Below are 115,343 nucleotides of genomic sequence, written 5' to 3' on the forward strand. Positions count from 1 at the left end.
ATGGCCTATACAAGATTACCCACACAGTTGTAGATAAAAAATACGGCGGCCAGGGCCTTGCTGGTAAGCTCTTAGATGAAGTAGTTGCTGCTGCTAGGGAAAATAATAAGAAGATACTTCCTATCTGCTCCTACGCAGTAAAGAAATTCGACGAAGATGAAAAATACAAAGATGTCGATGCAAGATAGTCCTCACAAGAAAAAGAGTGTTCATGGATTTCTCCCGTGAACACTCTTTTTTCATTGGTATTTTTTCTTGATATGCTTATCACGAATTCTTTCTAACTTATGGATTTCCTTTCTCTCTCTTCTGATCAAGAATATAGAAAATATTAAAGTCACAAGTTCTATTATAGTCGCCACATGCCAGATTATCTCCCTAGAAAAGATTAGAGGCAAGGCGTAGACTAAAACAGACATTAGGGCGTAGCCTCTTACGATAGTTATATAGAAGTCATATCGAGGTTTCTTTACTGAGGTCATATAGCCTGCATTTATGATATTAAAGCCCATGATAAGGTATGATAGGGCAAAGATCCTCAAGGCTTTTACAGCAAAGGGAAGGAAAGCTTCTTCATAATCTGCTATAAAGACATTTACAAAAAACTCTGGCTCAAGCTCGATAACCGCAAAGATCATAATACTTAATAGAGCAACCGTCCTTAGCATGTACTTTCTTATCCTTAATACATCCTCATAGCTTTCCTTACCGAAATAGAAAGAAAGAAGGGGCTGACTTGATTGGTTAACTGCAATCATTGTATTTACAACAAATATCATTATATAAGAGATTACAGAAAAGGCTGCAAGTCCCTCTGTTCCGTAATAGTTTGAGATTACATTGTTAAACAAAAGAATCACAAAACCAGAAGAAAGCTCATTAAGGCTTGCTGGGAAGCCATAGGATATGATTTCTTTAATCTTATAAAACTTAAGCTTAAATCTTCTAAACTTAAGCTTGGCTCTAGGAGAAAGGAAATAAGCCACATAGCCTATGGTCGGTAGGACTTGGGCGATCCCTGTAGCAATAGCCGCTCCCCTCACTCCCATATAGAAGTGAAAAATAAATACATAGTCTAGGATAATATTTGTAAGGGCTGATACTATCATCAAAATCGTAGAAATTATTGGCTTACCATCAGCCTTGACCATAATCTCGAAGACGTAGGCCATGACATAAAATGGAGTGAAAAATATTATAACAGACAAGTAATCTTTTACGATATGACTTATCTCAGGACTTGCTCCCAAAAGCTTGATCAAAGGATCCATAAAGATATAAGTTAAGACCGATATGCTTATAGCAACTATTAGGGATAGGACAAGACCAATCGAGAAAAACTCGTCTGCCTTCTCCTTGTCATCCTTGCCTAATTGGTAGGTGATTAGATTCAGACTTCCTATGGATATCAAAATCGAAAGTGAAAAGGTCAAGGTTATAAAAGGCATGGCGACATTTACCGCAGAAATTCCTTTAGCCCCCACTCCCTGACCTACGAAGATCCCATCTACCATAGTATAGGTAGAAAATAAAATCATAGTCAATATAGTCGGTATCAAATATTTAAGATAAGATTTTAATAAATTGTTTTTCATTTTATCTCCTTTTGCTATAAAATAATTATACCTTATAAAATATGTACAAAATCAAGGATATTCCTAGATTTTAGAAGAGCTTTAAATGAAAGCTTTAAAAGATAATAAATTAAAAGAAGCAGCCAGCTTTTTTAAGGAGAGGAAGCCTTACTCCTCCACGGTATGAGAAGCGCCATGGAGTATATTGGCCAAGTGACCCTCCTTTTACTTGCAGGGTTTTTCATCAAAATAAAATGCCCCTAGCCTTTCTCTAATTTATTTATTACTCTTCCTTGTCTATTTTTACTAATATATTAAAGTCAAGAGAAGGGGGATAATTTAAACAAAAATATTTAGACCCAAGTCCTGGGAGATGATTTTAAAAAGTTCCTTACCCCTGACAGAGTTGCCGGTCTTATCAAGTCTTGGAGAATAGACGGCAAGGCCGCATACTCCTGGGACAACTCCTACTATGGCCCCACTTACACCAGATTTGGATGGGATACCTACATTCATTAGATAATCGCCAGAGTTTTCGTACATGCCGCAGGATGCCATTTGGCTAACTACGATTTGGACGATTGATTCTGGCACTAACATGTCCCTATTTTTGACCCCATAACCCTTGTTGGCAAGGACTGCTCCCATGGTTGCAAGACCTTCGATGTTAGAGCTTATGGAGCAAGACTTGATATAAAGGCCTAGGACCTCGTCGGGATTTGCTGTGAAAATATTTTTACTCTTAAGATAATAGGCTATGGCCTTGTTTCTATCTGCAGTCTTCATCTCAGAATCGAAGACATCTTCCATCAACTCACTTTCCCTAAAGTCCGATATTCTCTGATAGAAGTTTAGGATTCTTTCAAATCTCTCCTCATTATCCCTTCCGAATATCATAGAAGTCGTAGTAATGGCACCTGCATTGATAAAGGGATTGGCCGCCCTATCCCCTATTGGGACAAGAGAGTTAAACTCGTATTTGGTTGGCTCACTGCCCACCTTATCGTAGACATCTTGGGGGTTGTTATCAGTTAGGGCAATTATTAGATCTACAATTTTTGATATGGACTGGATGGAGAAAACTATATTCTCATCTCCGAAGTTAAAGATATCTCCATTATTCGTTACGAGCGAGAAGGCGAAATTATCGCTATCCACATTCAAAAGCTCTGGTATATAGCTTGCAGGTTCCCCCATCCCTATGTAGTCTTTACTTTTTTCGATTGCATATTCTAATTTCTCACAAATTAATTCTCTATTATATAACATAAGTCACCTCTTATACATGATACCCTTTATCAAGTATAAAATATGTTGTACAATATTATAAAGGAGTTATTATGAGAGTTATAGATATTTTAAATAATGATGAATGGATAAAGAAATACGATTTTTATAAAGGTTTTATGGAATCGATTTATTATGACAAGCTAGTAGAAGCCTACGAGAAATTAAATTACGATATACTTTTTGTATCGAATATTCACGGCAAAAATCACATAGAAAGGGTAATCTTTTACTCTGTCCTCCTAGCCTATGCCTACAAGCTAGATGATGACGATACTTATATATTAATCAACGCTGCAAGCTTACACGATACCCAAAGGCAAAACGACGGATGGGACACAGAGCATGGACAAAGGGCTGCCGAGAAGTCTACCCCTTACGCTCACGACCTTAAGGAAAGTGACCTAGATATTCTAAGGGCAGTAATCGCTGCCCACTCCAGGGAAGATGAGATAATGGATGAGACTATAAGAGAATTTGTGAAAGAAAGTGACTTCGATAGGGCAAAAGTCCTTTCCAAATACTTCAAGGATGCCGACGGTCTAGATAGAGTTAGGATCAATCACCTAGACCCAGCCTATCTAAGAAATGATTTTTCGAAAGGGCTTGTCGACTTTGCCTATGAGTTTTATGAGAACTTCTAAATTTCTCCTTAATTAATTAGCAATCTATGCTATAATAGATATAGAGATTATTGCAAGGAGAATACTAGTGAATTTTAAGAAGAGATTATTAACAAAAAGTCTTATCCTAGCTGGCCTTATCTTAGCCTATCCAAAAACAACCCAAGCTGATAGCATAATGTTAGATAGGGAAAAGACTGAAGGAGTGAATGTAAGAAGTGAAAAGTCAAACTATGCTGAAATATTAGGAGGCATAGAAGACTTTACGAGATATGAAATAAAGGCAGAAGATGAGTTCTGGTATACTATAGACTTTGAAGGAGAAAAGTCCTACGTGGGAAAGGACTGGTTTTATAGATTAAAGGATGTCAAAGTCTTAAAGACTTGCGATCTAAAGACCGCTCCAGACAAAAACGCCAAAAACAAGAATCCCTATAGCTTATTTAGCCCAACTAAGCTTACTATCCTAGACTTTGTGGAAGGCACAGACTATGTAAAGGTCGCCTACAATCCAAAAGATGCTAAGAATAAAAAGATTAATATTGATGAAAATGATAAGCTAAAAGACAAAGACGTAGATATGGACGAGCAAGTAGGTTTCGTTAAGATTTCAAGTCTCGACTTATCCAAAAGAGATAAGAAATATATAGAAAAGCTTAAGGAAAACTACAAAAAGCTCAACGAAACTAAGGAAAAATATGAAAGGCTAGAGGAAGAAGAAAACCAGGAAGAAGAAGTAGTCTATGAAGTTATCTATGTGACCTACTTTACCGACGATGACGGTGAGGTCATAGAAAGTGACGATTCTCAAATCGGTAAGAGTATCTACAACTACGCCCTAGACTACGTAGGAAGCCCATATGTCTTTGGAGGAGTCTCCAAAGAAAACGGAATAGATTGCTCTGGTCTAGTCCTAAGAGCCTACGAAAACTATGGATTTGCCCTCCCTCACCTTGCCAAAAGCCAGGCAGAATATGGAGAAACTATTGCCTTTGGAGAAGAAAAGGCAGGAGACTTGGTATTTTTCGGATCAAGCTATTACGATATCTACCATGTAGGAATAGCAGATGGTATGGGCAACATGGTCCACGCAGCAAGCCCAGGCCAGGGAGTAATAGTAAGCCCAATCAACGATCCATTTGTAATCAAGAGAATTTTTGAATAATTAAAGTATAATAAAGACGTGTGATAAGTATTTTTATCCAGAGCCCTCCTAGAAGAGGGCTTTTGCTTTGTTAATTTTCACAAAATAAAAGCAAATCCAATTAAAGGCTAAAAAGTCTTTTGCTAAAGGATTTGCTTTTCTATTAATTCATTCTAAGGTAACCTACTTTCCTTCCTTTTTGCTCGATTCAAGTATGGCCTTTTGAAGTAACTTGTTGTAGGCATCGTAGGCATCCTTTATTCCGTAGAAGTGGACTCCGTCCGTTCCTTCGTAGTACTCAGGATGGTCCATGGCTTCTTCTTCCCAAGGCATGTATGTTATAAATTTATATTTATCAGCGATTTTTTTCATAGCTAGACTTACCCTATGAGGATGATTGTATCTATCGTCGAAGCAGGAGACAAGAACTAGCTTAGTCTTTTCAGGAAGGATCTTGACTAATCTTTCAAGAGATCCTTCCGGATCTTCTACAGCGTTGGTCCCAAGAGATAAGACCACTATTTCTCCAAGTCTTCCTTCCTTCTTGTATTCTTCAATAATATCAGGAGCTGTCTCTAGGAGCCTATATCCTTCGGCATCTACAGAAGTCCCCGGAATTTTCTCTTCTATATACTCCCTATTTCCCAAAAGCACAGAATCTCCAATTATTGTCGTAGTCACTTCTTTATCTTTTAGGATTTCGTCGGGGTTTTCGTCCTCGTAGATTTGTTTGTCGATTTCCTCTTTGTTCTTATCTATTTGTCCCAGGTCTTGTTTAAGTGATGAAATCCAAATTTGTTTTTCAAGACTTACCATATCATCTGACGCGTAGGATAGGCCTATGGCACTTACGAAAGAAATTACCATGACACTTACGAGTGTGATTATCCTCGCCCTCGTGCTTGGATCTATCTTAAATATCCTAAGGTCAATCTCCTCTCCCTTAAAGATTGGCTCGAAGATATGATAGTTTATCATAACAAGAATTCCTGTTACTATGATTGTCATAAGGAGGGCTGTCGGTTTGTCAAAGGCACTTTCCATTATAACAAAAACTGGCCAGTGGAGGAGGTAAATCGAGTAGGTGTATGGGGCTATTTTCTTAACTGGCCTTACTTCTTCTATCTCTTCATTCGATACAGCTGCAAGGATTGCAATAATTGTAAGAAGGTCTGTTAGGAAAAATCCTAATATATAGGTGATCTTCATATCGTATGATAGGCTAAAGGACATAAGTAAAATTATAAGTCCTGCCCCAAGGCTTGCTTCTTTGTAAGGGATTTTCCTATAGCCAAATCTTTTGACAAAACATGCTACAAAGGCTCCCATAAAGAAGGAAGATAGCCTTGTAAAATCAGAAAAGTAAACAAAGGACCTATTTTTATCAAGCACGGTCATCCCTATGGTAAGGCCTAGACTTAGGATATAGAGGATTAGGCTTGTTAGGAAAAACCTATTGGAGAAGGTCTTTTTTACATTTTTACTCCCCTTGCTAGTCTTATATATGAAGTTGGTAAGTATGGGCCAAAGCAGATAGAAGTGGACTTCTATAGCGAGAAACCAAGTGTGAAGAAAGAGGTGTTTGACAAATTGTGACTCGTAGCTTCCTCCAGAAAGTATCTCGTAATAATTACTAGTAAAGGAAAGACTTGCTATAAACTGGTCAAAATAAGAGACTGTGAAGTCCTTATTTATAGCAAAGGCCATAAGGCTTACTACAAAGATCATGAATAGGACTCCAGGAAAGATCCTTATAAATCTCTTCTTGTAATAGGATACAAGATCGATTTTCTCATCCTTATAGACTTCATCCAAAAGATGAAAGCTTACCAGAAAGCCCGAGAGGACAAACATTATATTTACTCCCAAAAATCCTGCTGGAAGGATTTCCTTGAAGATATGATAAATTAAAATTATAGATATTCCATAGACACGGAGATAATCTAGACCCTTAATTCTCATCTTCTACTTCCTCCCATTTCCCATTTGTCTTCTTGTAAATTCTTCCATCATTAAACTTAATCTTAACCTGGCCCTTTTCCTTTATATAATAAAAGCTATCGCCTATAAAGACTCCATCTTTTCCGATTCTGCCCTTATCGAAGTCTCCCTTATAGATACCTTCTTTAGTCTTTAGGACTCCCTTTCCTTGAAACTTCCCTTGGTAGAGATCTCCTGTATAGGTTAAATCATCGGTCAGCCTATAATCTGTGACAGCTTTTGTCTTTGGCCTTCCTATTGTATAGATTCCTCCGAGGATAAAAACTCCTAGAGAGAATTTAGCAAAATATTCTAAAAACTTCTTATATTCCATATTAAATCTCTTCCAAAAATCCCCTAACGTCCTTCTCACTTGTTCTAAATGTTGTTACAAGTCTTACGATATTGCTATCTTCTTGCTTATCCATCACTTCAAATTGGGCAAGCTTTTGCCATCTTTCTAGATCCTCATCACTTAAGTTTACAAATATCTGATTGGACTCGAAGGGATAAGTAAGCTTATAACCCTTTGCTTCAATTCCCGAAGAGAGCTTTTTGGCCATAGCGAATGCCTTCCTGCTTCCTCTTAAGTAAAAGTCTTCTTCTTCAAAGACTCTCTCCCACATGATTCCAGATATGAAGCCCTTGGCAAACATGGCTCCCTTTTGTTTGATTAGCTTTAGGCTATCTTTTTTGAGCTTATCATTTACTATGACTAGGGCTTCTCCAAAAGGAAATCCTGCCTTGGTTCCTCCAAGATAGAATATATCGCACATAGTAGTCAAATCTTTCAAAGTATAATCGCACTTTTCACTGACGAGGGCTGCCGCAAGCCTTGCCCCGTCTATGAAAAGATACATATCGTGGGCCTTACAGAAATCATATAAATCCATAATTTCAGCCTTGGTGTAGACTTCTCCAAGCTCTGTGGTATTGGATATATATACCTTTCTAGGTCTTGTACTAAATTCAGTATCAAACTTTTCAAGCTCTTTTTCTAGGATATGGCGATTTAATTTTCCTGAATCTGAATGACAAAGCTCGACCTTAAGGCCTGTCGCCTCAATTGATCCTGCCTCATGGCCCTTGATATGGCCGGTTTCTAGGGCAAAGATTGAGTCTTGTTGGCGCATATCAAGACTTAAGCCTACGATATTGGCAGAAGTTCCTCCTGGGATAAAGTGAATATCTACACTAGAGTCCCCCAGAGCTTTTCTAATTAGGTCTCTGGCCTTTTCACAGTGATCGTCGAATCCGTAGCCTATATTTGCTTCATCTATTTTTTCTTTTAAAGCATCCAGGATTTCTGGATAGCATATCGAATTATAATCATTAACAAAAAAATACATAAAAACTCCTTTCCTATATTATAACAAAGTAAGAAAGATTTTGGGAGTTTTTCTAAAATAAAAACAGACTCTTAATGAGCCTGTTCTTATCTAAATACATCCTTATCTAAATACATCTGCGTCAAATTCCAACTCCCCACCAACTATGTTGGCCTTGATAGGGTCCTTGCTGAAGGATTTGATATCTAAAGTTAGGGTGTTATTATCCTTGGACCACTTTCCTGTATAGACAGTAGAGCCAGTTTCTAGTTTTACATTTTTGTCATTATCTAAAAACAAGCTATAGCCTTCAAGGAAATAGTAGCCTGCAGGCTCTTCCTTGGCCTCGAAGTTGTCGTAGTAGGTTAAGCCGTCGACTTTGAGATTACCATCATTTAAATAGCTTAAAAGATCATCTACTAGGGCAAAGCCCTCATAGGATATATCATAGTAGGTGTCTGTCTTATCATCTAGGCTTCTGTGAATAAGACCATCTCTTACTAGTTCTATACCATTTTCCTTATCGATTAAGCCTATATAATAGTCAAAGGCCTTGGTCATATCTCCAATTTTTTCCTTGCTATTGATCTTATAGACATAAATTTCATCATTACTTCTTTTGGCCTTGCCCATAAATTCATGGCTGGTAACTGAGGTTAGTTCACTTCCCCCAATATGATCTTTTATATACTTGCTAAACTTATCCTTCTTATCATCAGATGCCTGATTATTTTCTTCCTTTTCTTCTTTATCGTCCTCTTCTTCCTTGTCCTCTTCCTTTTTATCTTCTTCTTTTTTCTGATTGTCTTTTTTATCTTCCTCGCTAGGAGTCTCATCTGGACTAGGCGACCCTTGTTTTTCTTTAAGGCCTTCTACTTGGTAGTCTCTAGCCTGGTTGGTAAATTCTATATTAAAGTCTTTAGCCTTGTCATAATTAATAGTTATTGTAATATTTACAAGATCTCCATTACTAAGACCATGCTCCTTACTTACACCAAAGCTGGTGTTTTTTTCCAATTCATCTATCAATCTTGCTGTTGAGACCTGCTCCTTGCTTTTTCTATCATAGATTCTTCCCTCGTAGTCGTTTATGAAGCTTTCCTTATCATATTTAATATCAAGGCCTCCATCTCCATTTTCTCCTACAGCACTGATGCTTAGATAGTAGTTTAGGTCAATATTTACTTCTTCTATTTGGGAATCCTTGTATTTTTTGAAGCCAAAAAAAGCCACGAGAGTCACAAGAATAGCTAGTAGGGCTGTAGCGATTAGCTTTTTAGTCTTATTCTCCTTGGGAGGACCTAGCTCTTCTAAAAGCTCGTTGATGTCTTTATAGATTTCTTCCTCATCTTCATCATAATAGTCATCATCGTCTATTAGGTCTTCTTCAGCCGATAAGTCGTCTTCTGATTCGTCTTCTATATTTTTATCTTCTAAAAGCTCGTCCTTACTTTCTTCTCGACTTTCTTCTAAATCTTCTTCTCTCAGGTTCGTTTCCTCGCCACAAAAAGGGCAGACCTTGGAGTTTTCTTCTATCTCTTTATTGCAATTTTTACATTTCATACTCTCTCCTAAAAATAGGCCCCCTTATGGAGGCCCAAAATTTTCTTATATTTTATATATCTTCTACTGTAAAGTAAGGCTTGCCGCTTGCCTTTGGCGCGTAGCTCTTTCCCTTAAATATTATAAGGATAAGTAGGGTTGCGATGTATGGGATCATTGAAATAAATTCTATCGGTATGCCTATTGAGGTTGAACCTAGGTAGGTTGCAATAGCCTGGGCTAAGCCAAAGAATAAGGATCCTACAAGCACTCCCTGTGGCTTCCAGTTACCAAATATTACAGTAACAAGGGCGATGTAGCCTTGACCTGCGATTAGGGTTGGAGAGAAGGATGAAACTACTGCAAGAGACATGCTCGCTCCTCCAAGGCCAGCCATAAATCCAGAAAATATAACTGAAAGATATCTTACCTTTACAACATTGATATTTAAGCTCTCACTTGCCTTTGGATGCTCTCCAACTGATATTACCCTAAGGCCTATTTTAGTCTTATATAAAACCACATACAAAACTAGAACCATGATTAGTGATAAATATACTGTCGCATATTGGCCAAATATATTGTCAAAGACTTGATTAGAAGAGATTCCCCTAAAAAGCCTTGGTATCTTGTTTTCTAGTGGGATTGATGGAGTTTGGGTTGCTCCATTAAAGAACAATCTCGAAAGGAAAAGCGCAAGACCAGGTGCTAGGGTATTTATTGCAATACCCGATATAGTCTGATCTCCAGCAAGACTTACAGAGATAAAGGCATGGATTAAGCCAAAGAAAGCTCCAGCAAGCCCTCCTCCTAATAGAGCTAGCCAAGGATTACCTACATAGTAGCCTAGGACCGCACCAGTTAGGGCTCCTATAGTCATCATTCCCTCAAGACCGATATTTACAACACCGGATTTTTCACTCATCATTCCGCCAAGTCCAGTAAGTAGAACTGGGGCAGCATTTGAGAAGGTATTTCCTATGATTAGGGCTAGAATTGTAAAATTAATCATAATTCCTCCTTCTTTTCTTCTTCTATCTCTTTGCCTATATAAGACATGTCTACAGCAGTTTCTTCCTTTCTCTTTTTAGAATTTTTGTTTCTAATTTTAGCTTTAATGATTCTAAATACCAAAGGCACAGCTGTAAAGAGGATAATAGTTCCTATAATAATTGAGATTATCTCGCTTGGAACTCCCATAGTTCTTTGGAGATTGCCTCCTGCATATTTCAAAGATCCAAAGAAGAGTCCTGAAAATATTACTCCAATAGGATTATTGGACGCGAGAAGAGAAACCGCTAAGCCATCGAATCCAAAGTTTTGCATGGAAGATAGGATCGATAGGTTGTAAGTAAAGCCTAAAACTTGGGTCACACCTGCAAGTGAGCAGATTGCTCCAGAGATTGCCATAGATTGGATAATCTTATTTCCTGCGTTGATTCCTCCATATTGGCTTGCTTCTTTGTTGAGGCCTACTGCCTTTAGCTCATAACCTAGGGTAGTTTTATTTAGAATATACCAAACAATAATCACAGCAACAATAGCTATAATAGTTCCCCAGTGGATTGGAGCCCTAAAAAACTTAGAGAAAAATCCATCGAATCTCTTGGCAGCATCAGTAAATAGGGTAATCTTTGCCTTATCAGCCACATTAAAGGAGCTCATAGAGTTCGGTTGCCTAAATCTATAAACTATAAAGTTTTGGAAGTAAAAAGCAATCCAGTTGAGCATGATGGTAGAAATTACCTCATGTATTCCAAATTTCGCCTTGATAAAACCTGCTATAGCACCATAAATTGCCCCAATAACCATGGCAAGGACTATGGCTACTATAGGAAGTAGAACTGGAGGCAGATCTAAATTGTAACCTACAAGAAAGGCTACTATAGTTCCAATTATAAATTGGCCCTCTGCCCCCATATTGAAAAGTCCTGTCTTAAAAGCGAAGGCAACACCCAGACCTGTCAAGATAATTGGGGTCGATGTTACAATTGCCCATCCCATATTCCTCGGGCTCTTAAATATACCTAGAAATAAATTCCTAAAGCCCTCTATTGGATCAAATCCTGCTATTACAAGGACCAAGGCTCCTACCAAAAGTCCTAAAAGTATTGATATTATGGTAAAAAGTATCTTGGATGATCCTAAGCTTTTTTTCTTGTTTACTTTATTTGTCATCGATACCTCCTGCCATAAGCCTTCCTATTTCAAATTCGTCTGTCTCTTTTGGATCTTTTTCTCCTACGATTTTGCCATCGTAGATCACTAGAATCCTATCTGATAGGTCCATTATCTCGTCAAGCTCGAAGCTTATAAGAAGGACTGCCTTGTTTTGATTTCTAAGCTCCACTAGATATTGGTGGATAAATTCTATAGCTCCTACATCAAGTCCCCTAGTAGGTTGAGCTGCTATTAGAACGTCAGGATTATTTGAGATTTCTCTTGCGATTATTACCTTTTGTTGGTTACCACCTGAAAGACTTACAGCCTTTTCTTCTATATCATCTGGTCTAATATCAAATTTTCCTACCAAATCTTTGGCATTATCATCTATATTTTTGAAGTTGAGCCTTCCCTTTGTAGAAAATGGCTCTTGTCCTACTCTTTCGAGTATTAGATTATCCTTTATCGGATATTCTAAGATTAGGCCTCGTTTTTGCCTATCTTCTGGAATAGAATTCATACCAGTATCGAGGATTTTCCTGGTAGAAGCGTTGGTAATATCTACTCCATTCAGGCTTACACTTCCCCTGTTTGTCTTAGTCATTCCAGTTATGGCATCGATTAATTCTGTCTGTCCATTGCCATCGACTCCAGCAATTCCTAAGATTTCTCCAGCGTGAAGCTTTAGGTCAAGGCCTTTTAGGGCATCAATCCCCCTCTTATCCTTAACCCATAGGTCCTCGATATTTAGGACAACTCCGCCCTTTTCGATCGCTTTCTTGTTGACATTAAAGCTTACATCACGGCCTACCATTTTTTCAGCTAGGATGTTTTCGTCAACGCTTTCGACATCGACCTTGTCTATAAACTTACCTCTCCTAATTATAGTACAAGTATCAGCCATAGCCTTAATTTCAGATAATTTGTGGGTTATAATTATGACTGACTTATCAAGCTCGGTAAGTCTTTTGACTATTTCTATAAATTCCACAATCTCTTGTGGGGTAAGAACTGCCGTAGGCTCATCGAAGATTAGGATATCTGCCCCGTGATATAGGGCCTTTAGGATTTCGACCCTTTGTTGCATACCTACTGATATATCTTCGACCTTGGCCTTAGGGTCGATTGTTAGGTTGTACTGTTTACTTATCTTTTCTACCTCAGAGTAAGCCTTTTTCCTATCGAGGAATAGACCCTTGGATTTCTCATAGCCAAGGATTATATTTTCTGTCACAGTCAAGGGCTCTATAAGCATAAAGTGCTGGTGCACCATACCTATTCCTGCTTCGATGGCCTTTTTAGGAGTCATTGAAGCAAAAGTCTTGCCATTAATTGTAATACTTCCCTCGTTTGGTGGAAACATGCCGTAGAGAATATTCATAAGCGTAGTCTTACCTGCACCATTTTCGCCAAGTAAGGCATGGACTTCGCATTTGTGAAGGTCAAAGTCTATATTTGTCAAGACTTCCTTAGAGCCAAAGCGCTTGGTGATATCTCTCATACTTACAACTGGGGCCTTATCAAAATATTTTTTCATAGGTTTCCCCCTTAATAACTTTCTACCTTTATAATATCATAAATTTAAAAAATATTATAAAAAAAAAGCAGAAAACTTACTCCCAAATGCTCAGGAGCAAGTCTGCTAATTTTAAATTTTACTTATCATATCCCATAGAATTGAATTCTTCTTCGTTTTGTGGAACTTCAATTTTGCCATCAACGATTTCTTTTCTCAATTCTTCTACTTTGTCTTTGACCTCTTGGCTAACTAGGTCGTTTTTAGCGTAAGCAATATCAACTGCTTTTCCATCTGCAAGTGTGAATTCTTTTGTTGTACCACCTTCAAATTCACCCTTGTTAAGCCCATCGATTACAAGTTTAACTGCATCGCCTACACCCTTGATTGTAGAAACTAGCATATGATCTGGTGCTTCTTCTGATTGGTCACGGTCAACTCCGATAACCCATTTGTCGTTTTCTTTAGCAGCTTCGATTACTCCGATACCAACTCCACCTGCAGCATGCATTACTACATCTGCTCCTTCTTGGTACATTTGGTTGGCAATGTTCTTGCCAGCAGCTTGGTCTGAGTAGCTGTTTGCGTATTGTACATCTACCTTGATGTCAGTACCTTTTTCTCTAGCAGCTTGTTTTACACCAGCCTTGAAACCATATTCAAATCTGTCAATTACGTCTGATACTTGTCCACCTACGAATCCTACGTGGTTAGATTCTGATTTCATTCCTGCAATATATCCTGCTAAGAATGAGTTTTGGTGGTCAGCAAAGGTAATACCCAATAGATTTTCTACCTTGTCAATATTTGCATTGTCGATTATAGCGTATTTTTGATCAGGATTTTGCTTTGCAGCAGTAACTGTATCGTTGTATAAAGCGTAACCTACAGTTAGGATTAGGTCTGATTCACTGTCTAGAGCAGATTCAAGGTTTGGTTGGTAATCTGCTGTTGAGTGTGATTCTATATAATCGAAGTCAGATTTTCCCTCATCCTTGTAATCATTTAGTCCTTCAAAAGTTGATTGGTTAAAGCTCTTATCATTAACTCCACCCTCATCAGTTACCATAGTAACTTTTACTGTTTCACCAGTAGGAGTTTCAGCTTCGCCATCCTTATTTTCTTCTGCTTTGTTATCAGCACTCTCGCTTGTCTCAGCTGGAGCTTTTGCATTATCATCACTCTTATCATTTGCTGTATCTCCTCCACAAGAAGTTAGCGCAAGTGATAAAGTTAGTGCAGAAACAACAGACATAATTTTACTAATTTTCATATATTCCTCCCTAATTATGCTTGTTTAGTTACATAATAATGATATAATATATCTCATATTTTGTCCATAGTTTGTATGTAAAGTTTTGTTTTTATCAAATTTCTATGTCCAATTTAAATTTTAAATAAAATACTTGATATTTTTTAAGGTCCGTGCTATACTATAAGTGTAAATGTTTTCACAATTTAATATCCGAAGAGCCTGGCAACAATATATTTTACTTGTTGCTTTTTGTTTACTTATCAGATATCTATATTAGGAGGAAAATATGAGAGATATTATAATGGGTGAATTTTTCGGAACAATGATTCTTATACTACTCGGTGACGGCGTAGTAGCAAACGTTTTACTCAATAAGAGTGGACAAAAAGGTGGAGGCTCTGTCCAAATCACATTTGCATGGGGTCTTGCAGTACTAGTCCCTGCATTTATATTTGGAAAACTATCTGGCGCAAGCTTTAACCCAGCTTTATCAATCGCCTTAGCTTTTAAGGGAGATGTCGCTTACTCTGACTTACCAGCTTATATCATAGCTCAATTGGCTGGTGCCTTCGTTGGTGCTGTTTTGGTATATATTCTCTTTAAAGACCACTACGATGCAACTAGCGATAGACCACTTGATGTAAGAGGAACTTTCTGTACAGCTCCAACTATACCAAATACTTTTAGAAACCTACTTTCAGAAATAATCGGTACTTTCGTACTCGTATTAGCTATTCTAGGTCTTTCTCAAGTAGACGGAGCAGGAACTGTCGGAGTTGATAAGTTTTTAGTATTTGGAATAATCGTCTCTATCGGTATGTCTTTGGGTGGACTTACAGGTTATGCTATAAATCCTGCCAGAGACCTTGGACCAAGAATTGCCTATGCAGTACTTCCATTCAAAAACAAGGCAGACCCTAACTGGGGATATTCTTGGATTCCAGTAGTAGGACCAATATTAGGTGGTCTACTAGCAGTAGTAATCTATAACTTTATCTTTATATAAGATTTATAGAAATTAGAAAATAGGAAGTGAGTTTATGTTTGATGTAATTATAATAGGAGCAGGCGTGTGCGGGGCCTCCATTGCCAGGAGGCTATCCCGTTACAAACTTGATATACTCCTTCTTGAGAAAGAAAACGACGTATCTATGGGCGCAAGCAAGGCCAACTCTGCCATAGTCCATGGAGGATATGCAGAAAGTGGCAAGGAGCTTAGGGGTAGGTTGTGCTATCCTGGAAGAGTTTCTTTCGAAAAACTCAACGAAGAGCTAAACTTTGGCTTTTTGGCCAATGGTTCTCTTGTTTTAGCCTTCGATGAGAACGATATGAAAATGCTCGAGGTTCTCTTACAAATGGGCAAGGAAAACGGCCTCGATGATATAGAAATCATAGGTCAAGAAAAACTTCGCGAGATCGAAGAAAATGTATCTGATGATGCAATAGGTGCCTTATACTGTAAGGGTGCAGGAGTTTGCTCTCCTTATGAATATGTAATAGCCCTAGTAGAAAACGCCATGGATAATGGTGTCAAGCTAAAACTGGATAATGAAGTCGTAGAAATCGAAAAAGAAGAAGATGTATTTAAGGTTAAGACAGATAAGGGCGAATCTTTCGAAGGAAGATTTGTCATAAATGCGACTGGACTTAATGGTGCCAAGGTTTCTTCTATGATTACTCAAACTGATTTTGATATCCATCCAAGAAGTGGCGAATATCTAATCATGCAAAAGGGAACTGGATCTCGCATTAAAAAGGTCCTCTTCCAAACACCTAGTCCTAAGTCTAAGGGAATTCTCGTAACTAGGACCTATCATAACAATATCTTGATCGGCCCTGATGCAATAGATGAGGAAGAAATTGACCTAGGTACCCACACAGAAAGACTAGAAGAAATCTATAAGCTAGCACAAAAGTCTGTCAAAGAAGATGTCCTAAACTTAAGGGAATTTATAAGATCTTTCACAGGACTTAGACCAGCATCTTCAACTGGAGATTTCATAATCGAAAATACTGAGACTGATGGCTTTATAAATGTTGTCGGCATCCAATCACCTGGTGTTACTTCTTCTCCTGCAATAGCAGAGATGGTCGAAGATATACTAGTTGACATTGGGCTAGAATTAGATGAAGATCCATCTTACAATCCAAATAGAAAGCCAATAATCGAGTATAAGGACCTCGAAGACTTTAACAAAGTAAAAGATAAGGTCGACCTCCCTCTGGGAGATCCAGAAAGACTTGTTTGTAGGTGCGAGCAAGTAAGCGAGAAAACTATTAGAGATGCGCTTAATAGAGGAATCGAGCTTACAAGTTTTGACGCAGTCAAGAGAAGAACCCGTGCGGGTATGGGCTTTTGCCAAGGTGCCTTCTGTAGAAATAGGGTCCTTGAAGTAATGGAAGACGAATATGGTCATCCTATAGAAAACAAGAAGTTTGACAGCGAAAACTCAGGAATTTCTAGGATTAATAAGAAAGATATAAATGAATTAATAAAGGAAATCGAAAATAAATGAGGTTAAAATAAAGACTTTTGATTTTATCTTTAACTGGAATGATAAGGCGGGGAAATTTTTCCTCGTCCTTTTTCTTAGCAAAAAATTTTGCAATTATAGCAAGATCCTTGAGATTTTTATCAATTAGATTTTCCTTAGAATTTTAAGAAGTTTAAATAGTAAGCATATTTCTATTTGAGAATAGGTCTAGGATAATAAGCCTTAGATATTTTTATAAAGCTAGTATTCTCATTATTAATTTTTCTTAGGATCTTTAGGATTTTCCACTTAAGACCAAAAGAAAATCGCCCCCTATAGGGCGATTTATTTACTTCTAGATTATCTTAGTATTCAAAACCAAAATATTTCTCGACTGCCTCATGTTGGGTGCCGTGTTTAAGTTTGGCTACCGCCTCATCTCCTCCAATTATATGAGCAAGTCTTAGGGCTAGGTAATTGGTCACGGCAGCTCCCCTTCCTGTAGTGATATTGCCATCTGTCACTACAATCTCATTATCTACATACTCCCCTGTCTGATCCATCTCATCTTTCATATCTGGGAAGGATGTGGCCTTTTTGTCAGATAAAATTCCTGCCTTATTGAGGACTACTGGTCCTGCACAGATTGCTCCTATGATTTTGTCCTCATCGTTAAAGCTTCTTAGAAGGTCTAAGACTTTTTCATTATCCCTCATAGCATAGGCGCCCTTTGTGCCTCCTGGAATATAGACTCCCATATAGTCTTCTTCCTTGATATCAGAAAAGCTAATATCTGCCTTAAAGGAAACATCCTGACTTGTCTTAAGCTCTTTACTTTCCTCGACAGATGCGATGTCAAGCTCAACTCCAATTCTTCTAAGATAATCAACTACTGTAAATATCTCTATTGTCTCGTTGCCATTTGCCACTAAAACTAAAAATTTATTCATCAAAACTCCTTCTTATTTGTGATAAGGATGGTTATTTATTATCCTAAAGGCCCTATAGATTTGCTCTGAAAGGATGACTCTCATAAGCTGGTGGGGATAGGTAAACTTGCCAAAGGAAAGCTTCTTGTTAGCACGCCCCGTTACATTTTTGGAAAGACCATTGGATCCGCCTATTACAAAGACCAGGTCTCTCCCTCCTCCTATAAGCATTTCATCTTTGATAAAGTCTGCGAACTTCTCGCTAGTCATCTCTTTACCTAGGATTTCTAAAGTCACAAGGAAGGCTCCGTCCTTGATTTTGGCTAGGATCTTCTCCCCTTCCTTATCCTTTATCTCTTCAAGCTCCTTTTCAGAAAGGCCTTCGGGCGCCATAATATCTGCTACTTCTATAATTTCAATATTGTTGTAGGCTCCCATCCTTTTGATATATTCGTCTATAGCATCCCTATAGAATTTCTCCTTAATCTTTCCTACTGCGACTATCTTTATGTTCATTAATCTTCCTTGATGTAAGAGATAAAGGAATCATATACTTTTGAGTAGCCTTCCTTAAGCAGGGAATCCTTGATATAGGATTTAATCTCACTAGTCTTATAGACTTTTCTAGGGTCTGAGTTTAAAATATCAAACACATCATCTACAATTATCGCAAGGTCAGATGTGTTCATAGCTGCCTTCTCATCTCCTGCAGCATTTTTGATAGATCTTTCAATCTTATCCTTAGAAAATCTCTCGACAGCTCCAGTCCTCTTGATTACATAGGTATTTTCCTTATCTTCCAGCATTTCACCCACAAGGTCTACGTCTAGGGTCTGTAGGTCACTTCTTATATCCTCCAGACTTAGTTTATTTTCATCTAGATATTTTTTGATTTCTCTACTTAATTTAGTCATTACTTCCTCCTCGCTTTTTATATTTATACCCAATGATAATTTTTTGGTATAAAAAAAGCAGATTTCTCTGCTTAGACTGTAGACAAAATCGAAATTACCCTTATTTCGACCGAACGGAGTGAGCGGAGAAATCTAATGAGATCTCTCCACGCGTTCGTTTCACTCACTTAGTCGAGATAAGGGTAACTTAACTATAAAATAAATTTAAATTAAAGCTACTTTGTCTACTCTCTGAGCAGATTTCTCTGCTTAATTTGCTCTTAAAGCCTCTATGGCTGATAGTTTGGTTGCTCTTCTGGCTGGGATATAGCCTGCAAGGACTCCTACCATTGATGAAAAGCCAACTCCTACTAGGGCTAGCCATATTGGAATTAGGAGGATTTTAGCATCTTCTCCCCCTCCCATAAAGATCCCCGATCCTTGGGCGAATTTATTTATCAGGCTTCCTATAAGTAGGGAAATGATAAGTCCCACAATTCCTCCGAAGAATCCTATAAAGCCCGATTCTATAAGAAACATGGACCTTATATCGTTGATGGAAGCCCCTATTACCTTCATCACTCCGATTTCCTTTTGTCTTTCATAGATACTCATAAGCATGGTGTTGATTATTCCTATAGCCGAAACTATGAAGGCAACGGAGCCGATTCCTCCAAGTATCAGTGTTACAATCATGCTAGTCTTTTTGATCTCTTCGGCAGATCCTGCAGATGATTGGGTCTGAAAACCCGCCTTTCTTATGGCTTTTTCGACTTCTTCTAGCTTTTCAACATCTTCTACTACAACACTTAAGTTATCGTATTTAATCTGACCGTCATCTTTGACCTCTATTGGTTTTCCATCAGGGCCAAAGTTTTGGTTAAGCTGTGGACTTTCTAGTTTCTTATCTTCCTTTTGAAGCTTCTTGTAGAGGCTTTCGTTAATCACTGATGACCAGCCCATTACAAAGGACTTGGAGTTTAGGGTACCAGAAATCTCCACAGGAATATCCGCATGGGTCGGCTTTTTCTCCTCACCATTTTCCTGATTTTCATCTCCAAAATTGACCCCGTCGTCATTTTCATCTTTCCATCCTAGCCTTATAAAATACTTATGGCCCCTGTAGTCGAAATCTTCGACGGGCTCTCCGGAGTAGCCTCCTCCTCCTTCACGAATCATCTTCATAGGCCTAACCTCAGATCCTAGGATAATCTTATTGTCATCAGTCCTATTCATCTTAGAACCTGAACTAAACATATCTCCTGTAAGCTTATCGATTACATCATCTGGCATTACTTGGATTTGACTATCTAGGCTGTAGTCATCTTCTCCTTCTATCTTGATTTCACTATAGAAGCTTTTGAATGGAACTACGACCTTGACCCCATCTATGCTTTGAAGTCTCGAGATACTTGCTTGGTCAACCTTAGTCGAACCCCCATTATTTTCTGTGAGGATAGTAATAGAAGTAAGACCTCCGAATGATTCTACCATATCCTTTTGTTGTTGGTTAATCCCCAAGGCGAAGGCAATCATTAGGATTATGGAGCTTGCTCCAATAACTACAGATAGGACTGTTAGGACTGTCCTTGACTTCCTTCTGACTAGGTTTCTTAGGGCCATCTGGAATCTGTCACTAATCTTCATCGTCTATTATTAGCTCCTCGTTCTTTTTCCCCTTCCTTTTCTTTCTCAAAAGTAAGAGCAGAAGGGCTGCAAGGACTATAATTCCTATCCAGATAAAGGGAGATGAGAGCACTGATGAGTTTTCCTCCATAGGAGGAGCTTCTCCTATCATCTCTCCTGTTTCAGGATCGATCATTCCGCCTTCTCCTTCAAAGCCTCCCATTACTTCAGTGCTAAAGTCCTTAGTCTTCTTGTAGGCCTTGCCCCTGGAGTCTTCGTAGATTATCTCTATAGTTCCAGATATCTTGCCCTCAGATTTGGGAGTTATGTTACAAGAGAAGGTCTCCGTGCTTCCAGCGTTGAAGTTTCCAATAAATCTCTCGTTTTCATCTACGTCAAAGCCATCTCCCTTGACCCTTACCATTACCGTATCGAGATTATCCTTTCCTGTATTATAGATATTTACAGATAAAGATCCAGGAGTATTGGCATTTAGCTCTCCCAATTTGACCTTGCCGAAGTTTACTCCAGACCTTTGGGCTACAGGGATGCCAATGGTTTCTGTGCTCTTGTATTGGTTGCCCAAATAGTCCTCATATTCCATGGTAAGATTTACCACATAAGGACCTGGAGTTGCATTTGGTAGGACGCTCATTGTTATGTATTTACTAGTCCAATCCCAAGGGTAGAGGGCTGCTACATAGAAGGTATTTGACCTATCTACCGGTGTAAAGACAGATCCATCAGATACGAGGGTATTGTTGGCAGTGCTAGTATTTTGTGGAGCAGATGCCAGGGTTTGCTCTAGGGTAACCTTGAGATTGTAGATAGTGTTTTCATTATTAGTGTTATAGAGGGTAAAGGATAAGTCGAAGTTCTCCCCTGCCTCTGCTATAGATGGGCTAAGCTCATAGTCTGAGATTATAAGCTTAGGTTGATTTTTGATAGGACCTTGGGAAGAGCCTGTATCATTTGCCCCTGGGATAGCTTCTCCAGAGGAAGTTTCAGCTGTATTTGTAGTTTCTGTTGTGTCAATATTAGCCATCATTTTCTAGTACCTCGTCAATTGTATATTTCTCGTGAATTTTCTCTAAACGTCCGTCTCTCATAAAAAGTACCTTGTCAGCAAACTCGGTCATCTCTTCATCGTGGGTTACCATAATAAAGGTCTGCTGGTTTTCTTTGGTAATCTTTTTGATAAGATTCATAATCTCAAAGCTCGTCTTGGTGTCGAGATTTCCTGTCGGTTCATCGGCAAAGATAATCTTTGGAAGGCCAACGAAAGCACGAGCTATGGAGACTCTTTGTTGCTGACCACCGGAAAGCTCGTTTGGCTTGTTGTCCATCCTATCAGAAAGACCCACTTCCTTTAAGATCTTGTAGGCTTCCTTCTTTCTCTCCTCCCTACTAAGTCCCTTGAAGGTTAGGGGAAGGGAGACATTCTCCCAGGCTGATAGATAAGGAAGGAGGTTGTAGGATTGGAAGACAAAGCCTATATTTAGGTTTCTAAATTTAGTAATCTCTTCCTCATTAAGGTCGGTTAGGGAGATATTTCCGTATTTTATAGATCCCTTGGTCGGTCTTTCAAGACCTGCGAGCATATTAAGTAGGGTCGACTTACCCGAACCACTCGTTCCCAAAAGAGCCACAAACTCGCCCTTTTTAATATCTAGGTCTATCCCATCCAGGGCCTTTATGATATTACCACCTAGCTTGTAATATTTCTTAAGCCCTCTGACTTCTATTAAACTCACTAGTCTTCCTTTTCTTCCTCTTTCTTGAAGTGAGGATTTTTCTCCTTGATATATTCGTCATAAAGCTTCTCATCTAGGACAATGTCGATTTCTCCTATGAGATTTTCTACATTTTCTTCTGTAAATTTCCTCTTAAATCTGTAGAGTCCGTCGGAATCGTCAGCCTCGAAAATTCCTCCCATATCATAATGGTCATAGCCTTTTTCTGCTGCATATTTTACTTCTTCGTAGTTTATCTGATAGTTTTGACCCATGTCCTTATGCTCATCACTTGAACCACCATAAAGGGCAAGGGCCCTGTTTCCATAGCAGATTAACATAGATGAACAAAGTGGAGTCTCGTCTAGATAAGAAACTGAAAGCCTTATCTCGTCCTTGTAATTATCATAAAGAGCCTTGAAATACTCGTAAGGTCTGTGATTAATACCAGCTCTTTCGGCAGTATCTACTACTTGCTTGTAGAGGATATCCACTCCTTCTTCTCCGACTTCCCTTGTCTTGATTCCGTCCCTGTAGGATTTTCTGGTGTGTTTTCTAGTATTTTTGGAGAAATTCTTGAAGATCTCTTCCCCATCTCTCCCGTCTATGTCTAGGACCATGTTAAGAAGGGGCTGAGATGAAGTAGTCTTGTCATGGCGGATAGTAATTCCGTTTTCCGCATAGAGCTTAACTAAATCCTCATCCCTGCGAACTAATGGGTCTATACGAAGGAGGAAGCCGTAATTTTCCTTAGCAAATTCACTTGCTTCGTCAATTAATTCCTTCACCAATTCTATATCTCTTAGGTCACAGACAGGTCCTCTCGTAGCATAGAAGAAGTTCTTGCCGACCTTTCCATCTTTTATATATAAAACTGAAAGGGCTCCCTTGATTTCGCCATCTTCTTCGACATAGAAGTAGACGCTTTCCCAATTGGCCTTGATATTCGCCCAGCGCATATCCTGCATGAAGTTGCCATATGGCGAATTCTTGATAAAATCATTGTATTTTTTAACTAAGTCCTTGTTGTTTTTATCTAAAATCATATTACTCTCTCTTTCACTTCAAATTAACTGTTATGCCCCTAGCCATACATTTACTTAATTATAACAGGAGCTAGGGGTTTTTTCAATATATTCTATTGATAGATTACCCTTCCCTCATCATAAAACCAGGTGATTTCTTGGAATTTCCCTTCATAAATATCAAAAATCCTATCCATTGACTCAGAAAGCCCGTCGCTTTTTTTCATATTATCATAAGAATCCCAGAAGAGCCTACCTTCCCTATTATTTTCGATAAGCTCTCCCTTAAAGTCACTCGTCCTAAAGAGAAACCCAATATCTCGCCTTCCTTCGACAATCCAAGTGATAAGACCAACAAGTTTAGGATTTTCGATATCGAGATTAGTCTCCTCCTTGGCCTCTCTAATGACAGAATCGGTAAGGCTCTCCCCTTCCTCGACCTTGCCTCCAGGAAAAGTAAGCCCCTCCCAGCCATATTTTTTGACCTTGTCAAGAACTAGAACCCTATCATTAACTTCATCACAAATCATAACCATATTCATTAATCTAGTCTGCATAAATCCTCACTAACTTTATCTTCTCTTATTATTATATGTTATTTATAATTAAGTAAAAGTTTGTACAAAAAATTGGACCCTAAGGCCCATTGATTTAGGATTTTTGAAAATGATTTAGAAAGTCTTTAGGTGGTAAGGTAAAAGGCTATGAGTTTAATGCTCACAGCCCTTTTCTTATATAGTCTTGAAAGTATTATCTGAGTTTTCGTTTATTGTTTTAAGACCACTATTTATTGCTACTAAAACTCCTGCCATCATAAATACAAATACTATTATTAGAGGGATATAATTCATATTTGTTATCAGGCCTTTTATTGCAAATCCTAATTCATAGTTACTCCTATAGGCTCTTAACACAATACCTATAGCGAACATAAAGATATAGGCTAAGAAAATATTTTTAAACAATATCTTCCCTTCTCCAAATACCATCTTTTCCATTTGTTTTTCTGTCATGCCTGCTGTTGATAGAAGTTTAAAATCATTGGCTCTCGCTCTAAGGTTGCCTTTAAAACTATTATAGGCATTGGAAAGAGCAATCGTTATAAGAATGATTTGGATAGCTAGATTTAGAAGTCTTTCATTCCTTATTACTTCTTTATCCATAGCTGCTTTTAGAATTTCTGTGGAAGTTCCATGGTCAGATTTTGCAACATAGGTCGAAATCACTTTTTCTGCATCTTCAAATACTTTTTCTTTATTATTATCAGCTTTAATTTTTACAAAGTAATAATAAACTGGGTCGCCTTCATCTATTCCATATTCATCAATAAATTTTTTCATGGTACTTTCACTTGTAAAGATAGATATTTGATTGTCATTATAAGCTTCTAGATTATAAGGCATTTCATCGATACTTGAATCTATTTTTATAGGCATGGACTTACCATCTGCATTATATTTTAAAGTTACTTTTCCAGTATTCTTATCAGAAATTTTTATATATTCATTAAAAGAATAAGGGCTTCTACTATCTTTTGGAATTTTATTTAGTAGTAAATACTTTGCATTCGAAATATTATTTTCTTTTAAAAGTTTTTCGAAATCCTCATCTGTTAAGGCATATATGTTGGAATGTAATTTATCTTCCAGTATTTTACCGCTATTTAAAGCTTCATTTAAATCCTTAGAAATAAAATCCTTATTATCACCAAGGTAAAATTTTGTATCAACTCTTTGGTATACATGCAATTGGTCTATGCCTTCAACTTCTTCTATATCATGAACAAAGTTTTTATCCAAAAAATCACCTATATAAATACTAGAGTCAAAATTGTAAGGACTTTGGTAGTTATTATATTTTTCCTCTAAACTTCCATATGCCCGACTTACTAAAACATTAGTCAGTACCAAGGCAGACAGAGCCATGGAAATTACAATAATTCGATAGGTTGAACGATAAGACCTGTAATAATCTTTTGCTAAAGTCTTTTCTATTGGTCCATTTATTTTTGATTTTCCTAATTTAATATTTTTTTCTGTAATCCCATTTAAACCTTCGACAACATTTATCTTCGCACTTTTCTTGGCAGGGACCAATGCTGAAAAATACACCATTATCAAGGATAACAAAACAATTATTAAAATAGATATAGGGCTTGGAAATATGAAATGGAAATCCATAGATTTTACACTTTGACCTAAAATATTTGATATGTTTTGATAAGATTTTGTATTATTAAGCCACATCAAATATAAGAGCAGATTTGCAGAAGCCAAAGATAAGATTGTTCCCAAGGCTATTGGTAAGGTTGAAAGTTTAAATGCTTTCTTTCGAATTAATTGCTTTACCTGCTTATCTGTCATCCCAGTGCTTTTTAATAGAGCAATTTCCTTTAAATCCCTATTATTCCATACATTAAAAGCCCCATAAATGATAAATGCAAAAAGTAGGCAAAGAAAGAAGGCTGATCCATATTGTTCTAAAGCTGAGTTTACAACACTTTTTGGTGGAATGATTCCTTTTGGATAGACCATTTTATATTCTAAGATATCTTTATTATAAAATACTCTACCAATATCTAGGGCATGATTCTCATCAATATTCATTTCTGATAAAATTTCCCTAGTCTTTGTATAAGTATCTCTTATATTTTTATACCAAATCTGGGCTTCTATTCCATCATTTTTTTCAAACAAGACTTTTTTATCATCACTTTCAGATAAACCTACAAACATAGCCTCTTCAAATGAAGAGCTAAAATCATCATAAGTACCAACTATTTTATAAGTTTTATCACGAACATTTATTTCAGAACCCAAATCATATTCTTTATTTTTTATTAAAAATCTCTCTGGTACTAAAAGTTCATTTGCTTTTTCTGGCTTTTTTCCTTCCTTAATGTCATAGCCTAAAAGACTTACAGGATCTCCATTTTCATATATAACTGCATTTAAGTCTGTTTTTATTATTTTATTGAAAGAAACTTTTTCTATATCTTTATTGTTTTTTAATTTATCATAAAAACCTTCGTCAATTCCAGTTATCTTCACATGATAATCTCCAAAAGTTTTCTTTACATACTCATACTTGTCAGTTTTTAACGAGTTGAGGATAAAAATTACAGTTCCTAATAACATTACTGCTAAAAGTATTGATATTTTAATAGAAAAACTGTCTTTCTTATTATTTTTTACAGCTCCATCAGCTAGGTCATTAATAATTTTCATAAGTTCCATCTCCTAAGAAATTTAACCTACCGTCTACCATTCTATAGACCTTGTCACAAGAATTTGCTACTTTTTCATCATGAGTTATGATCATAATTGTAGAATTTAGTCTCTTATTTACAAGTCTGAAAAGTCCTATGATTTCTTCAGAATTTTTTCTATCAAGATTTCCTGTAGGTTCATCTGCTAGGATAATGGCAGGTCTTGTAATAAGGCTTCTAGCAATAGCCACCCTTTGTTGCTCACCACCTGATAATTGTTTTGGATACCTATCAAGCTTTCCTTCTATTCCTAGTATCGATAAAATTTCCTTTAAATATTCGTCATCTGCCTTTTTATTGTCTAACAAAAGAGGAAGTAAAATATTTTTTCGAACGTTGATGTTTGGAATCAAATTAAAAAATTGATAGACAACGCCTATATTCCTTCTGCGAAATACTGTCATTTCATCTTTGTTAAACTTGGTAATATTTTTATCTTGAATAAATATATCACCACTTGTTGGTTTATCAACTCCTGCAAGTAAATGAAGTAGTGTAGATTTACCAGATCCACTGTCTCCAATGATGGCAACTAGGTCTCCTTTTTCTAGTTCAAAGTTTACATTTGAAAGGGCATTTACTTCTACTCCGCCCTTATATGTTTTTGTTAAATCAACTGTTTTTACTATATTCATATTGTATCCTCCTTAACTTGTCTATATAATATTAGACTTAAGTGACTAGAAAGTGACTAGAAAAAAACTGTGTCTTATTTTTAGACACAGTCTTAAAATTTAATTATAAAATCTCAGTTCAAAGGCATTTGATTTCTTACCTTTATGATATAAAAGTTCTCCATTTTGTCTTTCCATAACAGATTTTGCCATAGGAAGTCCAATCCCATAACCTTTTGAATTTGGATCCAGCTTATAAAAACGTTTAAAAACTTTTTCTAACATTTTTCGATCTAAGCCATCTGAGAAATCTTCTATTAATATGCTCTTATATAAGTTCGTATCTTTTAGATGAATTTCTATATGTCTATCTTCTGTTGCTTCTAGACCATTTTTCATCACATTAAATGCTGCTTCATAAGTCCATTTCTTATCGCATATAAGATAAAAGTCATCTCCATAAAGTGGAATTTCAACATTATCATTGATAAAATAATCTTTTAGCTTTTGTATAATATCTTCAATTAATTCTCGAGCAGATATCCTGTCTTTTGTCATTTCTATTGTTCCAGAATCAAGGGCTGCAAGTTTTAATAAAATGTCAGATAAGTTGTGGAGTCTAAGTAAATTATCTCTAAGTCTTTCTATATATTCTTCGTAAAAGTTGTCATCTTCGTCTTCTAATAAGTCTAGCAATAATAGTGATCCAGTCAATGGAGTTTTTATTTGATGGGCAATGTCCTCTGTATATTCTCTTAATGTATCTTTGTTTTTCTCTGCATTTTCAGCTATTTTCTTGCTTTCTATAATAATTTTAATAATCTCATCTCTTAATTTTCCAAATTCATCGTCAATAATTTCGTAATTATCAGAGTTTATATCAAGTGAATGGATAAGATTAAATATATTATTAATCTTATCTTCTAGCTCTATTTCTTTTTTCTTTTCAAATTTTCTAATAATTAGAAATAGAATTATATTTATTAGTAGAAAGCCGAAAAGTGTTAGAATATCAAATCTTGGGTTGATATAAACTACAAACAAAGACATTATCAAATTTAAAATTAAGACAAGTAAAATATTTTTGTTTTTACTCATTGTCCCACCTATATCCTATTCCTCTTATTGTTTTTATATGATTACCATAATCTCCAAGTTTAGATCTGAGTCTTTTTATGGTGACAGTTAGGGTATTGTCGTTTACTTCATAAAAATCATAACCCCATACATAATCTAAAATTCGCTCTCTTAGTAGATTTATATTTTGATTTTCTAAAAGCATTTCTAAAACAGCAAACTCTTTTAAGTTAAGATCTAAATCTTTTCCATCTATTGAAGCTTGTTTTGAAATGAGATCTAAATATAAATTTTCAAAAGTCAGTTCGTTAACCTTTTTTTATTTTTCTACTAAACACATTGTCTATCCTCGCCTTTAGGACAGGAAGAGAAAAAGGTTTTGTAATATAGTCATCTGCTCCTTGAGAAAGACCTTTGATAACATACTCGTCTTCGTCTTTTACAGTAAGCATTATTACAGGAAGGTCAGAAAATTCTCTCAGCCACTTTAAAAAATCAAATCCTGAGCCATCAGGGAGATTTACGTCGAGAAGAATTAAATCAAAGTTATTGAAATTTGTATTTTCAGTTTGAGAAATACTCTTATAAATAACCGTCTCAATATTCTGTTTGTTTAAGTAAGTTTTAACAGCAAAGGCAATCGTGCTATCATCTTCGATCATTAGTATTTTCAAGCTTGTACTCCTATATGTCAGATACATCAGATTTTAAAAATCAAAAGTCCACCTAACACCTTAGTGTTTAGATTCTCATATAGTCTTGTTTCTCCAATATATGAGCTGCCCTTTCTATGGCTTTATAAATTTATCTATTAATTATTATTCATAATTTGTCATATAAAATTCTAGTATTGATTTTATCAGTTTATTTCACTTGATACAATTTTTCTTCTATATTATATCACATTTAAAATCTATTCTTTGTAACTTCTATAAGAAGAATTATTCTTTGTAAGCTAGCTTATCTAACTAGAAATTCATAAAATAAATAGAATTAAAATTATTGGATTTTTATGAGAAATTTAAATATAAAAATCGGCACAAAGTTTAATTTCTTCATGCCGACTTAATTTCATTAGTTTTAAGGAATTTACTCCATATTATAAATGATAGATCCTAAGTTTATAATCTCTCAAGCTCTATTTTGACTGTCTTATCGTTTAGTTCGATTTCTTCGCTTGTGAGGTCTTTTCTTTCGAACTTATCTGCTAGGGTTTCTTTTGTGATTTCTTCTTTGAATTTCTCTAGAGATTTGTTTAGTTCGTCGGATGCTTCATAGTAGATGTTGATTCTGTCTGTTACTTCAAATCCACTATCTTTTCTCATGTTTTGAACCTTGGAGGTGAATTCTCTCGCATATCCCTCATCACGGAGGTCTTCTGTGATTTCTGTATCGAGTATTACGAAGACATTGCCGTCCATTTCTACATCGAATCCTTCTTTGGCAGAGATTCTTATATCTAGATAGTCTTTTGTGACTTGGTAGGTCTCATCTCCTAGGGTGATTTCTTGAGGATTTTCTTCAACAGCTTCTATGAATTTCTTGGCATCGGTGGATGCTAGGAATTTGGCGAAGTCGTTGACCTTGGATTGGAAGATTCTTCCTACTACTCTAAAGTCTGGTTTTAGGAAGTAGTCCATGAAGTCTGATAGGTCATCTTCGAAGTCGACATCCTTTATGTTTAGCTCTTCTTTGATTAAGCCTTTAAGGTCTGAAATTTTCTCCTTGTAGGCTCCGTCTACTATGATTTTCGCTAGGGGTTGGCGAACTTTGATTGATTCTTTCTCTCTTGAAGCCCTACCTAGATTTACTATCTTTCTTACAAGGTCCATGCTTTCTTCAAGGTCGGTGTCGATCATTTTCTCGTCTGCCTTAGGGAGGAGGCTTGTGTGAACAGTCTTTTCTCCTGTAAGAGATCTAAAGACTTCTTCAGCTATAAATGGTGTGATTGGAGCGATGAGCTTGGATATTGTAAGGATTGCATCAAATGTAGTCTTGTATACTGCTTTCTTATTATCTGTAAGCTCTGAGTTCCAGAATCTCTTTCTATTTCTTCTGATGTACCAGTTTGATAGATCTTCTACTACGAAGTCTGAGATCATGTGAACTACCTTGTTGTAGTCAAAAGCATCCATTGCTTCTGTGTAGTTTTTGATTAGGGTATTTAGTTTGGAGTAGAGCCATTTATCTATTTTTTCAAGTTTTAGGTCGCTAAATCCTGCTATTTCTTCTGAACTTAATTTGTCTGTTTCTGCGTAGAGACCGAAGAAGTTGTAGACATTTTCGAATGTTCTAAAGAAGTTATTCTTAACTTCGATTAGGCCCTTTTCGTCAAACTTTGTTTGCATCCATGGTGGAGATACATAGAGAGAGTAGAATCTTACGGCATCTGCCCCGTATTTATCAAAGAGGGCAAATGGATCGAGGGTGTTTCCTTTGGATTTACTCATCTTTTGACCGTTCTTATCTACTACAAGGTCGTTTACTAGGACGTTTTTGTAAGGTGCCTTGCCTGTTGTGATGGTAGATATGGCCATTAGTGAGTAGAACCAACCTCTTGTTTGGTCGATTCCTTCTGAGATAAAGTCTGCTGGGAAGTATTCGTCAAAGTCTTCCTTGTGTTCGAATGGATAGTGAAGTTGGGCAAATGGCATTGCTCCTGAGTCAAACCAAACGTCGATTACATCAGGAACCCTATGCATGGTGCCCCCGCACTTATCACATTTGATAGATACATTGTCGACATATGGTCTGTGAAGTTCTATATCTTCTGATATATCCTCTATTGCACGTTCTTTTAGCTCGGCTCTTGATCCAACTGTATCTGTGTGGCCACATTCGTCACATTTCCAGATATTTAGTGGAGTTCCCCAGTATCTTGACCTAGATATAGCCCAGTCTTTTACATTTTCGATCCAATTTCCAAATCTCTTGTCCCCTATAGTTTGTGGGTACCAGTTTACGTTTTTGTTGTTTTCTACCATGGCATCTGAGAACTTGCTCATTTCTATATACCAGGATGGTTTTGCATAATATACTAGTGGTGTGTGGCATCTCCAGCAGTGTGGGTAGTTGTGCTCTATGGTTTGTTTGTTAAATACCTTGCCTTCTTCTTGGAGGTGTCTCCAGATTTTTTCGTTGGTATCGAAGATAAATTCGCCCTTCCAAGGAGTTTCTGTAAAGCAACCTTCAAGGTCAACTGGTTGGACAAAGGCAAGTCCGTATTTTCTTCCTATTTGGTAGTCGTCCTCACCAAAGGCTGGAGCGGAGTGAACTATACCTGTACCATCTTCTGCAGAAACGTAGTCAGCAAGGGTTATGATAAAGGCCCTATCATCTCCTACATTTACATATGGCATAAGTTGTTCATATTCCCAATATTCCATATCCTTGCCTGGGAATTCTTCTACGACTTCGTATTCTCTTTCTCCCATAAGATTTTCAGCTAGGGATTTGGCACAATAATAGTAAGAATCTTCCTCTGCTACGTAAAGCTTAGCGTAGGTTAGCTCTGGGTGAACTGATAGGGCCACGTTTGATGGGAGGGTCCATGGGGTTGTGGTCCATGCTAGGAAGTACTCGTTATCAGTTCCCTTTTTCTTAAACTTAACTGTAAGGGTTATAGTTTTATCCATTTGGTAACCTTGGGCAACCTCGTGGCTTGCAAGACCTGTACCACAACGTGGACAGTATGGCATAACCTTGGCTCCCTCGTAGATGTATCCGTTTTTGAAGGCCTTATCTAGGAGGTACCATTCAGTTTCTACATAGTCGTTATCCATTGTGATATAAGGATCGTCCATGTTGTAGAGATAGGCCATCCTATCTGACATCTCTCTCCAAAGGTCTGAGTATTTCCAAACAGATTCCTTACATAACTTGTTGAACTTTTCGATTCCGTATTCTTCTATATCATTTTTGTCATGAAAGCCTAGGCTCTTTTCTACTTCTATTTCTACAGGAAGACCGTGGGTATCCCAGCCTGCCTTTTTTAGGACCTTAAAGCCTTGCATGTTTTTGTATCTGCTTGTCATATCCTTAAGGGTACGAGCGATAACGTGGTGGATTCCTGGTTTTCCGTTTGCTGTTGGAGGTCCGTCATAGATTATATATTCTTCTGCATCCTCACGGGTTTTGAAAGTCTCATCAAGTAGGTCTATTTCTTGCCAATACTTTTCGACTTCTTCCTCTCTTTTCCTAACATCTTTGCTGTCTAAAGGTTTAAATTCTGCCATTAATAACTCCTTTAATTTCTAAAAAATAAAACCGTCCTTAAAAAGGACGGTCCACCGTTTTAATAGACAATTTAACGCAATTGTAACGTAATAAACTACTAATTCATTTATTAGACTAGAAGATGATCTTCGCCCAATACTCCTCTAGCAGCTTTCACCTAACCTGCCTCTCTTTTAGATTAATAGAGGGTTACTCTTCTTCTTAACGTCATATTTATATTATAATATAATACTAAGATTGTTTTTTGTCAAATATAATTCCTATATGTGTCTAACTATCTTAAACTTCTCTAGGTTGTAGACATCAAACTCGTCAATATTGGCCCTGTCCTTAGCATCCTCATACATCTGATAGTCACTTTCGTAGTCATTTCTGTATACTATGACAGGGTTGTTGTTGTAATTTAGTAAGAGACCGTGATAGACTCCGAAGTCTTCGATTTTAGAAATAGGCTTTACCTTATTGATCTCAAGAACTTGAATATAAATATCATCTAGGTCATCTTTCTTGATAGCTAAGGCATTGTTGAAAATTCCGAGATTAACTGTCTCGTTGATTATATCTAGGCCTATGTTTTTCCTGGTCGGATAAATTGAGCCTGCTCTTTCTCTCTTATCTCCCATTTTTATTTCTATAATTACACCATTGTGGTTATCTTCGAATTCCTCATCGTACTTGTCAAGATATTTTCCTGTATCTAGATAATGCCTTAAGGAATCAAAAGCCAGTTTTACAAATTTGTCCATTTTCCTATCCTAACAATTTCTCTATATCTTTTTCCATATTCTCTGGCTTCTTGTTTGATCCGAAGCGTGCTACTACATTTCCTTCTCTATCTATCAAAAACTTAGTAAAGTTCCACTTGATGGCTTTTCCTAGCCCTGCCTTTTCTTCTTTAAGGAAGGTATAAAGTGGGTCTTCATTTTCGCCATTGACGTCAATTTTTTTGAACCTGTCAAAGCTTGTCCCAAAGTTTAGGGCACAGAAGGAATCTATCTCCTCATCAGATTCTGGAGCTTGATTTGCGAATTGGTTGCAAGGAAAATCCAAAATCTCAAATCCTTGATCCTTATATTTCTTATATAAAGCCTCAAGAGCGTCGTATTGTTTGGTAAAGCCACAGTGGGTTGCTGTATTTACTATAAGAAGGACCTTTCCTTCATATTTACTAAGGGATATTTCCTTATCATCTTTGTCTAAAACTGTAAAGTCATATACACTAGTCATAAAACCTCCTTGACTCTTCTAGTATATATTATACAGCTTGGGAGTATTTTTGCAGTTGACATTTTTAATAATTAGTTATATAATTGCATTATCATAAACTTTATATAAAGAAGAGTAGTACAAGGACTTGATTACAGAGAGCTTCGTTTTGGTGAAAGAAGTAGATGGAAATTGTATGAAGATGGTCTTTATCTAGGAGGCTTCGATATTAGATGTCTACGTTAGCTTACGTTACAAAGCAAGGGTATGTTTGTACCTGATAAGTTTATATGTGTGAGCATATATTAAATTAAGGTGGTAACACGGATTTTCGTCCTTAGGTCTTTTGGCCTAGGGACTTTTTTTATATAAATTTTATGAAATTTATTTAAGGAGTTACTATTATGAGTAAATACAAAAACATTGATACAGCTTGTGTTAGAGCAGGTTATGAAGCAAAAAACGGAGAAAGTAATCTTCCTCCAATAGTTCAGTCGACTACATTTTCTTACGAGAAGACAAGTGAGATTGCTGACCTTTTCGACCTAAAGGAAAACGGATTTTTCTATACTAGGCTGGGAAATCCTACCATAGATGCCCTAGAGAAGAAGATAGCCGACCTTGACGGAGGAGTGTGCGCAGTAGCGACAGGATCTGGACAAGCAGCCAACCTCCTAGCTGTCTTAAATATAGCCAAGGCAGGCGATAATATAGTCGCTGTAAATAATATTTATGGAGGAACTTACAATCTTCTCGCCAATACCCTAAGGGATTTAGGCATTGAAACAAAATTTGTAAATCACAACGACTTAGATGAGCTTAGGGCTGCAATTGATGATAAGACAAAGCTAGTCTTTGGAGAAACTATATCAAATCCTAAGGCAAGTGTTCTAGATATCAAATCCTACGCAGATATTGCCCACGAGCATAATATTCCATTGATATTAGATAATACCCTAGCAAGCCCTGCCCTAGTTAAGCCCATCGATTACGGTTGCGATATTGTAACTTACTCATCTTCTAAATATATAGATGGTCACGCAGCAGCCCTTGGCGGCCTTATAGTAGATTCTGGAAACTTCGATTGGGCAAGTGGAGACTTCGATAGACTTACTAAGCCAGATGAGTCCTACCACGGGCTTATCTTTACTGAACAATTTAAAAAAGCAGCCTACGGGGCAAGGCTTAGGACAGTTGGCCTAAGAGATTACGGAGCAGTTATCTCTCCACAAAACGCCTTTTTAACAATTCTAGGTCTCGATACCCTAGCCTTGAGAATGAACAAGCATTCAGAAAATGCCCTAAGGGTCGCAGAATTTTTAGAAAATTCCGACAAGGTAGAATCTGTTTCCTATTCTTTCCTAGAATCCTCCCCATCTTATCCTTATGCCAAGAAATATCTTAAGGGAGGCTCTGGAGTTGTGTCCTTTGAGATAAAAGGAGGAAGAGATGAGGCGAGTCGTTTCATCGACTCCCTAGAATTAATCACACTCGCAGTCCACGTGGCAGATGCAAGAAGCCTCGCCCTTCACCCAGCTTCATCTACCCACAGACAACTATCTGATAAAGAACTCGAAAAGGTTGGAGTATCAAAGAGCCTAATCCGCCTTTCAATAGGAATAGAAGATGCAGATGACCTTATCGAAGATATAAGCCAAGCCCTAGATAAGGCTGTAAGGAGATAAGATGCCAGTAATAATACCAGAAGATTTAATATCCAAAGAAACCTTAGACAAAGAAAATATATTCACCATGGTAGAAGAAAGGGCCAAGTCACAGGATATAAGGGCCCTTAAGATCGGCATAGTAAATCTCATGCCAACCAAAAAGGAAACAGAGGTTCAGCTTCTAAGACTAATCTCAAACACTCCCCTCCAAATCGAAATAGATTTGATAGCGATGGCAAGCTACAAGTCTTCGAATTATCAAAAACATCTGGAGAAATTTTATGTAAGCTATGAAGAAATAAAGGATAAAAAATACGACGGTCTGATCATAACCGGAGCTCCCCTAGAGCATAAGGCCTACGACGATATAATCTACTGGGAGGAACTCAAAAAGATATTTGAATTTGCAAAGAAAAATGTCTACTCGACCCTTTTCATCTGCTGGTCTGCCATAGCCGCACTTGATTATTACTATGGAGTTAATATCGACTCATTGGATAAGAAAATATTTACAGTTAACAGGTACTATAAGGAAAGCTCCGATCCTCTCTTTCTGGGCTTTGACGATAGCTTCTATATGCCAAACTCAAGATATAAGACAATCAGAAAAGAAGAAATCGAAAGGATTCCAAGACTTAAAGTCCTCCTTTCAGACGATAAGATGGGAGCTACTATTATTAAGAGTATCGACAACAGATTTGTCTTTAACCTAAATCATCTAGAATACGATACTAATACCCTAGATGATGAATATAGAAGAGATAAGAAAAATAGACTTGAGACCAAGCCTGCCGAAAACTATTATCTAGACGATGATCCAAATAAAAAAATTATCCAGAGATGGAGATCAACTGGATACATATTTTTTAACAACTGGATCAACCACTATGTCTACCAACACACCCCATACAAGATCTCCGATGTAGAGACGATTAAATAAAGATTAAAAAAGCAGGATTTATAAGCTAACTTATTTCGTCAATTTTCGATTTGAGATAAGTTAGACCTCCTGCTTTTAATTTTAAGATATCCATAGCTTAGAATCATTTCTAAATTATGGATATTTCACTTTATGAGTCCATTAAATATTGAAGAAGGTCCAGTTTTAGGCAACTGCCTTAGCAATTCCTTATATAATTTTAATAGCTTAGGACTTAGGCCTTCACCTATTCCTTTTTCTAGATTTAGAATTGATAAATCTTCTTTAAGATAATGGATCCTATTCATAAAGCTATTATTCTGATTTTTCTTGTATTTAAATAAGATTTTCTTCTCCTCTATAGATATTTCATCATCCTTAAGCAATTCATCAATAATCCTATCTAAATTTTCTTCATTTAATTTCTCCATAATTAATCTTCCCCTATTATTTTAATTTAAGGCTTTAAGTTTTATTTCATAAAGCCCCCACCTTATTCACTTACCCTGTCCCTATGGCTATAAACACGATATTCGTACAGAAAATTAGAAAAAATTGTAGGTAAAAAGCAGGAGCCATTGAAGCATCCTGCTCTACTTTATTTTACAAATCTTTCTACTATCATAGCTACCCCAAGGTCTGTACTTGTATTGATGGCTGTGGCTAGGGGATCTACTATGGTTGCTATTAGGACCATTATTGGAATTGAGCTTTGAGGGAAGGCAAAGGCTGATAGGAGGAAAATTTCTCCGGTGTAGCCTCCTCCTGGAACTGCCCCCATAACTGATGAGGCTATTACAGATACCGCTATAGCTGTCAAAAGATTATCTGGATCTAGCAAGTTTATTCCAAATATAGGGCACAAGAGGGCAATCTTTATAATCTGAATCAATACCGTCCCGTCCTTGTGGAGATTTGCTCCTATGGGAGGGACTATTGAATTCACATCTTCTCTGATTCCAATTTTCTTTCCTGCCTCAAGATTGGAAGGAAGGGCGGCCGCAGAGGAACTTGTACCAAAGGCTGTAAGAACTGGCGGCCACATATACTTAAATAGCTTTTTGCAAGAACTAAGACCACCTCCAATAAAGGCCATTATGAAATTTACAAAGAAGAAATATATGATTGAAGCAAGGGCAAATATCAGGATTGTCCTTGATAGGGGGCCTACAATCTGTTTGCCATTTTCTCCTAAAAGAACTGCAAAATATGCACCCAAGCCTATTGGAGCAAGCTTCATTATATATGAAATAATCTTTGTAACGACCTTAGAGGATTGGTCTATAAAGTCCTTTACAAGCCTTGCCTCATCAGCAAGCTTAGATATAGCAAGTCCTACGAAGAAGGAAAAGACTATAAGGGCCATCAGATTTTCCCTAGATAGTAATTTATAAAAATCATCTACTGTAAGCATAGCGAGAAAGTCGATACTAGCGCTTTTTTCTATAGCGAAATCTTCGAAACTTAAGACAGCGTTCTTGCTAGGATCAAATATTTGAGTGAAAATTATCATATAAATTGCTGCAAATAGGCCTGTAATAATAAATATAAGAAACATAAGTCCTAAAATCTTTCCGATAGTCTTGGTAGTCTTCATTCCTGTAATAGATGATACAATTGATGTAAAAATCATTGGAACTATTGATACATACAGGAGATTTAGGAAGATATTGGCTACTCCTTGAAGGCTCTTTGCAGATTCTCCTAAGATAAGTCCTAGAATAGCTCCAATAAACATCGACAGTAATAATATTAGGGACGATTTATTTTCTTTTAAAATTTTCATTTAGACCTCCTTTTGGGTAAAAAAATACCAGCCCATATTTTCCATAATAATTATTTCAAATCTTGGAGAGACAAATGCTTTTAGAAAATAATGAGCCAGCATTTTATGCTAATATTTCTTGTTTTGGAAGTGATAAATTTCACATGGATTTCATAGAGTCAAAGGCTCGATTAAAAATCTTTTCATCGTTTAGTTCTTATAAACAAGTGAGGATTTGAATCACAAACCGCTTCGCTACTTGGGTCAGAATAGTTTGCTCTGGGATAATCCTTTGTGGATTCGGGGCATGTTGGTTTTCAAACAAGTGAGATGACGCTATTTTCTTCTTACGAAAGCGTACTTTTCCTTTGGTTTTACTTCGCTAATAAATCTCCATTTAGGAGATTTATTGCTCCTATATATCTGCCTTGTTTTTTTCTAAACAAGAGAGACTTTGAATCGCAAAGCGCTTCGCTACTTCGGGTCAGATTGGTAATCTTAATACTTACTCCGCTACGAAATCTCCATTTAGGAGATTTATTGCTCTTATGTATCTGCCTTGTTTTCTCTAAACAAGGCAGACAATAAATCGCAAAGCGCTTCGCTACTTTGCGACCCTACCAGGTCGGGTAGCGGCGCGTCAGCGGCGCTTACCAAGCAGGTAACCATGCTCCTTCTGTTATTTCTTCCATGTCTTTTTTGGTTTCTTCTGTTTGGTAGTATTTTACGAATTCTTTGTAGTCTTCGTTGTTTTCGTCTTCTTTTCTTGCTGCTATTACATTGATGTATTGTTTTACTGATTCTGTTTTTGGGTCTTCTTTGTATATTGCCGTTTCTTTATCTAGTCCTGCGTCTAGGGCGAAGGTGTCGTTTACTGCTGCTAGGTCGCAGTCGTCTAGGCTTCTTGTTGTTTGGGATGCGTCCATTTCTATTAGTTCTAGGTTTTTAGGGTTGTCTGTTACTTTGTCAAGTCCTATTAGGTCACCTGCTTCACCTTCAACTTTGATTAGGCCTGCTTCTTGAAGTAGGAAGAGGGCTCTTGCTCCGTTTGTTGGGTCGTTTGGTATGGCGATTTTAGCTCCATCTTCTAGCTCGTCAATTGATTTGAGCTTGTTTGAGTATAGGGCCATTGGGGCAAGCATTGTATCTCCGATTGATACTAAATCTGAACCTTTTGATTCATTAAATTCGTTTAGGAATTTGTGGTGTTGGTAGGCGTTTAGGTCGATATCTCCTGCTAGAAGAGCTTCGTTTGGTTGGCTGTAGTCTGAGAATACTACAAGCTCTGCCTTCTTGCCTGTTCCTTCTTCGTATCTTTTGATCACTTCATTTAGGACGTCGTTGTATTCACCAACAACACCAATTTTAATTGTGCCGTCTTCTTTTTTTGAAGTCTCTTCTGTTTTTACTTCTTCTTTGCTGTCCGCTGGCTTTTCTTCATTGTTTGCTCCACATGCGCTAAATCCTAGGACTAGAGCAAGTGCTAGGGCGATTTTTGTAAATTTTTTCATTATTTCCTCCTATAATTTACATTTATATTATTAAAGATATTAATCTTAATAACCTATCTTAGTTTAAATATTGGGATTACTGCTCCCTTGTATTCGTCTTCTATGACCTTTTTTGTTTCATCTGTTAGATAATAGTTTTCTATGAAGTTTTTGATATCTTCATTGTCCTTATTACTTTCTTTTACTGCTATTACATTTATAAAGTTCTTAGCTCTTTCATTTTCTGGATCTTCAAGAAAGATTGAATCTTCTGTTGGGGAAAGTCCCGCTTCCATTGCCATATCAGAGTTGATAAGGGCTGCATCCACATCCTCTAGGGCTCTTGAAACTTGGTCTGCTGGAAGCTCTACAAATTCGATATTTTTAGGGTTTTCTGCTATGTCATCCAGGGTTATAAAGTCTCCGCTTCCTTCCTTAATCTTAATCACTCCTGCAGATTCTAAGATGTATAGGGCTCTGGAGTTGTTTGATACTTCAACAGGTATTGCAATCTTTCCTCCTTCAGGAATTTCTCCTATATCTTTAATTTTTTGTGAGTAAACTCCCATTGGCGATATTATTGTATCTGCAAGATAAGTGAAGTCTGCATTTTGATTTTTGTTATAGTCTTCTATAAATATATAGGTCGCAAAGGATGATAGGTCAATATCACCGTCTTTTAGGGCATCGTTTGGTTGGTTGTAGTCGTTAAATCTTACAAGCTCAATCTTTTTGCCAGTATCTTCCTCATATCTTTTGATGGCTTCTTCGTATTCGACATTTCTCTCGCCTACTACTCCAAGCTTAAGCACTTCTTCGCTTTCGTTTTTCTCAGCACCGCCACAGCTTGTTATTAAAACTGCGAGGGTCAGGGCCGATAGAATTCCAAATATTTTTTTCATATTTTCTCCTAGTGGCTAGTCTTTCTAATGAGTATGTTTGATACTCCTTGGATTATAAATACTATGATTAAGATTATTACTACAGATACTAGGACCACGTCGTCCTTGTACCTTTGATAGCCTACCGCTATGGCAAGATCTCCGATTCCTCCTCCTCCGATTAGGCCAGCCATTGCTGTAAGACCTAAAAGGGAGATTAGGGTGATTGATGAGGCTCTGATTATGGAAGGAAGTCCTTCTCTAAGATAAACTGACCAGATTATCTCAACCGGTCCCTTACCCATCGCTTCTGCTGCTTCTATTACTCCAGGATCTACTTCTGCTAGGGCCTGTTCGACTTGTTTTGCGAAAAATGGCACTGTTGAAAATATTAATGGAACAATAGCTGCAGTTGGACCTATCCTGGTGTTAACTATAAGCTTGGTTATTGGTGCAATTAGGGCAAGAAGGATTACAAATGGAATTGCCCTAAAGGTGTTAGTTATCTTATCGAGTACTGAGTAAAGTTTTCTGTTTTCTAATATTCTTCCCCTGTCTGTCACAACGAGGATTACTCCAAGTATGAGGCCAAAGATTCCTGCAAATATTGCAGAAACGACAAGCATGTGAAGGGTCGCCCAAGTTTCTTTTACAATCCTATCTGATATGGATAAGGCATAATCAAAGTATCCCATCTCTACCTCCTAAAATTCTAACTCTTACATCTCTTTCTTCTAAAAAACTTAGCACTTCGTCAAGACTTCCATTTGATCCCTTAAACGTTACTATGAGATTGCCAACTGGCGTTTGACTAATAAATTCTATATTTGCTGCAAGGATATTGGTCTTTATTCCAAACTTATCATAGATTTCATTGATGAGTGGCTCTGTTGTGCTTGCTCCCTTGTAGTTAAGTTGGACTAGGATTTCGTCTTCTTTTAATATTCCTATATTTTCCTTAACTTCTTCGATTGTAGCTTCGACATTGGTTGAAGTTTCTACAAATTCTCTGGTAAGTTCTTCTTTTGGGTCTGAGAAAATGTTCAAGGTATTTCCTTCTTCGATAACCCTTCCGCCTTGCATCACGGCACATTTGTTGCAAAGATCTTTTACAACTTCCATCTGGTGGGTGATGATTACAATAGTAAGCTTAAGCTTCTCATTGAGCTCCTTAAGGAGGGCTAGGATTTGCTTGGTAGTCTTTGGATCTAGGGCACTTGTCGCCTCATCGCAAAGAAGGATCTCAGGGTCTGAGGCAAGGGCACGGGCTATGGCGCATCTTTGCTTCTGCCCTCCGGAAAGCTCTCTAGGGTAGGAGTCAGCCTTATCACCAATTCCCACAAGCTCTAAAAGTTCCTTGGCCTTTTTGATCTTTTCTTCTTTAGGAATCTTATCTCTCTTGATTGGAAAGATTACATTATCCAAAACTGTAATATTATTCAAAAGATTGAAGTGTTGGAAGATCATCCCGATCTTCTTTCTCCTATTTCTCAATTCCTTATTGGATAAGTCTAGGAGCCTTTCCCCCTTAACTATGACCTCTCCTTCAGTTGGTCTTTGGAGGAGGTTGATAGTCCTTACAAGAGTTGACTTACCAGCCCCAGAAAAGCCCACAATCCCGTAAGCATCTTGTTTTTCGATTTTGATACTTACATCATCGACTGCCTTAAAGCCATCAAAGTCGACTGTAATATTCTTTAGCTCAATCATATTTACCTTCCTAATATTGTAATAAAAAAAGTCCCCAGCTTCCCGAAGGAAACTAAGGACGAAAATTCGCGTTACCACCTTAATTCATATACGTTCACACGCATAGGCACTCATCAAGTACAGACATACTCTACTTCTGTAACGGGAAGACCCGTATAGCTCTAATATCGAACTATCCCATCAAAGGCCATCTTCATCTAAATCAACATCCACCCCTTTCACCAAACGGGGCTCTCTGTAGAATATCTTTCTAGACTACTCTTCTTTTCAAATGGTGTCAAAACTTTATTTATTTGATAATCCTATAATACCATGGTATTTTTCCCTTGTCAAATAATTTAAAATAATTTGTATAAGTATAAATATTATTTCCTAAGTTTAGCCTTAAAGCGTCAAATAGGCCTATTGAAATAATGATAAATCCTTGTATAATAAAAGTGAACAAGGGAATATAAGTTCAACTTAAACACAAAAAAGCAGGAGTGGTAGCTCCTGCTTTTTATTTTGGGCTAATTATCATCTCTTCTACTATCTAGCCACTTGCAAATATAGTAGCTTACTATATCTGCCGTAATAGTTAAGATAAGGGAATACAACTTTTCCAACTTAAACACCTCCTAACTGTTACCAGTATAGGGATGATAACAATTTAATTATAGCAGATTTTTATAATTTTTAGGGAAAATTTACCCTTAAAAGATAGATAAATTTTCATTTTAGGCCGATAAGTATTATAATATAAATGAATTTATAAAGGGAGGTAATATGGTAGTATATAATCCAAAATCTAGCAAGGCTAGTGAATTTATTAACCATGAAGAAATTTTAGAGACTCTTGATTATGGTAGAGAAAACGCCCATAATAGAGAGCTTATCATAGATATTTTAAATAAGGCAAAAAAGGCTAAGGGCCTAAGCCACAGGGAAGCCTTTGTGCTTTTATCTTGTAAGGAAGAAGACCTAAACGAAGAGATCTTTAACCTTGCCAAAGAGCTTAAACACAAGTTTTACGCAAATAGAATAGTGCTTTTTGCTCCTTTGTATTTGTCTAACTATTGTGTGAATGGTTGCTCTTATTGTCCTTACCACGGCCAAAACAGAACTATTCCAAGAAGAAAGCTCACTCAAGAAGAAATTCGTGAGCAAGTTATAGCCCTACAAGACTTAGGACACAAGAGACTTGCCCTAGAAGCTGGAGAAGATCCAGTAAATAACCCTCTAGAATACATACTAGAGTCAATCGATACAATCTATAATATCAAACACAAAAACGGAGCTATAAGAAGGGTAAATGTAAATATCGCAGCTACTACTGTTGAAAATTACAGGAAGCTTCACGAGGCAGAAATCGGAACTTACATCCTCTTCCAAGAAACTTACAACAAGGAAAATTACGAATCCCTCCACAAGTTCGGTCCAAAATCTAACTACGAATACCACACTGAAGCTATGGATAGGGCCTTCGAGGGAGGAATCGACGATTTAGGACTTGGAGTTTTGTATGGACTTGATTCTTATGAATATGAATTCGTTGGCCAATTGATGCACGCAGAACACCTTGAGGCGAGATTTAATGTCGGCCCTCATACAATCTCTGTTCCTAGAATCCAACCTGCTGACGATATTGATCCAAACGACTTCGACAATTCCCTATCTGATGAAATGTTTGAGAAAATCGTAGCCTGCATACGAGTTTCCGCACCATATACTGGTATGATCGTATCAACTAGGGAAAGCGAGAAGGTCCGTGCTAAGCTCTTAGATCTAGGTATTTCCCAAATCTCTGGAGGTTCCAAGACTTCTGTAGGAGGATATACAGAAAATGAAACCAAGGGTAGTGATCAATTCGAACTATCAGATAACAGAACTCTAGATGAAGTAATCGACTGGCTAATATCAAAAGACCACGTACCTAGCTTCTGTACAGCTTGCTACAGGATGGGCAGAACTGGCGAGACCTTTATGGGCATGGTCAAAAAACACGGAATCGGCAATATTTGCCATCCAAACGCCCTCACAACTCTCGAAGAATATGTAATAGATTACGCAAGTGATAAGACAGCAAGGGATGCCGAAGCCCTTATCCAAAGAGAGCTTAATAATATTCCAAACCCAGAAGTCCGTGAATCAACTAGAGAAAATCTAGAAAAAATCAAACAAGGACAAAGAGACCTTTATATCTAATATGAAAACGCAAAATAGTGAGAGAGTTCACATTGGAATATTCGGTAAGACCAATGCCGGAAAGTCTACCCTCTTAAATTATATGACAGGGACTGAGACTGCAATCGTATCAGAAGTTGCTGGAACTACGACAGATCCTGTAAGAAAGGCCATAGAGATAACGGACTTTGGCCCAGTCCTTTTCATAGATACGGCTGGAGTGTTTGATAAAAGTGTTCTCGGCAGTAAGAGAATTGCCAAAAGTCTAGCTATAATAGATAAGTGTGATATCTTTATCTACTGCCTAAGCCTAGATGAAGATTTTGAAATCTTAAATGAAATAAAAAAGAAAAATAAGCCAATAATCTATGTAGCAGGCAAGCAAGATATGGCCGAAGGGGCTAAGATTTACGAAAAATACCAGGCCCTTTCCCCTATCCCAATCGATGTGAGAAATAAGGACGACAGGCTAAAGATCTTCGCTAAGATAAAAAATCTTTACAAAAAAGAAGACCTAACTATCACCAGAAATCTTGTAAAAAGCGGTGATATAGTCCTTCTCGTAATCCCACAGGATAAGGCAGCTCCAAAGGGTAGGCTTATTAAGCCTCAAGTTATGACTATAAGAGAGCTTATAGATAAGAAGGCTACAGCCATATCTTGCGACCTCGATAGCCTAGAAAACACCCTAAAGGCCTTAAAGGATAAGCCAGACCTTGTAATTTGCGACTCACAAGTCTTTAAGGAAACAAAAGATCTACTAGAAAAAGGAACAAGACTTACTAGCTTTTCCGTTCTATTTTCTGCCTTTAAGGGAGACTTAGCCTATTTTATAGATTCTGTAAAAAGGCTTGATAAGCCTTTAGAAAGAATCCTAATATCAGAAGCCTGTAGCCATCCTCCAATCGATGAGGATATAGGAACAGTCAAGATTCCAAAGATGTTAAAGAAAAAATATCCAGAGCTTAAAATAGAATTTAACAGAGGCGATGATCCTATCGACTATGATAGATACGACTTAATCATATCTTGTGGTGCTTGTATGTTCAATAGAACTACTATGCTAAGCAGGGTAGATGAGGCAAAGAATAGAAATATCCCTATGACCAACTACGGCATAACTATAGCCTATCTTAAGGGAATCCTCGAAGACGTATCTTTGCCAGAATAAAATAGACCTAAAAGCTTTTACTTGTACTTAAGGCTTTTAAGGGCTCTTTGTCAAATCGTGTTGGTAAATAATAATCAACCAAATTCTTAATCAGGGATAGAAATTTCTATCCCTGAATTTTTAACTAGCTAATAAATTTCTTGTGATAAATATTCTTGTTCTAAAATTAGCAAAATTCCTGTATCCAAAAGCTATCCTCTTTAAAACCTTAATAAAATTATTAACCCCTTCAATTGGTCCATTAGAATAATCATAAATAAATGAGTTCTTGATGAAATCTAGGTAATAATAACAAGTATCTATTGATGTTCTCATCCTATCACTAACTTTATCCTTGAAGTGATTTAAATGAAATTTAAACAATTCAAAATCCTTTTTCTCAATATCCTCTCTTAAGCATTGGTAACAGTCATAAGTATTCTTTAAAGTCTTATCAACATCAAGACTGATATCGACAATATCTTCATCAGAAACAAATTTACTAGGGAAGTGAACACGTTTAAAAAAATGAATAGGATCAAGGAGTTTGTATGGCTTTAAAAAATGTTTCCAATATTTCTTAAGTCTTTTGTATTTAATATTGCTTGTAGAATACTCCTTCATCGTGTCAATCCTAGTATGGTTAAAAGAATTTGTAAATAGTTTTACGATATGGAACCTATCAATAATGATTTCTGCATTAACAAACAGTTCTTTAATGAGTGATATATAGGGACTATACATATCAATACATACAGTCTTAACCTTATCTCTAACATACCTAGGGTAGCATAAGAAATATTTCTTTAGGGAATATAGCTGTCTATTCTCTACAATATCAATTACCTTGTGATTATCTGAATTTAGATATATGAAGCTCATAGCTCCTTTAGCATCTTTGGTTGATTTGAACTCATCAAATGATAGGTGTTTTGGTAGATAAGAAAAGTCTACATTGAATTCATTATCATACTTAGCCATAAATCTAGCAACTGTAGTTGTAGATATGTAATTATCAGCAGATATATCTTTCATAGATAGCTTTTTTGTTAAACTTGAAAGAACATGTCTTTTAACCTGATTAGAAATATTACAATACTTATCGACTATATTAGATTCAAGTAAGAAATATTTATTGCACGATTTACAGAACATCTTCTGCTTCTTCAAGTCAATTAAAACAGGATGATCACCTGCTCTGGAACATCTTACAGTAGATGATTTAAAGCCGTATTTAATTAAGTTATGGTTAGAGCCACAATGAAGGCAAACTTGATCAGAATATTCTAATTTAGCTTTTAGAATTGTATATGTTACACCTTTAATGACTTTGTGGTGTATTCCATCAGAAAAATTAAGATTTTCATCTTTGATATTTAGTAAATTTGTAATAAAATAATTGTTAGACATATTTAATCTCCTTTTAAGTTGTGGTTAATTTAATTATAGGGTAAATGATTAAATATGTCTTCTTTTTTTTACAAAAAAATCGTACTGACAGAAGTACCATTTACTTCTACCAACACGATTTATTATAGACCCCTTTTAGGTCTTTTCTTATGAGTATTTTCTTGTTTTCTTATCGTAGGTTATTACATCTCCCCTGTCGGTTACGATTTCGTATCCTGCATTTTTTATTCTAAGTTCAAGGCAAGCCCTACATTCTGCCGCCTCATCTCCTGTACAGATTTTATTATCATAGAGTGAGTATTTCTCCCTCACCATGGTTGGCGAAAGATTAGGCATGAGGACATTGGCTCCTGCTTGAAGGCCCCTTTCTCTACCCAAGGGATTGATTGTTCCTAGGGCGGTTGTAGCTGGTATTAGGGCATAAGGGAAAAGAATCCTAAGTATTGAGACAAGTCTTAGGGTCATTTCAAACGATCCATTAGGAAAGTCCTTGAAAGGAGTATCATGCTGGGTCATGTAAGGGCCTATTCCAATCATAGCAGGCTCTAGCTCTTCTAGGAATCGCAAGTCCTTTATGATATCTTCTGTCCTTTGGTAGGGAGATCCTACCATAAAGCCTCCCCCAACTTGAAAGCCGATTTCTTTTAAGTCTCTTAGGGCCTGTCTCCTACTTTCAAAGCTCATAGTTTCTGGGTGAAGCTTTGAGTAATGGTCCTTGTCTGAAGTCTCCTGCCTTAGAAGATATCTATCAGCACCCGCTTCAAACAATTTCTTATAAGATTCGTAAGATCTTTCTCCCAAAGATAGGGTGATGGCCACATCATCGTGGAGATTTTTGATTTTTTTGACTATATCTATGAACATATCATCTGTGAAATGTCCATCCTCTCCTCCTTGAAGGACAAAAGTCCTATATCCAAGCTTATATCCAAGGTCTGCACAAGCGAGAATCTCCTCCTCGCTAAGCCTGTATCTTTCGACCTTGTCGTTGGACTTTCTTATCCCACAATAGTAACAATCGTTCTTGCATATATTTGAAAACTCTATTAGACCCCTGACAAAGACCTTATCCCCATAGATTTCTTTTCTAATAGCATCAGCCTTCTTGTTAAGCTCATCTGTTAGGCTTTCGTCTTCTATCCATTTTTTTAGAGTTTCATCATCGTAATGTTTAGTATTTTTAAGTTCCATATATATCTACTTACTCTTCTTTTTCTTTTTATCTTTTTTATTTTTCTTGGATTTATTTGCCTTGATAGCCTTTTTTTCGACCTTTTTCATAAATTCATCAGAGTCTTTTACCTTGACAAATTTTGACTTAATCTCTCCAAAGGATTGATCTTTCTGTCCCTTTTTGCAATGACCTATACAGCCTGTCTTTAGTTTAAATCCATATTCGTCACTAAGTTTTTCTAGCTTATCTATATCAACGTTTGAGCAATTTTTGCACACTTTTACTTTCATAAACACTCCTATAAAAAAATCAGGAGACTCTTGCGAGATTGCAACAGCCTCCTTGGGTTTGGTAAAATAAATTCACTAATAATATACTGCTGTTACTCATATTTGCAAACAAGATCTAGCTTGTATATTCTTTAAATTTTAATAATCCTAGTCCCTAAAAAGCTTGTAGGGAAACTTGGATTTTTTGGCTCTAATGAGATAGTCTTCTAATTCTTTTTTGAGTTTAGGTAGGAAATATTCTTCTAATTCATAAAATCTTTCCCTAAAGTAAGCTGGATAGGATTCATCTAAGAAAAGTTCCATCCCTTTCTCAAGTCCTACAAAGTTTTCATCAAATATCACATAAAGATACTGGACTAGGTAGTCATAGTCTGTGTAATCATAAATATATAAGAAATTTCTTATAAATTCTTCCTCCTTGGGATCTAGGTCGTAAATATCCTTGTAAAGCTCTAAGTCCTTTAGGGGAAAGCTCTGGCTTATGGCAACCTTCGCTGGGAAAAAATAAGAATCTGCCCTAAGAATCTTAAAGCCTTCTAGAAAATTATTATCACTAGTAGAGGACTTACCGATCTGGGCAAGGGAGGCAGAAGCCAGAGCTATATCTGGGTCAAGTCCCAAGTCTTCAGCCATTTTCTCTGCAGTTTTCCCGCAAAGCCAGGATTTTATAATCCACCTATCAGACTTATCCTTAAAGCCTTTTTCTAAATAATCTATTATCTTATCCTTGTTGGGAATATTCCCAAATCCTTCTTTATACATCTAATCTTATCTTTCCATAAGCGTAGGTCTTAGAAGACCCATCTTCTAGGGCAAAGGAGAATTCATCTCCGCTCTTTTTCCCTAAGGCCCTTACGCTTTTCTTATCTCTAATTTCATTTCTATAAACTAATTTGATATATCCTATATCTTTGGCGAAAATATCCGAAAGTTCCTCGATATAATCGAAGTAAACTGCATTGTTTACATGGAAATTTGTATCTATATCTGCCTTCCTAATATAAATATCCTTGATGAATTCAAGGTCTTTTTCTAGTTTCACATCCCTAGCAGTAAATACTTCCTCTTCTCTGCCGTAGGCCTTTACTAAATCATCAAGGATTTTCACTGGACGAAGTCTTTCTATATCCATCAATAAAAACACTGCCTTAGCCTTAACAAGGATTTCCCCATTCTTTTCTACTATAAAATCCCTATAGGCATAAAACCTATTCATATGGGTAGGTATGGTTGTGATTTCTATCTCATCATCAAGCCTTACACATTCTTTGATATCTATCTCCCATGAATAAGCAATCCATCTGAAGTTTTCCATGTCGATATCCTTTTCGAGGGAACTTGCTTGATCGAAACTAACATCAAACATTAGACTTGCCAAATTTCTCATGGTCAAATACCCATAGCGGTCACAAAACATATGTCCTATAGTATATTTTTTCTTATATTTCATAATTCTCCCTATATTGGTGCAACATCCATAAACATTTGAGCTATGTTAAAGTAAACTATTAGGCCCAGGGAATCTACTATGGTTGTGATAAGGGGACTTGCCATTATAGCAGGGTCTGCCCCGAGTCTCTTAGCAATTATTGGAAGAAGAGAGCCTACCACCTTGGCACTAACAACTATAAAGAAAAGTGTAACAGAAACCATAAGGGCAATCTCAACTCCTACCTTATCAAAAAGATAGCATTTGAAAAATCCTACTACGGATAAAAATAGACCGCATACCATTCCAATCCTACATTCCTTCCAAACTACCTTGGCCCAATCGGATAGTTCTATGTCCTTTGTAGCCATGGCACGGATTACAAGGGTTGAGGTCTGGCTTCCTGCATTTCCTCCAGAGTCAGTTAACATCGGTATAAACATATTAAGGGCAATTATCGACTGGATAACTGCCTCGTAGCTTTTAAGTATAGTTGAGGTAAAAGCAGATGAGATCATAAGAAACATCAACCAGGGAATCCTGTTTTTGGCAAGGTCCCAAACGCTCATCTTGCTGTATTCTTCCTCTTCTGGTGTGGTAGCAGCCATGATTTGGAAGTCTTCTGTAGCTTCTTTTTCGATTATCCACATGATATCATCTACCGTGATAATTCCTACGAGCCTATCTTCCTTATCTACTACTGGTAGGACAGTGAAGCCGTATTTTTGAAAGGTCCTTGCTACGTCTTCTTGGTCATCGTCTGTTCTAACTGTGATCACATCTTCATAGAGAAGAGTTGATATCGAAGTATCCCCATCACTTGTAACGAGATTTCTCAAAGATACATAGCCTAAAAGCTTTTTGGTAGAATCTGTAACATAACATGTATAGACAGTGACCTTGTTATTGCCAATCCTTTTTATTGTCCTTAAGGCTTCACTTACAGACATTGTTATCTTAAGCTCCACAAATTCTGGAGTCATCAGACTTGCTGCAGAATCTTCCGGAAACTTAAGATATTGGTTTACTTTCTTTCTCTTTTCTGTATCAGTATTTCTTAGAATCTTTTGAACAACAGAAGCTGGCATCTCCTCTAGGGTGTCTATCATATCGTCAAAGTCTAGTTGGTCTAAAAGCGAATGAAATTCTGTATCATTTAGTCCCTTTTTTATCTTATCCTTATCATCTGGACCAAGCTCTGCAAAAACTTCTATCGCATCTTCCTTTTTGAGGAGCCTAAAGACGATTAGGGCATCTTCTGCGCTTAGGGTCGATATGAATTCTTCTATATCGACGGGATTAGTCCTTCTTAAAAGTTTGGAAAGATTGGTCCCGTCGCGCTTTTCTAGAAGTGAGTTTAACTCTTCTACTCTTTTTGAATAATCATCATAGTTTTGCATCTATTCACCCATTTGGTCTAAGAGGACTTGGAGGGCCTTTTTGAATTGATCATCCTTTGAGAGGTTATCCTTTGAGATTTCAAGAGTTTCTTCACTATTTTCTACTTCTATATCAGGCTCTACTCCGACCTTATTAATTTTTGCACCTGATGGTGTGTGGTATTCGCTTATTGTAATCTTAGCCCCTGATCCATCGTCTAGTGGGAAAAGTTTTTGTACAATTCCTTTACCGAAAGTCTTCTTACCTATAATCTTTGCCCTATCTCTGTCTTTAAGCGCTCCAGATAAAATCTCGCTTGCAGATGCAGAGTTTTCATTTACTAGAACTGTCATTGGGATATCGTCTTTACCTTCATCACTTTCTTCTGTGATTACTTCTCCGTTTTTATCTTCTGTAGTAACTATGACTCCCTTATCTAAGAACTTATCTGCTATATCAAGACATACATCCAAAGATCCGCCAGGGTTATTTCTAAGATCTAGAACAAGCCCTTCCATTCCAGCATCCTTTAGCTTTTTGTAGGAATCCTCGAAGTCTTCTCCTGTTACATCATCAAAGGATTTGATGTGAATGTAGCCGATTTTCTTATCTCTTGCTTCCATAAGACTTTCATCAATAGTATCGACTTTGACATCGCGTCTTGCGACTTCCATATCTATATCTTTGAAGTTCTTACCGTCTTCTTCCACTCTTCTTACAGTGATTTTGACACTAGTATCTTCCTCACCCTTCATAATAGCGACAGCTTCTTCCATTTGATCTGCGGAATATTCCTTACCTTCGACCTTGATTATATAATCGCCTTCCTTAAGGCCAGCCTCAGCAGCAGGAGATCCGTCAAAGACTTGAACGACCTTGATAAAGCCTTCCTTGCTCGCTTGAACCAAAACTCCAATTCCCTTATATCTACCGTCGAGAGTCTCCATTAGCTTGGAAAACTCATCCTTGCTATAATATTGGGTGTAAGGATCGCCTAGATTAGCAAACATTCCCTTAAGAGATCCTTCATAGAGATCTTCTTTTTCATAATCAAAGAGGAAGTTCTTATCAAGTAAGCTCTCTAGCATATGCATATCTTCGATATGTGCTTGGTCTTCACTCTTATTTGTAGCATTTAAATCACGATTTAGGCCAACAACATAGCCTGTAAAACCAACTCCTGCCGTTAGGACAAGAGCCAATATAACTTTTCCAAATTTTTTCATATAGCCTCCATTAATATATAATATACTATATCACAAAAGGGGTAAGAATACACACAAGAAGAAAAATAAATTAAATTGTCAGCAAAGATAGGACAAATACTGAAAGCTTAAGGGTTCTATGGTATAATAAAGGAAAGTAAAACTAGAAAAAGGAGTTTTTATGAAAAAGAATAATCTTAAAAAGGGAATACTAGCAGTAGCACTAGCTACAAGTTTCGTCCTAGGAAACGGACAAAGCTTAACAAATGTACAAGCAGCCTCAGAAATTAACCAAGAAAGAAGCGTACAAGAAATATACGAAGATGCTTTTAAAGAATTAAAAGATAGTTACAATTCTTACCTTAACTTATATGATGACTATACTTATATAAACTCAACATCTTATCCAAAGGCATCTTTTGATGGAATAATGGAAAAGACTAAAGCTTTCCTAGAAGAAGAAAAGGATTTAACCAGTGATGAAGCTTACAAGATAGAAGCAGAAAAAGCAAAATCTCAATTAGCCTTGCTAAATGAAGCAAAAGATAAGCTAAACGGAGAAAGTGTAGATACAGAAACCCTAGCCAAATTATTAATGGAATCCCAAGGTTTCGTAAGAAATGATTCCAATTATAAAAATGCTCCAAAAGATAAAAAAGACCTTTATGATCTTGCGATTACAAATGGATACTTAGTTTTCAACAAAGGATCTAATAAATTATCTGAAGGTGAATACGAAAAAGCAGTCTCAGATATAAGAGAAGCAAGAGAAGCTATAATCAGAGCTGTTAAGGAAAATAGAACAAAAGAAAACCTAGCTAAAGAAATTAAAGAATCAGAAGAAATTGTTAAAGAAAAGGACAAATACACCGAAAATACCTACAAAATGTTTGAACTTGCTCTAACAAGTGCAAAATCAATAGAAAACAATCCTAATTCAAAGCTTGAAGAATATGAAGAAAGCATAAATAATTTAAAGGAAGCAAAAGAAGGTCTAAAACTTAAAGAAGATGCAGAAAAAATAAAAAAGGCTCTAGAAGAGTTAAAAGCAGCTAAAAAAGAGCACCAAATAACAGTTAAGGCTTGCAAAATGCTCTTAGACTACCCATCTATTGCCAAAAATAACGGCGATAGAATCAGAGCTTACCTCGAAAAATCTGCTAAGGTGATCGAAAAAGCTAACAAAATCTTAGAACAATATGGAATGAATTAATAAAGAAAAGGAGTAAGAATGCTTAAGAAAAAACTACTAGCCCTAATATTTACTATAAACTTTGCTTTTCTAGCAACAGTACCAGGTTTTCAAACCATATCTCCGGTAAGCATAAGCTATGCAGCTGAAAACGAAATAGCAACTCAAAGAGAACAATTGCAAAAAGGAGTTAATGATAGCGAAAATATTTTCGCATCTAAAGCATACGGACTAATAAATAAAGAAAGCCTTAAGGCAGAATATAATGGGGCCCTAGAGTATGCTAAGTCAGTCCTAAATAATGAAAATGCAAGCTATGAAGAGCTTAGAAATGCGACAATAGGACTTAACGATGCCAAGAATAATCTAAAAGAATATGGCAAGAAAATACTAGCAGTTCAAGAATTAAAAGCTACTATTGACGATCATAAAATTACTATAAAATCAATTAATTATATAATGAGTGAATATCCTGCCTTAGCTCGCTCAATGGGTGATAGAGCAAACGACATTATAAGAAGAAGTAACGAAATTATTGCAAAAGCAGAAAGTATAATAAGTCAATTTGAATAAATGAGTAGAGTAAGATCGGCCACGCTGGCCGATTTTTCTTTATACTTGCATTAAGTTAGCTTTCTGGTTAAATATATAAGCGATTTACTTAAGGAAGATAAAGGGGGATTTTTGGATACAGCATCATTATTAATATTGTCAGTTGGCCTTGCCATGGATGCTTTTGCCGCAAGTATCTGCAAGGGCTTATCTGAGAAGACACATTCTATAAAAAACAGTTTGTCGGTTGGTTTTTGTTTTGGATTTTTCCAAGCCTTTATGCCAGTTATTGGATTCTTGTTAGGAAGAAGATTTGCGGAAGCTATAAGGGCTATTGATCATTGGATAGCATTTTTCTTGCTTCTAATCTTAGGCCTTGAGATGATTAAAGCATCAAGAAATGCCTATTGTGAAGTTAATCACGGCTTTGACTTCTTATCCTTATCAAAAATGGGAGTTGCTACCTCTATCGATGCTCTAGCTGTAGGAGTAGGGCTTGCCTTTTTAAATATAGATATAGTAAAGTCTGCATCTACAATAGGGATCGTAACTGCCCTTCTTTCAGTAATAGGCTTTAAGATTGGCTCAAAACTTGGCATGAAGAGTAAGCAGATAGCAGAGCTTGCAGGAGGAATAATCCTCATAGGCCTTGGAGCGAAAATTTTAATCGAACACTTATTTTTACAATAATATCAACTGAAAAACTCCCCTTAACGGGGAGCTTTATTTTTACTGATTAATTAGATTTAATTTTCTAAGAAGGGTCATAAGGGCAGAAAGTACAACCGCTACAACTGAAGCTAGGACCATTCCCTGTAGCTCTATTGCTCCAAACTTTAAAGAAAGCCCTGAAAGACCTGCTATAAATATTACTGATGTCAAAACTAAGTTATAAGATTTAGAATAATCTACCTTCTGATCTACCAATAGTCTTATACCGCTTGTACCTATCATTCCATAAAGTAAGAAGGTAACTCCTCCAATTACATTTCCTGGAATAGTTTGAATAATTGCAGCCAAGGGTCCGAAGAAGGCCATAATTATCGAAATAACTGCAGCTCCCCCAATAACTTGGACTGAGTAGACTCCTGTAATAGCCATAACTCCGATATTTTCTCCGTAAGTTGTAGTAGGAACACCGCCTACAAGTCCTGATAGGGCTGATGAGAAGTTATCGGCAAAGATTGATCTGTGTAGACCTGGTTCTTTTAAAAGATCTCTTCCTATGATATTGCTTGTTACTACTTGGTGAGAAATATGCTCGCTCGTGATTACTAGGATTACTGGAAGCATAGCAAGGATTGCACTAGCTGAAAACCTAGGTGCCCTGAAGTTTGGTAGGGTAAATAGGCTTGCTTCTCTTACGGGAGTAAAGTCTACCATACCGAAAAATACCGCAGCAATATAGCCTACTACAATTGAGATTAAGATTGGAATTGTTGAGAAGAATCCCTTAAAGGCAACTGAACCGATGATTGCTGTAAATAGTGTTATAAAAAAGACCAAAAAGTCCTTAGAACTTGCTGTATCTGTCATAAGATTGGCCCCAATTGTTCCTCCTGTTACAGTATTTCCAGCAAGCTCAAAACCTATAAGGGCAACAACTGCTCCCATAGCTGCAGGTGGAAGAAGGACATCTATCCAACCTGTACCAAACTTATATATTATATAAGCTAAGATACAGCCGACAATTCCGACCACAATAAAAGCACCCTGAGCATATTGGAAACCTTCGCTTGCGATAATAGCTGTACCTGGAGCTAAAAATGCGAATGAAGAACCCAAATAAGCAGGTGCTTTTTGTTTAGTAATTAATATAAATAATAAAGTTCCGATACCGTTCATCAATAATACGATACCTGGATTAATGCCAAATAAAATAGGAACTAGGACACTAGCGCCAAACATTGCAAAAGTATGTTGGATCGACAAGGGTAACAATAATTTTAATGGAACTTTTTCTTCTACTTTGTAAATTTTCTTAGAATTTTTCATAATACCTCCCTAAATTTCCACATGATATTGTAGCAAAATAGAGAGGACTTGTCAAACTATATCATTAAAATAAATTTCTATCTAAATATCTTTTTATTTATTTTTCACAAACTAATTCGACAATATTATCCTCTATCCCAATAACTTTAAAACCTAGGTCTATATGGATTTTATAAGCATATGTTCGTGTTTTCTCAAAATTATTATGAAGATATTCTATATTTTCAAAGGAAAAAGCCTTATCGATTAAAAGTTTTAGACCAGCCTTACCGTAACCCTGTCCCCTATACTCATTTTTAATTACAATACCTATGTCCCTGGTGCGAAATCCTAAGCTTGAAGGGTGAAAATTTACATCACCTACAAATTTTTTTAATTCTTCATCATAGATATAGGCGTAAAAATAATCACCTGGATTAAAAAAATAAATATCATACCGTCTTTCCCGATAGCTTCTATCGGGAATTATGCAGCCTGTAGTCTTATCATAGCCAGCAAATTGCAGATCATATCCTTTGTTGTAAGCCATAGTAAGAGGATCATTTAATAGAATTTTGGCAAAATCTAATTCATTTTCTTTTGGTATATATAATTTTATATTATTCATTTTTTATTCTCACACACAAAAAGCAAGTGGTTACTAGCTCCTAGTGTTTCTGGATTTTTGCAATTATTAAGGTGGAAGGCTAGATAATTATTAAATGATTCTTCCGCCATTTCTTCCAATTTTTGGCTTAAAATCTCAGCAAAGCCATCGCTTGCAACTATTTCTTTTATAGTTAAACCTGCTTTTTCAATCATTTCTTTCGCTTCATTTAATTTGAAAAATACAAAAGGTCTATCTATTAATCTCTGCTTTTCGCTAATATAAGAATCACTAGAAAAAATATTTGTGTTATAATTAATAGTTTCACTTATTAGGACAGTGTCGTGATTTATAAAAGATATTAATATATAACCATCATCTTTGCACACTCTTTTTGCCTGTCTAAACACATCTCTTCTGTCTTCTTCCTTGGATAGATGATACATTGGACCAAACAAAAGCACTATATCAAAATAATTTGATTCTAGATCTTTTAGGTCATAAGAGGACTTATTATAGGCTTTTATCTTGGCAAAGGCTTTTGACCTAGATTTTAAAAGTTTAAAATTTGAAGATGATGGCTCAAAGGCTACTATCTCACAAGCTTTTTGACCTAGTGGAAGGGTATAGGCTCCTGTTCCAGCACCAACATCAAGGATTTTTGAGTCTGAACTAATTAGTTTTTCTATTTCTTTTAGAGTAGTTATTTTTTCTACAAGACCAGTTCTTGATTTAAGGCGTTTATCTTCATCAAATACCTTATATAATTCTTCGTTCCTATCTAAGTCGTTATCAATTTTTAAAATCTCGCTCATATCCATATCATAACTCCTTTAAAATTAATGTACCTTGTTAAAATATTTATTCTATATTATATGTAAATATCCTTAATCAAAAACTGTAAAACTTTCTTCATAGGTAAATTAAGAGTTGGAAACTATTTTCTAACGAACTTAAATATTTGAAAATTAAAGGATAAAATATATAATATCATTAGGAGAAGCAAGCTTTTCAATCTCCAAAAAAGCCCTTGATTAAACTTCAAGGAAATGTAGAGTATGAATCTTCATGAGATTCAAGACAAGGCAGTAGGTGCGAACTACTGCCTTGTCTTTTACTTGTTTTTGCTTTTTTATCTATATATCTAATGATATATTTCCTAAATAAAAATCGACAAATCCTAACTTAGTGGACTTGCCGATCTCAAAAGCTTTATGGTTTATTTTACAAAAGGTCTTCGCCTTTTACTGCATCTATTATTTCGTCTTTTATATCATCTACCTTATCTTTAACTTCGTCCATCTTATTATTGTTTTTGAGGTATAGATAAGCTCCTACTGCTGTTGCAGCAGCTGTAAATAGTACTTTTCCTACTGTATTTTCTTCTTTTCTTCCTCTATTGTTTCTATAATCAAACATTTCTGCCTCTTTCTTTAATTTTCAAAAGAGTAGATCTTCTACCCTAGTTGGCCTTTCTTTCTATATCTTGATTATACTTTCCATATTATTGATTTTCAAATTAGTTTATATTAATTTATATGTTTTTGTTTTTAACTTATCTTTAATCTTCTCTTACAAGTGGCATAGACATACATCTTGGTCCTCCCCTACCTACAGTTAGGGTTGATGAGTCAAGCTTTATTACTTCTATGCCGTTTAGCTCGAGCATTTGGTTGGTCACGGTATTTCTCTTATAGACTATTACCTTGCCTGGAGCGATAGCTAGGGTGTTTGATCCATCTGTCCATTGTTCTCTAAGGGCTGCTATTGGATCTCCGCCGCCACATGGAAGCAGTTTTATTTCATCTAGCTTTAGGGCATCTTTTAAAAGGTCGTCTAGAGATTTTTCTATAATCTCTTCCATAATCCTATCATCTTTTTTGCTAAATTTAATAGCATGGAAAGTAGAAATTATTCCAGGATGGTAGGTGAAGGTGTCATAATCGATTTGAGTAAAGACAGTATCTAGGTGCATGTAGGCTCTTTCATTGGGGATGTTTATTGCAATAATTTCTTTAATCTTGGACTCCTCATCAAATAAGATATTGTGAGCAAGGTCCTTGATTGCCGCTAGTTGAGTTCTTTGACTTATGCCAATCATCAAGAGATTTTCATTTATATTTAATATATCTCCACCTTCTATATGGTATCTATTTCCCCTACCATAATAATTCTTAGTCCCCTTGTAATCCTTGTGGTAGTTAAATATATAGTCAGCATATATTGTCTCTCTTGATCTTGTAACTGAATACATGGTGTTGATGGATACTCCCTTTCCTATTGTGGAGAAAGGATCTCTGGTAAAGTAAAGATTTGGCATAGGATTTATGGCGGTGTATTTATAGTCAAATAGGACGTGGTCATTTTTGATTCCTAGCTCATTTAGGGTAAGGCCTGCCATAGTCTTTAGGACGAATTCTTTATCATCTTTTATAGATTCTAATAACTTTTTCGCCTCACTAAGGACTATTTCATCTTCTATATCTGCCTCTTTAAGGTATTGGTCAAGAAATTTTTCTTTAAGCTCCTTACTATCTTTTAAAGTCTCTGCCATCAAGTCTTCTAGATAAACTACCTCTACTCCCTCATTTCTAAAAATCTTAGCAAATTCGTCGTGCTCTTCCTTGGCCTTGTCTAGGTCAGGTATGTCGTCAAAGAGTAACTCGTCCAAGGCATTTGGTGTAAGATTTAGTAGCTCATCGCCTGGCCTATGTACGAGGACCTTCTTGAGTTTGTTGATTTCGTTATTTACGTTGATATTATTCATATTTTCTCCTTAAATATCCTTAAAAAAAGGCAGTTTCTTTCTCAAAAAACTACCTATAATCAATTAGCCCAGCCAACATCTTTAATTTTATATCTTAATTATACCCAAAATTCTGACAAAAGAAAAGCTTACCATCGTCTAAACTTGCAAACTTACTTAATTCAAATATAATGTGAATTAGATATATCTTATACTAGGAGGGAAACTAATGAAAAAATTTAATATAGCATCTCTTATGCTTGCGACAGCTTTAGTCCTAAGCGCATGTGGAAACACAGCTGACAAAGAAGTTGACAAGAAAGAAGATACTAAGGTAGAAGAATCTGCCGAAAACAAAGACGATAAGGCTACTGATAACAAAGATGAAGCCGACAAGGAAGAGGAAAAGGTCGAAGAAGTTAAGCCAGAAAATGCTGAACAAGCTGAAGGCAATGTAATTCTTCACAGGGGCTATCCAAAAAGCGAAGGAGCCAGATCTTTCCCTCGTATAGTTGTTGCAACAAGTGGAGATAAGATTGTTGGAGTATCAATCGACGAATACCAATACGCTGGAGACGATAAGGGCTATCAAGCTACACCAAATTCTGATAAGGGATTTGGAGAAGGAACAGCTGAAGGAAAAATACTTATCTCAAAGATGGATAACGAAGAGCAATATTCATCAGAAATGAAGGAAGCAGGATCTCCTACAAGTCTTAAGGAAACTTACGAAGGAATATCTCAGTTCGTAAAGGGTAAAACAATCGAAGAAGTTGAAACCTTCCTAAAAGACAATAGTGAAGACGAAATAATCGAAGCTGTAACAGGAGCAACATTCAAGTCAACTCCTGCCCTACTAAACCACGTAGTAACAGTTGCAAGAGATGACCAATTCCTATCTGTAGGACATGCAGAAAATCCAGAAGATATTACATTTAAGGCTGTTACAGGTGCTCCTCACGGAGACAAATCATTTGCTGATTGCGTTCTAGCTATGGAAGGCGATAAGATCATCGCAGCAAGCTTCGACGAATTCCAATACATGGAAGATTCTGAAGGAATCACAAATGCAGAAGATGACTTTACTCAAGGCTATGCTGATAGCAACAAGGCCCTAGTTTCTAAGCTAGAAAATAACGATAAATATTCGTCTCTAATGACAGAAAAAGCTCAATCAACAGTTTCAATCAAAGACAACTTTGAAGCAATCGAAAAATTCGTTGCTGGAAAGACTGCAGCAGAAATTGAAGAAGCTATAGCAGCTAAAAACGAAGACGGAACAATTGATTCTGTAACAGGAGCAACCCTAAAAGATACAGCAAATTACCTACAACTTATAGTAGATGCTGCAAACAAATAAGTCTATTAAGTCAAGGGCACATATGCCTTTGGCTTTTTGCTTGCGAATTTTTCGATTTATAAAATTTTGCGTTAATCTTCATTTCCCCTATTTGGGAATTCAAAAAAGGAAAGCGAGATTTCCTATATATTATCGCTTTGTCTTGGTGATTAAATATCATACAATTATGATATAATGTATATAGGAGGCTCTTATGAAATTTTCTGATGAAAATCTATATACTATGTCCGAAGCTAATTCTAATTTTTCGAAAATAACGAGGGCGGCTGATCGAAATGGTTATGCTGCAATTATCAAAAATAGCAAGATATCTTATGTCCTACTACCCTATGATATGGTAAAGACAGAAGAAATTCTTATGGGCGAGGATATGGAAGAAGTTGCGAGAAGACTTATTGAAAAGATAAAAGACGAATATAATATCCAGCTCAAGCTAGATATTGAGTAAAGAAAAACAGGCAAGATTATTATTTCTCGCCTGTTTCTCTTTAACTTTATTGAGCTTCAAAGTCTGCTTTAAATTGTGGTGCGAATGCTTCAAGCTCTGCCTTAACGTCTGCATTTGGATTTGAAAGGATGCTTTCAAGTAAGCTTGCTACGTCGTTGTAGGCTTGTTGGCTTCCTGGAACAAGTGGTCTAGAGAATAACTTCTCACTTGCATCATCTAGGATTGGAGCAATCTTAGAGTCAGATGATTTGTACTTGTCATCTGTTACAGCAGATTTCCTAGCTGGCATGTAGCCTGTTGCTAGAGCAAAGTCGATTTGGCCATCCTTGCTAGATAGGTATTTGATATAATCAAAAGCTGCTTTCTTTTCTTCATCACTAGCTTTGTCAAACATATAGATATTTGTACCTTGTTGGAAGGCTTTTTCTGCTGGATAAGGAGCTGCTTCGTATTCGAACTTGCCGTCTACCCCTTCTTTAATATATACTTCACCAGCGTTTGAACCGATGTAGGCGCCTGCTTGCTCATTAGCAAATGGGCCTGACATATATTGGTCAGTTCCCGCGATTCTAAAGTAACCTTCTTTGATTCCTTCTAGATAATATTCAACTGCTTCTACTGATTCAGGACCTGCTACATCTAGATCCTTATCAAAATCTATGCCCTTGTTTTTAAGGTAAGTGATGTAGAAGTTTGATAGAGAGTCGAAACCAACTCCTGGTATTCCCTTTTCTTCGTAAATTTTCTTTGATACTTCCTTAAGCTCTTCGTAGTTTGTTGGAACCTTAAGTCCTAGTTCATCGAAGAGGTCTTTGTTGTACCAAAATACTTCTGTTGACTTGTTAAATGGAAGTCCTTCGATCTTGCCATCATGTTCGATTTCATCCCTTATACCTGGGAAGATATCATCGTAATCATCAATACCATCTTTTACATAGTCTGTAAGATCTGCTATCATATTAGCATCTTTGAATTGAAGCATCCAGTCAGGATAAGCTTGAGTTATTGTTGGAAGTTCCTTTGGTGATTGCATAGATGCAACGAGGATTTGGTTTAAGTCTCCGTAATTTCCTTGACCTTGAAGGGTAACCTTGATATTTGGGTTTTCTTCTTCAAATTTCTTAGTCACATCTTCAAGAGCTTCGCCTTGGCCTCCACCCATAGCGTGCCAGAATACTATTTCTGTTTCACCTTCCGCCTTGTCTTCTTCTTTTTCTTCTTCCTTCTTGTCATCTTTAGCTTGATCAGCACTTTCTTCTACCTTGCTGTCAGCCTTTTCTTCACTTGCGTCTTCATTAGATCCGCATGCTGTGAATACTCCAAGTGACAAAACTAGAGCCATTAACAACGATAATTTCTTTTTCATAAAATCTCCTTTGTTATATTTTCCTTCATTAATATTATATACCATTTTTCTATCTTTTGATACCCCCATAGGAAACTCCACTTAGGATTTGTTTCCTAAAGAGGAAATATAATATTAAAATTGGCATTATAGTGATAGTACTTGCTGCCATTTGAAGGTGAATTAATTGGCCTGCTTCACTAGCAAAGGCTGACAGACCGTTTGATATAAGTCGCATCTCAGTGGTGTTTGTAACAAGGATTGGCCACAAGAAAGAGTTCCATCCTGTAATAAAGTTTAAAAGTCCTATGGTAAATAGATTTGACTTGCTCATAGGAATCATTACTTTTCTAATAAATTCGAAATCACTTGCCCCATCTACCTTGGCTGCCTTGTAGAAATCCATCGGTATGGATTTGAGAAATTCCTTTAGGTAAAAGATATAAAATACTGATGCCAAAAAAGGAATAATAAGGGCAGTATAAGTATCAATAAGACCAAGTCTTGCAATTGTTGAAAAGTTAGTAAAGATTATTATCTCAAAGGGAATCATTAGAAGCGATAGCATGAAGGCTTCTAGGAGCTTTTTGTATTTGAAATTACAAAAGTTTAGGGCAAAGGCCGCAAGGGTTGTAGTTATCAAGGTAACTATGGTATTGGTCAAAGATACAAAAACTGTATTTAGGAAATACCTTCCGAAAGGAGCAACCTTCATAGCCTCGATATAGTTTGAAAATATTGGCTTTTCTGGAAGAAGCTTAGGAGGAATACTCGTTACTTCTTGAAAGCTCATTAGCGATGATGAAATCATATAAAGGAAAGGAAATACTGTAATAATCGCCATGATTACAACAAAGATATATCCAATCACTCTTAAAACTTTTTGCATTATTTTGCCAACCTTTCTATTGCCTTCTTTTGTAAGAAAGTAAGTACTAAGAGGAATAAGAATAAAATCACTCCAGCAGCCATAGCCTGGCCATATCTGTATTCTACATAGAACTTGTTGTAGATATAAAAGACTGCAGTTACAAGTCTATTGCCGACTCCTGCCCTGCCGTTAAAGAGGGCGAAGATTGAATTGTAGACCTTAAAGGCTGTGATAAAGCTTGTAAGAAACAAGAAAGTAATGATTGACTTAAGCTGTGGGAGGGTTATCTTTCTAAATTGCTCCCAGCTGCTTGCACCAAACATCTCAGCCACCTTGTAATAATTTTTATCAATTGACCTTAGACCTGCGAGTATTACTATAATGTTAAAGGCCAAGGCATTCCATACACCAAATATTATAAGGGCTGTCATATTATAATCAGGATTATTTAGAAAATCTATGGGTCCAAGACCTACAAAACCTAGAAGGTAGTTGATGAAACCGTATTGGCCATGGAATAGATATCTAAACACAATACCTATAGCTATAACACTAGTTAGGTAAGGAATAAAGAATAGAGTCTCGAAGAACTTCCCGCCCTTGATATTGGTATTAAGGACTAGGGCTATAAGCATGGCGATAATTATTGATAAAGGAACAACTGTTACCGCATAGATTAAGGTATTTATCATAGCCCTCTTAAAGAGAGGATCCTTCAAAACAATCGGAAAGTTTGAAAATCCAACAAAGCTAGGTGCGAGTATGTTATTATTTTGCATACTCATAACAAAGGTCCTAATCAAAGGATAGACAGAAAAAACAAGGATAGATATAAGGGCTGGGGCTAGATATAGCCAAGCCTTGTTGTTTTTTTCCGCAGAATACTTAAGCTTTTTCATTAGTAAACCCTACTTCCGTCTTCTTCAAAAATATAAATTGATGGATAGTCTATAGATATTCCTATCTCATCTCCTGCTTTAATCTCAAGCTTGCTATCTACTATCATTTTGGAAGCTACATCATCTAAGTCAAAGTGAAGGATCATATATCTTCCTATCATTTCTATAGAATCAACTCTTACCCTGATATCACTCTCATCATAAAGGATAAAGTGCTCTGGTCTAATACCTACTAGGTAATCTCCATCCTTTAACTCTTTTCTAAATCTTTCTTTCTTAAAATCATCTAGCTTAAGGTCTAGATCAGAAGAAATTAGCTTGTCATCCTTCTTTTCAAATTCAAAAATATTAATAATTGGATTTCCAATAAATTTCGCAACGAATAGATTTGCTGGATTTAGGTAGAGATTTTGTGGCTTATCATATTGTTGGATAACTCCCTTATCCATCAAGGCTATATAATCAGATATAGAAAGAGCCTCTTCCTGGTCGTGAGTTACAAAAATCGTAGTTACTCCAACTTCCTTTACTATATTTCTAATCTCTTCTCTAATAGAAAGCCTAAGTCTTGCGTCTAGGTTACTTAAAGGCTCATCTAGGAGAAGAGTCTTTGGATTTTGGATAAGGGCACGAGCTATGGCCACCCTTTGTTGTTGACCACCTGAGATTTGACTCGGCTTTTTATCCTTTATCTCTCCGATATAGGCGAGATCCATGTATTTTTGGGCAATCTTGATTGCTTCTTGCTTTTTTACTTTCTTATCCCCAACCGTAAGCGGAAAGATAATATTTTCTAGAACTGTCATGTGGGGATATAGGGCGTAGTTTTGGAAAACCATGCCTATATCACGGTCTTTGGGGTGTTTATTTATTACACTTTCCCCATCGAACTTGATATCTCCCTTAGTTGGGTCAAGGATTCCTGCTATTATGTTTAGTATAGTAGACTTACCGCAGCCAGAAGGCCCTAGAAGAGTAACCAAGGCTCCATCTTCTATATCTAAGTTGATAGACTTTAAGGCCTCATAACCATTTTCATAAACTTTGTTCAGATTTTCAATATTAATCATAATACCTCTTTAATAATTATTCTAAGGGAAAGGTCAACAAGATTACTAGCATAGCAAGCATTAGGCCTATTCCTATTAGAGTGAACCGGTCTTCTTGTTTCTTTAGGGCCAGAATTACCAAGGCTATTGATAAGAAAAATAGGAATAGATAAATCTGTATAAAAATCCCCTCATCAAATTTTTTGTAAACTAACATCATTATTACTACAGCCGCAAGCAAAAGTATTACCGAAATAATGATTTTGCTCTTCTTATTTTCCATAATCGAATTAAGAAAACTTATAGCAGCAACTACCATAAGCAAGGGCCATAATAAATAATCGAAAAATAAATTTATCATAATACCTCTGTATATAATTATATCATATCTGAATTTATATTTAATAGTATTTACCCTAATTAAACTTGATAATTTGAAATTTTACAAAAAAATACCAAGAATAAGGCTTAGCCCATGCTTGGTATTATGATTATTATTCTACTGGCTTTAACAAGTCAGACTTGATGTAGCCTGCTTGGCCATTTACTGATACTCTTGACCAGCCGTCTTTTTCTAATAGTACTAGGATCTCATCTCCTGGGTGAGCTTCCCCTACTATCTCAGAATCTGTCGTTGGATCAAGTCTTATATTTACAATATCTTCTACTTTGTAATCTACTCCAGCCATCACATCAGAACCTTCATTTTCTGTTTCTTCTTCTGGAGTCTCAACCATTTCATTTTCTTCAGTATTTTCTTCTTCAATATTTTCTTCTTTGTTTGTATCTTCAGCCTTTTCTGTAACTTGGCTTTCTTCACTTGCCTCTGGATGACGCTTAGATTCGTAAGTGTCATTAGCACAAGAAGCCAAACCAAGGCTTAGGGCTAATATCATCAATACTTTAATCTTTTTCATTAATCTTCTCCAAACATTTCTCTAACTTCAGTTTCGCTGTAGATGTAGTTGGTTAGAACTATACCTAGGATTTCTGCATTTACATTTTCAAGTTGTTTTATAGATTCCTTGTATAGGTCATTGTCCTTGTTGGCAAAAGTCGTAAATACCAAAACCTTATCGCATAGGGCTAGAAACATATTAGCTTCTGGTATATCCTTGTTTGCGGTTGTATTTACAAAGATATAATCGAAAGAATCTCTAAGGCTTTCTATGAAGTTTTTGATATCCGTTGGTTCTAGGAACTCATCAGCATAATCAGAGACCTTTCCTGAATACATTAGGTAGATATTGTCGAACTTTTCATCGAATTTGATAAGGTCGTCTTTTGAATAATCTCCAAGGACTCCATCTATAAAGCCCCTTTCCTCAAACTTATCAGTCAAATCTTCAAGGGCAGGCTCTCTTAGGTTGGCATCTATTATTAGGATTCTATCTCCTTCTTCAGCTAGATGCTTGGCCATAATATAAACATTCAATACCTGATCAGTATGATTTGTTGTAGATGTAAATCCTATAAGCTTATCGCTAGATCCCAGCGTTTTTACTAGCTTATCTTCAAGGTCATAAAAGGCTTGAAGAGCTATTTCCTTTTTCTCTTCGTCTTTTTTCCTAAACATCTAATTCTCCTTTGCTGTATGGGGCAAGCTTACCAATTATTGGATAGTCCTTCTTTGTAGTATCTTTATTGGATCTGTTTTGTCTATTGATTCCGTAAAGGATCTCATCTTGGTCTATTATTGTAGTCTCGCCGAAGTCTTCTTCTTCAAAGTCTACTGGATCAATTTTTTGTGTACCTGTAAAGTCCCTATCATCAGCCTTGTCGTCATCATTGTCATTATAGGCATAGGATGAATAGTCTTCTTCCTTCTTAAAACTTACTCTTCCATCCTTTACTTCTCTTTTGGAATCAGAAGTGATTTTCCCATAATCATCTTCATAAGTCTCGTACTCTTCGAGTTCTTCTTCATTAGCTTCTGCCTTTTGTGCCTTAGCTAATAAGACCTTGTTATTAAAGGAGTTTACCCTAATCATTCCAATAAGAGTCGCTATGATGAATACTCCAAGTCCTACAATAGATGCGTAAGTTTTACCATTGTTTACCCTACCTGCAGATTGGTAGGAGTATTCCATAACTTGGGCATCTGTTCCGTAAATATTTCCTATAACTCTTACTGCAAGGTCTGCGTATTCATCTGCTATGTCTTCTGCCCTAAGCTTATTTGTATCTGTTACTACAATATCTACTACAGATGAGCCTTCTATAGGCTCTATTCTAAGTTTTGCATCAAGCATTCCCAAAGACATATCGATCCCTAGATTGTCTAGTACTGTCTTTTTAATCTTGTTTGAGTTAATAGTAGCTGCGTAGGTACTTGCATCTCCTGCATCCTCATTTACATTTTCAATTCCTGTAGTTATAATCTTACTTTTTGCCCTATATTCATTAAAACCTGAATAACTTAGGGCGAAGTAGAAGATAACTGCTGCTAGAATTCCTGCGATTAGTCCTGCTGGAATTGCACTAAATAGCGATCTTTTTTCTTTCATTTTAACCTCCAAAATCCTTAGCGCCTTCAATCATCAACTGTCTTGCTTTTCTTATGCCTAATTCTCCTACCTTATCAGGATACTTTCTAACAAAATATTCTATATAAAACCTATACATCTTAGGAAAAAGTGCCCTGGAAAGTTTTCCCTTATCATAGAAGAACTTCTCGTCAAAACCTGTAAACCAAGTCGAATCATCATTGTAGATTTTCGCTATAAGCTTAGTAGAAGTCCTCACTCTTAACTTATTTCTAATGCAATCTGCGATAAAGATCGAATCTTCACCCGCACCGTTTCCAGTTCCTGCTCCAAAATATGTGGACAATAATATATTTTTCTCAAGGATCTTCTCTCGCTTAAAAGCGAAATGAACTGATCCATATCTTAAAGCATTGTAGATCTTTAGGTCTTTTTCTTCCTTTACCTTGATAGTCTCAGCCCCATCCTTATAAATAATGGTCTTCATTACAAAAAAGTCCACATCAGGATGTTCGATAAAGGCTTCCTTGATTTTTCTTTCGTAATCATCTTCTAAGACTTCATCGTCATCACAAAATAGGACGACATCTGCCCTAGAATTTAAAATAGCGAGGTTTCTCGACCTACCAAGTCCCCTCGTATCAGTCGATATCATCCTTACCTTAAAACCGTCTTCCTCGATTTCTTCGTAGGAATTATGGTCTGTTTGATTGATAATCAGGCAATCCGTACTTAAGTTAAATCTCTTATAAAAACTAATGTCATCTACATTCATAGCAGAAATCAAAACTTCTATACTCATATTACCTCGTACTTTCTGCCTTTTCCCAAGTTGCCGCACTCTTACCTGTAAGCTCATTTTTGGCTCCGAGTATTTGGGCAAGCATCATCATGGAATAATATCTTGGAAAATAGACGATCTTACTTTTCGCCTTGCTTACTTGACCCAAAATGGCAAGAATTATAAAGACTACTTGGCCTAGAAGGATTAGCTTGTAGATAAATCCTTGTCTAATAAGAAATATATTACTTATAAATAATACTATATGAAAGAAAGCCTGCAAGAATCTTAAGGTCTTATGGTTAAAGTGAAAGAAGGAAAACCAACCGTATTTGAAAATATTTAACCTTCTAAGATTGGTCCTAATATTTGTAAGAATCCTTCTTTGCATCCTGACCTTTCTCTTAAACTCATCACTTGTAGTAGATCCTGCCTTCTCAAAAGCTAGGGCATCCTCGTTATAAAGGGCCCTCTTACCATTAAGAGCTGCGTGAAGGGGCATCTCGTAATCGTGAGAGCTTACTAGGTCATAGTTCCTATAGTCCTTCTTCCTACAAGCATAAATCGCACCATTTCCTGCAGCTATTGTTTTAATATTTGACTCGATTTTTCTCATAGTAAGTTCCATATTCCAGTAGGTATTCTCCGCTACAACCGAAGCTGTCTCATCTTCCTTGTAGATAAGAGACCCGCAGACATATTCTATATCGTCTGAAGTAAAATAGGAAACAAGCTCACTTATGGCATCTTCCTTAAAGATCGAATTTGCATCAGAGAATACTAAAATCTCTCCCTTGGCTACCTCTACCGCCTCGTCTTGGGCGTTGGTCTTGCCCAAATGATTTCTTACAGTATTTACTCTAATATCAAAGTCCGGATGACTTTTTATAAAATTTTCACTAAGCTCCACAGTCTTGTCATTTGAAGCGTCATTTGCAATTATAACTTCAAAGTCTGGATAGTCAGTCCTTATAATATTGTTAAGCTTCTTCTCTATGACTTTCTCCTCATTATAAGCTGATATGATAACCGAAACTTTGGGCTTGTATGTGTAATCTTTTATGTTTTTTCTTTTTATAATTTTATCTAATAATAAAAGTGTCAATGGGTAGCCTATCATGGGATAAAATATCGCAAAGGCCGACACCCAAAATATTATCTTCATAAGCACTCTCCTTAGCTTATTATATAACATTCATTATACTGTAAGCAAATTAAGATTGCTCTTTTTCAAGCTTTTTTTGTAAGAACTTGTAAAATTTTTCTCTAGGGATAAACTAATAAATAAGAAAGGATACATAATGACAATAGAATTAGACATAATACAGACTCTAGGCATCGGGATGATTGCCTATATTATGGGGGTCTTAATCAAAAACAAATTTGAATTTTTTAAGAAATTTTTCATTCCATCTCCTGTAATAGGAGGTCTTATTATTAGCCTTGTGATATTTATAATCAAGGAAAGGGCCAAGATCGATTTTAAATTCGACGGAACCCTCCAAGACTTCTTTATGAATATATTTTTTGCATCCATAGGACTTGCTGCATCCTTTAAGAGTTTGAAAAAGGCGGGAGTGATTGGTCTTAAGCTTGCAATCGTAATAATCCTCCTCCTACCTTTACAAAATATGATCTCTGTAGGAATTTCCATAATCCTTGGCATCAATCCCCTCCACGGTGTGGCTATGGGATCTACTTCAATGACTGGAGGAATAGGATCTGCCATATCTTTCGGCAAAATCATGGAAGCTAAGGGAGCAGTAGGAAACACCTCCATAGGAGTGGCAGCGGCGACCTTCGGACTTTTGGTTGGAAGCCTGGTAGGAGGACCTGTCGCAAAAAGACTCATCAAGACCCACTCGCTTAGATCAAAAGGCGCCTTGTACGAATCAAAAGATAACAATATTAGAAGAATAATAAATCAATCTTCCTTGATGAAGGCTATAGTACTGGTAAGTCTTTCAGCCTTCTTGGGAACTTTCATTAACAAGATCCTTGCCCTAACTTCCCTAAGCTTTCCCTACTATGTAGGCTGCCAATTCGGAGGTCTTATCGTAAGAAATATCTACGACCTACTAAGAAAAGACGTGGACCTTACTAATGTAAACATAGTAGGAAATATTTCCCTCAACCTCTTCCTATCCCTTGCCCTAATCAATCTGAACATTTCGGCAATAATAGGCCTTGCAGGACCTATGTTTGTAATTTTAGTAGCCCAAGCGATTTTTATAGGAATCTATACAAGTCTTGTGACTTACAGATTTTGTGGCAAAGACTACGATGCTGCAGTAATGGCAGCAGGCCATTGCGGGGTAGGACTTGGACAAACACCAAACGCCATGGCAAATATGGAAGCAGTTATAGAAGAAAAGGGACCTGCAGATATAGCAATGTTCATATTTCCCATAGTCCTAGCAGTAGCAGTAAATCTCTTCAATCCCTTAGTTATTACATTTTTTATAGATTTATTGGCATAGGAAGGGGCTGTTGCAAAACTATGAATAATCATCGTACCATCGTTAGAAGGTTCTCTTAGGAAATTTTACCTCTCCTAGCCGGTAGGCTAATTGGCACCTGCCGGCTGGTGGAGGCGATTAGCCCGTCGGCTTATTGAGACTTTCCGTGGAGGTTCTTCTAACGATAATGGTACGATTTATTCATTCTGCAACAGCCCCCTTTTGTTTATTTAATTTTCACACAAAATGCGTCCCAGGCCTTAAGCTTGCCTGAATTCTTAACTTCTTTGACATCTGTATTAGAAATTACATTATCAGTATAATCTTCTTCTAAGTCAAAGTCTTGGCTTTCTCCAGAAAAGTTTACTACGATTAGATATTTTTCTAAGTCAGTCTCTCTTGTGTAGGCGAAGACTTTCTCTTCTGTTTCTAAAAGTTTAAAGTCAGCGTCTACTAGCCAATCCTTCTTTTTTCTTAAGTCAACTAGTTTTTGGTAGGTGTAAAAAATTGAATCAGGATCTTCGAGAGCTTCTTCTACATTTATTTCCTTGTAATTTGGATTTACAGGAAGCCAGGTTGAATCGGCCTCAGAAAAGCCAGCATTCTTGGAGTCGTCCCATTGCATAGGAGTTCTAGCGTTGTCACGACCTATAACAGATACCCTATCTAGGATCTCTTCCTCGTCTTCTCCCTTTTCTAGGCATTCCTTGGCATAATTTATTGATTCAATATCTTCAAATTCTGACAAGTCCTTGAAAGGATAATTGGTCATGCCGATTTCTTCTCCTTGATAGATATAAGGAGTTCCTCTCATAAGGTGAAGGAGGATGGCGAGAGCCTTGGCTGATTTTTCTCTATATTCGCCGACATCTGCCCAAAGTGAAAGGACTCTAGGAAGGTCGTGGTTTTCCCAAAATAGCGAATTCCAACCCTTGCAAAGCTCTAGTTCAGTTTGCCATTTGGCGAAAATTTCCTTAAGCTTACTTATATCAAGGTCCTTCTCATAGAACCATTTAGCCATACCCTCCTTGTGTTGAAGGCCAATATGCTCAAATTGAAATACCATGGAAAGCTCTTCATTTTCTGGATTTGAATATTTCTTGGCAATTTCAGGACTTGCTCCCCAAGTCTCACCTACTGTCAAAAGATCGTGCTTGCCAAAGGTATTTTTGTTCATCTCCTTTAGATAAGTGTGAAGCATCGGTCCATTTTCCCTTATTTCCTTATCAGGAACTTTGCCTAGAAGATCGATTACATCCATGCGGAAGCCCCCGATTCCCTTATCAATCCAGAAGTTCATCATGTCGTAGATTTCATGACGCAAGTCTTCATTCTCCCAGTTAAGGTCTGGTTGCTTCTTGCTAAATAAGTGGAGGTAATATTCGCCTGAAGCCTCATCATACTCCCAAGCAGAGCCAGAGAAGGAAGATTCTAGGCCGTTTTTCTCCTTCCTCCAAATATAATAGTCACGCTCAGGGCTAGCTGGATTGTCTCTCGCCTCTATAAACCAAGCATGTTCATCTGAGGTATGGTTTACAACAAGATCCATGATGATTCTAATGTCTCTTTTCTTAGCTTCTGCCAAAAGCTCTTCCATATCATCCATATTGCCAAAAATATCTGCAATAGCCCTATAGTCAGAAATATCATATCCATTATCATCCATAGGACTTTGATAAACTGGAGAAAGCCAAATAGCATTAATCCCAAGCTTTTCCAGATAATCGAGCTTAGAAATAATTCCTCTAAGATCTCCTATTCCATCATTGTTTGAGTCCATAAAGGACCTTGGATAAATTTGATAAATAGTCGCCTTATGCCACCAATGTTTTTTCATATTCCACCTCTCTATAATCTTTTCTAAATTCTTTAAGGCAAATTTTGCCCTATAATTTCATTTTAGTCTTTTTCTAATATCTAACAAATATTTTTAACTAATGGTCTTTTCTGTATCTATATCGAAGAAATGTCCCTTGGCTACATTTAGGCTAAGCTTCACACGCTCTCCTGGGTTTCTGTACTCCATTGCCCCAACTCTTGAAGCAAACTCGTTATTTCCTTGTTTTGTATAAAGAATTGTTTCATTTCCAAGTAGCTCTGACATTACTACTTCCGCATCAATAGTTGAACTTGGGTAGGTCTCTCTTGCTATTTCGCTGCTTGATATATCTTCTGGTCTTATACCGAAAATAGCTTTCTTGCCAATATAACCCTTCTTTTCTAGGGTCTTTCTGTGTCCTTCTGGTATTTGTATACAAAGGCCATTACTATCAATCATTTCTGATCCAAGAACAGTTACTTCAAAGAAGTTCATTGAAGGACTTCCTATAAATTCTGCCACAAATTTGTTGACTGGCTTATTGTAAAGCTCATAAGGAGTTCCTATTTGCTCTATCCTTCCTATGGTACCGGACCCGTCTGGATTTTTCCTTGAGCTCATTATTACAATCCTATCAGCTAGGGTCATGGCTTCGGTCTGATCGTGGGTTACATATATGGTTGTTGCTCCTATACGGCGATGGATCTTAGAAATTTCTGCCCTCATTGAAACTCTAAGCTTAGCATCTAGGTTTGATAGGGGCTCATCCATCAAGAAGACTTTGGCTTCACGCACAATTGCCCTTCCCATTGCCACACGTTGTCTCTGACCTCCTGAAAGATCCGCTGGCTTACGTTTTAAAAGTTCTGTCAATCCAAGGATTTCTGCAGCTTCCTTGACACGCCTATCAATTTCATCCTTTTTTAGATTTCTAAGTTTTAGGGCAAAGGCCATATTGTCATAGACAGTCATATGAGGATAGAGGGCGTAGTTTTGAAATACCATGGCGATTTCACGATCTTTGGCAGATTTTTCATTAACTAGCTCGTCATCAATATAAAGCTCCCCTTCTGTTATATCTTCAAGACCTGCAATCATACGGAGGGTGGTAGACTTACCACAACCAGAAGGTCCTACAAAGACAATAAATTCCTTGTCTTTTATGTCTAGATTGAAATCTTCTACTGCATAGTGGGTAGATTTCGGATATTTTTTGTATATATGATTTAATTTTAAAGTTGTCATTTGCTAATTCCTAACTATATATTTAAAAATTCTATTTCTTTATCATTTTCAGTAACTTTATAGGTTAGATTCTTAAGATCTATTCTTGCTTTAGCTACTGCACTTCCATCTTTATTCTTACGAGTAATTATTATTATGTTTTCTCCCTCATTTTCGACTGAGATCGAACCTTCTAGGTCAAAAGCTTCTGACCTATTTCTAAATTTAAAAAGCATTAGAAGGGCTTTCACTATAGGTCTTTCTACTTCCCTAGCTATCTCCTCATTGGAATAATAATGACGATTTATATTTCGCCCTTCTTTTGTTTCTTCAAGAAGCTTTAAGTCGTTTTTTCCCGCTAGAAATCCCACATAATAAACTTGAGGAATTCCAGGAGCAAAAGCTTGGATAAGGCGAGCTATAAAATATTTTTTATCATCATCTCCAAGAGCTGAATAGTAAGTAGTATTGATCTGATATATATCGAGATTGTTATATTCTGCTGTTGAATATTTCCTATTAACATTGGCTCCAACCTTATAAAGCTGGTCTGTAGTAAAGGCTATTTCATCATCGGTCATTATATCTTTTACATCAACCACACCAATACCATCGTGGGTATCTAGGGTAGTGAATTGTTTCATAGGGCTTTTTTCTAACCAATTTTTAAGTCTATCTACCTTTCCAGAATAAAGGCTATATAAAGTTAGCATCGGCAAGGCAAAATCATATATAAAATAATCATGACTTGCTATTTTAAACTGTATCTTGTAATGTTCGTGAATTTCAGGCAGTATTTCTACATTATTTTTAACTGCCATCTCTCTTATCTTATCTAGTAAATCCCATATTTCAGGTTCTACAAAAAAGTCATTTGTATCTAGCTTTTTGATAGCGTAAGCAAAGGCATCAAGTCTTATGATGTCACAGCCATTTTTAGAAAGATTATCTATATTTTTCTTTATAAAATCCATAGTGACTTCAGTCCTAACATCTAGGTCAATCTGCTCTTGTCCAAATGTATTCCAAAGATTTTCAACCGATCCATCTTTAAATTTAATTTCTTGCTTGGGAGCCCTGTCTTTTCTTTTATAGATTAAATCTATATCGGCTTGGCTAGGACGATTTTCTGGCCAGAACTTATCCCAATTTAGGAATAAATCTTTATATTCACTATCTTCATGCTTTTCCTGATAGTCCTTATAGTATTTTGACTTTCTAGAAATATGATTGATCATAAAATCAAACATAAGATAGTATCTTTCACCTAAGGCCTTAATATCTTTCCAATCTCCAAACTCAGGATCTACCTCGTCATAATCGATTGGAGCAAAGCCCCTATCCCCTGTCGATGGAAAAAATGGTAATATATGGACGCCCCCTACGGCATCCTTAAAATATTTTTCTAAATTTTCTTTTAAATCTTTTAAATCTTTGCCTAAACTATCTGAATAAGTAATAAGCATAGTTTTGTTTTGAATTCCCATAAGTTTCTCCTATTTTCTCATAAGTAGATATGCCTATTTAACAGCACCCTTGCTCATTCCTGAAATAATATTCTTCTGGAATATTAGATAAACTATTGTGATGGTAATAATACCTACAACATAAGAGGCAAAGCTTGGACCGTAGTCACTTAGATACTGGCCTGTGTAGTTGTATTGGAAAAGAGGTAATGACCAAAGGTCTGATGACTTGTTAAGTATCAAAAGTGGTAGCATAAAGTCATTCCAAAACCAAAGGGCATTTATAATAAGGGCAGTAGCGTGCATTGGCTTAAGCATAGGAAATATAATTTTCCTGTAGGTTGTAAATCTATCAGCTCCATCAATCTCAGCTGCCTCATCCAAGCTATCTGGCACGCTTAGCTTGATATAGCCTACATAGAGGAACAAGGTTTGTGGGATTGAATATGTTAAATATAGGATTACTAGGCCAAAGATGTTTGCCATTCCAAGACGACTCATCATAACTGTAATAGGAATCATAATGACTTGGAAGGGTACAAAAATCCCTAAAATTAGTAGGATATACATAATATTAAATGCACGGGACTTTGACATATTTCTTGCTATTGAATAAGCAGCAGCTGGTATAAATATAGTTACTAGGACAACTGATGCTATTGTAATTATAGTTGAGTTTAAGAAATATTTTCCGATTCCGTCTTCTATTAGGCGCTTAAAGTTATCCAAGGTAACTGGATTTGGAAAGCCAAAGAAGTTTTGCATTATATCCTTGGTAGTTTTAAAGGAACTAAAAATCGTAGCTAGTAGAGGAATCAATATTAGGAAAGATCCCACTATCAAGAGAACATACTTCCAGAATTTATTATTATTTTCTTCTATTTTCATATTTTTCACCTCATACTTCGTAACGTTTTGATATCTTAATCTGAACAATAGAAACTATGGCTATAAGCAAAAATAGTATAAGGGCTATAGCATTGGCGTAGCCGTATTGGTTGCTCTTAAAGGCGTAGTTATAAACCAAAAGTCCTATAGAGGTTGTGGCATTGCTAGGGCCACCTCCTGTAAGGGCAAAGATTTGATCAAAGGCTGTAAGCCCTGCCTTAAGGGCCATGATAAAGACCATAGATATGCTTGGCAAGAGATAAGGTAGTTCTATGCTCCAAAATGTCTGTCTGCTAGTCGCCCCGTCAATAGCTGCAGCTTCTTTTATTTCTGTTGGAATTGTCTGTAAGCCTGATAGGAAAATTATAATTGGCATAGCAACTCCCTGCCAAAGCATTACAAATATAGCCGCAAAGACAGAGCCGTAAGTCGTTCCCAAAAGACTAGTTTTTAGGAATTCTATATTTAAGGATTCTCCTATGGCTGGAAGTCCGTAGTTAAAGATTTGCTTAAAAATCAAAGATACGGTTAGGCCTGATAGGACAGCTGGGAAGAAGAACCAAGCTCTAAAAAATGTCTGTCCCTTTATTTTTGAATTGAGAGCTCTAGCTATTAATATACCAAATACTATTTCCCCAACTATAAGGCATATAGTTAATATCAAGGTAAAGCCTAAAGCCTTAAAGAACTTCTCATCAGTCATAAGGATTGAATAGTTATTTATTCCTACAAAATCAAAGTTATAGGTTAGCCCTGTCCAGTTAGTGAAACTATAAAAAGCTCCCTGTAACATTGGAAAATAGAAAAATATAGCTTGTAATATCAAAGGTATGATCAAAAAGGTCCAACCCCAATATTTGTTTAAAAACTTTCTCATATTATTTACTCCTTTTTGTTGCTAGCTTTCATCGGATTAAAGAAAGCGTTTAGCTCCTTGGCTAATTGAGCCCTGTCTTGGGTTAGTAGATAATTAGCTGTAGCTTGGAAGAAGTCCTCTTCACTATTCCACTCTTGACCCAACCAAACATAGTGTTTGTCTGTAAAGGCAAGCTTATACAAAGGTGCAAGTGGCGAATCTTCATTCTCTTTAACTCCCTTTACAGCAACTGGGGACCCATCTACGTCGTAGTATTTTTGCATGGCTTCCTTACTTGTCATGTATTCTAGGAAACGCTCTGCTTCATCAGGGTGTTTGGTATTTTCAGATATTGAAAGAGCCAAATCTCCTGCTCCTACTGTAACTTCCTCTCCCTTATTTATTCCTGGGAAAGCAAAAGTAGATACTTCAAATTCAGGATTTTGTTGACTAATTGCCGCAAGCACCCAAGATCCACCAGCAAGCATTAGGGATTTTTCTGTTGCAAAGGCAACCACAGAATCATTGTAGGAGGCCCCTTCCCAGTTTCTTTGGGCATTTCCCTCATCTGCTAGTAAGTCTAGGTACTCGCTGTCTTTTACTAGAGTCTCGTCATTTTCATTAATTGAATTTACCTCAGAATATCTTAGATAATCGTTTGCTCCCTCATCACTTCCTGTAATATTAATCAAGGAAAGTTGATGATATCCATTTAGAGTCCAACCCTCACTACCTGCTACGGCGAAAGGAACTTCTCCCTTGGCCTTGATATCTTCTACGAGCTTTTCAAATTCTTCCCATGTTTCAGGTACCTTTAGTCCCAATTCATCGAATTTTGTCTTGTTGTAGTAGATACAATAAAAGTTAGCTGAGAGAGGAACACTGTAAATTTTGCCATCTATGGCGTACTTTTTTTCATAATCATTTACTATATTGGAAAGATAAGTGGCTTCGCTTAGGTCTTTAAAGTAGCCCGCCTTGGCCCATTCCTTAAAGTCCATGTTTTGCGGATAGATATTGATGATATCTGGGCTATCGCCTGCAAGCATACGGGTTTTAAGGACTGTTCCAGCATCTGGTACACTTGTCATATTAACCTTTATGTCTGGATTTTCTTTCTCAAAATCTTTTACTATTTCTTCTAGGGTGTCGACCATCTCTTTTTTCTGATTGAAAAATTCAATTACAACCCTACCGTCTGCGGACTTTTCTTCCTTATTGGAACAGGAAGTAAGATTTATGAGAACGATCAAAAAGAAGACCATCCTCCTTATAATAAATCTCTTATTTTTTTTCATTTCTTTCTCCTTCTTAGAAATTTAAGCTTCGATTTTACTAAAGTAATATTGTTTGCTTAGGAAATCTCCCCCATCCATAACTATAGTTAGACCAGCATACATAAGCTCTGCACCTGAGTAGATCTTATTTGTTCCATGTAAACGATAGAAACTTTCTTCTTCAAGGCCCTTTAGCTTAAGAGTCGTCTCGATCTCTTCTATAGTCGAAAGTTTCCTTACGTAAGTCACTAGAATCCTATCGTCCTTAACAAATTCTACAGCAACTTCATTAATCTCTCTGCTCGGATTAATTAACCTGTATTGCTTTCCAAATTGGACTATAGGGCGAATTTCTTTGTACAAGTTTACTTGCTCTCTTATCTCGTTTTTTTCTTCCTTGCTTAATTTGCTTAAATCTAGTTCATAGCCAAAATTACCCATCATAGCGACATGGCCCCTAGTTTTAAGAGAAGTCACTCGCTTCATCTGGTGATTAGGTGAGGCTGAAACGTGAGCCCCCATACTTATAGTTGGATAAAGGAAGGTCGATCCGTATTGGATAGGAAGCCTATTTATGGCGTCTGTATTATCACTTGCCCAAACTTGGGGGAAATATCTCATCACTCCAAGGTCGTTTCTTCCACCACCTCCCGAGCATGACTCAAAGAGTACGTCTGAATACTTTTCTGTCAAATACTTAACTAGATCATAAAATCCTAGCATATATCTGTGAGATTGCTCCCTCGTTTCAAGATAATCTTTACCATTTCCGATATTTGTAATATTTCTATTATAATCCCATTTTATATAATCGATATCATGATTTGATAAAAGATCATCTAAGACTTTTTTAAGATAAGCCACTACCTCTGGATTCGCTAAATTAAGGACAAGTTGATTTCTTGAATAGCTATGACCCCTCTTAGGTGCTTGGATGGCCCAATCCGGGTGCTTTCTGTAAAGATCACTATCAACAGAAATCATCTCAGGTTCGACCCATAGGCCAAATTTCATCCCCTTTTTATGAACATCGCTTATAAGTTCACTAAGCTTACAACCGATCTTTTCCTCATTTACCTGCCAATCTCCCAGAGCCCTATTGTCATCAAAACGATTGCCAAACCAGCCATCATCGAGGACGAAAAGCTCAATTCCAAGCTTACTTGCTTCATCAGTTAAGCTAGATAATTTTTCCTTATCAAAGTCAAAGTATGTCGCCTCCCAGTTGTTAATTAGGATTGGTCTTTTCTCATAAGCAAAGTTTTTGGCCATGATATGATTTTGAACAAAACTTTGGCTTTCCTGGCTTAGTTTTGTAAGACCCTGGTCTGAATAAGTTAGTAGGGCCACTGGAGTATCAAAGCTTTCACCTGGCTTAAGTCTCCAGGAGAAATTATCGTCAGCAATTCCAATCGACATCCTGACTTCATTTAATTGGCTTTTCTCAACATTCGCTTGGAAATTGCCGCTATACATTAGCTGAAGGGCCCAAGCTTCTCCATAATCTTCATTTGCTAGAGTTTCTGCCAATATTATAGCTGGTGTTTGAGCGTGGCCAGAAGCCCCACGATTTGAAAATACCGAAAACATTCCCTGATCTGCTTTTCGGCGACGGAGAGTTTTCTCTCTAGCGTAGGCTCCCTGTAAGCTTATTATATCATAAGATGAAGCAGGCATATCAAACATAGCAGATAAATCTCTGTGAATAACTACTTCTTGGTTCGACTTATTTACCAAGCTTGTAAAGGTAGATATGGTTGGAGAATCCTCGTATGCTGTGTAGTAGATTCTTAATTCAAGCTCACTAAGATCATCCTCCAAAACTAAAAGAAGAGTCTCAGCTCCCTTTCTAGAGTGTGGATTTGGAAGGCCTTTTGCATCGACTTCATAATCTAGAATATGACTCTCTTTTATTTTAAATAGTGTAAGTTCATTGTTTCCATGTTCAATTTTAATCGATGGATGCCTAAAGTCCCCAAAGCCATGGACTCCAAAAGCTTGCCTTTGTGTATCATAACTATAAGTCCTGTCATCGGGACTTTGTGTGGCTGAAAAAGCGTGGTCTTTTTCAAATATCGTATTGGAAAAATTATAATCCTTAATACTTTTTCCTAGATGTTTAAGTAACAAATCTCCATCACGATTTTCTAAAATCATCGACAGACCCTTAGCATGCACGTAGTAGAGCCTATCTTTAATAATAATTCCCATAGATCCCTCCTCTATTTATATAAATTATATAATATGAAAGCGATTCCTTGAATGGACTTTTGTTGTTCTTATATGGTAAAATGTTACTATTGGAGAGTACTATGGTTATTTATTCTGAATTTGATACACTTAGTATGGATGTAGCAGTTGATTTTGTGGGCTACGAAGACTGCAAATCTTTGCAAGATTTTGGCCCTGCTATAAGAGATACTTACGTCCTTCATTATATTTCAAGTGGATCTGGCTATTTTCATTACAAGAAGGAAAAATTTTTTTTGAAGAAAGGTGACTTGTTTTTATTAAAGAAAAATGAGCTTACCTACTACCAAGCAGATAAGGACGAGCCTTGGTCTTATTATTGGATTGGCATAAATGGCAATAGGATTAAGGATTATCTATCCTTATCTAGGATTCATGAAATTTCTTATATCAGGTCAACTGATACTTGTGATACGAAAAAGCTAGGAAGCATAATAAAATCGATGGTCGAGGATTCTGAAAGTATAGACGACCATAACCTAAAGCTTCTTAAACTTATTGGTCAAAGCTACGAAGTTTTATATGAGTTGATTAGGATAGGTCCCCAAAATAACAAAAAGCCGGTGGGTAGTCGAACGAAAATATGCCTTGATTGTAGGCGTATAATAGAAACCCAGTACAACAAGGCCGATTTATCAATCCAAGATATTGCCTCTAAGCTTAATGTCAATAGGACCTATCTGACAAGGATCTTTAAGGAATACACAGCTATGTCTCCCAAACAGTATCTTCAAGAGATTAGGATGAAGAGGGCCTCACAACTTTTAGAAAATACCAGAGAATCCATAAAAGTAATAGCCTATTCAGTAGGCTTTAAGGACCCCTTATATTTTTCTAAGGCCTTTAAGGAATTCTATGACAAAAGTCCTAGCGATTACAGATAGGCATAATATTTATATCTTCACATAGAAAAACAGCTAGATTAGGCTTAACTTAGTCTAGCTGTTTTAGTGTTTAAAGCAAGAAATGCAGTGACAATTTATTCTTCCTATGGCTTCTAGGAAGGAGTGGATTGTGACTGGTCCTACGAAGGAGAAGGACTTATCTTTCATATCTTTGGATATTTGGGCGGAAAGTTTGCTTTTCGCAATTATCTCCCCCTCTTTTCTCTTGTAGTCTATGGGCTCTTTGATGAAGTTTTCTAGGTATTTGTCAAAAGACCCATAGTCTTCTCTTACCTTTATGAAGGCCTTGGCGTTTTTTACCAAGGCTATAAGTTTTTTCTTGTTTCTGATTATTTTATCGTTTGCCATGAGCTCTGCGATTTTTCTATCGTCATATCCTGCGATTTTCCTGTAATCAAAGCCGTCAAAGGCCTTACGCATGGCTTCTCTTTTCTTTAGGATTATCTCAAAGCTAAGACCCGCCTGCATAAATTCCATGACGAGGATCTCGAAGATATAGTGATCGTCATGGCTTATATTTCCGTATTCCTCATCGTGATATTTTTCTAAGAGCTCTCCCTTTGCCCATTCACATCTTTTTTTCATCTAGAAGAATAAAAAGTAAATAAATACTATTATAGCTAGTATTATTCTGTAAATTCCAAATGGTATGAAGTCATTGTTTCTGATGTAGGCCATGAATTTCTTGATAACAAAATATGCTACAAGAAAGCTTAGGACCATTCCCAAAAGGATAAGAAGCCACTGGTAGGCGGTAAAGCCTCCGAAGTTTTTGATAACTTTAAGGAAAGTCGCTCCAAGCATGGTAGGAATTGCTAGGAAAAATGAGAATTCCGCTGCAGCAGATCTGGATAATCCTAGGATCATGGCTCCCATAATTGTCGCAGCTGACCTACTTGTTCCTGGAATCATGGCAAGGGTTTGAAAAAATCCTATAGCAAGTACAGTCTTATAGGAAACCATGGCTATATTATCGTGCCTAAAGCCCTTGTTTCCTTTATTTCTTTTTTCTACAAAGATTATTATTAGACCCCAAACAAGTAGCATAGCCCCAACTACCATCGGGTTAAAGAGATGTTCGTCTATGAAATCATCAAAAAGTAGACCCAAGACCATGGCTGGAAGTACTCCGACTATAACTCTTTTCCAAAGCTCTATGGTCTTCTTATCAGGATGGGTTAATCTAAAGTAGAATCTAGATTGACCGTTTAGCCTATCGTAGTTTTTTGGGAAGTATCTTTCTGTCTTTTCCCTATCCCAAGGGTTGAGTCTTTTAAAATAAATTACTACAACAGATAAGATCGCCCCTAGTTGGATGATTATATTAAAGGCGTTGGAAAAGCCTTCTGGTTCAAGCTTTACAAATTGGTTTACCAATATCAAATGTCCAGTCGATGATACTGGCAAGAATTCTGTAACTCCTTCCACTATGGAAAGGATTAGGACTTTTATAAAATCTATTATCATTCAAATTCCTCCAAGAATGAGCGTTTTTCTCCCTTTATTTGGTAGCCTAAGACCATATCGCAATTGACATTTTCTGCTGATCTTAGGATTGACTTTTCTACGTCTGGGTTGTCTTTTTTAAGTTCTGCTATCAACTCTTTTATCTTCTTTCTAGTGTAGGATTCGCTAGATTTGGTGACTGTGCAGGCACAATTTAGGGCAGACAGAGATACGTAATCCCTCCACCTTTTGATATCGTCCTCGTGAAGATAATAGAGGGGTCTGATTAGCTCCATATCGTCAAAATTTTGAGCGATGAGCTTAGGCTTCATAGTCTTAAAGTTTCCTGCATAGAGGACATTCATCATGGTTGTCTCGATTGCATCATTCATATGATGGCCTAGGGCAACCTTGTTGCAGCCTAACTCCTTTGCCTTGGCATAGAGAAAGCCCCTTCTCATTCTCGCACACATATAGCAAGGATAGTCTCCCTTGGTTATGGTCTCTGCTACTTCAAAAACTTCCGAATCATAGATTGTCGCATCTATGTTAAGGTAGGCTAAGTTTTTTTCTAGTAGGTCTCTGTTTTCCTTATCGTAGCCTGGGTCCATAGAGATGTATTCTACATCAAATTTTACTCTAGAGTGCTTATGTAATTCTTCTATAAGCTTTGCAAGAATCAAGGAATCCTTGCCGCCAGATATGGCAACAGCTACCTTGTCTCCTTCATTTATCAAGGAAAATTCCTTGACCGCCTTGATAAAGGGCGACCAGATTTCCTTCCTATATTTTTTTATAAGTGATCTTTCAATTTCTACTAATTCCATTATAACTCCACTATTTTTGAAGGTATGTATCTTTCACAGACCTCCAAGTTTATATCTTTTTCTGTATCCAGTCCCAAACTCTTGAGATAATTATCAACTGTAAGTCTTGAAAGCTCTGGAGTATTGTTGGTATCTGATAGGTGAGATAAAAAAACCGTCTCATTCTTACCAACTAATGCATCAGCTAGGGCTTCCGCCGACTGGTCATTTGACAAGTGGCCCATCTTTCCCATAACTCTAAGCTTAAGATTATGAGGATATGGCCCAAGCTTTAGGGCTTCTAGGTCGTGGTTTGCCTCCATATAATAGATATCAGAACCCTTAATCTCGTAGGCAATCTTCTCATCTATTATTCCTGTATCAGAAATAAGGCTTATCTTTTTATTTCCCAGATAGATAACATATCCCACAGGCTCCATAGCATCGTGGTGAATGTCTATGGGGAGGATATCCATTGACTTAAAGTTTATAAACTGGTTTGTCTTAAATATCTTTATATTTTCTTCCTTCAATCTCTTAGCCTTTTTGGCAAAAGCCTTCCAGGTTCCCTCGTTGGCATAGATTGGAATATCAAATCTCCTCGATAGGACTCCTGCTCCTTGGATGTGGTCGTTGTGCTCGTGAGTGAGAAATATCCCATCGAGATCCTTTGCTTTCTCTCCGATTTGGGCTAGGAGATTTTCGATTTTTTTCCCAGAAAATCCCGCATCGATTAGTATGCGACATCCCTTATATTCGAGAAAGCTTACATTTCCTGATGATCCAGAAGATAAGGTTACAAATCTAGACATCTAGATTAAAATACTCCTTAAGAAACTCAGCTATGGAAGGCTCTTCGTTTGATCCTATGACAAAGTCTGCCGCATCTTGGGCTTCTTTCATTCCAGAAGCCATGGCCACACCACATCCTGCAAACTCCAAGCTTTTTACATCATTCATTCCGTCTCCAAAATACATGATGTTTTCTCTGTCAATTTCAAGCATTTGAGCTAGTTTCTTTAGACTTTCAGACTTACCTGAGTTTTTGTTTAGGATCTCTAGAAGATGCTTTTCATTTCTCATAATCTTATAGTCTTTCACAAGCTCTTTCCTATTTTCCTCAGTGAACTTATCCAGAAGGTCTTTTTCTCCTGTAATGCCAATCCTACATATGCTGTCTTCTATGTCTTCAAACTTTTCAAACTTAAACCAAGGCATAGAAACCTGCCATTGGTCGTACAAGAAGGCATCGTTAGGAACTTCTGCATTTAAGTAGAGAATATTCATGGTGTGAATTGTAATCTGTAGGTCCTCTTCTCCAACCATACTTTTAATCTTTTCGTAATCTTTCTTTCCTAAGGGATTGGAGATAAGGGCCTTGCCGTCAGCGTTTCTCCTCACGAAGGCTCCTGTTCCACAGATAGAATAGTCATCATAGGCCATAAGGTCAAGCTTTTGACGCATCCTCCACATACCATTGAAGGTCCTGCCGGAATTTAAGACTATCTTAATCCCCTTTTCCTTAAGTTTCTTTATAGCTGCGACATTTTCGTCAAGCATTTCTTTTTTATCATTTACTAAAGTACCATCTATGTCAAATACAATTAGTTTTATATCTTTTTTCATAAGTCTCCCTTTCGTTATAGACTATATTATAATACTAGATAAGGGCTTATTTTCAATCTGATTGAAGGCTAGGTAAAAGAAGTGTTATAATAATTAAAAGCGTTGATTTCAAAGAAAGGATATATCTTGAGAAAATATAAAGCAAAAATAAAACTTGTTATCAAAAGTGATAGAACAAACTTCTACGGGCCGGGTATAAACGAGCTCTTATTATTAATAGATGAGTACCAATCGACAAAGGAGGCTGCAAAGGCCATGGGCCTATCTTATTCCAAGGCTCTTAAGATTATCAAAAGATGCGAGAAAGAATTAGGCTTTGATATTATAAAAAGCCAAAGAGGTGGAGCAGATGGGGGAAAGAGTATCCTAACAGACGAGGGAAGAGAAATAATGACCGCCTACAAGGACTTTAATGACGAAGTAAACAAGGACTTGGAAGAAAAATTTTATAAATATTTCTCCTTTTTAGATAAAAATTAAGGGCTAAGCTAGAAGCTTCGCCCCAATATCTTAACTATTTAACATAATCCATCACAGCCTGGGCTACCTTACAAGCTACATTTTCCTCAAAAGCTCCTGGTATGATGTATTCTTCACTTAGCTTATCATCATCGATCATTTGAGCAAGGGAAATAGCCGCAGCAAGCTTCATCTCATCAGTTATGGCTGAAGCATGGGCCTTCAAGGCTCCCTTAAATATTCCAGGAAAGGCTAGGACATTGTTGATTTGGTTTGGATAATCGCTCCTACCTGTCGCAAGAATTCTCGCTCCAGCCTTTTTTGCCTCGTCGTAGTCGATTTCTGGAACTGGATTTGCCATAGCAAAGACAATAGCGTCTTTCTTCATATTCTTAATATCTTCTCCATCTATGATATTAGGAGCAGAAACTCCTACAAAAGCGTCAGAATCCACCATAGCTTCCTTCAAGCTTCCCTTAAAGTTTTCCTCATTGGTAAATTCGGCAATCCTCGCCTTGACAGGATTATCTCCTTTTAGATGGTCTTTGTTGATAGCTCCCCTAGAATCACATACTATAATATGACCTACCCCATAATCTCTTAGAAGCTTAGCTATTGAAAAACCAGCAGCTCCTGCTCCTGAAATTACTACCTTGATATCTTCCTTATTCTTTCCTACGATCTTAAGGGCATTAATAAGGGCTGCGAGAGTTACTATTGCAGTTCCATGTTGGTCGTCATGGAAGACTGGTATATCGAGCTCTTCTTTGAGTTTTTCTTCTATGTAGACGCATCTTGGAGATGAAATATCTTCGAGATTGATTCCGCCAAAGCCTGGAGCTATGTTTTTTACGACATTAATTATCTCATCGGCATCTTGAGTGTCAAGGACGATTGGCACAGCATTCACATCACCAAACTCCTTAAACAAAACAGACTTACCTTCCATAACAGGCATAGCAGCCTCAGGGCCAATATTTCCAAGACCTAGGACAGCGGACCCATCGCTTACTACAGCGATTGTGTTGGCCTTTGATGTGTAGGTGTAAGCCTTCTTCTTATCTTCGGCGATTTTCCTACAAGGTTCTGCAACCCCTGGTGTGTAGGCATAGGTCAAATCCTCAGCATTATTTACCTTAGCCTTAACATCTGTAGCAACTTTTCCTTGCCATTTCTCATGTTTTTCTAAAGCTTTTTCATATACATTCATAGATTACTCCTTTTCTTCCTATAATAATTTTAACATAGAAAACGATTTTTTAAAACATAAGAAAAAGCCCTAACTAGGCTTTTCTTAAAATCTTCTTCATAAAAGAATTTGAAGAGTAATTTAATATATTTTTCTTATAAACCTTGCTTGCAATCTTATAGACTACAAATATTGAAAGAACTAGTATACCAATGGCAAGGATTCCAGATAAAAGTCCAACACTTCCCTTGATCATCCTCAAAGGCATAAAGAAAACTGATACAAAAGGCAGGTAGGATAGGATTTTAATTAGGAGATTTTCGTCTTTTTCCATGAATATTATAGAAGTGAAGAAGGCAAATACTATGACAAGCATCATTGGAGTCGATACCTTTCCAGCATCTTCTTGCTTTTGGGCAAGAGAACCTAGCATGGCTGCTACTATCATAAATATAAGTAGACTTAAAACTACCAAAATCCCTATCTCTATTAGCATTCCTATATTAATCTTTTTTAAATATTTACCATAATTGATTTGATACTTATCAAATATTCCCTTGGACTTGATTAGGATAAATCCTCCTATTCCTATAATCATATAGATAAGTGTGTGAGTTAGAATTGCCAAGAAGTTTCCAAAAATCTTTCCAGCAAAATACTTACCTGCCCTTATGGATGAGAAGATAAATTCTATCATCTTAGATCCTTTTTCTGTTGCGATTTCTACAACCAAGATATTGGAATACATAACAAGCATCATATACATATAAAATACCAAGGCAAAGTAGAAAACATACATTATCCCTGACTCTTCTCCTTCTTCTACTAGCTTAAAGCTAGGCTCTCTCTTAAGAATTTCTTCTTTGCCTGGGCTTATATCAGCATTTTTTAAATTCAAATAATCCTGAGCTTCTTTTAGGATAGAGTTAAAGGTCAAGATATTCTTGGAATCAAGCTTTCTTGTGTGATAGTCTGCCCTAAGCCTGCCGTCTTCTTCACTAATTTCCGCAAAGTTTTTTATCTTTTTATCTTCCATTAGTTTTTTAGCGCTTTTCTCATCGCTAATTTTTATATCTGGATAAGACTTAAATAATTCTTCTAGTCCATCATCTGCCACTATATAGCTAATATTTTCGCTATTATCTTGGGTAAAATAGGAAATAGCTGTCCCTGCTACTGCCATTATTATAGGAAAGATTACCATAAGCCAGAAGGATTTGGATTTCATCTGCTTCTTCCAAGAATCTACAGCTACAGTCCAAAATCTAGACATCTTCTTCCACCTTTCTTGTAAATATTTCATTGAGGCTTGGAGGAGTTTGGGCAAATACTGGTAGATAAGAAAACTTTTCTGTCAAAATTTTATAAAGCTCCTCCCCATCTTTAACATCACTTAAGCTGATTTTGTAAGTATTTTCATCTCGAATGTAGGATAAAGGAAAGCTATCCAAGATTTCTCCTATATCCTTATCACATTCGATTAAAAGCTTATCTCTAGAATATGAATTTCTAATCTCTCTCGGAGATCCTTCAAGAACAATCCTTCCATTTTTGAGCATAACTAGATTCTTACACATATCTTCAATATTTTCCATATTGTGAGACGAAAATATTATAGTCGTACCACTTTCATTAATTTCCTTAATAATATCTTGTAGGAGCCTGATATTATAAGGGTCAAGACCTGAGAAGGGTTCATCTAAGATTACAAATTCTGGCTTGTAGATAAGACTTGCTAAGAGCTGAACCTTCTGCTGATTTCCCTTAGACAAGTCCTTGATTTTATCCTTAAGGCTTCCCTTTATTTCAAATTTATTGAAATAGGCTTGTAGGGTCTTAGTATCTAGATTTTTCATTAAATTAAGACTCGCAAAATATCTAATCTCTTCTGCTACAGTTTTCTTTGGAGAAAGAGATCTTTCTTCTGGAAGAAAACCGATTTTTTCTAGGGAAACTTTACTCATTGGCTTATTATCATATAGGATTTCTCCCTCATATGAGTCGAAAAAGTCCATTATACACCTAAAAAGTGTAGATTTACCAGCTCCATTTTGTCCAATTATACCGAAAAGATCTCCCTTATTGACCTTAAAACTTACATGGTCCAAGGCCTTAAGCCTTCCAAATGATTTGGATACGTTTTTTATCTCTAACATATTATCCTATCCTTCCAATATATTAAGCACGATTCCTAGTACAAATGGAGAAAGTAGTACTGCAAGGAATATCAACTTTACCCAATTGTTGGCGAAGTTCATGGTAGTTCCAACTCCTACCCTTTTTTCTACAAAGATAGCTGGATCGTCCGGATTGTAATAGATTAGACCACCCAGAATCCACTTATCATCCTCTTCTTCGTAGCCATATCTGCCAGTTTTATTTAAGGCTGAGCCGTCGACTGACCTAAACTTTCCTATTAGAATGCTTCCTCCTATAGAAAATCCGACTGCGATTAGGGCTAGGATCTCGACCAAAGAGTCGTCTCCAGTTTTCATAAAAGAAGGGATTCCTACTTGGAATAAAGCTATAAACAAAATTGCTGATGCAGCATAATAATAGGTCCAAATCCTCCTAGTTTCTAAGAGCCTATCCAAGGACTCTTCTGGTATATCTGGGCTAATTCTCATCTTTGATAGAAGTTGTGATAGATTGGTAAAAAACATCACAGCTAACATAAAGAAGCTTACCATGGTTGGCGACTGGATAGATAAGTAAGATTTGTCGGCAATTCCATCAATTTCTCCCTTGCTATTCATATGCATGATTAATTTATCTGGAAAGTTTTCATAGTCTAGGTGGATCCTTATGGCAAAAATTATTACTATAAGAAGAAGGCCTAGGTATAATCCGAAAAACTCCCTCTTGTTAAAGATTTTTACCTTAGAATAATCTAGACTTACAAGCTTTCTCTTATCCACTTTCTGATCTTTTGCTAATAATTTTAGTTTCTTATTAGCAAGAACTAAAGGGATATAAGTTAGAAAGATTGAAAGAATATAGATAAAATTAAGCAAGGCTTCATTTTCTATAAGATAGCTTAAGCCAAGTATAAATAAAGCTAGGGCAAATCCTACAAGAATTGTCAAAATCCTATAGTCTTTTACTATCTTTTTTACTTCTCTATCCTTTTCTAAGCCTTCTGATAGTCTTACTCCTAGGACATAGCCCCTCTTGGAGTAGGATGTGACGAAGGCTTGGATAAGACTTATCAAAATTATCATTATCCCATAAAATATTGCAATACTCATATTTTCATTCATCTTCTCCCTCCCAAATATTTTCTATTAGCCTATCAAGGTCGGATTTTTCTATATTTTTGACCTTGGCAAGGGCTATGATAAAATCAAGTTCTTCTTTTATCTTCCTCTTCTGACTTTCGCTTATGTCAGGCGTTTTGTCTACAATCTTCGATCCAAAGCGTCTGTCCATGACTATGATCCCATCTTCTTCTAGCATCTTGTAGGCCTTGTTTACAGTGTGGAGATTGACTCCAATATCTGATGCAAGTTGCCTAACTGATGGAAGAGTCTCGCCGAATTCAAGGTCATTTTGGGACAGGGACTTGATTATCCCGCGTCTGATTTGCTCGTAGATTGGCTGATCAGAAGCAAAATCAATTTCTAAAAACATAGACCCTCCTTATATTTTTATCTTTCTTGTTATAGTTATTATATAACAAGTCTATCAATTTGTAAATAAAAAACTCTTGCAAAATATTAATACTAATCGTCCCATCATTAAATTTTGTCTAATAAGAGGACGATTAGATAATTCTGCAAGAGTCCTAGAAGTTGTAATGATTCATAGGTAGGGTTATTATTTCGTTGATTTCTTTTGGAAGCTTTATATCTCGCATAAGGCCTAGAAAGCTTATGGCATCTTTGCCGTATTTTTGTCTGATCTTATAAATTGCAGTATCACAATTTTCGTCTTTGATTAACTTTTTGTAATCAGAGAAGACATCCATCTGGCTTCCACCGCCTTCTTTTCTAAGCTTGATTGCCCTAATGCCGACTGCCCTTACTGGTAAGTCCCACTTGTATTTTTCCTTAAATAGGTCGAATTCTTCTCTGGCAAGGACAATGGATGACTGGCTAGCAAGCTTGATTGGCTTTTGGAAATTGTAGGATTGGAGCTCATTATTTCTTACGAAAATTTCTACACCACAGGCCTCAAGTCCTGCTTGTCTGAGCCTTCTTGAGACAGAAAAGGAAAGCTCCTGGAGGACATTGAAGACTTCTCTGTTATTAAGTAAATCTTTCCTACAGGTAGAAGAGTTTCCTATAGTTTTTACTGGCTCCTTGTGGTCCCTGTCGTGGACTGGCCTTATGTCTAGGCCGTTGGCATATTCCCATAGGTAGATCCCATTTATGCCCAAGAGATTTCTTATAAGATCAGGCTCTGTCTGGGCAAGCTCTCCTAGGGTAAAGATCCCTATTCCATTTAGCTTTCTTTCTGTAGCCCTGCCGACACCCACCATTTCTCTTACAGGAAGGGGCCAGACAATTTCTTTGAAATTATCTTCTCCTATAATGGTAACTGCGTCAGGCTTTTTCATATCTGATCCAAGTTTTGCGAAAATCTTACAGAAACTCACCCCGACACTGACTGTTATACCGACTTCCTCCTTCATCCTCTTACGGATTTTGTTGGCTATCTCTTCCCCGCTCCCAAAAAGATGGGTAGATCCTGTTACATCAAGGAAGCACTCGTCAAGGCCAAAGGGCTCAACCTGGTTGGTATATTCATAATAAATCTTTCTCGCAAGCTTTGAGTGTTTGAGATATTCGTCATAGTGGGGAGGAACTATGGTAAGGTCAGGACACTTAGCGAAGGCCTGCCACAAGGCTTCACCTGTCTTTACCCCAGCTTCCTTAGCTTCTTGGCTTTTGGCAAGGATAATTCCGTTCCTATTTTTAGGATTTCCTGCGACAGCCATTGGAATTCCCTTAAGTTTTGGGTTAAGCTTTTGTTCTATTGATGCATAACAAGCGTTCATATCTGAATGTAGTATAAGTTTTTTCATAATTACTCCTTGAATTTCACAGACTGTTAATGTATAATTTAGACAATAAATGACTTAAGAATATTATAAGACCTTGAGTGTCTTTTGTCAACCATTTTTCTAAATAAAAGTCTGTAAGCTAAAGGAGAGCATATGGCATTTGCTAATAAAGTAAAAGAATTAAGAGAAATCAAAAAATTAACCCAAGAAGACCTAGCCAAGTTGTGTAATGTCTCAACCAAGACCATATCAAGATACGAACTAGGAGAGTCCAAACCAAGATACAGGAAGACCTACGACCTTTTGGCCAAACACCTTGATACAACTCACGACTACTTGGTAACTGATGAGGACGAATTTATCCTAAAGGCTAGGGAAAACTTCGGCGAAGGCGGAGCAAAGGATGCCCAAGATATGATAAATGGAGTGATTGGCCTAATGGCAGGAGGCGAGCTTCCAGAAGATGACAAGAGAGCCATCCTCGATGCCATATCTGAAGCCTACTATATAGCCAAGATGGAAAATGAAAAGAAGGATAAATAATGGGAGTATCATACGATAGTATCTACAAAAAGGCGAGGGAGGTCATAGATACCTACAAGTCCAGAGACCCCAGGGATATCTTAGAAAGAAGAGGTGTCCATCTTATAGCCTTTAAGTCAAACACCAAACTTTTGGGCATGTATAAGATTATTAAGGGAGTAAGCTTTGTCTTCTACAATCCCTTCGTAGATGAGAGGATCCAAAATATGGTCTTTGCCCATGAGCTGGGCCACCATCTTTTTCACGAGGATGCCGCCGCCAATGACCTTATCGAATATGAGCTTTTCGATATCAATTCTGAAATGGAACTTGAGGCCAATATCTTCGCAGCCCACCTTCTCCTAGACGAAAAATCTCTTATAGAAGATGTGAAAGAAGGCTATACCTACAACCAACTCGCCAGTATGTACGATGTAAATGTAAATCTTATGATCTTTAAGTTAAATGAAATGCACAGGATGGGTATGCCTATAAGAAAGGAAAGCCCCTCATGTTCGACCTTTTTTAGGGATATAGAAGATAGTAAGTGCAATTACTAGGAAGATATTTAAATTTGTTCTTAACTTAAAGAGCTAATTATTACTTTTGAGAAAGTTTGTCTTTTATATATTTTAACTTCTAAGAGAAATTATTGCACAATAAAAGACCTCCAAGAGGTCTTTTTGCTTGTTTTATTTAGCTTCAGATACGACCTTGATTGTCTCATCTTTATCTAGGGTAGATCTTGCATAGATTGAGTAGTTCTCTCTTTCTACTACTAGGTATCTAAATGATCCATCATCCCAGAATTTGCCGTCTTCTTCGCCTACTTTTACATCTTCAGCATCTTCTGGTATTTTAAAAAGCTCCTTGAATCTTTCCTCATTGTCAGAGACTTGTACAGTGATTTTTTTTGCAGGATTTTTCTTTAGACCAAACTCTATAGTCAAAAGGTCCTCCTTTTCGTCTCTGAAGATTTCTTCAAAGTCTTCCGGAAGACAGTTATAAGCTACATCGTAGATTGGGCTATCGAACTTCTTGTCTTTAGCTTCTTTGTCAGTTTCTTCCTTCTTATCTTCTTTGGAATTGTCCTCAGAAGTCTTATCTTCTGCCTTTTCCTCTACCTTTGTTTCTTCCTTGCTATCCTCATTATTCTTAGCATCATTTGAACAAGCCATTAGGCCAAAAGCTAGGACAAGAGTCATGGCACTTGCAAAAATCTTTTTAATCTTCATTCCCTCTCCTTAGTTTCTCCTTCATTAAATTCGATATCAATTATACTAAATTTCTAAATCTTCTACAAGCCTTTGATTAAATATAGTTAAAATTCTTGAAAATCGAAAACAGCTCTAGCTAGGACTTCTACGGCTGGGGCTATGGCCTTGTCTGAACAGAAGTAATTCTTGCTATGAAGGGCTTCTTTCGGATGTCCTTCTTCCCCACTTCCAAACCAGTAGAAAAATCCAGGAACTTCCTTCATAAAGAAGGCGAAATCTTCACTGGCCATGGTGTGGCCTTCCTTTAGGATATTTTCTTCTCCCAAGACTTTACTCGCGGAAGAAAGAGCCCTTTTATACATATCTTCCCCATTACATACAGAAGGAATCTTTTCAGTGTAGGTAATCTCATACTTACATTCGTAGGCCCTTGCCATATTCTCTACTATGGCCTCCATCCTTTCAATGGCTCTTTCAAGATTTTCCTCAGAAAGAGAGCGAATGGTGGCAGATAGGTGAGTCTTATCTACTACTAGATTATCTTCTGATCCTCCATTTATAGAATTTACTGAAAGGACGGTCGAGTCGAAGGGGTTAGCGTTTCTTGAAATTATGGTCTGGAGGGCCATGACTATGTTTGATGCACAAACTATAGGATCTATGTTAAGATGAGGCATAGACCCGTGTTGACCCTTGCCGAAGATATCTATCTTGAAGTTTACCTTGGAACTCATCAAGGAACCCTTTTTTATTATAACCTTACCGGAGTCTACTTCTGGCCAATTGTGAAAGCCCAAGACCCTATCGATTTTGACTTTGTCGAAAAGCCCCTTGTCCACATATTCCTTGGCTCCCCTGGTGATCTCCTCGGACCTTTGAAAGATAAATACCACATCGCCCATTAGCTTATCCCTATTTTCACTGAGGACTTTCGCGACAGCCAAAAGACTTGCTGTGTGATAGTCGTGTCCGCAGGCGTGCATGGTATTTTCTTCCCTGGACTTATAGGAAATATCAGTCTCCTCCTTCTGGGATAGGGCGTCGATATCTGCCCTTAGTCCTATGACCTTGCCAGCTTTTCCTGTCTTAAGCCTTGCGATTAGGCCTGTTTCTATGGGAAAGTCGATTATTTCGACTCCTTCAAGTTTTTCTAGAAAATCTCTTACAAGTTTAGTAGTCCTATATTCCTTGCCAGATACTTCTGGGTGCATATGGATTTGGTGTCTAATTTCTATAATTTCTTCTAAATCTTTATCAGATAACTTTAAATTCATACTACTTCCTTTATATATTCTCAATATGAATATACTTCTAAGAAAATTTCTAACAAAAAAAGAAAAGCTAGATTTCTCTAGCCTTTCTTGGGATTTCTATTTAGTAAAAAGTGGCATATCTTCTTCTACTGTAGTATTTCCTGCGATATTAAAGTTTTCTACCAAGAAGTCTACTACTGTTGGTGAAAGGAAGGCTGGAAGTGTTGGTCCTAGGTGGATGTTTTTTACTCCTAGACTTAATAGGGCTAATAGAACTATTACAGCCTTTTGTTCGTACCATGCTATGTTGTATTCGATTGGTAGGTCGTTTATGTCAGATAGGCCGAATGCATCCTTTAAGGCTAGGGCAATTTGAACGAGTGAGTAAGAGTCGTTACATTGACCAGCATCTAGAACTCTTGGGATTCCATTGATATCGCCAAGACCTAGCTTGTTGTATCTATATTTTGCACAACCTGCGGTAAGAATTACATAATCTTCTGGTAGAGCCTTAGCAAAGTCTGTGTAATAAGTTCTGTCCTTGTGTCTTCCGTCACAACCTGCCATTACTACGAACTTCTTGATATTTCCTTCCTTAACTTCGCTAACTACCTTATCAGCAAGGGCTATCACTTGATTGTGGGCGAAACCTCCGACTACTTTTGTATCTTCAAGATTTGTTGGAGCTTTACATTTTTTGGCCATTTCGATAATTTCTGTAAAGTCCTTGTTGCCATTTTCGTCTGCTTCTATGTGTTTACATCCTGGATAACCTGCATTTCCTGTTGTAAACATCCTGTCTTGGTAGGTGTTATTTTTCTTCATTGGAACGATGCAGTTGGTTGTCATAAGGATTGGACCGTTGAATTTCTCAAATTCTTCGTTTTGGCTCCACCAGCTGTTTCCGTAGTTTCCGTGGAAGTTGTCGTACTTTTTAAATTCTGGATAGTAGTTTGCTGGAAGCATCTCTGAGTGAGTATAGATTTCTACTCCGCTATCCTTTGCTTGATCTAGGAGCATCTTCATATCGTGAAGGTCGTGGCCTGAGATTAGAATTCCTGGCTTATTTCCTGCAGAATAATCTACTTCTGTGATTTCTGGATTGCCGTAAGTTTCTGTATTAGCCTTATCAAGTAGGGCCATAGCCTTAACTCCGTGGCTTCCTGTCTCCATCACAAGGTCGATTAGCTTAGATATATCTGTATATCCTTTTGTAGTCTCTTCAAGGGCCTTTGCAATGAATTCATCTACTTCTTTATCCCTAAAGCCTAGGACATTGGCATGGTGGTTGTAGGCAGCCATTCCCTTAAGTCCGTATATTACAAGCTCTGTAAGAGATCTTTCGTCTTCATTTACTATATTTAAAACACCAACTTCGATTGCTTTTCTAGAAAGCTCGTCGTCATCGTCTGATGAGTATAGGGCAAAGTCAGAAAGACCTTCCTTAGAAACTTCTCCCAAAAGCTCATCTTTCATGGCTATAGTCTCCTTTACTATAGAAAGAATTGCTTCTGTGTCGAAGTTTGCATTGGTGATAGTTACGAAAAGGTTGTTAGATAATCTATCGTAAAATCTCTCTTCTACTTCTCCTTTTTTATTTATTACTTCAGCAAGTCCCTTTGTTACATATACGAGAAGGTCTTGCATGTTTGCTGTATCTTCCTTTTTTCCACATACGCCTTGGACCTTACATCCTTCATTCTTGAAAGTTTCTTGACATTGAAAACAAAACATAAATAAACTCCTTTTTTATTTTTCTTAACTTAACTGTCTCTATTATAAACCACAAGTGTATATATAATCTGTAACATATGTTACAGAAAATGATTTTTGCTAAAATATTAGTATATTAATAATAAGAAAGATGATATAAACATGAAAACAAGGAGGTACTATGTCATTTTTAGATAAAATCAAGGGTGCTTTTTCTGGAGATAGCAATAAAAACGAAAATGTAGAAGAAGTAAGAGAAGTTAGATCAGATGAGATAATTCTTGCTCCACTTACAGGAGAAGTTAAGGATATCAAGGAATGTAGCGACCCAGTATTTGCCCAAGAAATCGTAGGCAAGGGAGTGATCATTGTTCCAACTGAAGGAAAAGTTTATGCTCCAGTTGATGGCAAGATCTCAATGCTTGCTGAGACAGGACACGCTGTTGGAATCACATCAGAAAATGGTACAGAACTACTAATCCACATAGGACTTGATACAGTTGAGCTTGAAGGAAAACCATTTGATATCAAAGCAGAAAATAATGCTAATGTAAAACGTGGCGATCTTCTAATCGAATTCAACATCGAAGAAATCAAAGCTGCTGGTAAGGAAATCCAATCACCAGTTATCATAACAAATACAGACGATAAGACAATAACAAGCCTAAAACTTGGTCAAATCAACCACGGAGAAGATTTACTAAAGATTGAAGCTTAATAACAAGGGGACTGTTGCAATTGTAGCAGCCCTTTTTATATTAATAGGGAGGAAGAATTGAAATTAATCGGAGTCGATATAGACGGCACTCTTCTAAATAGTAAAAACGAACTTACTACTAGGACGAAAGCTAGTCTTATTAAGGCAAGTAAAATCGGCCACAAGGTCGCAATTATTACGGGCAGGGACTTTTATGCGGCAGACTTTCTGGCCAAAGACCTTGATTTTGATAAGTTCGGAGGACTCGTCTCCTCATCTAACGGAGCCCATGTCTATGATATGAAGGCTAAGAAGGCAATCATAAACCACACCATAGACCAGACTCTAATAAGAGAAATGATTGTATTTGCCAAAGGGCTCGGCTTTGACTATATAATCTATCATAAGGGAGAAATCTTAGCAGAAAACGAACATGCTCATAGCCTAGAATTTCTGGCAAAGAAAAATAAAATGCCTTATAGGATCATTGAAAATTTAGAAGAGAAAATAGACTTTCCCCTTAATAAACTTCTTTTCTCAGCAGAGCCTTCAATCATAAATAAAAATATAGAGAAGTTTAAGGAAAAATTTGAAAGCCGAGTAAACCCCATCCACTCCATGCCCCAATTTCTCGACTGCATGCCCCTTGATATCAATAAGGGCAGGAGCATCCTAGAAATTGCAGACTTCTTCTCGATCGAGTCCAAGGACACCCTAGCCTTTGGAGATGAGATTAACGATATGGAAATGATACAAATGGCAGGAACTGGAATCGCTATGGCTAACGCAAGCGAAATATTAAAAAAAGAGGCAGACTTCATCAGTCTTTCAAACGACGAGGATGGGATAGCCTATTATATAGAAAAGAATATACTTAAGGAGAAATAATGAAACTAATCGGAGTAGACGTCGGTGGAACTCTAGTAAATAGCAAGAGAGTCATCACAGAAAAGACAAGAGAGGCCTTGATTTCCGCTATGAAGGTTGGCCATAAGGTCGTAATAGTTACAGGAAGACCAACAGCAGGAGCGAGAAACCTGGCAGAGGCCTTGGAATTTGATAAATACGGCGGTCTTATTTCAAGCTTTAACGGAGGAGCCATAACAGACTTTGCCACAGGTAAGGTCCTCGCCAACCACGAAATGGACCATGACCTTGCAGTAGAGATGATAAAACTTGCCAAAGGCTTGCCCCTTGAGACTATGGTGCCTTTTAGGGATACTGTTTATAGTCCAAAGATCGGACCTTACACAGAAGGCGAGGCAAGGACTCTCATGATGACGGCTGAAGAAGTAGAAGATCTCGACCAAACACTCGACTTTCCAGTAAACAAAATCCTCTTTGCAGCAGACCCTGACCTTATAGATGAGCCAACTAGTAAGCTTAAAGAGAGATTTGGAGACCTAACAGAGCAAGTCAAATCAGCAAGATTCTATTACGAAGTTATGCCTAGGGGACTTTCTAAGGGAAATAGCCTTCTAGAGATCGCAGAAATATTTAATATAGATCGAAAGGACATCATCGCCTTCGGTGATGAAATGAATGACGAAACTATGATAGAGGCTGCTGGAGTAGGAGTCGCCATGGGTAATGCCGTAAGTAAGATAAAAGAAATAGCAGACTACGTAACCCTCTCAAATGACGAGGACGGCATAGCCTACTATCTAGATAAATTCCTATTATAGGGCGTATTAATAAATCATCTCCTGCCAATGTTAGATTATTTTAGAATATCTCCCTCATAGTCTTCAGTTAATTCCATAAGAATCTTGGCAAGGATAGACTTACCAGATACAGCATTTCCGATTCTAACATAGGGCTTAGCTTTTCCTATATCCAAATTTATCTTATCAAACACCTTGTATCTACCTGGGCCAATGATAGATTGTTTAGCTTAGCTTCTACTTGTGGAGTCTTTCCTTACCTCTTACTTTCTCTTATGTCAGGTATTTCACTAATTACCATATACTTAATCATCCTTATTATTTTTATTATATGGAAATATTATAGGAATCTCTATAGACAAACCATTTATGGAATAATATCTAAATATATGATAAAATAATTGTTTAGCTGATGTGAAAAACTTAGAAAAGAACAGACTCACAATATTATAACCATATTATTAAATCTTATAATAAGTTTATATGTCTACCTATTGATTAATTTTTGTTGTAAAAGTGTCTTTTCTTTTAATATATACTGCATATCAGATATATTTATCAATTTTGTCTTATTATGAGTAGATATTATAATGCACTTTCTTTTAGCTTTTAATAAATCTAATTTCTCTAACATATAATGAGAAGATTCTTCATCTATACCATTAAATAATTCATCATATATCAAATAATCTGCACATGACACTATACTTCCAATAAAGTATAATTTTTTCTTCATTCCCAGAGAAAAAGTATTTATTCGATCGTTCATATTATTTTCTAAATTTAAAATTTGTAAATCTTTCTTAAATATTTCAAATGAGAGATTCTTATCAGTATAAACATTACTTACAAAATTCAAATAATCAATAGCTTTTATATCTTCATCAATAAAAGAGTAACTTGGTAAATAAAATATTTTTCTTCTAATTTCTATATTATTGACATTTTTACCGTCTAACAAAACAAGTCCTTCATCCAAATAATACGGCCTTACTATACAATCCAATAGAGTAGACTTTCCTATACCATTTTTCCCAAGAAGTATATTTATATTTCCACATTCGAATATTGCATTTATATTTAATAATACATTTTTATTTTCAAAACTTTTTGTAACATTTACTAACTCTAGCAATAAAAGCCCTCCTTAACAAAAATAAAACTACAATATTCAATATAGAGCACGCTAAGATTTCTAATTTTAAGCCGCAATCAAAAATAGATATACTATCTTTTAAAAAAGTTAAATATATTAATGAAATAATAACCACAATAAATCTTGTATATATGTTTTTTTCCCTTTCATTTTTATCTGCATTAAGCAAATAATCAACAAATAAAGCTACTTGAGACCATAAAAATAGGCTAGTTAAAATAAATAGCACATTCAAAATAAACGCTATTTTTACTTTGCACAAAACAATCACTATATAAGGTAAAAATATTAGCATCCAAATAAATGTATTACTGATAACTTTTACATTAAACAATTCTAGTTCGTCCAATGGCACTATATCTCGTAGAGTGCATATAGAATTTTCTATATAGTATGCACTAGATGAAAAATAATTTACAGAGCTCAATAAAATAGTTAAATCAAAAAATAATATACTATCATACTCATGTCCCTTTAAAAAAATAATTGTCGATATCATTAATATATAAGATCGAATCAAATTTAACTCAAACATTTTATTTAATAACATTTTTTCTAATTCTCTCTTATATAAATATTTATATTTGAATAAATATTTATCACATGCTTTTATTACTCTCTCCTTCAAAATTGATTTTTTAGTTTGAGTTAATGTGTATGAGTACCTAAATATATTAGATACAAATAATTCATTTTTATCCTTGCATAAAATGAAAAATGTAACCATATCAGCTAAAATCAAAACGAATAATACAAAAAAACAATCCTCTAAATAGTTGAGTATTAAATGCATTAAAACAGAACTAAATATAAATAATATACTCAAACTAATAAATGAATTAGATAGCAAAATATTCTTTTTTAAATTTTGTGGAATAATTATAATTCCAATATTTATAGTTAATAACGATGATAACATTAACATGCAATAACATAAAAAATTTATTTTTCCAAAAATAACATCTGGCAAAATTAATGCTGAACTCAACAATAAATATTTTGTATACTCATATATATATATTCTTAAGATAATTTTTTTTAATTTTAGTGGATATATTGAGATAATCTTATTATTTTTAGGTAATATAAGTTTTTTCACTATAATCATTAAAATATAAGATAAAATAATTGTTAATAATATTTCTTTTACTTGAAGTAATAAAAGCTCTTTGTTTGTAGCAAAATATGTGATAAAATAACTTAAATATGCAGCAACTATATATCCAGTTATACGAATACTGATATTTTCAGTATCATAAAAAATATCAGTATTCATCAACTTTTTATTAATTAATACCTTTCCCATACTTTCCTCAAAATTACTGAGTTTATTATAGTTTATGCTTAAAGATAATTTAAACTTAAATTATAAATATATTTATCTTAAACATAGCTTACATAATTATATTCTAATACACTCTATATTAAAGTATAATAGTAGTACGACATTCCAATCAGCACCAATAAATATATTATGGAATGAAAAATGTATAATCTTTTTTGTAAACTAAACAGCATATTTGTAATCAAGGCTAAAACTGGTATTAAAAAAACCCCTATCTTAGAATCTATATATATTTGTTTAGATCCTTCATGCAAAATAGGTATTTGAACCGGAAGTTTGCTAATAAAAAATGCCGAAACTAAAAACATAATTAATATTATCACTAAATTTATATAGAAATACTTCTTAGAGTCTCCTTTATTTTCTAAATTTAAATTTTTGTTTATAAATTTTCTTAACATTTGTTCACCTCTTTGCCGTGCGATGGAGAAACCGCAATTTGCTCAATTATAATTGGACTTATCATTGGTAATATCATTAATATAACATTACTTTGAAAATTAATCAAATTATCGAATTTTGTTTCTTCTAGAATAGTATAAATTTTAGGTTTTGTATATTTCATATTTTTCTCCTTTTCTTTATTATAATAAATTTCTTCAAAAAAGGTAACCCATACTTTTGCGGGGTTACTAGGAATTGTTTTTTGTTATATGATTAACACTTTTAATAAGGGATAATTTAAGTTCTCTCTTAAGCATCCAATCACAAAGTTTTAATGCTTTATCTATGTCTTCTATGTAATCTATCACTCCTAATTTGTACTTGGATATTCCTAAAAGGTAGTAGATTAAAATTATCCTATTATAATTATTAATAGCAGAGCTTAGCTCAAGAGCCTTATAGGAAATATCTACTGCTTCCTGATAGGAAGAAGTCATATAAAAAAATCGTGCTTGATTGTATAGGATATTGATATAGTTAGGATTATAAATATCTAAATTATCTAACAGATTCTCTAAAATTTTTCTTGCCTTATGTATATCTTCTGTATTCACATAAAACTCGGATAGCTTTGTCATTATTCTAATTTCTATATCGCTAGCAGGAATGTAAGATATAGGATTTATCTCACTGTCTTTAACTTCAAGAGCTTCTATTAAATAATCTCTACATTTTTCATCTTCGTGTTTTACTTCTTTTCATATATTGCTTTATAATATAAGATATATTGATTCAAAATATTCTTGTACCTATTAGGCAAATGTACATCCAAGTCTTCTAACTCTTCAATATCTTCTTCTAGACTTCGATAATTGGTATTTGAAAAATTTCTGTCTATTTTATTAATCTTGTTATTGATAGTCTCCCAAGAGGAGCCCTTTTCGTTCATCAAGGTAATCTCGAAATCTATTCCTAGAGCATTTAATATATCATCTAGGTTGTCAAATCTCGGATTATTATAATTGTTCTCAATTCTACGAAGGCTTTCTTCACTAATACCCGCATACATTGCCAAATCTTTTTGAGATAACCCCTTACTTTTTCTAATTCTTTTTATCTCACTCCCTATGTACTCATAATCACCAGCCAAATTTACTCCTTTCATTATAGAATTTTTTTAATCTACTATTTTTATTTTACCAAAATATCATAGAAAACTCTATGACAAATTGTCTATGGAATAATATATAAATATATGATAAAATGATTATTTAGGTGATGTATATGAATGATAGAAAATATATTTTTGGGAAATTCTTAAAGGATATTAGAAATAAGAGAAATTTAAGTCAAGAGAGATTGGCTGAGCTTAGTTTTATTAATATTAAAACTATTTCTAATATGGAAAATTCCAAGGTTAATTTTGATTTGGATAACTTGGATAGGCTTTCTTCCGTTTTGTCTGTCGATCTGATTGAAAAGTATTTTGAGATAATGTATGAGGATAGCTCAAGCATTGAAAACATCATTTCTTCCTTAAATAGCAAAGATAGGTACGAGGGGAAAGATCAGTCCCCTGAGATTAATGAACTTATAAAAATAAAAGAAAGAACTTCTAGAGATGTTGTGAAGGTTAAGGCTTATAAGTTGATTATGTTTTTTAGGAGTATGGAAATCAAAGATAATCCTGCTCTTAGAAAGAATTTGATTATAAAGGCATTAAATGCAGGTGGAAAATTTAATTTCAACAATCTAAATAATAATTATTATGATAATATAGATTATAGGATTTTGATGAACTATGCAACGTGTTTAGATGATATCCAAGAAAGGCTAAGAATTTGTAAGTTTATAGAAGATAGCGAAGTCTTAGATGAAAATGCCAGGGCAATTTTGTATCATAATATTAGTAATATTTATTACATATTGGAAGATAATAAGAAAGCTCTAGAATATATTAATATGGCCCTAGCTAATAATTCGAAGAATCCTAAGTCGGCTGTAATGCTTTATACAAAAGCTATTATCCTAATGGATGATAAGCTTCCTTACGAAGATTATATAAAAGAAGCCCTCGACATTTCTAAAAGAACTGACCCTGATACTTATTATTTTATCTTACATAAATTCAATAATATAAAAAAATAGCTTACTAGTATAATTATTCTAAGGAGCAATTATGATTGAAAGAGTAACAGATCTTGTTAAGGAAATTCTTATTAGAAAGAAGGATATTGACCTTGCTGTGGATATGACGGCAGGGAATGGGAATGATTCAGCCTTTATCCTTGATGTATTGGGAGCAAAAAAGTTGATTGCCTTTGATATTCAAAAGGCTGCAAGGGAAAATACCTTAAAGCTTCTTGGCCCTAGAGATAATTTTATCTTTATTTTGGACAGTCATGCCAATATTGATAAGTACATCAAAGAAAAAATTGACTTAGCCGTCTATAATTTAGGCTATCTACCAAATTCTGATAAGACTATCACTACTAGAGCCGATTCTACTATAGAAAGTTTAGAGAAGGTCCTAAGTCTTTTAAGAAAAAAGGGCAGGGTACTTATAACCATCTATCCAGGCCATGCCCAAGGAAAGATTGAAGCAGATAAGCTTGATCATTTCCTAGAAGAACTTGATCCAAGGGACTTTGCCATTCTCAAACTATCCTACCCAAACAAGAAAGACATCTCCCCCTATGTAATCACAATAGAGAAGAAATCCTAAATATTTTCTCTAATAAAGTCATTAGTTAAGGCAAATATCTCAAGTCTTTTCTCATAACTTGTGAAGTTATGGCCGACATTTTCTATTTCTATATATTTACAATCCGTGAACTTCTCTTCTAGGAGGCTCATGGATTCTTTTTCTATTACGGGATCCTTCTCTCCCCTAATCATAAGGACCTTGCCCTTATATTCTTCCGCCATTTCTAGAAAATTATATTTCCTACTATCTTCTACAATCTTAGCCGATAGTCTAAGACCTCCCAGGTCCTTTTCCCCAAGTATTTGACTTTTGGATAAATCATCTAAGGACCTTATAAGATTTGAGTTTTCCAAGGAATAGTTGCTTCCTGGTGCATAGAGTATAAGGCCCTTAGGCTCCTTAAGCTGGGCTAGCTTTATGGCGACAGCCCCTCCCATGGAGTGGGCCCTGATAAATATCTTATCCCTATCTACAAATTTCTCTTCTTCCACAAAGTCATAGATAATCTGGGCGTCTTCTATCTGTCTAGTGAAGGTTAGATCGAAAAAACTTCCCTCGCTTTCACCGCATCCCCTAAAGTCAAATCTATAAACCAGAAAACCCGCCGCAGTGAGATATTTTGCATGCTGGATAGACATATAATTAATCCCATTTCTATCATCCATAAGACCATGGAAAAATATTATTGCTGGGTATTTTTTATTTTCACAAAAATCATCAGGAGCATTGAGGACTCCCCTGATTAGGTCATTGTTTTTAGCTCTGATACTTTTATATAAATATTTCATATATCCTCCTAGCATATATTTACCCCAAAGCTTATGTAAAATCTATCCAAACCTATTGACCAAATGAAATGAAAGTGATATCATTATGATATTAAATATATAAGGAGTAAAATATGGACAAGTTAGAAAAGAAACTCGAAAACTCTGATAATGTCGAAGAGAAGATCCTTAAGGCAAAGAAGAATGGTCTTCTAATGCTTTTGGTCTACTTTATTCTCCTGGCAGGAGCAATTTTAACGATAGCAGTAAATGGTAATATTATCGATAGCGGTAATTACTCAAGCCTAAATATAGTATTTCTAGTAATAGGAATAGTCTTTGCAGCCTTAGGTTGGATTATGCTTTTAGGTCTTAAGCTTCTAAAACCTCAAGAATCACTGGTTCTAACACTTTTTGGTAAATATATTGGAACTATAAAGGGCGAGGGCTTCTATTATGTGAATCCTTTCGTTTCAGCAGTAAATCCTGCTGCCAACACCAAATTAGGCCAATCTGGGGATGTGAGTGATGGCATAAAGATTTTTGATAAGTCTAATTCCTACCAATCTACCAATAAGAAAATTTCCCTAAAGGTAATGACCCTAAATAACAGCAAACAAAAGATCAACGATTATTTAGGAAATCCTGTAGAAATAGGCATAGCAGTAATGTGGAAGGTAAACGACACTGCCAAGGCAGTATTTAATGTAGACAATTACAAGGAATATCTATCCCTACAGACAGATACAGCCCTAAGAAATATTGTTCGCCAATATCCTTACGATGTAAACCCTCATTATCAAATCGATACAACAGGCGATGGAGAGCCAGATGATGGATCTCTTAGAGGTTCTAGTGAAATAGTAGCTAGAAGAATCAAAGAAGAAATTCAAAAAAGAGTAGAATTTGCAGGTCTTGAGATAATAGAAGCAAGGATTACCCACCTATCTTATTCATCTGAAATCGCCGCAGCGATGCTTCAAAGACAACAAGCATCAGCCCTAATCGACGCTAGAGCCATGTTAGTAGATGGAGCAGTGGGCATGGTAGAGATGGCTCTTGAAAAGCTTGAAGAAAATGGAGTAGTCGACCTAGACGAAGAAAGAAAAGCAGCCATGGTATCAAACCTCCTAGTTGTTCTTTGTGGCAACCATGAAGCAAGCCCAATAGTCAATACAGGAAGCTTATATTAATGGCCAAAAAACAAATACCCCTAAGGGTGTCGGAAAAGCTCTACAAGCAAATTGCCCAATGGGCCGAGGATGATTTTAGATCAATAAATGGACAGATAGAATACCTCCTCACAGAATGTGTCAAACAAAGAAAAAAAGACGGCAAATATGTCTCAGAAACTATAGATGAACCATTAGACTTAGATATCGAGTAAAGAAAAGAGTCCTACTGTAAATATTATTTTCTGTAGGACTTTTTACTTGCAAGTTTTCTTATAAAACTAGATTTATATAATAGATGTTTTATAGACTTGCCTGGTCTATAGAAGATAAAGCGTGGACCTGAAAATCTCATAATCTCTCGAATCTCGCATCGCTTTTCTGGCTCATAGCAATGAATCTTACAATAAGAGCAAAAAGGCTTATTAGAACCATGAGGGCAAGAAGAAAGCTTACTTTTGACATAAGCCTTAAGATCACTAATATCACCATCAGAAAACCTATCATTCTTCCTATGATACAAATCAATCATCTCACAAACTATTTCATACTCTTCACATAGCTTTCTATCCATAACCCCCTCCTTTACACTAACACTATACTAGATATGTATATATTTAGCTTATATTATTTACAAATATTAGATCAAAATGAAATAAACAGAACTTAAAATAAAAATAGTGACAGGTTCACTTAAACGAATACAAAAAATACAGAAAACTTAATAATATAATCATAACCATACAGTCAAAAAACACCTCGTAATTGAGATGTTTGGTGGGACTTAAGGGACTCGAACCCTGTGATCTTGTCCCTTGTAGGGTTTTAAATGCGTTAGCATTTAAAATCTCTGAGGCGAATGGAATGAACCCAGTAAACACTTATGAGCGTGCTCATAACCGGTTGTGGGTAAAAAAACACCTCGTAATTGAGATGTTTGCTGGGCCTTACGGGACTCGAAGCCTGGACCTGATAAAGGTCCTAAATGGACCTTTATCCCGAAAACTTAGCACGAAGTGCACTTAAATAGCCGTTGACTTCGGCTATTTAAGCCGAATACATAGTGCGATAGCACGAAAAGATTCACAAGAATCGAGTATTCGCAAAAGCTTACGAAGTAAGCGAGTTTTCGTGCGGCCTCTCATAACCGGTACGGCGGGCAAAAAAACACCTCGTAATTGAGATGTTTGGTGGGCCTTTCGGGACTCGAAGCCTGCGACCTTGTCCCTTGTAGGGTTTTAAATGCGTTAGCATTTAAAATCTCTGAGGCGAATGAAATGAGCCCAGAGAACAGTTATGAGCGTGCTCATAACCGGTTGTGGGTAAAAAAAAACACCTCGTAATTGAGATGTTTGGTGGGCCTCCAGGGACTCGAACCCTGGACCTACCGGTTATGAGCCGGGCGCTCTAACCGACTGAGCTAGAGGCCCACAATATAATTTTCTTAAGTAATTCTTTTATAAAAAACAAAGGTTATGTGCCAGGTAAATACCCGTTGATTTCGGGTATTTACCCCGAAAACATAGCACTATAGTGCGAAAAGCTTCGAAGAAGCGAGTTTTCGTGCGCTCTAACTGACTGAGCTAGAGGCCCACAATAACTTCCGTTAAAGTATTACTTAATTTTAAAGTGGTGGACCTGAGTAGACTCGAACTACCGACCTCACGCTTATCAGGCGTGCGCTCTAACCACCTGAGCTACAGGTCCATATTTGGCAGGGGAGACAGGATTTGAACCCGCGACATCCGGTTTTGGAGACCGACGTTCTGCCAGCTGAACTACTCCCCTAGATTGAATAGTTATAATAACCGGTCGTTGATATAAACCTATCCATCCAAAAAAATTGGTGCCCAGAGGCGGAATCGAACCACCGACACGGGGATTTTCAGTCCCCTGCTCTACCGACTGAGCTATCTGGGCTTGTTATGGCGGAGAAGGAGGGATTTGAACCCTCGCATCCCTTTTGAAAGGATCTACTCCCTTAGCAGGGGAGCCTCTTCAGCCACTTGAGTACTTCTCCTTAAGCTTGTTAATAAGCTTACATATCCGCTAATAAAAGCGATATTGGCGGAGAGGAAGGGATTCGAACCCTTGTGAGCCAAAGACTCTAACGGTTTTCAAGACCGCCCCGTTATGACCGCTTCGGTACCTCTCCATATATTTAATTATTGATAAGTAATCAAATGGCTAGAAAATAAACATATCCATAAAATTAAATCGTCGAGGATATCGACGAATTTCCAACACCATCCCTAAAACGGGATGAGTGCTGATAATTGGTGACCCATCGGAGATTCGAACTCCGGACACCCTGATTAAAAGTCAGGTGCTCTACCGGCTGAGCTAATGGATCATATTGGCTGGGATAGCAGGACTCGAACCTACGCATACCAGAGTCAAAGTCTGGTGCCTTACCGACTTGGCTATATCCCAACGTTCAAAGTACGGTATAATTATATCATAACTTAAATCTGCTGTCAAGCTTTTTTTATAATTAAGTTCTTACCTTTTCTATTAGAAATTGTCTTTGGCGCGCCCTCCAGGATTCGAACCTGGGACACACGGATTAGAAGTCCGATGCTCTATCCAGCTGAGCTAAGGGCGCATGGAGCGGGTGAAGGGAATCGAACCCTCGCAACCAGCTTGGAAGGCTGGGGCTCTACCACTGAGCTACACCCGCAAAGATGTAAAAGGTTGGTGGGGATGAGCGGATTCGAACCACTGAAAGCAAAGCTAACGGATTTACAGTCCGTCCCATTTGGCCAACTCTGGAACATCCCCACATATTTAATTATCCAAATTCTTATTGGAGCTGATGATAGGACTTGAACCTACAACCTATTGATTACAAATCAATTGCTCTACCAATTGAGCTACATCAGCATATTGGATCACTATTGCAATCCAAATGGCGACCTGGATGAGATTCGAACTCACGACCTCCGCCGTGACAGGGCGGCATTCTAACCAGCTGAACTACCAGGCCATAAACACGCCTCTCCGGCGTATAGAGGAGCCTCCACGGAGTGGTGTCAAATACGACATCACTTCAAACGAAGATTTTCCTAAAATGATAATTTATGAATAAATTATCTTCTGGTGGAAGTAACAGGGCTCGAACCTGTGACCCCCTGCTTGTAAGGCAGATGCTCTCCCAACTGAGCTATACTTCCAAATTGTGACCCTACCAAGATTCGTAACTCAGTCAGCTGTGCTGTTTCAAATCGTTAGATTTGAAATCTTTGAGACGAACGTTAGTGAGTCCAAAGAACTTACCGCCGTGCACACGGTGGTATCCTCTGATACGAAGATGTTCTTTATATAACCTAACTAGGTTAATTATGGTGACCCTACCGAGATTCGAACTCGGGATACCACCGTGAAAGGGTGGTGTCTTAACCGCTTGACCATAGGGCCTTATATATAATAATCGTTATATTAAATTTATCTTATAATATTGAAGCTTCGCTTCAAGTGTCTTTGTCGTCTACATAACGAAATCAAAGATTTCTATTTCGCGACATTTGACCTACCATCGATTTGTTTCACAAATCGGGTTAGGATCAAGAACCGCTTGACCATAGGGCCATAAATGTTATGAACTATTATTCACTTAAATATAATTTAAATGGTTGCGGGAGTAGGATTTGAACCTACGACCTTCGGGTTATGAGCCCGACGAGCTACCAACCTGCTCCATCCCGCGATAATTGTAGAGTAGTGGTATAATGGTGCCGAGAATCGGAATCGAACCGATACGGTGTTTGACCACCGCAGGATTTTAAGTCCTGTGCGTCTGCCAGTTCCGCCACCCCGGCGCATCAATAATTGGCGCTCAGGGTGGGACTCGAACCCACAACCTACCGGTTAACAGCCGGGTGCTCCACCATTGAGCTACCTAAGCATCGCAGTGATTTAATTATAACATCAATTTTAATCACTGTCAACATTTTTATCTAACTTGCTTAGATATTTGTTTAGCTACTTCCTAGTCTCCCGGGAGGTTTCCCTCCGAGTACCATCGGCGTTATGAGGCTTAACTTCTGTGTTCGGTATGGGAACAGGTGTATCCCTCATGCTATCGTAACTATACTATAGGTTAACAATCTTTCACAAGCCTCCCCCTTCTAAGGGAGACTCACTTATAGATTTTTTGTTTAGCGGCTTCCTAGTCTCCCGGGAGGTTTCCCTCCGAGTACCATCGGCGTTGTTAGGCTTAACTTCTGTGTTCGGTATGGGAACAGGTGTATCCCTAGCGCTATCGCCACTATACTTTTTGAACCTTCTAAATAGCAATAAATATTTCCAGTCAAGAGTAAAAGTATTAGTATCCATTAGCTTAATACATTACTGCACTTACACCCTGGACCTATCAAAGGTATTTTCTTTACCTACTCTGAGAAATCTTATCTTGAGGCCTGCTTCGTACTTAGATGCTTTCAGTACTTATCAATTCCACACGTAGCTACCCAGCTATGCTCCTGGCGGAACAACTGGTACACCAGAGGTGTGTCCATCCCGGTCCTCTCGTACTAGGGACAGATCCTCTCAAATTTCTTACGCCCACGCTGGATAGGGACCGAACTGTCTCACGACGTTCTGAACCCAGCTCGCGTGCCTCTTTAATGGGCGAACAGCCCAACCCTTGGGACCTACTTCAGCCCCAGGATGAGACGAGCCGACATCGAGGTGCCAAACCTCCCCGTCGATGTGGACTCTTGGGGGAGATAAGCCTGTTATCCCCGGGGTAGCTTTTATCCGTTGAGCGATGGCCCTTCCATGCGGTGCCACCGGATCACTAAGTCCGTATTTCTACTCTGCGCAACTTGTAGGTTTTGCAGTTAAGCTCGCTTCTGCCTTTGTACTCTGCGAATGGTTTCCGTCCATTCTGAGCGAACCTTTGAACGCCTCCGTTACTTTTTGGGAGGCGACCGCCCCAGTCAAACTGCCCAACTGACAATGTCCGATGCCCTGATTCAAGGGTCATCGTTAGAACTTTAATATTAGAGGGTTGGTATCCCAAGGGTGACTCCACATACACTGGCGTGCGTGTTTCTAAGTCTCCCAACTATCCTGTACGTCTAATCTCAAAGTCCAATATCAGCCTACAGTAAAGCTCCACGGGGTCTTTCCGTCCTAGCGTGGGTAAGTCGCATCTTCACGACTACTACAATTTCACCGGATCCTTTGTTGAGACAGTGCCCAAATCGTTACACCTTTCGTGCGGGTCGGAACTTACCCGACAAGGAATTTCGCTACCTTAGGACCGTTATAGTTACGGCCGCCGTTTACTGGGGCTTAAGTTCTAGCCTTCGCATTCGCTAAGCCTTCCCCTTAACCTTCCAGCACCGGGCAGGTGTCAGCTCCTATACTTCATCTTTCGATTTTGCAGAAACTTGTGTTTTTGGTAAACAGTCGCTTGGGCCTGGTTTCTGTGGCCAGATCGCTCTGGCTCCCCTTCTCCCGAAGTTACGGGGACATTTTGCCGAGTTCCTTAACAAAGGTTCTTCCGCGCGTCTTGGTATTCTCTACCTCCCTACCTGTGTCGGTTTTGGTACGGGCGCTTTGGTCTTGATAGTGACTTTTCTTGGCAATTTGAAATCAGCTACTTCTCTACTTGTGTTTTCGATACCTATCAAAGCTTGGCCGTTTGTCATGCGGATTTGCCTACATGACAGCCTTACTTTTTAGACTAGCATCCATCAGCTAGCTTAGCTTATCCTCTTGCGTCATCACTTCTCTATAGCGACTTTAAGCGGTACAGGAATTTAAACCTGTTATCCATCGGCTACGCCTTTCGGCCTCGCCTTAGGTCCCGACTTACCCTGAGGGGACGAGCCTTGCTCAGGAATCCTTAGGGTTTCGACGGGGATGATTCTCACATCCCTTCTCGCTACTCATGCCAGCATTCTCTCTTGTATGCGCTCCACACGTGCTTTCGCTTATGCTTCTTCGCCCATACAATGCTCCTCTACCACTGGTAGAGAAATTAAATCTAGACATAAAGATGTTTGGTTAGTGAATACTTACCAGGTTCATACTATTGTATGACTGTTATTCGGTGATAATTTCATGACCTAACTCCAAAACTTGTTTTGGTTAGTAGGTCAGACGTCGCAACGTTTCAAATCTTTGATTTGTCATGTTGCCGACGATAGTAATTTACAACTTACCTTTTTACGTAATTTGATTTGTTACTCGTTATTATCTTGATTGTTTAAATATTTCCTAGTTAAGTTTTCTTTTACCTTTTCTCTTTTTGTGATAGATTTAAATTCTCTACCAATCCGAAGCTTCGGTACTGGATTTTAGCCCCGTTCATTTTCGGCGCAAACCCACTTGACCAGTGAGCTATTACGCATTCTTTAAATGCATGGCTGCTTCTAAGCCAACGTCCTGGTTGTCTTAGTAGGTTCACATCCTTTTCCACTTAATCCAGATTTTGGGACCTTAGCTGTCGGTCTGGGCTGTTTCCCTTTCGACTTAGAAGCTTATCCCTCTAAGTCTGACTCCTTGATCTGATTTTTTGGCATTCGGAGTTTGATAGGTTTTGGTACGGTAAGCCGCCCTAGACCATTCAGTGCTCTACCTCCTTAAATCTTAATCAAAGGCTAGCCCTAAAGCTATTTCGAGGAGAACCAGCTATATCCGAGTTCGTTTGGTTTTTCGCCCCTATCCACAGTTCATCCGATACGTTTTAAACCGTACCCGGTTCGAGCCTCCAGTGAATTTTACTTCACCTTCACTCTGACCATGGATAGATCACCCGGTTTCGGGTCTATTGCAACAAACTAATCGCCCTATTAAGACTCGCTTTCGCTTTGGCTTCATCTCTTAAAGATTTAACCTTGCTTATTACAATAACTCGCTGGCCCATTCTACAAAAGGTACGACATCAGGCTGTTGCCCTCTGTCTGCTTGTAGGCACTAGGTTTCAGGTTCTGTTTCACTCCCCTTTCGGGGTTCTTTTCACCTTTCCCTCACGGTACTTGTTCGCTATCGGTCACATGTTAGTATTTAGCCTTAGGGGATGGTCCCCCTATCTTCACAACGGATTCCTCGTGTCCGGTGCTACTTTCCTCCCTGGTTTATTTAGTTTTCATCTACAAGACTTTCACTTTCTTTGGTTCATCTTCCCAGATGATTCGACTAACTAGATATTCCTCAATGGATTAGGCTCTTTTCTTTTCGCTCGCCGCTACTTGGAAAATCGAGTTTTCTTTCTTTTCCTCCTGTTACTTAGATGTTTCAGTTCACAGGGTCTTGCTTTACTAAGCTATGTATTCACTTAGTAATGACTGTGTCTTCCACAGCCGGGTTTCCCCATTCGGAGACCTAGGGGTCAGTGCTTGTTGTGAGCTTGCCCTAGTTTTCGTTCACTTACGTCCTTCTTCGCCTTCATGTGCCAAGGCATCCACCTTGCGCCCTTTCTTTCTTGACTGGAAATATTTTTTGCTATTTAGTTTTATCTTAGCTATTGCTAAGTGGTTCAGTTTCTAATGACTCTATCTTTTGCCAAACTCGTCGGCTTGCTGACAAAGTTTCTTCGAAACTTTGAAACGCCGCGACGTCTGACCTTCCATCAATTTTGCTTCGCAAAATTGGGATAGGTCATTATGGTGGAGATAAAGAGATTCGAACTCTTGACCCCCTGCGTGCAAGGCAGGTGCTCTCCCAGCTGAGCTATATCCCCATGTTTTATATTGTTTTTAATTTAAATTTTCTTAGATACCTTAATATTTTAATATCAACGATCTTTATATTCTTTTCCGTGTGAGAAGTCAACGTGTCGACTTCTCATCCTTAGAAAGGAGGTGATCCAGCCGCACCTTCCGATACGGCTACCTTGTTACGACTTCACCCCAGTTACTGACCCTACCTTCGACTGCTGCTCCCAAAGGTTAGCTCACAGGCTTCGGGTATTGCCAACTTCCATGGTGTGACGGGCGGTGTGTACAAGACCCGGGAACGCATTCACCGCAGCATTCTGATCTGCGATTACTAGCAACTCCAACTTCATGCACTCGAGTTGCAGAGTGCAATCCGAACTGGGACAGGCTTTTTGAGTTTCGCTTGACTTCACAGTTTCGCTTCCCTCTGTACCTGCCATTGTAGCACGTGTGTAGCCCAAGTCATAAAGGGCATGATGATTTGACGTCATCCCCACCTTCCTCCGGTTTGTCACCGGCAGTATTGCTAGAGTCCCCAACTTAATGATGGTAACTAACAATAGGGGTTGCGCTCGTTATGGGACTTAACCCAACATCTCACGACACGAGCTGACGACAACCATGCACCACCTGTATTACAGTCTTCCGAAGAAGTAAGAATTTATCTCTAAATCCCTCCGTAATATGTCAAGACTTGGTAAGGTTCTTCGCGTTGCGTCGAATTAAACCACATGCTCCGCTGCTTGTGCGGGTCCCCGTCAATTCCTTTGAGTTTCACACTTGCGTGCGTACTCCCCAGGCGGAGTGTTTATTGCGTTAGCTGCGGCACCCAGATTTTTCCAGACACCTAACACTCATCGTTTACGGCGTGGACTACCAGGGTATCTAATCCTGTTTGCTACCCACGCTTTCGTACCTCAGCGTCAGTTTATGGCCAGAAAGTCGCCTTCGCCACTGGTATTCCT

Annotated in this window: 107 protein-coding genes, 19 tRNA genes, 4 rRNA genes, 1 pseudogene and 1 other annotated feature (2 of these 132 running past the window's edge); of the genes and pseudogenes, 26 read left to right on the plus strand and 105 right to left on the minus strand. The window is 37.0% G+C overall.

The window, feature by feature from the left end; all coding sequences use genetic code 11:
* A protein-coding gene (locus C7D97_RS05735; RefSeq protein ID WP_105301139.1) for a GNAT family N-acetyltransferase crosses the window boundary here: on the plus strand, window positions 1-188 show its 3' portion. Its footprint begins 88 nt before the window's first position; 188 of the gene's 276 nt are visible here — the last part of the coding sequence; its start codon lies beyond the left edge, outside the window; the stop codon is at window positions 186-188.
* Window positions 189-239: 51 nt separating this feature from the next.
* On the opposite strand, the gene C7D97_RS05740 is transcribed toward C7D97_RS05735, so the two are convergent.
* The gene (locus C7D97_RS05740) at window positions 240-1,595 is read right to left on the minus strand and encodes an MATE family efflux transporter (RefSeq protein WP_105301140.1); all 1,356 of its coding nucleotides are present in this window, start codon (window positions 1,593-1,595) and stop codon (window positions 240-242) included.
* 318 nt (window positions 1,596-1,913) lie between these two features.
* Window positions 1,914-2,843 carry a glutaminase A gene (gene glsA, locus C7D97_RS05750; protein ID WP_105301141.1) on the minus strand — a complete coding sequence of 310 codons (930 nt, stop codon included), beginning with the start codon at window positions 2,841-2,843 and terminating at the stop codon, window positions 1,914-1,916.
* A 71-nt stretch (window positions 2,844-2,914) separates the two neighbouring features.
* Between glsA and C7D97_RS05755 the strand changes: the two genes are divergently transcribed.
* Together C7D97_RS05755 and C7D97_RS05760 are read left to right on the plus strand one after the other, a co-directional pair.
* Window positions 2,915-3,505 (plus strand): hypothetical protein, encoded by a 591-nt coding sequence (locus C7D97_RS05755; protein ID WP_105301142.1) that lies wholly within the window; start codon window positions 2,915-2,917, stop codon window positions 3,503-3,505.
* A 67-nt stretch (window positions 3,506-3,572) separates the two neighbouring features.
* Window positions 3,573-4,649, plus strand: a complete 1,077-nt coding sequence (locus C7D97_RS05760) for a C40 family peptidase (protein WP_105301143.1) — start codon at window positions 3,573-3,575, stop codon at window positions 4,647-4,649.
* Between the two features lie 162 nt (window positions 4,650-4,811).
* Here C7D97_RS05760 and C7D97_RS05765 read toward each other — a convergent pair whose 3' ends face one another.
* The 8 genes from C7D97_RS05765 to C7D97_RS05800 form a co-directional block, all read right to left on the minus strand.
* A complete protein-coding gene (locus tag C7D97_RS05765; RefSeq protein ID WP_105301144.1) occupies window positions 4,812-6,590 on the minus strand; it encodes an acyltransferase family protein in 1,779 nt (592 codons plus the stop codon).
* On the minus strand, window positions 6,580-6,942 hold the full coding sequence (locus C7D97_RS05770) for a hypothetical protein (RefSeq protein WP_105301145.1): 363 nt from the start codon (window positions 6,940-6,942) through the stop codon (window positions 6,580-6,582). The genes C7D97_RS05765 and C7D97_RS05770 overlap by 11 nt, the downstream gene beginning before the upstream one ends.
* Window position 6,943: 1 nt before the next feature.
* Window positions 6,944-7,957, minus strand: a complete 1,014-nt coding sequence (locus tag C7D97_RS05775; protein ID WP_105301146.1) for a threonine aldolase family protein — start codon at window positions 7,955-7,957, stop codon at window positions 6,944-6,946.
* A 102-nt stretch (window positions 7,958-8,059) separates the two neighbouring features.
* Entirely contained in the window at window positions 8,060-9,499 is a 1,440-nt protein-coding gene (locus C7D97_RS05780; protein WP_105301147.1) for a zinc ribbon domain-containing protein, read from the minus strand.
* Between the two features lie 52 nt (window positions 9,500-9,551).
* Window positions 9,552-10,490 carry an ABC transporter permease gene (locus C7D97_RS05785; RefSeq protein WP_105301148.1) on the minus strand — a complete coding sequence of 313 codons (939 nt, stop codon included), beginning with the start codon at window positions 10,488-10,490 and terminating at the stop codon, window positions 9,552-9,554.
* Complete coding sequence (locus tag C7D97_RS05790) at window positions 10,487-11,656, minus strand: ABC transporter permease (protein WP_105301149.1); 1,170 nt, start codon at window positions 11,654-11,656, stop codon at window positions 10,487-10,489. The genes C7D97_RS05785 and C7D97_RS05790 overlap by 4 nt, the downstream gene beginning before the upstream one ends.
* A complete protein-coding gene (locus C7D97_RS05795) occupies window positions 11,646-13,178 on the minus strand; it encodes an ABC transporter ATP-binding protein (RefSeq protein WP_105301150.1) in 1,533 nt (510 codons plus the stop codon). The genes C7D97_RS05790 and C7D97_RS05795 overlap by 11 nt, the downstream gene beginning before the upstream one ends.
* Window positions 13,179-13,296: 118 nt before the next feature.
* Window positions 13,297-14,430 carry a BMP family lipoprotein gene (locus C7D97_RS05800; RefSeq protein ID WP_105301151.1) on the minus strand — a complete coding sequence of 378 codons (1,134 nt, stop codon included), beginning with the start codon at window positions 14,428-14,430 and terminating at the stop codon, window positions 13,297-13,299.
* Between the two features lie 268 nt (window positions 14,431-14,698).
* Here C7D97_RS05800 and C7D97_RS05805 point away from each other — a divergent pair, with 268 nt between their 5' ends.
* Complete coding sequence (locus tag C7D97_RS05805; protein ID WP_105301152.1) at window positions 14,699-15,418, plus strand: MIP/aquaporin family protein; 720 nt, start codon at window positions 14,699-14,701, stop codon at window positions 15,416-15,418.
* A 34-nt stretch (window positions 15,419-15,452) separates the two neighbouring features.
* Window positions 15,453-16,928, plus strand: coding sequence for an NAD(P)/FAD-dependent oxidoreductase (locus tag C7D97_RS05810; RefSeq protein WP_105301153.1), 1,476 nt, complete (start codon window positions 15,453-15,455; stop codon window positions 16,926-16,928).
* A 323-nt stretch (window positions 16,929-17,251) separates the two neighbouring features.
* Here the strand turns inward: C7D97_RS05810 and C7D97_RS05815 are convergent, their stop codons facing one another.
* The 15 genes and pseudogenes from C7D97_RS05815 to C7D97_RS05885 form a co-directional block, all read right to left on the minus strand.
* A complete protein-coding gene (locus tag C7D97_RS05815; protein ID WP_105301154.1) occupies window positions 17,252-17,836 on the minus strand; it encodes a DJ-1 family glyoxalase III in 585 nt (194 codons plus the stop codon).
* Window positions 17,837-17,848: 12 nt separating this feature from the next.
* Window positions 17,849-18,331 carry a 23S rRNA (pseudouridine(1915)-N(3))-methyltransferase RlmH gene (gene rlmH / locus C7D97_RS05820; RefSeq protein WP_105301155.1) on the minus strand — a complete coding sequence of 161 codons (483 nt, stop codon included), beginning with the start codon at window positions 18,329-18,331 and terminating at the stop codon, window positions 17,849-17,851.
* The gene (locus C7D97_RS05825) at window positions 18,331-18,729 is read right to left on the minus strand and encodes an ATP cone domain-containing protein (RefSeq protein WP_105301156.1); all 399 of its coding nucleotides are present in this window, start codon (window positions 18,727-18,729) and stop codon (window positions 18,331-18,333) included. Before C7D97_RS05825 ends, rlmH begins: the two co-directional genes overlap by 1 nt.
* Before the next feature lie 249 nt (window positions 18,730-18,978).
* Window positions 18,979-20,355 (minus strand): ABC transporter permease, encoded by a 1,377-nt coding sequence (locus C7D97_RS05830; protein ID WP_105301157.1) that lies wholly within the window; start codon window positions 20,353-20,355, stop codon window positions 18,979-18,981.
* A complete protein-coding gene (locus C7D97_RS05835; protein WP_105301158.1) occupies window positions 20,345-21,382 on the minus strand; it encodes a COG1361 S-layer family protein in 1,038 nt (345 codons plus the stop codon). The genes C7D97_RS05830 and C7D97_RS05835 overlap by 11 nt, the downstream gene beginning before the upstream one ends.
* Complete coding sequence (locus tag C7D97_RS05840; RefSeq protein WP_105301159.1) at window positions 21,372-22,088, minus strand: ABC transporter ATP-binding protein; 717 nt, start codon at window positions 22,086-22,088, stop codon at window positions 21,372-21,374. Before C7D97_RS05840 ends, C7D97_RS05835 begins: the two co-directional genes overlap by 11 nt.
* Complete coding sequence (locus tag C7D97_RS05845; RefSeq protein ID WP_105301160.1) at window positions 22,088-23,113, minus strand: lipid II:glycine glycyltransferase FemX; 1,026 nt, start codon at window positions 23,111-23,113, stop codon at window positions 22,088-22,090. The genes C7D97_RS05840 and C7D97_RS05845 overlap by 1 nt, the downstream gene beginning before the upstream one ends.
* A 92-nt stretch (window positions 23,114-23,205) precedes the next feature.
* On the minus strand, window positions 23,206-23,649 hold the full coding sequence (locus C7D97_RS05850; protein ID WP_105301161.1) for an 8-oxo-dGTP diphosphatase: 444 nt from the start codon (window positions 23,647-23,649) through the stop codon (window positions 23,206-23,208).
* 174 nt (window positions 23,650-23,823) lie between these two features.
* Window positions 23,824-26,319: an FtsX-like permease family protein gene (locus C7D97_RS05855; RefSeq protein WP_105301162.1), complete on the minus strand. Its 2,496-nt coding sequence runs from the start codon at window positions 26,317-26,319 to the stop codon at window positions 23,824-23,826.
* Window positions 26,306-26,995, minus strand: a complete 690-nt coding sequence (locus C7D97_RS05860) for an ABC transporter ATP-binding protein (protein ID WP_105301163.1) — start codon at window positions 26,993-26,995, stop codon at window positions 26,306-26,308. Before C7D97_RS05860 ends, C7D97_RS05855 begins: the two co-directional genes overlap by 14 nt.
* 99 nt (window positions 26,996-27,094) lie before the next feature.
* Window positions 27,095-28,072, minus strand: coding sequence for a sensor histidine kinase (locus C7D97_RS05865; protein ID WP_105301164.1), 978 nt, complete (start codon window positions 28,070-28,072; stop codon window positions 27,095-27,097).
* Window positions 28,065-28,725: pseudogene (locus C7D97_RS05870) on the minus strand (response regulator transcription factor). The gene C7D97_RS05865 and the pseudogene C7D97_RS05870 overlap by 8 nt, the downstream one beginning before the upstream one ends.
* A gap of 447 nt (window positions 28,726-29,172) precedes the next feature.
* Window positions 29,173-32,286 carry an isoleucine--tRNA ligase gene (ileS, locus tag C7D97_RS05875; protein WP_105301165.1) on the minus strand — a complete coding sequence of 1,038 codons (3,114 nt, stop codon included), beginning with the start codon at window positions 32,284-32,286 and terminating at the stop codon, window positions 29,173-29,175.
* A gap of 261 nt (window positions 32,287-32,547) precedes the next feature.
* Window positions 32,548-33,033, minus strand: a complete 486-nt coding sequence (locus tag C7D97_RS05880; RefSeq protein ID WP_105301166.1) for a hypothetical protein — start codon at window positions 33,031-33,033, stop codon at window positions 32,548-32,550.
* Between the two features lie 4 nt (window positions 33,034-33,037).
* Window positions 33,038-33,514 (minus strand): glutathione peroxidase, encoded by a 477-nt coding sequence (locus tag C7D97_RS05885; protein WP_105301167.1) that lies wholly within the window; start codon window positions 33,512-33,514, stop codon window positions 33,038-33,040.
* A gap of 383 nt (window positions 33,515-33,897) precedes the next feature.
* Between C7D97_RS05885 and C7D97_RS05890 the strand changes: the two genes are divergently transcribed.
* Both C7D97_RS05890 and C7D97_RS05895 read left to right on the plus strand, forming a co-directional pair.
* Window positions 33,898-35,178 (plus strand): O-acetylhomoserine aminocarboxypropyltransferase/cysteine synthase family protein, encoded by a 1,281-nt coding sequence (locus C7D97_RS05890; protein ID WP_105301168.1) that lies wholly within the window; start codon window positions 33,898-33,900, stop codon window positions 35,176-35,178.
* 1 nt (window position 35,179) lies between these two features.
* On the plus strand, window positions 35,180-36,100 hold the full coding sequence (locus C7D97_RS05895; protein ID WP_105301169.1) for a homoserine O-succinyltransferase: 921 nt from the start codon (window positions 35,180-35,182) through the stop codon (window positions 36,098-36,100).
* Between the two features lie 125 nt (window positions 36,101-36,225).
* Here the strand turns inward: C7D97_RS05895 and C7D97_RS05900 are convergent, their stop codons facing one another.
* The 6 genes from C7D97_RS05900 to C7D97_RS05925 all read right to left on the minus strand — a co-directional run bounded on the left by C7D97_RS05900 (window position 36,226) and on the right by C7D97_RS05925 (window position 41,925).
* Window positions 36,226-36,510: a hypothetical protein gene (locus tag C7D97_RS05900; RefSeq protein ID WP_105301170.1), complete on the minus strand. Its 285-nt coding sequence runs from the start codon at window positions 36,508-36,510 to the stop codon at window positions 36,226-36,228.
* Between the two features lie 167 nt (window positions 36,511-36,677).
* Window positions 36,678-37,865 carry a dicarboxylate/amino acid:cation symporter gene (locus C7D97_RS05905; protein ID WP_105301171.1) on the minus strand — a complete coding sequence of 396 codons (1,188 nt, stop codon included), beginning with the start codon at window positions 37,863-37,865 and terminating at the stop codon, window positions 36,678-36,680.
* Between the two features lie 629 nt (window positions 37,866-38,494).
* Window positions 38,495-39,355: a MetQ/NlpA family ABC transporter substrate-binding protein gene (locus tag C7D97_RS05910; protein ID WP_105301172.1), complete on the minus strand. Its 861-nt coding sequence runs from the start codon at window positions 39,353-39,355 to the stop codon at window positions 38,495-38,497.
* Window positions 39,356-39,408: 53 nt separating this feature from the next.
* Complete coding sequence (locus C7D97_RS05915) at window positions 39,409-40,236, minus strand: MetQ/NlpA family ABC transporter substrate-binding protein (RefSeq protein ID WP_105301173.1); 828 nt, start codon at window positions 40,234-40,236, stop codon at window positions 39,409-39,411.
* Window positions 40,237-40,244: 8 nt separating this feature from the next.
* The gene (locus C7D97_RS05920) at window positions 40,245-40,910 is read right to left on the minus strand and encodes a methionine ABC transporter permease (RefSeq protein WP_105301174.1); all 666 of its coding nucleotides are present in this window, start codon (window positions 40,908-40,910) and stop codon (window positions 40,245-40,247) included.
* Window positions 40,897-41,925: a methionine ABC transporter ATP-binding protein gene (locus C7D97_RS05925; RefSeq protein ID WP_105301175.1), complete on the minus strand. Its 1,029-nt coding sequence runs from the start codon at window positions 41,923-41,925 to the stop codon at window positions 40,897-40,899. Before C7D97_RS05925 ends, C7D97_RS05920 begins: the two co-directional genes overlap by 14 nt.
* Before the next feature lie 51 nt (window positions 41,926-41,976).
* Window positions 41,977-42,205, minus strand: a binding site (T-box leader).
* 485 nt (window positions 42,206-42,690) lie between these two features.
* Here C7D97_RS05925 and hydG point away from each other — a divergent pair.
* Entirely contained in the window at window positions 42,691-44,109 is a 1,419-nt protein-coding gene (gene hydG, locus C7D97_RS05930) for a [FeFe] hydrogenase H-cluster radical SAM maturase HydG (protein WP_105301176.1), read from the plus strand.
* A gap of 1 nt (window position 44,110) precedes the next feature.
* Window positions 44,111-45,259 carry a [FeFe] hydrogenase H-cluster maturation GTPase HydF gene (gene hydF, locus C7D97_RS05935; RefSeq protein ID WP_105301177.1) on the plus strand — a complete coding sequence of 383 codons (1,149 nt, stop codon included), beginning with the start codon at window positions 44,111-44,113 and terminating at the stop codon, window positions 45,257-45,259.
* Window positions 45,260-45,379: 120 nt separating this feature from the next.
* On the opposite strand, the gene C7D97_RS05940 is transcribed toward hydF, so the two are convergent.
* From C7D97_RS05940 to C7D97_RS05970, 7 genes are all read right to left on the minus strand, one after another.
* Window positions 45,380-46,648, minus strand: coding sequence for an ISL3 family transposase (locus tag C7D97_RS05940; RefSeq protein WP_105301178.1), 1,269 nt, complete (start codon window positions 46,646-46,648; stop codon window positions 45,380-45,382).
* A gap of 147 nt (window positions 46,649-46,795) precedes the next feature.
* Window positions 46,796-47,839, minus strand: coding sequence for a [FeFe] hydrogenase H-cluster radical SAM maturase HydE (gene hydE, locus C7D97_RS05945; RefSeq protein WP_105301179.1), 1,044 nt, complete (start codon window positions 47,837-47,839; stop codon window positions 46,796-46,798).
* A 6-nt stretch (window positions 47,840-47,845) separates the two neighbouring features.
* Complete coding sequence (locus tag C7D97_RS05950) at window positions 47,846-48,112, minus strand: hypothetical protein (protein WP_105301180.1); 267 nt, start codon at window positions 48,110-48,112, stop codon at window positions 47,846-47,848.
* 147 nt (window positions 48,113-48,259) lie between these two features.
* The gene (locus C7D97_RS05955; RefSeq protein ID WP_105301181.1) at window positions 48,260-48,874 is read right to left on the minus strand and encodes an HD domain-containing protein; all 615 of its coding nucleotides are present in this window, start codon (window positions 48,872-48,874) and stop codon (window positions 48,260-48,262) included.
* Entirely contained in the window at window positions 48,867-49,562 is a 696-nt protein-coding gene (locus C7D97_RS05960) for an acyl-[acyl-carrier-protein] thioesterase (RefSeq protein WP_105301182.1), read from the minus strand. Before C7D97_RS05960 ends, C7D97_RS05955 begins: the two co-directional genes overlap by 8 nt.
* A gap of 8 nt (window positions 49,563-49,570) precedes the next feature.
* On the minus strand, window positions 49,571-50,941 hold the full coding sequence (gene mgtE / locus C7D97_RS05965; RefSeq protein ID WP_105301183.1) for a magnesium transporter: 1,371 nt from the start codon (window positions 50,939-50,941) through the stop codon (window positions 49,571-49,573).
* Window positions 50,942-52,147, minus strand: a complete 1,206-nt coding sequence (locus C7D97_RS05970; RefSeq protein WP_105301184.1) for a S41 family peptidase — start codon at window positions 52,145-52,147, stop codon at window positions 50,942-50,944.
* Between the two features lie 160 nt (window positions 52,148-52,307).
* Between C7D97_RS05970 and C7D97_RS05975 the strand changes: the two genes are divergently transcribed.
* From C7D97_RS05975 to C7D97_RS05985, 3 genes are all read left to right on the plus strand, one after another.
* A complete protein-coding gene (locus tag C7D97_RS05975) occupies window positions 52,308-53,339 on the plus strand; it encodes an HsdR family type I site-specific deoxyribonuclease (RefSeq protein ID WP_105301185.1) in 1,032 nt (343 codons plus the stop codon).
* Between the two features lie 18 nt (window positions 53,340-53,357).
* On the plus strand, window positions 53,358-53,891 hold the full coding sequence (locus C7D97_RS05980; protein WP_105301186.1) for an FIVAR domain-containing protein: 534 nt from the start codon (window positions 53,358-53,360) through the stop codon (window positions 53,889-53,891).
* A 111-nt stretch (window positions 53,892-54,002) separates the two neighbouring features.
* On the plus strand, window positions 54,003-54,560 hold the full coding sequence (locus C7D97_RS05985) for a manganese efflux pump MntP (protein ID WP_105301187.1): 558 nt from the start codon (window positions 54,003-54,005) through the stop codon (window positions 54,558-54,560).
* Window positions 54,561-54,599: 39 nt separating this feature from the next.
* On the opposite strand, the gene uraA is transcribed toward C7D97_RS05985, so the two are convergent.
* The 5 genes from uraA to C7D97_RS06010 form a co-directional block, all read right to left on the minus strand.
* Window positions 54,600-55,865: a uracil permease gene (gene uraA / locus C7D97_RS05990; RefSeq protein WP_105301188.1), complete on the minus strand. Its 1,266-nt coding sequence runs from the start codon at window positions 55,863-55,865 to the stop codon at window positions 54,600-54,602.
* 97 nt (window positions 55,866-55,962) lie between these two features.
* Window positions 55,963-56,472, minus strand: coding sequence for a GNAT family N-acetyltransferase (locus tag C7D97_RS05995; protein WP_105301189.1), 510 nt, complete (start codon window positions 56,470-56,472; stop codon window positions 55,963-55,965).
* Window positions 56,469-57,266: a class I SAM-dependent methyltransferase gene (locus tag C7D97_RS06000; RefSeq protein WP_240308890.1), complete on the minus strand. Its 798-nt coding sequence runs from the start codon at window positions 57,264-57,266 to the stop codon at window positions 56,469-56,471. Before C7D97_RS06000 ends, C7D97_RS05995 begins: the two co-directional genes overlap by 4 nt.
* Window positions 57,267-57,675: 409 nt before the next feature.
* Window positions 57,676-57,870 (minus strand): hypothetical protein, encoded by a 195-nt coding sequence (locus tag C7D97_RS06005; protein ID WP_105301191.1) that lies wholly within the window; start codon window positions 57,868-57,870, stop codon window positions 57,676-57,678.
* A gap of 142 nt (window positions 57,871-58,012) precedes the next feature.
* Window positions 58,013-59,218 (minus strand): arginine deiminase, encoded by a 1,206-nt coding sequence (locus C7D97_RS06010; protein ID WP_105301192.1) that lies wholly within the window; start codon window positions 59,216-59,218, stop codon window positions 58,013-58,015.
* 208 nt (window positions 59,219-59,426) lie between these two features.
* On the opposite strand from C7D97_RS06010, the gene C7D97_RS06015 reads away from it, so the two are divergent.
* On the plus strand, window positions 59,427-60,557 hold the full coding sequence (locus C7D97_RS06015) for a peptidoglycan-binding protein (RefSeq protein ID WP_105301193.1): 1,131 nt from the start codon (window positions 59,427-59,429) through the stop codon (window positions 60,555-60,557).
* A 193-nt stretch (window positions 60,558-60,750) separates the two neighbouring features.
* Window positions 60,751-61,005, plus strand: a complete 255-nt coding sequence (locus tag C7D97_RS06020) for a type II toxin-antitoxin system prevent-host-death family antitoxin (protein ID WP_105301194.1) — start codon at window positions 60,751-60,753, stop codon at window positions 61,003-61,005.
* A 46-nt stretch (window positions 61,006-61,051) separates the two neighbouring features.
* On the opposite strand, the gene C7D97_RS06025 is transcribed toward C7D97_RS06020, so the two are convergent.
* From C7D97_RS06025 to C7D97_RS06070, 10 genes are all read right to left on the minus strand, one after another.
* Entirely contained in the window at window positions 61,052-62,371 is a 1,320-nt protein-coding gene (locus tag C7D97_RS06025) for an ABC transporter substrate-binding protein (RefSeq protein ID WP_105301862.1), read from the minus strand.
* Between the two features lie 49 nt (window positions 62,372-62,420).
* Window positions 62,421-63,239: a carbohydrate ABC transporter permease gene (locus tag C7D97_RS06030; protein ID WP_105301195.1), complete on the minus strand. Its 819-nt coding sequence runs from the start codon at window positions 63,237-63,239 to the stop codon at window positions 62,421-62,423.
* Window positions 63,239-64,120: a carbohydrate ABC transporter permease gene (locus C7D97_RS06035; protein ID WP_105301196.1), complete on the minus strand. Its 882-nt coding sequence runs from the start codon at window positions 64,118-64,120 to the stop codon at window positions 63,239-63,241. The genes C7D97_RS06030 and C7D97_RS06035 overlap by 1 nt, the downstream gene beginning before the upstream one ends.
* Window positions 64,120-65,190: an ABC transporter ATP-binding protein gene (locus C7D97_RS06040; protein WP_105301197.1), complete on the minus strand. Its 1,071-nt coding sequence runs from the start codon at window positions 65,188-65,190 to the stop codon at window positions 64,120-64,122. Before C7D97_RS06040 ends, C7D97_RS06035 begins: the two co-directional genes overlap by 1 nt.
* A gap of 16 nt (window positions 65,191-65,206) precedes the next feature.
* Entirely contained in the window at window positions 65,207-65,530 is a 324-nt protein-coding gene (locus tag C7D97_RS06045; RefSeq protein ID WP_105301198.1) for a hypothetical protein, read from the minus strand.
* 133 nt (window positions 65,531-65,663) lie between these two features.
* On the minus strand, window positions 65,664-66,086 hold the full coding sequence (locus C7D97_RS06050) for an SH3 domain-containing protein (RefSeq protein ID WP_105301199.1): 423 nt from the start codon (window positions 66,084-66,086) through the stop codon (window positions 65,664-65,666).
* On the minus strand, window positions 66,086-66,745 hold the full coding sequence (locus tag C7D97_RS06055) for a CpsD/CapB family tyrosine-protein kinase (protein WP_105301200.1): 660 nt from the start codon (window positions 66,743-66,745) through the stop codon (window positions 66,086-66,088). The genes C7D97_RS06050 and C7D97_RS06055 overlap by 1 nt, the downstream gene beginning before the upstream one ends.
* A complete protein-coding gene (locus C7D97_RS06060; protein WP_105301201.1) occupies window positions 66,738-67,676 on the minus strand; it encodes a YveK family protein in 939 nt (312 codons plus the stop codon). Before C7D97_RS06060 ends, C7D97_RS06055 begins: the two co-directional genes overlap by 8 nt.
* A 1-nt stretch (window position 67,677) precedes the next feature.
* Window positions 67,678-68,457 carry a glycosyltransferase family A protein gene (locus C7D97_RS06065; protein WP_105301202.1) on the minus strand — a complete coding sequence of 260 codons (780 nt, stop codon included), beginning with the start codon at window positions 68,455-68,457 and terminating at the stop codon, window positions 67,678-67,680.
* Between the two features lies 1 nt (window position 68,458).
* Window positions 68,459-69,601 (minus strand): glycosyltransferase, encoded by a 1,143-nt coding sequence (locus C7D97_RS06070; protein ID WP_105301203.1) that lies wholly within the window; start codon window positions 69,599-69,601, stop codon window positions 68,459-68,461.
* A 136-nt stretch (window positions 69,602-69,737) separates the two neighbouring features.
* On the opposite strand from C7D97_RS06070, the gene gltS reads away from it, so the two are divergent.
* Window positions 69,738-70,916, plus strand: a complete 1,179-nt coding sequence (gene gltS / locus C7D97_RS06075) for a sodium/glutamate symporter (protein ID WP_105301204.1) — start codon at window positions 69,738-69,740, stop codon at window positions 70,914-70,916.
* A gap of 205 nt (window positions 70,917-71,121) precedes the next feature.
* Here the strand turns inward: gltS and C7D97_RS06080 are convergent, their stop codons facing one another.
* The 7 genes from C7D97_RS06080 to C7D97_RS06110 form a co-directional block, all read right to left on the minus strand.
* Window positions 71,122-72,732: a glycoside hydrolase family 13 protein gene (locus C7D97_RS06080; RefSeq protein WP_105301205.1), complete on the minus strand. Its 1,611-nt coding sequence runs from the start codon at window positions 72,730-72,732 to the stop codon at window positions 71,122-71,124.
* A gap of 93 nt (window positions 72,733-72,825) precedes the next feature.
* A complete protein-coding gene (locus C7D97_RS06085) occupies window positions 72,826-73,959 on the minus strand; it encodes an ABC transporter ATP-binding protein (RefSeq protein ID WP_105301206.1) in 1,134 nt (377 codons plus the stop codon).
* A 14-nt stretch (window positions 73,960-73,973) separates the two neighbouring features.
* Window positions 73,974-75,425 (minus strand): sucrose phosphorylase, encoded by a 1,452-nt coding sequence (gene gtfA / locus C7D97_RS06090; protein WP_105301207.1) that lies wholly within the window; start codon window positions 75,423-75,425, stop codon window positions 73,974-73,976.
* Window positions 75,426-75,458: 33 nt separating this feature from the next.
* The gene (locus tag C7D97_RS06095; RefSeq protein ID WP_105301208.1) at window positions 75,459-76,292 is read right to left on the minus strand and encodes a carbohydrate ABC transporter permease; all 834 of its coding nucleotides are present in this window, start codon (window positions 76,290-76,292) and stop codon (window positions 75,459-75,461) included.
* 10 nt (window positions 76,293-76,302) lie between these two features.
* A complete protein-coding gene (locus C7D97_RS06100) occupies window positions 76,303-77,169 on the minus strand; it encodes a carbohydrate ABC transporter permease (protein ID WP_105301209.1) in 867 nt (288 codons plus the stop codon).
* 5 nt (window positions 77,170-77,174) lie between these two features.
* Window positions 77,175-78,446 carry an extracellular solute-binding protein gene (locus C7D97_RS06105; RefSeq protein ID WP_105301210.1) on the minus strand — a complete coding sequence of 424 codons (1,272 nt, stop codon included), beginning with the start codon at window positions 78,444-78,446 and terminating at the stop codon, window positions 77,175-77,177.
* Window positions 78,447-78,467: 21 nt separating this feature from the next.
* The gene (locus tag C7D97_RS06110) at window positions 78,468-80,636 is read right to left on the minus strand and encodes an alpha-galactosidase (RefSeq protein WP_105301211.1); all 2,169 of its coding nucleotides are present in this window, start codon (window positions 80,634-80,636) and stop codon (window positions 78,468-78,470) included.
* A gap of 101 nt (window positions 80,637-80,737) precedes the next feature.
* Between C7D97_RS06110 and C7D97_RS06115 the strand changes: the two genes are divergently transcribed.
* Window positions 80,738-81,559, plus strand: coding sequence for an AraC family transcriptional regulator (locus C7D97_RS06115; protein WP_105301212.1), 822 nt, complete (start codon window positions 80,738-80,740; stop codon window positions 81,557-81,559).
* A gap of 63 nt (window positions 81,560-81,622) precedes the next feature.
* Here the strand turns inward: C7D97_RS06115 and C7D97_RS06120 are convergent, their stop codons facing one another.
* The 5 genes from C7D97_RS06120 to C7D97_RS06140 are packed head-to-tail and all read right to left on the minus strand — an operon-like array spanning window position 81,623 to window position 85,458.
* Window positions 81,623-82,165, minus strand: coding sequence for a DNA-3-methyladenine glycosylase I (locus C7D97_RS06120; RefSeq protein WP_105301213.1), 543 nt, complete (start codon window positions 82,163-82,165; stop codon window positions 81,623-81,625).
* On the minus strand, window positions 82,166-83,047 hold the full coding sequence (locus tag C7D97_RS06125) for an undecaprenyl-diphosphate phosphatase (protein WP_105301214.1): 882 nt from the start codon (window positions 83,045-83,047) through the stop codon (window positions 82,166-82,168).
* Window positions 83,044-83,853 (minus strand): tRNA 2-thiocytidine biosynthesis TtcA family protein, encoded by an 810-nt coding sequence (locus C7D97_RS06130; protein WP_105301215.1) that lies wholly within the window; start codon window positions 83,851-83,853, stop codon window positions 83,044-83,046. Before C7D97_RS06130 ends, C7D97_RS06125 begins: the two co-directional genes overlap by 4 nt.
* Window positions 83,853-84,644, minus strand: coding sequence for an MBL fold metallo-hydrolase (locus C7D97_RS06135; protein ID WP_105301216.1), 792 nt, complete (start codon window positions 84,642-84,644; stop codon window positions 83,853-83,855). Before C7D97_RS06135 ends, C7D97_RS06130 begins: the two co-directional genes overlap by 1 nt.
* Window positions 84,637-85,458 (minus strand): Cof-type HAD-IIB family hydrolase, encoded by an 822-nt coding sequence (locus C7D97_RS06140; protein WP_105301217.1) that lies wholly within the window; start codon window positions 85,456-85,458, stop codon window positions 84,637-84,639. Before C7D97_RS06140 ends, C7D97_RS06135 begins: the two co-directional genes overlap by 8 nt.
* Before the next feature lie 126 nt (window positions 85,459-85,584).
* Here C7D97_RS06140 and C7D97_RS06145 point away from each other — a divergent pair, with 126 nt between their 5' ends.
* Window positions 85,585-85,938, plus strand: coding sequence for a winged helix-turn-helix domain-containing protein (locus tag C7D97_RS06145; RefSeq protein WP_105301218.1), 354 nt, complete (start codon window positions 85,585-85,587; stop codon window positions 85,936-85,938).
* Between the two features lie 34 nt (window positions 85,939-85,972).
* On the opposite strand, the gene C7D97_RS06150 is transcribed toward C7D97_RS06145, so the two are convergent.
* The 6 genes from C7D97_RS06150 to C7D97_RS06175 all read right to left on the minus strand — a co-directional run bounded on the left by C7D97_RS06150 (window position 85,973) and on the right by C7D97_RS06175 (window position 92,132).
* Complete coding sequence (locus C7D97_RS06150; protein WP_105301219.1) at window positions 85,973-87,127, minus strand: NAD(P)-dependent malic enzyme; 1,155 nt, start codon at window positions 87,125-87,127, stop codon at window positions 85,973-85,975.
* Window positions 87,128-87,200: 73 nt separating this feature from the next.
* Window positions 87,201-88,379: an ABC transporter permease gene (locus C7D97_RS06155; RefSeq protein ID WP_105301220.1), complete on the minus strand. Its 1,179-nt coding sequence runs from the start codon at window positions 88,377-88,379 to the stop codon at window positions 87,201-87,203.
* The gene (locus C7D97_RS06160) at window positions 88,372-89,262 is read right to left on the minus strand and encodes an ABC transporter ATP-binding protein (protein ID WP_105301221.1); all 891 of its coding nucleotides are present in this window, start codon (window positions 89,260-89,262) and stop codon (window positions 88,372-88,374) included. Before C7D97_RS06160 ends, C7D97_RS06155 begins: the two co-directional genes overlap by 8 nt.
* A gap of 6 nt (window positions 89,263-89,268) precedes the next feature.
* Window positions 89,269-90,366 carry a DUF1648 domain-containing protein gene (locus C7D97_RS06165; RefSeq protein ID WP_105301222.1) on the minus strand — a complete coding sequence of 366 codons (1,098 nt, stop codon included), beginning with the start codon at window positions 90,364-90,366 and terminating at the stop codon, window positions 89,269-89,271.
* On the minus strand, window positions 90,359-90,736 hold the full coding sequence (locus tag C7D97_RS06170; RefSeq protein WP_105301223.1) for a GntR family transcriptional regulator: 378 nt from the start codon (window positions 90,734-90,736) through the stop codon (window positions 90,359-90,361). The genes C7D97_RS06165 and C7D97_RS06170 overlap by 8 nt, the downstream gene beginning before the upstream one ends.
* A 154-nt stretch (window positions 90,737-90,890) precedes the next feature.
* The gene (locus tag C7D97_RS06175) at window positions 90,891-92,132 is read right to left on the minus strand and encodes a DNA polymerase Y family protein (RefSeq protein ID WP_105301224.1); all 1,242 of its coding nucleotides are present in this window, start codon (window positions 92,130-92,132) and stop codon (window positions 90,891-90,893) included.
* A gap of 132 nt (window positions 92,133-92,264) precedes the next feature.
* On the opposite strand from C7D97_RS06175, the gene C7D97_RS06180 reads away from it, so the two are divergent.
* A complete protein-coding gene (locus tag C7D97_RS06180) occupies window positions 92,265-92,654 on the plus strand; it encodes a helix-turn-helix domain-containing protein (RefSeq protein WP_105301225.1) in 390 nt (129 codons plus the stop codon).
* Window positions 92,654-93,193: an ImmA/IrrE family metallo-endopeptidase gene (locus tag C7D97_RS06185; protein ID WP_105301226.1), complete on the plus strand. Its 540-nt coding sequence runs from the start codon at window positions 92,654-92,656 to the stop codon at window positions 93,191-93,193. The genes C7D97_RS06180 and C7D97_RS06185 overlap by 1 nt, the downstream gene beginning before the upstream one ends.
* A 132-nt stretch (window positions 93,194-93,325) precedes the next feature.
* On the opposite strand, the gene C7D97_RS06190 is transcribed toward C7D97_RS06185, so the two are convergent.
* From C7D97_RS06190 to hcp, 3 genes are all read right to left on the minus strand, one after another.
* Entirely contained in the window at window positions 93,326-93,868 is a 543-nt protein-coding gene (locus tag C7D97_RS06190) for a DUF4367 domain-containing protein (RefSeq protein WP_105301227.1), read from the minus strand.
* An 86-nt stretch (window positions 93,869-93,954) separates the two neighbouring features.
* Window positions 93,955-95,124, minus strand: coding sequence for a M20 metallopeptidase family protein (locus tag C7D97_RS06195; RefSeq protein ID WP_105301228.1), 1,170 nt, complete (start codon window positions 95,122-95,124; stop codon window positions 93,955-93,957).
* Window positions 95,125-95,220: 96 nt separating this feature from the next.
* Window positions 95,221-96,837 carry a hydroxylamine reductase gene (gene hcp, locus C7D97_RS06200; RefSeq protein ID WP_105301229.1) on the minus strand — a complete coding sequence of 539 codons (1,617 nt, stop codon included), beginning with the start codon at window positions 96,835-96,837 and terminating at the stop codon, window positions 95,221-95,223.
* A 160-nt stretch (window positions 96,838-96,997) separates the two neighbouring features.
* Between hcp and C7D97_RS06205 the strand changes: the two genes are divergently transcribed.
* From C7D97_RS06205 to C7D97_RS06215, 3 genes are read left to right on the plus strand one after another with little or no spacing between them, the layout of a single operon-like run.
* On the plus strand, window positions 96,998-97,534 hold the full coding sequence (locus tag C7D97_RS06205; RefSeq protein ID WP_105301230.1) for a PTS sugar transporter subunit IIA: 537 nt from the start codon (window positions 96,998-97,000) through the stop codon (window positions 97,532-97,534).
* A 57-nt stretch (window positions 97,535-97,591) separates the two neighbouring features.
* On the plus strand, window positions 97,592-98,401 hold the full coding sequence (locus tag C7D97_RS06210) for a Cof-type HAD-IIB family hydrolase (RefSeq protein ID WP_105301231.1): 810 nt from the start codon (window positions 97,592-97,594) through the stop codon (window positions 98,399-98,401).
* Window positions 98,401-99,198 (plus strand): Cof-type HAD-IIB family hydrolase, encoded by a 798-nt coding sequence (locus C7D97_RS06215; RefSeq protein WP_105301232.1) that lies wholly within the window; start codon window positions 98,401-98,403, stop codon window positions 99,196-99,198. The genes C7D97_RS06210 and C7D97_RS06215 overlap by 1 nt, the downstream gene beginning before the upstream one ends.
* A 35-nt stretch (window positions 99,199-99,233) precedes the next feature.
* On the opposite strand, the gene C7D97_RS10515 is transcribed toward C7D97_RS06215, so the two are convergent.
* From C7D97_RS10515 to C7D97_RS06240, 6 genes are all read right to left on the minus strand, one after another.
* Window positions 99,234-99,371 (minus strand): hypothetical protein, encoded by a 138-nt coding sequence (locus C7D97_RS10515; RefSeq protein WP_158679119.1) that lies wholly within the window; start codon window positions 99,369-99,371, stop codon window positions 99,234-99,236.
* Window positions 99,372-99,664: 293 nt separating this feature from the next.
* Complete coding sequence (locus C7D97_RS06220; RefSeq protein ID WP_105301233.1) at window positions 99,665-100,312, minus strand: ATP-binding cassette domain-containing protein; 648 nt, start codon at window positions 100,310-100,312, stop codon at window positions 99,665-99,667.
* Window positions 100,278-101,639 (minus strand): hypothetical protein, encoded by a 1,362-nt coding sequence (locus C7D97_RS06225; RefSeq protein WP_105301234.1) that lies wholly within the window; start codon window positions 101,637-101,639, stop codon window positions 100,278-100,280. The genes C7D97_RS06220 and C7D97_RS06225 overlap by 35 nt, the downstream gene beginning before the upstream one ends.
* Before the next feature lie 433 nt (window positions 101,640-102,072).
* Window positions 102,073-102,243, minus strand: coding sequence for a hypothetical protein (locus C7D97_RS10520; protein ID WP_158679120.1), 171 nt, complete (start codon window positions 102,241-102,243; stop codon window positions 102,073-102,075).
* Between the two features lie 67 nt (window positions 102,244-102,310).
* Entirely contained in the window at window positions 102,311-102,700 is a 390-nt protein-coding gene (locus tag C7D97_RS06235) for a tetratricopeptide repeat protein (RefSeq protein ID WP_105301236.1), read from the minus strand.
* A gap of 110 nt (window positions 102,701-102,810) precedes the next feature.
* On the minus strand, window positions 102,811-103,212 hold the full coding sequence (locus C7D97_RS06240) for a helix-turn-helix domain-containing protein (RefSeq protein WP_158679121.1): 402 nt from the start codon (window positions 103,210-103,212) through the stop codon (window positions 102,811-102,813).
* 134 nt (window positions 103,213-103,346) lie between these two features.
* On the opposite strand from C7D97_RS06240, the gene C7D97_RS06245 reads away from it, so the two are divergent.
* Together C7D97_RS06245 and mnmM are read left to right on the plus strand one after the other, a co-directional pair.
* Window positions 103,347-104,210, plus strand: a complete 864-nt coding sequence (locus tag C7D97_RS06245) for a helix-turn-helix domain-containing protein (protein WP_240308891.1) — start codon at window positions 103,347-103,349, stop codon at window positions 104,208-104,210.
* A gap of 31 nt (window positions 104,211-104,241) precedes the next feature.
* A complete protein-coding gene (mnmM, locus tag C7D97_RS06250; protein ID WP_105301238.1) occupies window positions 104,242-104,787 on the plus strand; it encodes a tRNA 5-(aminomethyl)-2-thiouridylate-methyltransferase MnmM in 546 nt (181 codons plus the stop codon).
* Here the strand turns inward: mnmM and C7D97_RS06255 are convergent.
* Window positions 104,784-105,557 (minus strand): alpha/beta hydrolase, encoded by a 774-nt coding sequence (locus tag C7D97_RS06255; protein ID WP_105301239.1) that lies wholly within the window; start codon window positions 105,555-105,557, stop codon window positions 104,784-104,786. The genes mnmM and C7D97_RS06255 overlap by 4 nt on opposite strands.
* Window positions 105,558-105,670: 113 nt before the next feature.
* Here C7D97_RS06255 and C7D97_RS06260 point away from each other — a divergent pair, with 113 nt between their 5' ends.
* Both C7D97_RS06260 and C7D97_RS06265 read left to right on the plus strand, forming a co-directional pair.
* On the plus strand, window positions 105,671-106,729 hold the full coding sequence (locus tag C7D97_RS06260; RefSeq protein ID WP_105301240.1) for an SPFH domain-containing protein: 1,059 nt from the start codon (window positions 105,671-105,673) through the stop codon (window positions 106,727-106,729).
* Window positions 106,729-106,923, plus strand: coding sequence for a type II toxin-antitoxin system antitoxin (locus tag C7D97_RS06265; protein WP_105301241.1), 195 nt, complete (start codon window positions 106,729-106,731; stop codon window positions 106,921-106,923). The genes C7D97_RS06260 and C7D97_RS06265 overlap by 1 nt, the downstream gene beginning before the upstream one ends.
* A gap of 23 nt (window positions 106,924-106,946) precedes the next feature.
* Here the strand turns inward: C7D97_RS06265 and C7D97_RS06270 are convergent, their stop codons facing one another.
* The 24 genes from C7D97_RS06270 to C7D97_RS06385 all read right to left on the minus strand — a co-directional run.
* On the minus strand, window positions 106,947-107,282 hold the full coding sequence (locus C7D97_RS06270; RefSeq protein ID WP_105301242.1) for a nitrous oxide-stimulated promoter family protein: 336 nt from the start codon (window positions 107,280-107,282) through the stop codon (window positions 106,947-106,949).
* 779 nt (window positions 107,283-108,061) lie between these two features.
* Window positions 108,062-108,138, minus strand: a tRNA-Ile gene (locus C7D97_RS06275).
* A 200-nt stretch (window positions 108,139-108,338) separates the two neighbouring features.
* A tRNA-Ile gene (locus C7D97_RS06280) sits at window positions 108,339-108,415 on the minus strand.
* Window positions 108,416-108,420: 5 nt separating this feature from the next.
* Window positions 108,421-108,496 (minus strand) — tRNA-Trp (locus C7D97_RS06285).
* Window positions 108,497-108,552: 56 nt separating this feature from the next.
* Window positions 108,553-108,628: transfer RNA gene (locus C7D97_RS06290), tRNA-Phe, on the minus strand.
* A 6-nt stretch (window positions 108,629-108,634) separates the two neighbouring features.
* Window positions 108,635-108,728, minus strand: a tRNA-Ser gene (locus tag C7D97_RS06295).
* Between the two features lie 45 nt (window positions 108,729-108,773).
* A tRNA-Ser gene (locus tag C7D97_RS06300) sits at window positions 108,774-108,863 on the minus strand.
* Window positions 108,864-108,985: 122 nt separating this feature from the next.
* Window positions 108,986-109,061: transfer RNA gene (locus C7D97_RS06305), tRNA-Lys, on the minus strand.
* 4 nt (window positions 109,062-109,065) lie between these two features.
* Window positions 109,066-109,141, minus strand: a tRNA-Gln gene (locus tag C7D97_RS06310).
* 95 nt (window positions 109,142-109,236) lie between these two features.
* Window positions 109,237-109,313 (minus strand) — tRNA-Arg (locus C7D97_RS06315).
* Between the two features lies 1 nt (window position 109,314).
* Window positions 109,315-109,388 (minus strand) — tRNA-Gly (locus C7D97_RS06320).
* A 15-nt stretch (window positions 109,389-109,403) separates the two neighbouring features.
* A tRNA-Tyr gene (locus C7D97_RS06325) sits at window positions 109,404-109,489 on the minus strand.
* 26 nt (window positions 109,490-109,515) lie between these two features.
* A tRNA-Thr gene (locus C7D97_RS06330) sits at window positions 109,516-109,591 on the minus strand.
* A 26-nt stretch (window positions 109,592-109,617) separates the two neighbouring features.
* Window positions 109,618-109,694, minus strand: a tRNA-Asp gene (locus tag C7D97_RS06335).
* Between the two features lie 111 nt (window positions 109,695-109,805).
* A tRNA-Val gene (locus C7D97_RS06340) sits at window positions 109,806-109,881 on the minus strand.
* A gap of 169 nt (window positions 109,882-110,050) precedes the next feature.
* Window positions 110,051-110,125: transfer RNA gene (locus C7D97_RS06345), tRNA-Glu, on the minus strand.
* 212 nt (window positions 110,126-110,337) lie between these two features.
* Window positions 110,338-110,414 (minus strand) — tRNA-Met (locus C7D97_RS06350).
* Window positions 110,415-110,437: 23 nt separating this feature from the next.
* Window positions 110,438-110,526, minus strand: a tRNA-Leu gene (locus C7D97_RS06355).
* Window positions 110,527-110,537: 11 nt separating this feature from the next.
* A tRNA-Asn gene (locus C7D97_RS06360) sits at window positions 110,538-110,612 on the minus strand.
* A gap of 71 nt (window positions 110,613-110,683) precedes the next feature.
* Window positions 110,684-110,800 (minus strand): 5S ribosomal RNA (gene rrf / locus C7D97_RS06365).
* A gap of 63 nt (window positions 110,801-110,863) precedes the next feature.
* A 5S ribosomal RNA gene (gene rrf, locus C7D97_RS06370) occupies window positions 110,864-110,980 on the minus strand.
* A gap of 33 nt (window positions 110,981-111,013) precedes the next feature.
* Window positions 111,014-114,149: ribosomal RNA gene (locus tag C7D97_RS06375) — 23S ribosomal RNA — on the minus strand.
* A 176-nt stretch (window positions 114,150-114,325) separates the two neighbouring features.
* Window positions 114,326-114,401: transfer RNA gene (locus tag C7D97_RS06380), tRNA-Ala, on the minus strand.
* 114 nt (window positions 114,402-114,515) lie between these two features.
* Window positions 114,516-115,343 (minus strand): 16S ribosomal RNA (locus tag C7D97_RS06385); it runs 697 nt beyond the window's last position.
* Together the 16S, 23S and 5S rRNA genes with 19 tRNA genes alongside form the textbook arrangement of a ribosomal RNA operon.

The organism is Anaerococcus marasmi (assembly GCF_900290195.1).
GTDB classification, from domain to species: Bacteria; Bacillota; Clostridia; order Tissierellales; family Peptoniphilaceae; genus Anaerococcus; species Anaerococcus marasmi.

Bases quoted from the DNA above. Each gene is read 5' to 3' on its own strand.
- C7D97_RS05740 (WP_105301140.1), bottom strand. From the start codon at position 1,595: ATGAAAAACAATTTATTAAAATCTTATCTTAAATATTTGATACCGACT.
- glsA (WP_105301141.1), bottom strand. From the start codon at position 2,843: ATGTTATATAATAGAGAATTAATTTGTGAGAAATTAGAATATGCAATC.
- C7D97_RS05755 (WP_105301142.1), top strand. From the start codon at position 2,915: ATGAGAGTTATAGATATTTTAAATAATGATGAATGGATAAAGAAATAC.
- C7D97_RS05765 (WP_105301144.1), bottom strand. From the start codon at position 6,590: ATGAGAATTAAGGGTCTAGATTATCTCCGTGTCTATGGAATATCTATA.
- C7D97_RS05770 (WP_105301145.1), bottom strand. From the start codon at position 6,942: ATGGAATATAAGAAGTTTTTAGAATATTTTGCTAAATTCTCTCTAGGA.
- C7D97_RS05775 (WP_105301146.1), bottom strand. From the start codon at position 7,957: ATGTATTTTTTTGTTAATGATTATAATTCGATATGCTATCCAGAAATC.
- C7D97_RS05780 (WP_105301147.1), bottom strand. From the start codon at position 9,499: ATGAAATGTAAAAATTGCAATAAAGAGATAGAAGAAAACTCCAAGGTC.
- C7D97_RS05785 (WP_105301148.1), bottom strand. From the start codon at position 10,490: ATGATTAATTTTACAATTCTAGCCCTAATCATAGGAAATACCTTCTCA.
- C7D97_RS05790 (WP_105301149.1), bottom strand. From the start codon at position 11,656: ATGACAAATAAAGTAAACAAGAAAAAAAGCTTAGGATCATCCAAGATA.
- C7D97_RS05795 (WP_105301150.1), bottom strand. From the start codon at position 13,178: ATGAAAAAATATTTTGATAAGGCCCCAGTTGTAAGTATGAGAGATATC.
- C7D97_RS05800 (WP_105301151.1), bottom strand. From the start codon at position 14,430: ATGAAAATTAGTAAAATTATGTCTGTTGTTTCTGCACTAACTTTATCA.
- C7D97_RS05805 (WP_105301152.1), top strand. From the start codon at position 14,699: ATGAGAGATATTATAATGGGTGAATTTTTCGGAACAATGATTCTTATA.
- C7D97_RS05810 (WP_105301153.1), top strand. From the start codon at position 15,453: ATGTTTGATGTAATTATAATAGGAGCAGGCGTGTGCGGGGCCTCCATT.
- C7D97_RS05815 (WP_105301154.1), bottom strand. From the start codon at position 17,836: ATGAATAAATTTTTAGTTTTAGTGGCAAATGGCAACGAGACAATAGAG.
- rlmH (WP_105301155.1), bottom strand. From the start codon at position 18,331: ATGAACATAAAGATAGTCGCAGTAGGAAAGATTAAGGAGAAATTCTAT.
- C7D97_RS05825 (WP_105301156.1), bottom strand. From the start codon at position 18,729: ATGACTAAATTAAGTAGAGAAATCAAAAAATATCTAGATGAAAATAAA.
- C7D97_RS05830 (WP_105301157.1), bottom strand. From the start codon at position 20,355: ATGAAGATTAGTGACAGATTCCAGATGGCCCTAAGAAACCTAGTCAGA.
- C7D97_RS05835 (WP_105301158.1), bottom strand. From the start codon at position 21,382: ATGATGGCTAATATTGACACAACAGAAACTACAAATACAGCTGAAACT.
- C7D97_RS05845 (WP_105301160.1), bottom strand. From the start codon at position 23,113: ATGATTTTAGATAAAAACAACAAGGACTTAGTTAAAAAATACAATGAT.
- C7D97_RS05850 (WP_105301161.1), bottom strand. From the start codon at position 23,649: ATGCAGACTAGATTAATGAATATGGTTATGATTTGTGATGAAGTTAAT.
- C7D97_RS05855 (WP_105301162.1), bottom strand. From the start codon at position 26,319: ATGAAAATTATTAATGACCTAGCTGATGGAGCTGTAAAAAATAATAAG.
- C7D97_RS05860 (WP_105301163.1), bottom strand. From the start codon at position 26,995: ATGAATATAGTAAAAACAGTTGATTTAACAAAAACATATAAGGGCGGA.
- C7D97_RS05865 (WP_105301164.1), bottom strand. From the start codon at position 28,072: ATGAGTAAAAACAAAAATATTTTACTTGTCTTAATTTTAAATTTGATA.
- ileS (WP_105301165.1), bottom strand. From the start codon at position 32,286: ATGGCAGAATTTAAACCTTTAGACAGCAAAGATGTTAGGAAAAGAGAG.
- C7D97_RS05880 (WP_105301166.1), bottom strand. From the start codon at position 33,033: ATGGACAAATTTGTAAAACTGGCTTTTGATTCCTTAAGGCATTATCTA.
- C7D97_RS05885 (WP_105301167.1), bottom strand. From the start codon at position 33,514: ATGACTAGTGTATATGACTTTACAGTTTTAGACAAAGATGATAAGGAA.
- C7D97_RS05890 (WP_105301168.1), top strand. From the start codon at position 33,898: ATGAGTAAATACAAAAACATTGATACAGCTTGTGTTAGAGCAGGTTAT.
- C7D97_RS05895 (WP_105301169.1), top strand. From the start codon at position 35,180: ATGCCAGTAATAATACCAGAAGATTTAATATCCAAAGAAACCTTAGAC.
- C7D97_RS05900 (WP_105301170.1), bottom strand. From the start codon at position 36,510: ATGGAGAAATTAAATGAAGAAAATTTAGATAGGATTATTGATGAATTG.
- C7D97_RS05905 (WP_105301171.1), bottom strand. From the start codon at position 37,865: ATGAAAATTTTAAAAGAAAATAAATCGTCCCTAATATTATTACTGTCG.
- C7D97_RS05910 (WP_105301172.1), bottom strand. From the start codon at position 39,355: ATGAAAAAATTTACAAAAATCGCCCTAGCACTTGCTCTAGTCCTAGGA.
- C7D97_RS05915 (WP_105301173.1), bottom strand. From the start codon at position 40,236: ATGAAAAAAATATTTGGAATTCTATCGGCCCTGACCCTCGCAGTTTTA.
- C7D97_RS05920 (WP_105301174.1), bottom strand. From the start codon at position 40,910: ATGGGATACTTTGATTATGCCTTATCCATATCAGATAGGATTGTAAAA.
- C7D97_RS05925 (WP_105301175.1), bottom strand. From the start codon at position 41,925: ATGATTGAGCTAAAGAATATTACAGTCGACTTTGATGGCTTTAAGGCA.
- hydG (WP_105301176.1), top strand. From the start codon at position 42,691: ATGGTAGTATATAATCCAAAATCTAGCAAGGCTAGTGAATTTATTAAC.
- hydF (WP_105301177.1), top strand. From the start codon at position 44,111: ATGAAAACGCAAAATAGTGAGAGAGTTCACATTGGAATATTCGGTAAG.
- C7D97_RS05940 (WP_105301178.1), bottom strand. From the start codon at position 46,648: ATGTCTAACAATTATTTTATTACAAATTTACTAAATATCAAAGATGAA.
- hydE (WP_105301179.1), bottom strand. From the start codon at position 47,839: ATGGAACTTAAAAATACTAAACATTACGATGATGAAACTCTAAAAAAA.
- C7D97_RS05950 (WP_105301180.1), bottom strand. From the start codon at position 48,112: ATGAAAGTAAAAGTGTGCAAAAATTGCTCAAACGTTGATATAGATAAG.
- C7D97_RS05955 (WP_105301181.1), bottom strand. From the start codon at position 48,874: ATGTATAAAGAAGGATTTGGGAATATTCCCAACAAGGATAAGATAATA.
- C7D97_RS05960 (WP_105301182.1), bottom strand. From the start codon at position 49,562: ATGAAATATAAGAAAAAATATACTATAGGACATATGTTTTGTGACCGC.
- mgtE (WP_105301183.1), bottom strand. From the start codon at position 50,941: ATGCAAAACTATGATGATTATTCAAAAAGAGTAGAAGAGTTAAACTCA.
- C7D97_RS05970 (WP_105301184.1), bottom strand. From the start codon at position 52,147: ATGAAAAAATTTGGAAAAGTTATATTGGCTCTTGTCCTAACGGCAGGA.
- C7D97_RS05975 (WP_105301185.1), top strand. From the start codon at position 52,308: ATGAAAAAGAATAATCTTAAAAAGGGAATACTAGCAGTAGCACTAGCT.
- C7D97_RS05980 (WP_105301186.1), top strand. From the start codon at position 53,358: ATGCTTAAGAAAAAACTACTAGCCCTAATATTTACTATAAACTTTGCT.
- uraA (WP_105301188.1), bottom strand. From the start codon at position 55,865: ATGAAAAATTCTAAGAAAATTTACAAAGTAGAAGAAAAAGTTCCATTA.
- C7D97_RS05995 (WP_105301189.1), bottom strand. From the start codon at position 56,472: ATGAATAATATAAAATTATATATACCAAAAGAAAATGAATTAGATTTT.
- C7D97_RS06000 (WP_240308890.1), bottom strand. From the start codon at position 57,266: ATGAGCGAGATTTTAAAAATTGATAACGACTTAGATAGGAACGAAGAA.
- C7D97_RS06005 (WP_105301191.1), bottom strand. From the start codon at position 57,870: ATGTTTGATTATAGAAACAATAGAGGAAGAAAAGAAGAAAATACAGTA.
- C7D97_RS06010 (WP_105301192.1), bottom strand. From the start codon at position 59,218: ATGAATAATATCAACGTAAATAACGAAATCAACAAACTCAAGAAGGTC.
- C7D97_RS06015 (WP_105301193.1), top strand. From the start codon at position 59,427: ATGAAAAAATTTAATATAGCATCTCTTATGCTTGCGACAGCTTTAGTC.
- C7D97_RS06020 (WP_105301194.1), top strand. From the start codon at position 60,751: ATGAAATTTTCTGATGAAAATCTATATACTATGTCCGAAGCTAATTCT.
- C7D97_RS06025 (WP_105301862.1), bottom strand. From the start codon at position 62,371: ATGAAAAAGAAATTATCGTTGTTAATGGCTCTAGTTTTGTCACTTGGA.
- C7D97_RS06030 (WP_105301195.1), bottom strand. From the start codon at position 63,239: ATGCAAAAAGTTTTAAGAGTGATTGGATATATCTTTGTTGTAATCATG.
- C7D97_RS06035 (WP_105301196.1), bottom strand. From the start codon at position 64,120: ATGAAAAAGCTTAAGTATTCTGCGGAAAAAAACAACAAGGCTTGGCTA.
- C7D97_RS06040 (WP_105301197.1), bottom strand. From the start codon at position 65,190: ATGATTAATATTGAAAATCTGAACAAAGTTTATGAAAATGGTTATGAG.
- C7D97_RS06045 (WP_105301198.1), bottom strand. From the start codon at position 65,530: ATGATAAATTTATTTTTCGATTATTTATTATGGCCCTTGCTTATGGTA.
- C7D97_RS06050 (WP_105301199.1), bottom strand. From the start codon at position 66,086: ATGAAAAAGATTAAAGTATTGATGATATTAGCCCTAAGCCTTGGTTTG.
- C7D97_RS06055 (WP_105301200.1), bottom strand. From the start codon at position 66,745: ATGTTTAGGAAAAAAGACGAAGAGAAAAAGGAAATAGCTCTTCAAGCC.
- C7D97_RS06060 (WP_105301201.1), bottom strand. From the start codon at position 67,676: ATGAAAGAAAAAAGATCGCTATTTAGTGCAATTCCAGCAGGACTAATC.
- C7D97_RS06065 (WP_105301202.1), bottom strand. From the start codon at position 68,457: ATGAGTATAGAAGTTTTGATTTCTGCTATGAATGTAGATGACATTAGT.
- C7D97_RS06070 (WP_105301203.1), bottom strand. From the start codon at position 69,601: ATGAAGATAATATTTTGGGTGTCGGCCTTTGCGATATTTTATCCCATG.
- gltS (WP_105301204.1), top strand. From the start codon at position 69,738: ATGACAATAGAATTAGACATAATACAGACTCTAGGCATCGGGATGATT.
- C7D97_RS06080 (WP_105301205.1), bottom strand. From the start codon at position 72,732: ATGAAAAAACATTGGTGGCATAAGGCGACTATTTATCAAATTTATCCA.
- C7D97_RS06085 (WP_105301206.1), bottom strand. From the start codon at position 73,959: ATGACAACTTTAAAATTAAATCATATATACAAAAAATATCCGAAATCT.
- gtfA (WP_105301207.1), bottom strand. From the start codon at position 75,425: ATGGGAATTCAAAACAAAACTATGCTTATTACTTATTCAGATAGTTTA.
- C7D97_RS06095 (WP_105301208.1), bottom strand. From the start codon at position 76,292: ATGAAAATAGAAGAAAATAATAATAAATTCTGGAAGTATGTTCTCTTG.
- C7D97_RS06100 (WP_105301209.1), bottom strand. From the start codon at position 77,169: ATGAGAAAGTTTTTAAACAAATATTGGGGTTGGACCTTTTTGATCATA.
- C7D97_RS06105 (WP_105301210.1), bottom strand. From the start codon at position 78,446: ATGAAAAAAAATAAGAGATTTATTATAAGGAGGATGGTCTTCTTTTTG.
- C7D97_RS06110 (WP_105301211.1), bottom strand. From the start codon at position 80,636: ATGGGAATTATTATTAAAGATAGGCTCTACTACGTGCATGCTAAGGGT.
- C7D97_RS06115 (WP_105301212.1), top strand. From the start codon at position 80,738: ATGGTTATTTATTCTGAATTTGATACACTTAGTATGGATGTAGCAGTT.
- C7D97_RS06120 (WP_105301213.1), bottom strand. From the start codon at position 82,165: ATGAAAAAAAGATGTGAATGGGCAAAGGGAGAGCTCTTAGAAAAATAT.
- C7D97_RS06125 (WP_105301214.1), bottom strand. From the start codon at position 83,047: ATGATAATAGATTTTATAAAAGTCCTAATCCTTTCCATAGTGGAAGGA.
- C7D97_RS06130 (WP_105301215.1), bottom strand. From the start codon at position 83,853: ATGGAATTAGTAGAAATTGAAAGATCACTTATAAAAAAATATAGGAAG.
- C7D97_RS06135 (WP_105301216.1), bottom strand. From the start codon at position 84,644: ATGTCTAGATTTGTAACCTTATCTTCTGGATCATCAGGAAATGTAAGC.
- C7D97_RS06140 (WP_105301217.1), bottom strand. From the start codon at position 85,458: ATGAAAAAAGATATAAAACTAATTGTATTTGACATAGATGGTACTTTA.
- C7D97_RS06150 (WP_105301219.1), bottom strand. From the start codon at position 87,127: ATGAATGTATATGAAAAAGCTTTAGAAAAACATGAGAAATGGCAAGGA.
- C7D97_RS06155 (WP_105301220.1), bottom strand. From the start codon at position 88,379: ATGTCTAGATTTTGGACTGTAGCTGTAGATTCTTGGAAGAAGCAGATG.
- C7D97_RS06160 (WP_105301221.1), bottom strand. From the start codon at position 89,262: ATGTTAGAGATAAAAAACGTATCCAAATCATTTGGAAGGCTTAAGGCC.
- C7D97_RS06165 (WP_105301222.1), bottom strand. From the start codon at position 90,366: ATGAATGAAAATATGAGTATTGCAATATTTTATGGGATAATGATAATT.
- C7D97_RS06170 (WP_105301223.1), bottom strand. From the start codon at position 90,736: ATGTTTTTAGAAATTGATTTTGCTTCTGATCAGCCAATCTACGAGCAA.
- C7D97_RS06175 (WP_105301224.1), bottom strand. From the start codon at position 92,132: ATGAAAAAACTTATACTACATTCAGATATGAACGCTTGTTATGCATCA.
- C7D97_RS06180 (WP_105301225.1), top strand. From the start codon at position 92,265: ATGGCATTTGCTAATAAAGTAAAAGAATTAAGAGAAATCAAAAAATTA.
- C7D97_RS06185 (WP_105301226.1), top strand. From the start codon at position 92,654: ATGGGAGTATCATACGATAGTATCTACAAAAAGGCGAGGGAGGTCATA.
- C7D97_RS06190 (WP_105301227.1), bottom strand. From the start codon at position 93,868: ATGAAGATTAAAAAGATTTTTGCAAGTGCCATGACTCTTGTCCTAGCT.
- C7D97_RS06195 (WP_105301228.1), bottom strand. From the start codon at position 95,124: ATGAATTTAAAGTTATCTGATAAAGATTTAGAAGAAATTATAGAAATT.
- hcp (WP_105301229.1), bottom strand. From the start codon at position 96,837: ATGTTTTGTTTTCAATGTCAAGAAACTTTCAAGAATGAAGGATGTAAG.
- C7D97_RS06205 (WP_105301230.1), top strand. From the start codon at position 96,998: ATGTCATTTTTAGATAAAATCAAGGGTGCTTTTTCTGGAGATAGCAAT.
- C7D97_RS06215 (WP_105301232.1), top strand. From the start codon at position 98,401: ATGAAACTAATCGGAGTAGACGTCGGTGGAACTCTAGTAAATAGCAAG.
- C7D97_RS06225 (WP_105301234.1), bottom strand. From the start codon at position 101,639: ATGGGAAAGGTATTAATTAATAAAAAGTTGATGAATACTGATATTTTT.
- C7D97_RS10520 (WP_158679120.1), bottom strand. From the start codon at position 102,243: ATGAAATATACAAAACCTAAAATTTATACTATTCTAGAAGAAACAAAA.
- C7D97_RS06235 (WP_105301236.1), bottom strand. From the start codon at position 102,700: ATGACAAAGCTATCCGAGTTTTATGTGAATACAGAAGATATACATAAG.
- C7D97_RS06245 (WP_240308891.1), top strand. From the start codon at position 103,347: ATGAATGATAGAAAATATATTTTTGGGAAATTCTTAAAGGATATTAGA.
- mnmM (WP_105301238.1), top strand. From the start codon at position 104,242: ATGATTGAAAGAGTAACAGATCTTGTTAAGGAAATTCTTATTAGAAAG.
- C7D97_RS06255 (WP_105301239.1), bottom strand. From the start codon at position 105,557: ATGAAATATTTATATAAAAGTATCAGAGCTAAAAACAATGACCTAATC.
- C7D97_RS06260 (WP_105301240.1), top strand. From the start codon at position 105,671: ATGGACAAGTTAGAAAAGAAACTCGAAAACTCTGATAATGTCGAAGAG.
- C7D97_RS06265 (WP_105301241.1), top strand. From the start codon at position 106,729: ATGGCCAAAAAACAAATACCCCTAAGGGTGTCGGAAAAGCTCTACAAG.
- C7D97_RS06270 (WP_105301242.1), bottom strand. From the start codon at position 107,282: ATGGATAGAAAGCTATGTGAAGAGTATGAAATAGTTTGTGAGATGATT.